Origin of the sequence: Sphingomonas rubra (assembly GCF_900115745.1) — a bacterium.
GTDB classification, from domain to species: Bacteria; Pseudomonadota; Alphaproteobacteria; order Sphingomonadales; family Sphingomonadaceae; genus Sphingomonas; species Sphingomonas rubra.
Genome location: NZ_FOXP01000001.1, coordinates 334,465 through 445,604 on the forward strand (window position 1 = coordinate 334,465; position 111,140 = coordinate 445,604).

113 protein-coding genes, 1 tRNA gene and 1 riboswitch (2 of these 115 only partly in view) are annotated in these 111,140 nt (G+C 67.4%); of the genes, 63 read left to right on the top strand and 51 right to left on the bottom strand.

What is annotated here, in order from left to right:
• From BM145_RS01650 to BM145_RS01660, 3 genes are all read right to left on the bottom strand, one after another.
• On the bottom strand, positions 1–585 hold the 5' portion of the coding sequence (locus tag BM145_RS01650; protein ID WP_093330435.1) for an acyl-CoA dehydrogenase family protein. 93 nt of this gene lie to the left of the window's left edge; only the first 585 of its 678 coding nucleotides appear in the window; it begins with the start codon at positions 583–585; its stop codon lies beyond the left edge, outside the window.
• 91 nt (positions 586–676) lie between these two features.
• On the bottom strand, positions 677–3,322 hold the full coding sequence (gene alaS, locus BM145_RS01655; protein WP_093330437.1) for an alanine--tRNA ligase: 2,646 nt from the start codon (positions 3,320–3,322) through the stop codon (positions 677–679).
• A gap of 185 nt (positions 3,323–3,507) precedes the next feature.
• Positions 3,508–4,761: a M24 family metallopeptidase gene (locus tag BM145_RS01660; RefSeq protein ID WP_093330440.1), complete on the bottom strand. Its 1,254-nt coding sequence runs from the start codon at positions 4,759–4,761 to the stop codon at positions 3,508–3,510.
• A gap of 76 nt (positions 4,762–4,837) precedes the next feature.
• Between BM145_RS01660 and BM145_RS01665 the strand changes: the two genes are divergently transcribed.
• On the top strand, positions 4,838–6,166 hold the full coding sequence (locus tag BM145_RS01665; protein WP_093330442.1) for a dicarboxylate/amino acid:cation symporter: 1,329 nt from the start codon (positions 4,838–4,840) through the stop codon (positions 6,164–6,166).
• 369 nt (positions 6,167–6,535) lie between these two features.
• Here the strand turns inward: BM145_RS01665 and BM145_RS01670 are convergent, their stop codons facing one another.
• From BM145_RS01670 to BM145_RS01695, 6 genes are all read right to left on the bottom strand, one after another.
• Positions 6,536–7,159 carry a glutathione S-transferase family protein gene (locus tag BM145_RS01670; RefSeq protein WP_093330445.1) on the bottom strand — a complete coding sequence of 208 codons (624 nt, stop codon included), beginning with the start codon at positions 7,157–7,159 and terminating at the stop codon, positions 6,536–6,538.
• Positions 7,156–7,968 (bottom strand): class I SAM-dependent methyltransferase, encoded by an 813-nt coding sequence (locus BM145_RS01675; protein ID WP_093330447.1) that lies wholly within the window; start codon positions 7,966–7,968, stop codon positions 7,156–7,158. Before BM145_RS01675 ends, BM145_RS01670 begins: the two co-directional genes overlap by 4 nt.
• A 252-nt stretch (positions 7,969–8,220) precedes the next feature.
• Positions 8,221–9,291 carry a recombinase RecA gene (gene recA / locus BM145_RS01680; RefSeq protein ID WP_093330450.1) on the bottom strand — a complete coding sequence of 357 codons (1,071 nt, stop codon included), beginning with the start codon at positions 9,289–9,291 and terminating at the stop codon, positions 8,221–8,223.
• A 103-nt stretch (positions 9,292–9,394) separates the two neighbouring features.
• Positions 9,395–10,249: a 4-(cytidine 5'-diphospho)-2-C-methyl-D-erythritol kinase gene (locus tag BM145_RS01685; RefSeq protein WP_093330452.1), complete on the bottom strand. Its 855-nt coding sequence runs from the start codon at positions 10,247–10,249 to the stop codon at positions 9,395–9,397.
• Complete coding sequence (locus BM145_RS01690) at positions 10,246–11,859, bottom strand: tetratricopeptide repeat protein (protein ID WP_245738995.1); 1,614 nt, start codon at positions 11,857–11,859, stop codon at positions 10,246–10,248. The genes BM145_RS01685 and BM145_RS01690 overlap by 4 nt, the downstream gene beginning before the upstream one ends.
• Positions 11,860–12,427: 568 nt before the next feature.
• Positions 12,428–14,083 carry an electron transfer flavoprotein-ubiquinone oxidoreductase gene (locus BM145_RS01695; RefSeq protein WP_093330455.1) on the bottom strand — a complete coding sequence of 552 codons (1,656 nt, stop codon included), beginning with the start codon at positions 14,081–14,083 and terminating at the stop codon, positions 12,428–12,430.
• Positions 14,084–14,204: 121 nt separating this feature from the next.
• On the opposite strand from BM145_RS01695, the gene BM145_RS01700 reads away from it, so the two are divergent.
• The 5 genes from BM145_RS01700 to BM145_RS15910 all read left to right on the top strand — a co-directional run bounded on the left by BM145_RS01700 (position 14,205) and on the right by BM145_RS15910 (position 18,799).
• Complete coding sequence (locus BM145_RS01700; protein WP_093330457.1) at positions 14,205–14,918, top strand: uracil-DNA glycosylase family protein; 714 nt, start codon at positions 14,205–14,207, stop codon at positions 14,916–14,918.
• On the top strand, positions 14,915–16,900 hold the full coding sequence (locus tag BM145_RS01705) for a lytic transglycosylase domain-containing protein (RefSeq protein WP_093330459.1): 1,986 nt from the start codon (positions 14,915–14,917) through the stop codon (positions 16,898–16,900). The genes BM145_RS01700 and BM145_RS01705 overlap by 4 nt, the downstream gene beginning before the upstream one ends.
• Positions 16,900–17,427 (top strand): molybdenum cofactor biosynthesis protein B, encoded by a 528-nt coding sequence (gene moaB / locus BM145_RS01710; RefSeq protein ID WP_093330463.1) that lies wholly within the window; start codon positions 16,900–16,902, stop codon positions 17,425–17,427. The genes BM145_RS01705 and moaB overlap by 1 nt, the downstream gene beginning before the upstream one ends.
• 93 nt (positions 17,428–17,520) lie before the next feature.
• Positions 17,521–18,591, top strand: a complete 1,071-nt coding sequence (locus tag BM145_RS01715) for a PA0069 family radical SAM protein (protein WP_093330466.1) — start codon at positions 17,521–17,523, stop codon at positions 18,589–18,591.
• A 67-nt stretch (positions 18,592–18,658) separates the two neighbouring features.
• Complete coding sequence (locus tag BM145_RS15910; RefSeq protein ID WP_177200048.1) at positions 18,659–18,799, top strand: hypothetical protein; 141 nt, start codon at positions 18,659–18,661, stop codon at positions 18,797–18,799.
• 43 nt (positions 18,800–18,842) lie between these two features.
• Here BM145_RS15910 and BM145_RS01720 read toward each other — a convergent pair whose 3' ends face one another.
• The gene (locus tag BM145_RS01720; protein ID WP_093330468.1) at positions 18,843–20,423 is read right to left on the bottom strand and encodes a long-chain fatty acid--CoA ligase; all 1,581 of its coding nucleotides are present in this window, start codon (positions 20,421–20,423) and stop codon (positions 18,843–18,845) included.
• Between the two features lie 112 nt (positions 20,424–20,535).
• Positions 20,536–24,036, bottom strand: a complete 3,501-nt coding sequence (dnaE, locus tag BM145_RS01725) for a DNA polymerase III subunit alpha (RefSeq protein WP_093330471.1) — start codon at positions 24,034–24,036, stop codon at positions 20,536–20,538.
• A 92-nt stretch (positions 24,037–24,128) separates the two neighbouring features.
• Between dnaE and BM145_RS01730 the strand changes: the two genes are divergently transcribed.
• A complete protein-coding gene (locus tag BM145_RS01730) occupies positions 24,129–24,716 on the top strand; it encodes an HdeD family acid-resistance protein (RefSeq protein WP_093330474.1) in 588 nt (195 codons plus the stop codon).
• 166 nt (positions 24,717–24,882) lie between these two features.
• On the opposite strand, the gene BM145_RS01735 is transcribed toward BM145_RS01730, so the two are convergent.
• The 4 genes from BM145_RS01735 to BM145_RS01750 form a co-directional block, all read right to left on the bottom strand.
• Entirely contained in the window at positions 24,883–25,365 is a 483-nt protein-coding gene (locus tag BM145_RS01735; RefSeq protein WP_093330476.1) for a glutathione peroxidase, read from the bottom strand.
• Positions 25,362–25,952 carry a GNAT family N-acetyltransferase gene (locus BM145_RS01740; RefSeq protein ID WP_177200049.1) on the bottom strand — a complete coding sequence of 197 codons (591 nt, stop codon included), beginning with the start codon at positions 25,950–25,952 and terminating at the stop codon, positions 25,362–25,364. Before BM145_RS01740 ends, BM145_RS01735 begins: the two co-directional genes overlap by 4 nt.
• Positions 25,949–26,593, bottom strand: a complete 645-nt coding sequence (locus tag BM145_RS01745) for an ABC transporter ATP-binding protein (protein WP_245739010.1) — start codon at positions 26,591–26,593, stop codon at positions 25,949–25,951. The genes BM145_RS01740 and BM145_RS01745 overlap by 4 nt, the downstream gene beginning before the upstream one ends.
• A gap of 100 nt (positions 26,594–26,693) precedes the next feature.
• The gene (locus tag BM145_RS01750) at positions 26,694–27,944 is read right to left on the bottom strand and encodes a lipoprotein-releasing ABC transporter permease subunit (RefSeq protein ID WP_093330479.1); all 1,251 of its coding nucleotides are present in this window, start codon (positions 27,942–27,944) and stop codon (positions 26,694–26,696) included.
• Positions 27,945–28,606: 662 nt separating this feature from the next.
• Between BM145_RS01750 and BM145_RS01755 the strand changes: the two genes are divergently transcribed.
• Positions 28,607–29,077, top strand: coding sequence for an Hsp20 family protein (locus tag BM145_RS01755; RefSeq protein ID WP_093330481.1), 471 nt, complete (start codon positions 28,607–28,609; stop codon positions 29,075–29,077).
• A gap of 170 nt (positions 29,078–29,247) precedes the next feature.
• Here BM145_RS01755 and BM145_RS01760 read toward each other — a convergent pair whose 3' ends face one another.
• Both BM145_RS01760 and secG read right to left on the bottom strand, forming a co-directional pair.
• Positions 29,248–30,897, bottom strand: coding sequence for a CTP synthase (locus tag BM145_RS01760; protein ID WP_093330484.1), 1,650 nt, complete (start codon positions 30,895–30,897; stop codon positions 29,248–29,250).
• A 98-nt stretch (positions 30,898–30,995) separates the two neighbouring features.
• Positions 30,996–31,400 (bottom strand): preprotein translocase subunit SecG, encoded by a 405-nt coding sequence (gene secG / locus BM145_RS01765; protein ID WP_093330486.1) that lies wholly within the window; start codon positions 31,398–31,400, stop codon positions 30,996–30,998.
• Positions 31,401–31,708: 308 nt separating this feature from the next.
• Here secG and BM145_RS01770 point away from each other — a divergent pair, with 308 nt between their 5' ends.
• The 9 genes from BM145_RS01770 to BM145_RS01810 all read left to right on the top strand — a co-directional run bounded on the left by BM145_RS01770 (position 31,709) and on the right by BM145_RS01810 (position 39,625).
• Complete coding sequence (locus BM145_RS01770) at positions 31,709–32,035, top strand: MarR family transcriptional regulator (protein WP_093330846.1); 327 nt, start codon at positions 31,709–31,711, stop codon at positions 32,033–32,035.
• Positions 32,036–32,087: 52 nt separating this feature from the next.
• Positions 32,088–32,360, top strand: a complete 273-nt coding sequence (locus BM145_RS01775) for a hypothetical protein (protein WP_093330489.1) — start codon at positions 32,088–32,090, stop codon at positions 32,358–32,360.
• Positions 32,357–33,286, top strand: coding sequence for an N-acetyl-gamma-glutamyl-phosphate reductase (gene argC / locus BM145_RS01780; protein ID WP_093330492.1), 930 nt, complete (start codon positions 32,357–32,359; stop codon positions 33,284–33,286). Before BM145_RS01775 ends, argC begins: the two co-directional genes overlap by 4 nt.
• Positions 33,287–33,296: 10 nt before the next feature.
• Positions 33,297–34,760 carry a glucose-6-phosphate dehydrogenase gene (gene zwf, locus BM145_RS01785; RefSeq protein ID WP_093330494.1) on the top strand — a complete coding sequence of 488 codons (1,464 nt, stop codon included), beginning with the start codon at positions 33,297–33,299 and terminating at the stop codon, positions 34,758–34,760.
• 60 nt (positions 34,761–34,820) lie between these two features.
• Entirely contained in the window at positions 34,821–35,525 is a 705-nt protein-coding gene (pgl, locus tag BM145_RS01790; RefSeq protein ID WP_093330497.1) for a 6-phosphogluconolactonase, read from the top strand.
• 162 nt (positions 35,526–35,687) lie between these two features.
• Positions 35,688–37,499, top strand: a complete 1,812-nt coding sequence (edd, locus tag BM145_RS01795) for a phosphogluconate dehydratase (RefSeq protein WP_093330499.1) — start codon at positions 35,688–35,690, stop codon at positions 37,497–37,499.
• 125 nt (positions 37,500–37,624) lie between these two features.
• Positions 37,625–38,593: a glucokinase gene (gene glk / locus BM145_RS01800; protein ID WP_093330502.1), complete on the top strand. Its 969-nt coding sequence runs from the start codon at positions 37,625–37,627 to the stop codon at positions 38,591–38,593.
• Positions 38,590–39,207, top strand: a complete 618-nt coding sequence (eda, locus tag BM145_RS01805) for a bifunctional 4-hydroxy-2-oxoglutarate aldolase/2-dehydro-3-deoxy-phosphogluconate aldolase (RefSeq protein WP_093330505.1) — start codon at positions 38,590–38,592, stop codon at positions 39,205–39,207. The genes glk and eda overlap by 4 nt, the downstream gene beginning before the upstream one ends.
• A 22-nt stretch (positions 39,208–39,229) precedes the next feature.
• A complete protein-coding gene (locus BM145_RS01810; RefSeq protein ID WP_093330507.1) occupies positions 39,230–39,625 on the top strand; it encodes a hypothetical protein in 396 nt (131 codons plus the stop codon).
• Between the two features lie 23 nt (positions 39,626–39,648).
• Here BM145_RS01810 and BM145_RS01815 read toward each other — a convergent pair whose 3' ends face one another.
• From BM145_RS01815 to BM145_RS01830, 4 genes are all read right to left on the bottom strand, one after another.
• Positions 39,649–40,170, bottom strand: coding sequence for a CinA family protein (locus BM145_RS01815; protein ID WP_093330510.1), 522 nt, complete (start codon positions 40,168–40,170; stop codon positions 39,649–39,651).
• Between the two features lie 35 nt (positions 40,171–40,205).
• The gene (gene mltG / locus BM145_RS01820; protein WP_093330512.1) at positions 40,206–41,171 is read right to left on the bottom strand and encodes an endolytic transglycosylase MltG; all 966 of its coding nucleotides are present in this window, start codon (positions 41,169–41,171) and stop codon (positions 40,206–40,208) included.
• Between the two features lie 102 nt (positions 41,172–41,273).
• On the bottom strand, positions 41,274–42,533 hold the full coding sequence (gene fabF, locus BM145_RS01825; protein ID WP_093330515.1) for a beta-ketoacyl-ACP synthase II: 1,260 nt from the start codon (positions 42,531–42,533) through the stop codon (positions 41,274–41,276).
• 101 nt (positions 42,534–42,634) lie between these two features.
• On the bottom strand, positions 42,635–42,871 hold the full coding sequence (locus BM145_RS01830; RefSeq protein WP_055843503.1) for an acyl carrier protein: 237 nt from the start codon (positions 42,869–42,871) through the stop codon (positions 42,635–42,637).
• A 147-nt stretch (positions 42,872–43,018) separates the two neighbouring features.
• Here BM145_RS01830 and BM145_RS01835 point away from each other — a divergent pair, with 147 nt between their 5' ends.
• Positions 43,019–44,206 (top strand): glycosyltransferase family 87 protein, encoded by a 1,188-nt coding sequence (locus BM145_RS01835; protein WP_245738996.1) that lies wholly within the window; start codon positions 43,019–43,021, stop codon positions 44,204–44,206.
• Here BM145_RS01835 and fabG read toward each other — a convergent pair.
• From fabG to fabD, 3 genes are read right to left on the bottom strand one after another with little or no spacing between them, the layout of a single operon-like run.
• On the bottom strand, positions 44,181–44,918 hold the full coding sequence (gene fabG, locus BM145_RS01840) for a 3-oxoacyl-[acyl-carrier-protein] reductase (RefSeq protein ID WP_093330517.1): 738 nt from the start codon (positions 44,916–44,918) through the stop codon (positions 44,181–44,183). The genes BM145_RS01835 and fabG overlap by 26 nt on opposite strands.
• A 1-nt stretch (position 44,919) precedes the next feature.
• Positions 44,920–45,345: a GxxExxY protein gene (locus BM145_RS01845; protein ID WP_093330519.1), complete on the bottom strand. Its 426-nt coding sequence runs from the start codon at positions 45,343–45,345 to the stop codon at positions 44,920–44,922.
• A 32-nt stretch (positions 45,346–45,377) separates the two neighbouring features.
• On the bottom strand, positions 45,378–46,337 hold the full coding sequence (fabD, locus tag BM145_RS01850) for an ACP S-malonyltransferase (protein ID WP_093330522.1): 960 nt from the start codon (positions 46,335–46,337) through the stop codon (positions 45,378–45,380).
• 188 nt (positions 46,338–46,525) lie between these two features.
• On the opposite strand from fabD, the gene BM145_RS01855 reads away from it, so the two are divergent.
• The 4 genes from BM145_RS01855 to rplI all read left to right on the top strand — a co-directional run bounded on the left by BM145_RS01855 (position 46,526) and on the right by rplI (position 48,284).
• Entirely contained in the window at positions 46,526–46,867 is a 342-nt protein-coding gene (locus BM145_RS01855) for an RcnB family protein (RefSeq protein ID WP_093330524.1), read from the top strand.
• Positions 46,868–47,025: 158 nt separating this feature from the next.
• Positions 47,026–47,454 carry a 30S ribosomal protein S6 gene (rpsF, locus tag BM145_RS01860; RefSeq protein WP_093330527.1) on the top strand — a complete coding sequence of 143 codons (429 nt, stop codon included), beginning with the start codon at positions 47,026–47,028 and terminating at the stop codon, positions 47,452–47,454.
• The gene (gene rpsR, locus BM145_RS01865; RefSeq protein ID WP_007403456.1) at positions 47,454–47,678 is read left to right on the top strand and encodes a 30S ribosomal protein S18; all 225 of its coding nucleotides are present in this window, start codon (positions 47,454–47,456) and stop codon (positions 47,676–47,678) included. The genes rpsF and rpsR overlap by 1 nt, the downstream gene beginning before the upstream one ends.
• A 12-nt stretch (positions 47,679–47,690) precedes the next feature.
• Positions 47,691–48,284 carry a 50S ribosomal protein L9 gene (gene rplI / locus BM145_RS01870; RefSeq protein WP_093330531.1) on the top strand — a complete coding sequence of 198 codons (594 nt, stop codon included), beginning with the start codon at positions 47,691–47,693 and terminating at the stop codon, positions 48,282–48,284.
• A gap of 123 nt (positions 48,285–48,407) precedes the next feature.
• Here the strand turns inward: rplI and BM145_RS01875 are convergent, their stop codons facing one another.
• Both BM145_RS01875 and mutL read right to left on the bottom strand, forming a co-directional pair.
• On the bottom strand, positions 48,408–48,743 hold the full coding sequence (locus BM145_RS01875; protein ID WP_093330534.1) for a VOC family protein: 336 nt from the start codon (positions 48,741–48,743) through the stop codon (positions 48,408–48,410).
• Positions 48,744–48,956: 213 nt separating this feature from the next.
• Positions 48,957–50,726 carry a DNA mismatch repair endonuclease MutL gene (gene mutL, locus BM145_RS01880; RefSeq protein ID WP_093330537.1) on the bottom strand — a complete coding sequence of 590 codons (1,770 nt, stop codon included), beginning with the start codon at positions 50,724–50,726 and terminating at the stop codon, positions 48,957–48,959.
• 141 nt (positions 50,727–50,867) lie between these two features.
• Between mutL and BM145_RS01885 the strand changes: the two genes are divergently transcribed.
• From BM145_RS01885 to BM145_RS01910, 6 genes are all read left to right on the top strand, one after another.
• Entirely contained in the window at positions 50,868–51,908 is a 1,041-nt protein-coding gene (locus BM145_RS01885; protein ID WP_093330540.1) for a rod shape-determining protein, read from the top strand.
• Positions 51,909–51,934: 26 nt separating this feature from the next.
• The gene (locus BM145_RS01890) at positions 51,935–52,828 is read left to right on the top strand and encodes a rod shape-determining protein MreC (protein WP_093330542.1); all 894 of its coding nucleotides are present in this window, start codon (positions 51,935–51,937) and stop codon (positions 52,826–52,828) included.
• Positions 52,825–53,337: a rod shape-determining protein MreD gene (gene mreD / locus BM145_RS01895; RefSeq protein WP_093330545.1), complete on the top strand. Its 513-nt coding sequence runs from the start codon at positions 52,825–52,827 to the stop codon at positions 53,335–53,337. The genes BM145_RS01890 and mreD overlap by 4 nt, the downstream gene beginning before the upstream one ends.
• Positions 53,334–55,415 carry a penicillin-binding protein 2 gene (mrdA, locus tag BM145_RS01900; protein ID WP_093330547.1) on the top strand — a complete coding sequence of 694 codons (2,082 nt, stop codon included), beginning with the start codon at positions 53,334–53,336 and terminating at the stop codon, positions 55,413–55,415. Before mreD ends, mrdA begins: the two co-directional genes overlap by 4 nt.
• Positions 55,416–55,474: 59 nt before the next feature.
• The gene (gene rodA / locus BM145_RS01905; protein ID WP_425441074.1) at positions 55,475–56,521 is read left to right on the top strand and encodes a rod shape-determining protein RodA; all 1,047 of its coding nucleotides are present in this window, start codon (positions 55,475–55,477) and stop codon (positions 56,519–56,521) included.
• Between the two features lie 96 nt (positions 56,522–56,617).
• Positions 56,618–56,693 (top strand) — tRNA-Lys (locus BM145_RS01910).
• A 254-nt stretch (positions 56,694–56,947) separates the two neighbouring features.
• Here BM145_RS01910 and BM145_RS01915 read toward each other — a convergent pair.
• A complete protein-coding gene (locus tag BM145_RS01915; protein ID WP_093330552.1) occupies positions 56,948–58,243 on the bottom strand; it encodes a mechanosensitive ion channel family protein in 1,296 nt (431 codons plus the stop codon).
• A complete protein-coding gene (locus BM145_RS01920; protein ID WP_093330555.1) occupies positions 58,240–58,914 on the bottom strand; it encodes an eCIS core domain-containing protein in 675 nt (224 codons plus the stop codon). Before BM145_RS01920 ends, BM145_RS01915 begins: the two co-directional genes overlap by 4 nt.
• A gap of 229 nt (positions 58,915–59,143) precedes the next feature.
• Between BM145_RS01920 and BM145_RS01925 the strand changes: the two genes are divergently transcribed.
• Complete coding sequence (locus BM145_RS01925; RefSeq protein WP_245738997.1) at positions 59,144–60,586, top strand: DUF389 domain-containing protein; 1,443 nt, start codon at positions 59,144–59,146, stop codon at positions 60,584–60,586.
• Positions 60,586–62,322: an SLC13 family permease gene (locus BM145_RS01930; protein WP_093330560.1), complete on the top strand. Its 1,737-nt coding sequence runs from the start codon at positions 60,586–60,588 to the stop codon at positions 62,320–62,322. Before BM145_RS01925 ends, BM145_RS01930 begins: the two co-directional genes overlap by 1 nt.
• Here the strand turns inward: BM145_RS01930 and BM145_RS01935 are convergent.
• Genes BM145_RS01935 through BM145_RS01965 form a run of 7 tightly spaced genes read right to left on the bottom strand, consistent with a single transcriptional unit; the run spans position 62,313 to position 68,631 of the window.
• Complete coding sequence (locus tag BM145_RS01935) at positions 62,313–62,795, bottom strand: MgtC/SapB family protein (protein WP_245738998.1); 483 nt, start codon at positions 62,793–62,795, stop codon at positions 62,313–62,315. The genes BM145_RS01930 and BM145_RS01935 overlap by 10 nt on opposite strands.
• A 4-nt stretch (positions 62,796–62,799) precedes the next feature.
• On the bottom strand, positions 62,800–63,840 hold the full coding sequence (locus BM145_RS01940) for a potassium channel family protein (RefSeq protein ID WP_245738999.1): 1,041 nt from the start codon (positions 63,838–63,840) through the stop codon (positions 62,800–62,802).
• Entirely contained in the window at positions 63,834–65,012 is a 1,179-nt protein-coding gene (nhaA, locus tag BM145_RS01945) for a Na+/H+ antiporter NhaA (RefSeq protein WP_093330563.1), read from the bottom strand. The genes BM145_RS01940 and nhaA overlap by 7 nt, the downstream gene beginning before the upstream one ends.
• A gap of 9 nt (positions 65,013–65,021) precedes the next feature.
• Positions 65,022–65,960, bottom strand: coding sequence for a YihY/virulence factor BrkB family protein (locus tag BM145_RS01950; RefSeq protein ID WP_093330566.1), 939 nt, complete (start codon positions 65,958–65,960; stop codon positions 65,022–65,024).
• Positions 65,887–66,888, bottom strand: a complete 1,002-nt coding sequence (locus BM145_RS01955) for a mechanosensitive ion channel family protein (protein ID WP_093330570.1) — start codon at positions 66,886–66,888, stop codon at positions 65,887–65,889. The genes BM145_RS01950 and BM145_RS01955 overlap by 74 nt, the downstream gene beginning before the upstream one ends.
• Complete coding sequence (locus tag BM145_RS01960) at positions 66,888–68,153, bottom strand: DUF2254 domain-containing protein (RefSeq protein WP_093330573.1); 1,266 nt, start codon at positions 68,151–68,153, stop codon at positions 66,888–66,890. Before BM145_RS01960 ends, BM145_RS01955 begins: the two co-directional genes overlap by 1 nt.
• A 4-nt stretch (positions 68,154–68,157) precedes the next feature.
• Positions 68,158–68,631 carry a DUF421 domain-containing protein gene (locus BM145_RS01965; protein WP_093330576.1) on the bottom strand — a complete coding sequence of 158 codons (474 nt, stop codon included), beginning with the start codon at positions 68,629–68,631 and terminating at the stop codon, positions 68,158–68,160.
• 49 nt (positions 68,632–68,680) lie between these two features.
• Here BM145_RS01965 and BM145_RS01970 point away from each other — a divergent pair, with 49 nt between their 5' ends.
• Positions 68,681–69,940 carry a cation:proton antiporter gene (locus BM145_RS01970; protein ID WP_093330580.1) on the top strand — a complete coding sequence of 420 codons (1,260 nt, stop codon included), beginning with the start codon at positions 68,681–68,683 and terminating at the stop codon, positions 69,938–69,940.
• 381 nt (positions 69,941–70,321) lie between these two features.
• On the opposite strand, the gene BM145_RS01975 is transcribed toward BM145_RS01970, so the two are convergent.
• Positions 70,322–70,741, bottom strand: coding sequence for a MerR family transcriptional regulator (locus tag BM145_RS01975; RefSeq protein ID WP_245739000.1), 420 nt, complete (start codon positions 70,739–70,741; stop codon positions 70,322–70,324).
• Between the two features lie 84 nt (positions 70,742–70,825).
• On the opposite strand from BM145_RS01975, the gene BM145_RS01980 reads away from it, so the two are divergent.
• The 7 genes from BM145_RS01980 to BM145_RS02010 all read left to right on the top strand — a co-directional run bounded on the left by BM145_RS01980 (position 70,826) and on the right by BM145_RS02010 (position 79,742).
• Positions 70,826–71,488: a cation efflux transmembrane domain-containing protein gene (locus tag BM145_RS01980; protein WP_093330858.1), complete on the top strand. Its 663-nt coding sequence runs from the start codon at positions 70,826–70,828 to the stop codon at positions 71,486–71,488.
• Between the two features lie 417 nt (positions 71,489–71,905).
• Entirely contained in the window at positions 71,906–73,171 is a 1,266-nt protein-coding gene (locus tag BM145_RS01985) for a TolC family protein (protein ID WP_093330587.1), read from the top strand.
• The gene (locus tag BM145_RS01990) at positions 73,168–74,340 is read left to right on the top strand and encodes an efflux RND transporter periplasmic adaptor subunit (protein ID WP_093330590.1); all 1,173 of its coding nucleotides are present in this window, start codon (positions 73,168–73,170) and stop codon (positions 74,338–74,340) included. Before BM145_RS01985 ends, BM145_RS01990 begins: the two co-directional genes overlap by 4 nt.
• 3 nt (positions 74,341–74,343) lie before the next feature.
• Positions 74,344–77,565, top strand: a complete 3,222-nt coding sequence (locus BM145_RS01995) for an efflux RND transporter permease subunit (protein WP_093330593.1) — start codon at positions 74,344–74,346, stop codon at positions 77,563–77,565.
• A complete protein-coding gene (locus BM145_RS02000; RefSeq protein WP_093330597.1) occupies positions 77,562–78,170 on the top strand; it encodes a cation diffusion facilitator family transporter in 609 nt (202 codons plus the stop codon). The genes BM145_RS01995 and BM145_RS02000 overlap by 4 nt, the downstream gene beginning before the upstream one ends.
• Positions 78,167–79,084, top strand: a complete 918-nt coding sequence (locus BM145_RS02005) for a cation diffusion facilitator family transporter (protein WP_093330601.1) — start codon at positions 78,167–78,169, stop codon at positions 79,082–79,084. The genes BM145_RS02000 and BM145_RS02005 overlap by 4 nt, the downstream gene beginning before the upstream one ends.
• A gap of 322 nt (positions 79,085–79,406) precedes the next feature.
• Positions 79,407–79,742: a four-helix bundle copper-binding protein gene (locus BM145_RS02010; RefSeq protein ID WP_093330604.1), complete on the top strand. Its 336-nt coding sequence runs from the start codon at positions 79,407–79,409 to the stop codon at positions 79,740–79,742.
• Positions 79,743–79,778: 36 nt separating this feature from the next.
• Here the strand turns inward: BM145_RS02010 and copD are convergent, their stop codons facing one another.
• Both copD and copC read right to left on the bottom strand, forming a co-directional pair.
• Entirely contained in the window at positions 79,779–80,708 is a 930-nt protein-coding gene (gene copD / locus BM145_RS02015) for a copper homeostasis membrane protein CopD (protein ID WP_093330607.1), read from the bottom strand.
• Positions 80,709–80,710: 2 nt separating this feature from the next.
• The gene (gene copC, locus BM145_RS02020; protein WP_093330609.1) at positions 80,711–81,082 is read right to left on the bottom strand and encodes a copper homeostasis periplasmic binding protein CopC; all 372 of its coding nucleotides are present in this window, start codon (positions 81,080–81,082) and stop codon (positions 80,711–80,713) included.
• Between the two features lie 119 nt (positions 81,083–81,201).
• Between copC and BM145_RS02025 the strand changes: the two genes are divergently transcribed.
• The 9 genes from BM145_RS02025 (at position 81,202) to BM145_RS02065 (ending at position 88,025) form a co-directional block, all read left to right on the top strand.
• Positions 81,202–81,474 carry a hypothetical protein gene (locus tag BM145_RS02025; RefSeq protein WP_093330861.1) on the top strand — a complete coding sequence of 91 codons (273 nt, stop codon included), beginning with the start codon at positions 81,202–81,204 and terminating at the stop codon, positions 81,472–81,474.
• Positions 81,471–81,911 carry a periplasmic heavy metal sensor gene (locus BM145_RS02030; protein ID WP_093330612.1) on the top strand — a complete coding sequence of 147 codons (441 nt, stop codon included), beginning with the start codon at positions 81,471–81,473 and terminating at the stop codon, positions 81,909–81,911. Before BM145_RS02025 ends, BM145_RS02030 begins: the two co-directional genes overlap by 4 nt.
• Positions 81,908–82,501 (top strand): RNA polymerase sigma factor, encoded by a 594-nt coding sequence (locus BM145_RS02035; RefSeq protein ID WP_056025241.1) that lies wholly within the window; start codon positions 81,908–81,910, stop codon positions 82,499–82,501. Before BM145_RS02030 ends, BM145_RS02035 begins: the two co-directional genes overlap by 4 nt.
• A 45-nt stretch (positions 82,502–82,546) precedes the next feature.
• Positions 82,547–84,523 (top strand): copper resistance system multicopper oxidase, encoded by a 1,977-nt coding sequence (locus tag BM145_RS02040; RefSeq protein WP_093330615.1) that lies wholly within the window; start codon positions 82,547–82,549, stop codon positions 84,521–84,523.
• Positions 84,524–84,600: 77 nt separating this feature from the next.
• Positions 84,601–85,734, top strand: coding sequence for a copper resistance protein B (locus BM145_RS02045; protein WP_245739001.1), 1,134 nt, complete (start codon positions 84,601–84,603; stop codon positions 85,732–85,734).
• A gap of 35 nt (positions 85,735–85,769) precedes the next feature.
• Positions 85,770–86,480, top strand: a complete 711-nt coding sequence (locus BM145_RS02050) for a hypothetical protein (RefSeq protein ID WP_281244339.1) — start codon at positions 85,770–85,772, stop codon at positions 86,478–86,480.
• Positions 86,480–87,070 (top strand): DUF305 domain-containing protein, encoded by a 591-nt coding sequence (locus BM145_RS02055; RefSeq protein ID WP_218149599.1) that lies wholly within the window; start codon positions 86,480–86,482, stop codon positions 87,068–87,070. The genes BM145_RS02050 and BM145_RS02055 overlap by 1 nt, the downstream gene beginning before the upstream one ends.
• An 81-nt stretch (positions 87,071–87,151) precedes the next feature.
• On the top strand, positions 87,152–87,526 hold the full coding sequence (locus BM145_RS02060) for a DUF305 domain-containing protein (protein ID WP_093330623.1): 375 nt from the start codon (positions 87,152–87,154) through the stop codon (positions 87,524–87,526).
• 58 nt (positions 87,527–87,584) lie between these two features.
• Entirely contained in the window at positions 87,585–88,025 is a 441-nt protein-coding gene (locus BM145_RS02065) for a DUF411 domain-containing protein (protein WP_177200052.1), read from the top strand.
• 35 nt (positions 88,026–88,060) lie between these two features.
• Here the strand turns inward: BM145_RS02065 and BM145_RS16285 are convergent, their stop codons facing one another.
• Both BM145_RS16285 and BM145_RS02075 read right to left on the bottom strand, forming a co-directional pair.
• A complete protein-coding gene (locus tag BM145_RS16285; protein ID WP_245739002.1) occupies positions 88,061–88,507 on the bottom strand; it encodes a hypothetical protein in 447 nt (148 codons plus the stop codon).
• A gap of 179 nt (positions 88,508–88,686) precedes the next feature.
• Positions 88,687–89,454 carry a MauE/DoxX family redox-associated membrane protein gene (locus BM145_RS02075; protein ID WP_093330626.1) on the bottom strand — a complete coding sequence of 256 codons (768 nt, stop codon included), beginning with the start codon at positions 89,452–89,454 and terminating at the stop codon, positions 88,687–88,689.
• Positions 89,455–89,517: 63 nt separating this feature from the next.
• Here BM145_RS02075 and BM145_RS02080 point away from each other — a divergent pair, with 63 nt between their 5' ends.
• Positions 89,518–89,925 (top strand): MerR family transcriptional regulator, encoded by a 408-nt coding sequence (locus BM145_RS02080; protein WP_093330628.1) that lies wholly within the window; start codon positions 89,518–89,520, stop codon positions 89,923–89,925.
• Between the two features lie 307 nt (positions 89,926–90,232).
• On the opposite strand, the gene BM145_RS02085 is transcribed toward BM145_RS02080, so the two are convergent.
• The 4 genes from BM145_RS02085 to BM145_RS02100 form a co-directional block, all read right to left on the bottom strand.
• Positions 90,233–90,715 (bottom strand): c-type cytochrome, encoded by a 483-nt coding sequence (locus BM145_RS02085; protein WP_056025216.1) that lies wholly within the window; start codon positions 90,713–90,715, stop codon positions 90,233–90,235.
• A gap of 12 nt (positions 90,716–90,727) precedes the next feature.
• Entirely contained in the window at positions 90,728–91,963 is a 1,236-nt protein-coding gene (locus BM145_RS02090; protein WP_093330631.1) for a molybdopterin-dependent oxidoreductase, read from the bottom strand.
• A gap of 89 nt (positions 91,964–92,052) precedes the next feature.
• A complete protein-coding gene (locus BM145_RS02095; RefSeq protein ID WP_093330633.1) occupies positions 92,053–93,204 on the bottom strand; it encodes a TDT family transporter in 1,152 nt (383 codons plus the stop codon).
• The gene (locus BM145_RS02100) at positions 93,201–94,073 is read right to left on the bottom strand and encodes a LysR family transcriptional regulator (protein WP_093330636.1); all 873 of its coding nucleotides are present in this window, start codon (positions 94,071–94,073) and stop codon (positions 93,201–93,203) included. The genes BM145_RS02095 and BM145_RS02100 overlap by 4 nt, the downstream gene beginning before the upstream one ends.
• Before the next feature lie 146 nt (positions 94,074–94,219).
• On the opposite strand from BM145_RS02100, the gene BM145_RS02105 reads away from it, so the two are divergent.
• Together BM145_RS02105 and BM145_RS02110 are read left to right on the top strand one after the other, a co-directional pair.
• The gene (locus BM145_RS02105; RefSeq protein ID WP_037529332.1) at positions 94,220–95,287 is read left to right on the top strand and encodes a sulfite oxidase; all 1,068 of its coding nucleotides are present in this window, start codon (positions 94,220–94,222) and stop codon (positions 95,285–95,287) included.
• Positions 95,284–95,796: an MgtC/SapB family protein gene (locus tag BM145_RS02110; RefSeq protein WP_052149081.1), complete on the top strand. Its 513-nt coding sequence runs from the start codon at positions 95,284–95,286 to the stop codon at positions 95,794–95,796. Before BM145_RS02105 ends, BM145_RS02110 begins: the two co-directional genes overlap by 4 nt.
• A 51-nt stretch (positions 95,797–95,847) precedes the next feature.
• Here BM145_RS02110 and BM145_RS02115 read toward each other — a convergent pair whose 3' ends face one another.
• From BM145_RS02115 to BM145_RS02130, 4 genes are read right to left on the bottom strand one after another with little or no spacing between them, the layout of a single operon-like run.
• On the bottom strand, positions 95,848–96,618 hold the full coding sequence (locus tag BM145_RS02115; RefSeq protein ID WP_093330639.1) for an anti-sigma factor family protein: 771 nt from the start codon (positions 96,616–96,618) through the stop codon (positions 95,848–95,850).
• Positions 96,615–97,124, bottom strand: coding sequence for an RNA polymerase sigma factor (locus BM145_RS02120; RefSeq protein WP_093330642.1), 510 nt, complete (start codon positions 97,122–97,124; stop codon positions 96,615–96,617). The genes BM145_RS02115 and BM145_RS02120 overlap by 4 nt, the downstream gene beginning before the upstream one ends.
• Before the next feature lies 1 nt (position 97,125).
• A complete protein-coding gene (locus BM145_RS02125; RefSeq protein WP_055982125.1) occupies positions 97,126–98,565 on the bottom strand; it encodes a YncE family protein in 1,440 nt (479 codons plus the stop codon).
• A gap of 1 nt (position 98,566) precedes the next feature.
• On the bottom strand, positions 98,567–98,932 hold the full coding sequence (locus BM145_RS02130) for a DUF305 domain-containing protein (RefSeq protein ID WP_229668351.1): 366 nt from the start codon (positions 98,930–98,932) through the stop codon (positions 98,567–98,569).
• A 164-nt stretch (positions 98,933–99,096) separates the two neighbouring features.
• Positions 99,097–99,173: riboswitch (Fluoride riboswitch) on the top strand.
• 23 nt (positions 99,174–99,196) lie between these two features.
• On the opposite strand from BM145_RS02130, the gene BM145_RS02135 reads away from it, so the two are divergent.
• Positions 99,197–100,555: a voltage-gated chloride channel family protein gene (locus tag BM145_RS02135; protein ID WP_056455013.1), complete on the top strand. Its 1,359-nt coding sequence runs from the start codon at positions 99,197–99,199 to the stop codon at positions 100,553–100,555.
• Between the two features lie 120 nt (positions 100,556–100,675).
• Positions 100,676–100,810 carry a hypothetical protein gene (locus BM145_RS16495; RefSeq protein ID WP_268795264.1) on the top strand — a complete coding sequence of 45 codons (135 nt, stop codon included), beginning with the start codon at positions 100,676–100,678 and terminating at the stop codon, positions 100,808–100,810.
• Between the two features lie 291 nt (positions 100,811–101,101).
• Here BM145_RS16495 and BM145_RS02145 read toward each other — a convergent pair whose 3' ends face one another.
• Complete coding sequence (locus tag BM145_RS02145; RefSeq protein ID WP_093330645.1) at positions 101,102–101,995, bottom strand: LysR family transcriptional regulator; 894 nt, start codon at positions 101,993–101,995, stop codon at positions 101,102–101,104.
• A 166-nt stretch (positions 101,996–102,161) separates the two neighbouring features.
• Here BM145_RS02145 and BM145_RS02150 point away from each other — a divergent pair, with 166 nt between their 5' ends.
• The 7 genes from BM145_RS02150 (at position 102,162) to arsH (ending at position 107,490) form a co-directional block, all read left to right on the top strand.
• Positions 102,162–103,142: an aldo/keto reductase gene (locus BM145_RS02150; protein ID WP_093330871.1), complete on the top strand. Its 981-nt coding sequence runs from the start codon at positions 102,162–102,164 to the stop codon at positions 103,140–103,142.
• Between the two features lie 63 nt (positions 103,143–103,205).
• Positions 103,206–103,979, top strand: coding sequence for an SDR family oxidoreductase (locus tag BM145_RS02155; protein ID WP_093330647.1), 774 nt, complete (start codon positions 103,206–103,208; stop codon positions 103,977–103,979).
• Positions 103,980–104,008: 29 nt separating this feature from the next.
• The gene (locus tag BM145_RS02160; RefSeq protein WP_093330650.1) at positions 104,009–104,326 is read left to right on the top strand and encodes a putative quinol monooxygenase; all 318 of its coding nucleotides are present in this window, start codon (positions 104,009–104,011) and stop codon (positions 104,324–104,326) included.
• A gap of 365 nt (positions 104,327–104,691) precedes the next feature.
• Positions 104,692–105,024, top strand: a complete 333-nt coding sequence (locus tag BM145_RS02165) for an ArsR/SmtB family transcription factor (RefSeq protein WP_093330653.1) — start codon at positions 104,692–104,694, stop codon at positions 105,022–105,024.
• An 11-nt stretch (positions 105,025–105,035) separates the two neighbouring features.
• A complete protein-coding gene (gene arsC, locus BM145_RS02170) occupies positions 105,036–105,464 on the top strand; it encodes an arsenate reductase (glutaredoxin) (RefSeq protein WP_093330655.1) in 429 nt (142 codons plus the stop codon).
• Positions 105,464–106,747, top strand: a complete 1,284-nt coding sequence (locus tag BM145_RS02175) for an arsenic transporter (RefSeq protein ID WP_093330658.1) — start codon at positions 105,464–105,466, stop codon at positions 106,745–106,747. Before arsC ends, BM145_RS02175 begins: the two co-directional genes overlap by 1 nt.
• The gene (gene arsH / locus BM145_RS02180; protein WP_093330660.1) at positions 106,747–107,490 is read left to right on the top strand and encodes an arsenical resistance protein ArsH; all 744 of its coding nucleotides are present in this window, start codon (positions 106,747–106,749) and stop codon (positions 107,488–107,490) included. Before BM145_RS02175 ends, arsH begins: the two co-directional genes overlap by 1 nt.
• Positions 107,491–107,830: 340 nt before the next feature.
• Here arsH and BM145_RS02185 read toward each other — a convergent pair whose 3' ends face one another.
• The gene (locus tag BM145_RS02185) at positions 107,831–108,409 is read right to left on the bottom strand and encodes a recombinase family protein (protein ID WP_056454970.1); all 579 of its coding nucleotides are present in this window, start codon (positions 108,407–108,409) and stop codon (positions 107,831–107,833) included.
• Between the two features lie 255 nt (positions 108,410–108,664).
• Between BM145_RS02185 and BM145_RS02190 the strand changes: the two genes are divergently transcribed.
• The 3 genes from BM145_RS02190 to BM145_RS02200 are packed head-to-tail and all read left to right on the top strand — an operon-like array spanning position 108,665 to position 110,315.
• Entirely contained in the window at positions 108,665–108,991 is a 327-nt protein-coding gene (locus BM145_RS02190) for a hypothetical protein (RefSeq protein ID WP_245739003.1), read from the top strand.
• 29 nt (positions 108,992–109,020) lie between these two features.
• Positions 109,021–109,974 carry an exonuclease domain-containing protein gene (locus BM145_RS02195; protein WP_245739004.1) on the top strand — a complete coding sequence of 318 codons (954 nt, stop codon included), beginning with the start codon at positions 109,021–109,023 and terminating at the stop codon, positions 109,972–109,974.
• Positions 109,974–110,315: a TfoX/Sxy family protein gene (locus BM145_RS02200; protein WP_093330665.1), complete on the top strand. Its 342-nt coding sequence runs from the start codon at positions 109,974–109,976 to the stop codon at positions 110,313–110,315. Before BM145_RS02195 ends, BM145_RS02200 begins: the two co-directional genes overlap by 1 nt.
• Before the next feature lie 25 nt (positions 110,316–110,340).
• Here the strand turns inward: BM145_RS02200 and BM145_RS02205 are convergent, their stop codons facing one another.
• The gene (locus BM145_RS02205; protein WP_093330668.1) at positions 110,341–110,604 is read right to left on the bottom strand and encodes a DksA/TraR family C4-type zinc finger protein; all 264 of its coding nucleotides are present in this window, start codon (positions 110,602–110,604) and stop codon (positions 110,341–110,343) included.
• Positions 110,605–110,732: 128 nt separating this feature from the next.
• Between BM145_RS02205 and BM145_RS02210 the strand changes: the two genes are divergently transcribed.
• Positions 110,733–111,140 carry the 5' portion of an aldo/keto reductase gene (locus BM145_RS02210; protein WP_093330670.1) on the top strand. Its footprint extends 423 nt past the window's final position, so only the first 408 of its 831 coding nucleotides appear in the window; the start codon lies at positions 110,733–110,735; the stop codon falls past the right edge of the window.

The following is a 111,140-nucleotide window of genomic DNA, read 5'->3' on the forward strand; positions in this document are numbered from 1 at the left end:
GCAGGCGCGCTGCATGTAGCGATCGATCGCGGTCGGCGTCGGCGCGCGGGCGGCCTGTTCGGCCAGCGCGCGTCCGCGCGCGTCATCGGCATCGGCCTGGAGGCGGAGCAGCGCGGAAAGGCCGGCGAACATGGCACGGTTACCGCCGAGCGCAACCGAGCGGTCGAGCGCGGCCAAGCCGACATTCTTCTGCGCGCCGATGACCCGGCCGACCAGGCGGCCGACCTTGGAAATAATGCCCATGTGCCAGGCGCCGAGCGCGACCTGCGCCTCCGCGTTGCGCGGGAAACGCCCGGCGGCGGCCTCGAACGCGTGCCGCGCGGCGACCGCCTGCGAGCGGTTGCCGCTCAGCTTGGCGCGGTAACCGAGCGCGGTGGCGCCGACCACCACGGCCTCCTGGTCGTCCGGGTTGCGCGCGCTGGCTGCCGCCGTGAGGGCGATGACGCGCTCGATCCGGGCAGCGGCCACCGGCTTGCTGCGATCCTCGAACGCCGCCTGGACGAGCAGGTCGCGCGCCGACTGCGCCTGGGCCGCGACGGGGGCGAGCGCGGCGACAACAGCGAGCGACAGGAACGTTGGACGCAACGATTGCTCCTCAGGCAAGGCCGACGCGATCAGTAACCACGGACGGGCGAGGCGTTCCAGCGAAAAGGCGCGATTTCGGGCACTTGGCCGATCAGCCGGCGAGCACGGCGCGGATCGCGTCGAGCGCCGCCGCCGCCTGGTCGCCGTCGGGGCCACCGCCCTGCGCCATGTCGGGCCGACCGCCCCCGCCCTGCCCGCCGAGCGCCACCACGGCGACGCGCAGCAGGTCCACGGCGTTGCGGCTCGCGACCAGATCGGGGGTGACGCCGACCGCGACGGAGGCACGGCCGTCGTTGACCGCGACGATCGCGGCGACACCGGAGCCGAGACGCTGCCTGGCCTCGTCCACCGCGCCGCGCAGGCCCTTGGCCTCGAAGCCGTCGAGCACTTGGCCGATGAAGGCGGTGCCGTTCACGTCCTCGGGGCCCGCAGGAGCACCGCCCTGCCCACCGCCGAGGCTGAGCGCCTTCTTCGCCTCGGCCAGTTCACGCTCCAGCCGGCGGCGGTCGTCGAGCAGCGCGGCGACGCGGGCGGGCACCTCGTCGGGCGTCGAGCGGAGCGCCGAGGCGGCCTCACGCAGCACGTGATCGCGGTGCGAGAACCAGGCGCGCGCGGCCTCGCCGGTCAGCGCCTCGACGCGGCGGACGCCGGAGGAGACGGCGCCCTCGCCGATGACGGTGAACAGACCGATCTCGCCGAGCGCGCGGACGTGGGTGCCGCCGCATAGCTCCAGCGAGTAGGTGCCGTCGGCATCCTCGCCCATCGACACGACGCGAACCTCGTCGCCGTATTTCTCGCCGAACAGCGCCATGGCGCCCTCCTCGATCGCCTGGTCGGGCGTCATCAGGCGGGTGACGACGGGGCCGTTGCCGCGGACCTGCGCGTTCACGTCCGCCTCCACCCGCGCGATGTCGGCGGGGGTGAGGGCGACCGGCTGCGAGAAGTCGAAGCGAAGCCGGTCGGGGGCGACCAGCGACCCCTTCTGCGCGACATGGGTGCCGAGCCGCTGGCGCAGCGCCTCGTGGAGGAGGTGGGTGGCGGAGTGGTTCGACCGGATCGCGCCGCGACGGTCGAGGTCGATCGCCAGCTTCACCGCATCGCCGACCGTGATCTCGCCCGCCTCGACCTCGCCGTGGTGGACCCAGAGGCGGCCGAGCTGCTTGGTGGTGTCGGTCACCCGGATACGCAGGCCCTGGTCGGTGGTGATCGTGCCGGCGTCGCCGACCTGGCCGCCGCTCTCCGCGTAAAAGGGCGTCTGGTTGACGACGATCGACACCTGTTCGCCCTGCTTGGCCGTTTCGACGCGGGCGCCGTCGCGGACGAGCGCCAGCACCTCGCCCTCGCCGACGTCGTTGGCGTAGCCGAGGAACTCGGTCGAGCCGGACGCCTCGGCGATGTCGAACCAGATCTCGTCGGACGCCTTGGCGCCCGAGCCCTTCCAGGCGGCGCGGGCAGCGCGCTTCTGCTCGGCCATCGCCGTGTCGAAGCCGGCGCGGTCGACGGCGAGGCCCTGCGCGCGGAGCGCGTCCTCGGTCAGGTCGTAGGGGAAGCCGTAGGTGTCGTAGAGCTTGAACGCGGTCTCCCCGGCGAGCGTGCTACCCTGCTCCAACCCGGCGGTCGCCTCGTCGAGCAGCTTCAGGCCGCGGTCGAGGGTGCGGCGGAACTGCGTCTCCTCCTGAGCGAGCGTCGCTTCGATCAGCGGCTGCGCGCGGACCAGTTCCGGGTACGCCGCGCCCATCTCGGCGACGAGCGACGGGACCAGGCGGTGCATCAGCGGCTCGGCCGCGCCCAGGAGGTGCGCGTGGCGCATGGCGCGGCGCATGATGCGGCGGAGCACGTACCCCCTGCCCTCGTTCGCCGGCAGCACGCCGTCGGCGACCAGGAAGCCGGCGGAACGGAGATGGTCGGCGATGACGCGGTGCGACGCTTTGCGGTCGCCCTCCGCCGTCGTGTGGGTCAGCGCCTCCGACGCGGCGATCAGCGCGCGGAAGGTGTCCGTGTCGTAATTGTCGTGGACGCCCTGCATGACGGCGGCGATTCGCTCCAGCCCCATGCCGGTATCGATCGACTTGCGCGGCAGCTCGGAGACGATCTCGCCCGCCGCCTGCTCGTACTGCATGAACACGAGGTTCCAGATCTCGACGAAGCGGTCGCCGTCCTCGTCCGGCGATCCCGGCGGGCCGCCCGGAATATGATCGCCATGGTCGAAGAAGATTTCCGAGCAGGGGCCGCACGGGCCGTCGTCGCCCATCGCCCAGAAATTGTCCTTGGTGGCGATGCGGATGATGCGGTGCTCGGGAAGCCCCGCGACCTTCTGCCACAACGCGAACGCCTCGTCGTCGGTATGGTAGACGGTGGCGGTGAGGCGATCGGGGTCGATGCCCCATTCCTTGGTCAGCAGCGTCCAGGCGTGGTGAATCGCCTGTTCCTTGAAATAATCGCCGAAGGAAAAGTTGCCCAGCATCTCGAAGAAGGTGTGGTGGCGGGCGGTGTAGCCGACATTGTCGAGGTCGTTGTGCTTGCCGCCGGCGCGAACCGATTTCTGCGAGGAGGTGGCGGTCGAGTAGGGCCGCTTCTCCAGGCCGGTGAACACGTTCTTGAACGGCACCATGCCGGCGTTGACGAACATCAGCGTCGGGTCGTTCTGCGGCACCAGCGGCGCGGAGGGCACGATCTGGTGCCCGGCGCGGCCGAAATAGTCGAGGAAGCCGCGGCGAATGTCGTTGGTGCTGGTCATGGCCGCGACCTAACCGACCGCGCGGCGGCCCTCAAGACGACTCGTGGCCGGACGCCGCACCGTCCCGGTGCCCGTCCGGTTCCGCGTTCCCCTGTCGGAGGGCGGCGCAGGCTTGTGGGACAATGGTCCAGTTCGTCATGCCGGATCACGTCCGGGGTGACGGGTGCCGGGGTTGGCGCTCCGCCTCAGACCGGCTCGTCGATCGAGCGGGGCGGGCGGCTGAACCATTCGGGGCCGGTCGGCGTCATGTGGAAACAATCCTCCAGGCGGACGCCGAACCTGCCCGGCAGATAAAGGCCGGGTTCATCGGAGAAGCACATGCCGGCGGCGAGCCGCGTCGTCTCGCCGTGGACGAGGTTGACGGGCTCGTGGCCGTCCATGCCGATGCCGTGGCCGGTGCGGTGCGACAGGCCGGGGAGCTTGTAGCCGGGACCGTAGCCGAGCCGGGCATAGGCGGCGCGGACCGCGTCGTCGACGGCACCCGCGGGCGTGCCGATGCGCGCGGTGCGGAAGGCGAGTTGCTGACCCGCGGCGACGTGGTTCCAGACGGTGCGCTGTTCCTTGTCGGCGCGGCCGTGGACCCAGGTGCGCGACACGTCCGACTGGTAATCCTGCACGGTGCAGCCGCAATCCATGAGAACGACCTGGCCGTCGGCGACGCGGATCACCTCGCGGCTGCCATGGGGGAGCGCGGCGGCGGGGCCGATCAGGGCGAGTGCGAATTCGGGATCGCCGCCGAGCTTGCGCGTCGCGGCGTTCATCAGCGCGCCGATCTGTGCGCCGGTCATGCCCTTCTCGACGCGCGGGTGCGTCCAGCGATAGGCGGCGATCGTCACGTCGGTCGCGAGCCGCATCAGCGCGATCTCGGCCGGGGTCTTGACCATCCGGCAGCCGCGCACGACCGGGTTGGCGGTCACCTGACGCGCGTCGGGTAGCGCGGCGGCGAGGCCCGTGGCGATGAACGAGCGCATCGTCTCCTCGATCCCGAGCGGGCGGCGGTCGAGACGGCGCTCGCGCAGCCAGGCGGCGGCGACCTTCGTGGCGTCCCCATCCTCCTGCCAGACGCGGACCTCCGCGGGCACGGCGAGCGTCTGGCGGACCGAGGGTTCCTCGAAGAAGGGCGTGACGATCAGTGGCTGGCCCTCGGCGGGCAGGATCGCGAGCGTCGGCCGCTCGCTGCGGCTCCAGCGGACGCCGGTGAAGTAGACCATCGACGATCCGGGCTCGATCGCGACGGCGCCGATGCCGTTCGCCTTCATCAGCGCCTGCGCGCGGCCGAGGCGGCGGGCACGCTCGGCGGCGTCGATCGGGCGGGCGGCGCCGGTCATGTCGGCGAGCGCGGACAGGTCCGGCTCGGCGGCACGGACGATGCCGGTGGCGGAGAGCAGCGGCAGCGCGGCGGCGGCCTTGAGGAGCGAGCGGCGGGTGGATGCGTGCATGATCGGCGGGTGTGACCGCTTGACGGACGCGCCACAATCCCCTTCCGTCGCGCGCATCAATCGGGAGTGGGCGTGGATGGCCAAGCGGCTGACCTATTGGATTTTGCTGGGGCTGGTGCTGGGCGCCGCGCTGGGCCTGTCGCTGAACGGCTGGATCGACGACGGCAGCCCGGCCGCCGCCGCGCGGCTGGAGGAGATCGCCGGTTATTTCGGCATTGTCACCACGCTGTTCCTTCGGCTCATCAAGATGATCATCGCGCCGCTCGTCTTCTCGACGTTGGTGGTCGGGATCGCGCACATGGGCGACACCGGCGCGCTGGGGCGGATCGGCCTCCGCAGCCTGTTGTGGTTCATCGGCGCGAGCCTCGTCTCGCTGCTGCTCGGGCTGATGCTGGTCAACCTGCTGCAACCCGGCGTCGGGCTGGCGCTGGCGGTGCCGGCGGCGACCACGGCGAGCGGCGTCGCGCACGGGCCGTTCGATTTCGCCAATTTCATCGCGCACATCGTCCCCGCCTCCGGCATTGAGGCGATGGCGGAGAACGAGATCCTGCAGATCGTCGTCTTCTCCGTCTTCGTCGGCGTCGCCATCACCGCGGTGGGCGAGGCTGCGCAGCCACTGGTGCGGGCGACCGAGGCGCTGGTGCAGGTGATGCTCAGGATCACCGGCTACGTCATGAACGTGGCGCCGGTCGCGGTGTTCGCGGCGGTGGCGGCGACCCTGGCGGAGCGGGGCGCGGGCATCCTGGGCGACCTCGCCTTCTTCATGGGCTCTTTCTACCTGGGGCTCGCGCTTCTCTGGCTGGTGCTGTTCGTGGCGGCGCGGGTGATCGTGGGACGGCGGGCGACCGAGCTGTTCCGCTACGTCCGCGATCCGCTGGTGCTGGCCTTCTCGACCGCGTCGTCAGAGGCGGCGTTCCCGCGCACGCTGGAAGCGCTCGACCGGTTCGGCGTACCGCCGCGCATCGCCAGCTTCGTGCTGCCGCTCGGCTATTCGTTCAACCTCGACGGGTCGATGATGTACATGACCTTCGCGTCGCTGTTCATCGCGCAAGCCTATGGCATCGACCTTACGCTGGGGCAGCAGATCACGATGCTGCTGGTGCTGATGGTGACGTCGAAGGGAATCGCAGGCGTGCCGCGTGCCAGCCTGGTGGTGATCGCGGGAACGCTGTCGATGTTCAACATCCCGGAGGCGGGGCTGCTGCTGATCCTGGGCGTGGACCATTTCCTCGACATGGGACGATCCGCCACCAACGTCGTCGGCAACGCGGTGGCGGCGAGCGTGGTCGCCAAGTGGGAAGGCGGGCTCGACCCGATCGAACCGTCGGTGATCGTGGCGCCTGCGGCGCCGTCTGGCGATGGCCCGAAGGTGGCGGAGGACCGGTTCGGGGACATCGGGCGCTAGAACGGATCGACCTTCAGCATCTTTCCCACCCCGGCGAAGGCCGGGGCCCAGGTGGGAAAGGGCTGTTGGAGCAGCGCAACGCCTCTCATACCCGTTCCCCACTTGGACCGCTGCCTCCGTCGGGCTGGCAAGCCCTGAATGACGCGGCCTCTTCGCTGAATATCGATCGGCGCCAGGCCCGAAGAAAGAATGGGTTCACGCGGAGGCGCGGAGGTAGGGCGTCCGGGGCGTATGCCGCGCCTTACCATGGACCGCTCGACGTGGCGGGCGGTTGATGGCGACCGTGGCATCCGCGCCCCGCAAGACATCTCCGCATCTCCGCATCTCCGCGCCTCCGCGTGAACAGGGTCATGGAAGCGCCGCGGGCGCTTACGCGTAGGCGTATGGCCCGCCCTTCGCGAGTGCCGCTTGGTAGGCCGGTCGCGCATGGACCTTGTTCAGCCACGCGATCGTCGCGGGACGGCTGTCGTCCAGGCCGCCGCGGCTGCGCGCGGCTTCCAGCGGGAAGCTCATCATGATGTCGGCGGCGGTCATCTCGTCGCCGGCGAACCAGGGGCGCCGCGCCAGTTCGGATTCGACATAGTCGAGGTGGCGGTCGATCATCGGCTGGATGCGGCCGGCGATCTTCCTGCCGAGCAGCGGAATGCGGGTGAGGATCAGCTTGACGAGGAGCGGCGGCATCAGCGAGCCCTCGGCATAATGGAGCCAGAAACGATAGCGGAGCGCCGCCTCGCGGTGCGCGGGCGGACCCAGGCGGCCGTCCGCCTTCTCGACCAGATACTCGACGATCGCGCCGGTCTCGGCGACCACTTGGCCATCGTCCTCGATCACCGGAGACTTGCCGAGCGGGTGGACCTGGCGGAGTTCGGGCGGCGCGAGCATCGTCTCCTTGTTCCGCTCGTAGCGCTTGACGGTATAGGGCAGGCCGAGCTCCTCCAGCATCCACAGGATGCGCTGCGAGCGCGAGTTCTCGAGATGGTGGACAACGATCATGATGGCCCCTTGGTGGCGCGCCAGATCCATGCCGAGGCGGGCAAGACGACGCGGGTTGCGGTGACGTAGCGCGCGAGCGCGGCAGTGAGGCGGGAGCGCATGGCGGCAGGGTCGGCGGCGACGATGCTCGCGAGCGGGCCGATGCGCGACAGGAAGGAGACCGCATCGGCGACCGGATCGGCGCCCTCGCCGGCCACGTAGGCGAAGTCGGTCGCGACCGAAGCCGCGTCCTGCCACCCAGCGGCGGCGAGGATCGACGCGACGTGCCGCTCTTCGGCGAAGGCGAAGGGACCGGGCGCGGTCGATAGGGGCGGGCGCGTGCCAGTGAGCTCTTCGACGAGTGCACCGGCGAAGGCGTTGCGGGTGCGGCCGCGAAAGCAGGAGAAGACGAGGCGGGCGCCGGGCGCGGCAACGGCGTGGAGTCGCGCGAAGGCGGCGACCGGGTCGGCGAAGAACATGACGCCGTGACGCGAGACCAGCAGGTCGAACGGCCCCTGCCCGGCCACTCCGCCCGCGGCGTCGCCGACGTGGAAGGCGGCGGTGGGCACGCGGTCCCCGGCGATCTCGACGAGCGCGGGCGAGAGGTCGACCCCGGTGATCGACAGGTCGGGACGGGCGGCGGCGAGCGCAGCGCTGGTCGCGCCGGCACCGCAGCCGATGTCGAGCACGGTTGCGCGCGCGGATGGAGCGGCGGCGAGGATCGCGGCGTCGAGATGGCTCGACAGATCGGCGAGCGAGCGATCGGTACGGCGCCACTCCGCGGCCCAGACATCGCCGACGCGGGTCTGCCAGTCGGCGATGCTGGTCATCTACGCGGTTGCGCTCCCAGGTCCGTCACTTCGAGCTTCCTCCCTCCGTCATAGCGGGATGGTCCCGATCCGCACGAGCAGTGGAAAGGAGTATGCGGAAGCATGGACCCCGGAACAAGTCCGGGGTGACTAGGTGGGTTGGGCGGAGCGGACCGATCAACAGCAACGCCGACCCTGCAACGTCACGCCCAAGCGCCTTCTCGCCTTTTTGAACGAGAAAGGCCCGCCGTTTCCGGCGGGCCTCCCCTGGCGTCAGATATCATCGTCCTCGGATGGCCCGGCCATCATCTCCTCGGCGACCTTCTCGGTGCGCTGGCGGATCGCCCGTTCGAGGCGGTCGGCCATGTCGGGATTGTCACGCAGGTAGGTCTTGGCGTTCTCGCGACCCTGGCCGATGCGGACGCTGTCGTAGGAGAACCAGCTGCCCGACTTCTCGACCAGCCCGGCCTTGACGCCGAGATCGAGGATCTCGCCGATCTTGGAGATGCCCTCGCCGTACATGATGTCGAACTCGACCTGCTTGAACGGCGGGGCGACCTTGTTCTTCACCACCTTCACGCGCGTGGCGTTGCCGACGATGTCCTCCTTGTCCTTGATCTGGCCGGTGCGGCGGATGTCGAGGCGGACGGAGGCGTAGAATTTCAAGGCGTTGCCGCCCGTCGTCGTTTCCGGATTGCCGTACATCACGCCGATCTTCATGCGGAGCTGGTTGATGAAGATTACCATGCAGCGCGAGCGGCTGATCGAGCCGGTCAGCTTGCGCAGCGACTGCGACATCAGGCGCGCCTGGAGGCCGACATGGCTGTCGCCCATCTCGCCCTCGATCTCGGCGCGCGGCACCAGCGCGGCGACCGAATCGACCACCAGCACGTCGATCGCGTTGGAGCGGACCAGCGTGTCGACGATCTCCAGCGCCTGCTCGCCCGTGTCGGGCTGCGACACGATCAGCTCGTCGATGTTGACGCCCAGCTTCTTGGCGTAGACCGGATCGAGCGCGTGCTCGGCATCGACGAAGGCGGCAGTGCCGCCCGTCTTCTGCGCCTCGGCGATGACGTGGAGCGCGAGCGTGGTCTTGCCCGACGACTCCGGCCCATAGACCTCGATCACGCGGCCGCGCGGCAGGCCGCCGACGCCGAGCGCGATATCGAGGCCGAGCGAGCCGGTCGACACCGCCTCGACCTGCATCGTCTCCTTCTGGCCGAGCTTCATCGCCGAGCCCTTGCCGAAGGCGCGGTCGATCTGGGCGAGCGCGGCGTCGAGCGCCTTTTGCCGGTCGGTCGTTGCAACTGCCACGGAGTCGATCACTTTCAGATTGGCGGCCATCGGGGGCTCCCATCGCTAGAACATGCGCGCGTCCAGGGCAACGCGTCTCGCCTCCATGTACGCGCTATGTTCCGTGGGAACAAGAGCGGAACAGGAGAAAAGATCAGTTCATCTCGGTCGCGAGTGTCCACCAGCCGCGCGCGCGTGCCTGCCCGGCTGCGGCATCGCGGGCGGCGGGCGTGTCGAACATCGCGAAGCAGGTAGCGCCGGAGCCGGACATGCGGCTGAGGATTCCTCCGGTGGCCGCGTCGAGCAGCGCGCGAACCTGGGCGATGACCGGGGCGAGCGTGGTGGCGGCCGGCTCCAGATCGTTGCGACCGGCGTGGGCGCGGGCAAGGAGGTCGCCGTCCGGGAGCGGACCGCGATCGATCCCGTCCCAAGCGGCGAACACGGCGGCGGTGGAGACGGCGACCAGCGGGTTAACGAGGAGCAGCGGGGTGTCGGCGAGGCCGGTCAGATCGGCGAGCGCGTCGCCCTTCCCCGTTCCCAGCGCGGTGCGGCCGGAAAGGCAGGCCGGCACGTCGGCGCCGAGCGCGGCGGCGACCGCGTGAAAGTCGCGCGGATCGGTGCCGGTCAGCCGGGCCAGCGCGCGGAGGGTGGCGGCGGCATCGGCCGAGCCGCCGCCGATGCCGGAGGCGACGGGAAGGTTCTTGGTCAGCGTGATGGCGACAGGCGGCGTCGGGCTCACCGCGCGAAAGGCATCGCGGGCGCGGGTGACCAGATTATCGCCCCCACTTCCCGCATCCTCCCCTCCTGGTGGAGAGAGGGACGAGGCGAACGGACCGTCGATCCGGAACGAGTCCTCGGCCGCCTCCTTTACGCGGATCACGTCACCGTCGCGCGCGAAGGCGAACAGCGTTTCGAGGTCGTGATAGCCGTCGGCGCGGCGGCGGCGGACATGAAGGGCCAGGTTGATCTTGGCGGGGGCGGGTTCGACGATCGCGGGTCTGTCGGTCATCGCGCGAGCTTGGCGTTGATCGCGACGCGGTCGCGCGGCTCGGCGGTGAGCAGCGCCGCGCGCCAGGCGTAGCGCGCCTCGAAACGGCGGCCGAGCGCCCAGTAAAGGTCGCCGAGATGGTCGTTGACCTCCGCGTCGGCGGGAAGTTCGACGGCGGCTCCCTCGACCAGCGACAGCGCACGGCCGAGATCGCCGCGCCGGAAATAGGCCCAGCCGAGCGAATCGGCGATCGCGGAATCGTCGGGCGCGAGCCGGTGCGCGCGCTCCAGCATGGCGGTGCCGGCGGCCACGTCCTCGCCGCGGTCGACCAGCGTGTAGCCGAGATAGTTGAGGACGGAGGGCTCGTCGGGCGCGAGCGCGAGGGCGCGGCGAAGCGCCTTCTCGGCGTCTCGCCAGCGGCCTGCCTCGTCGAGGGCGCCGCCGTAGCGGAGCCAAGCGGCCCAATTGTCGCGGGCCCCATCGGACTTCAGGACTCGGGCGTACCAGGGGAGCGCGTCCGCCGGGCGGCCGTCGCCGAACAGCAGGTCGGCGTAGCGGGCCCGGTCGAGCGGGCGCGCGTCGGGCGCGTCGGCGAGCGTCCGGGCGAGCGCGAGGGCGGCGGGGACGCGATCCTGCCGGGCGAGAAGCTCGACGCGCCGCGCCGCGACGATCGCGCCGAGCGGGCCTTGGGACGGGACGGCGTCCAGCTCGGCGGAGGCGCGCGCGGGATCGTCGCCGCGGCCGAGCTGATCGGCGAGGAGCAGCCGCGCGCGCTGAAAGCCCGGATCGGCGACGAGCGCGGCGCGCGCGAGCGCCACGGCGGTGGCGCTGGTGTCCTCGCCGTCCAGATCGTCGGCGACGCGGAGCAGGAGGCGCGAGACGCCCCAGGCCAGATCGGGCCGCGCGGTCGCGCCGGCTCGGGCGGCGGCGAGCGAGAAGGCGTCGGAGCCGAGCAATCGCCGCGCTTCCGCCGACTTGTCCGCGCCGATCAGCAGCTCGGCCGCGGCCACGCGGGTGGCGGTGGCGCCGGTGCCGAGCGCGCGGACGGCGGCGAGCCCGTCGTCGAGGCGGCCGTCGGCGAGGAGGAGCAGCACGCGCGTCTCGGTGGCGAGGCGACGGCCGGCGGGATCGGTGCCGGCGACGATCGCGGCGGCGCCGTCCTCCCCTCGCCCACGGGCGAGCCAGCCGCGCAGCGAAGGTACGAGTAGCGCCAGCCGGTCGGTGGCGAGTGCGGCGGTCGCGGTCGTGGCGGCGGCGAGGTCGTCGGCGCGGGCGGCGTCGGCGAGCGGGAACAGCGCGGCGTCCATCGGCGCGACGCCCGCGCGGGTCAGGACGGCCGCGGCACGTCGGGCGAGCGCCAGGTCGCCACCGGCGAGCGCCTCGCGATAGGCGCGGATCGCGACCGCCGGGTTGGCGGGGGCCGCGTCCAGCGCGGCACGGTAGTCGGCGAGCGCGGCCCCGCCCTGCCCCTGCGCGTCGGCGGCACGGGCCGCGAGATAGGCGGAGAGGCCGTCGCGCGGCGGCGTATCGCCGAAAACGGGAGGGGCCAAGAGGAGCGCGGCCATGGTCGCGAGGCCGACCGCCGCCATGGTGTCAGGCCGGTATTGCTGGCCCTTTCGCCGCGCGGCCATCGGCCGGAGAGTATGCGGAGCCATGGACCCCGGCTCAAGGCCGGGGTGACGGGGTGGGTGGACGGAGATCACAGAACGCACTTACGGCGAAACCCGGGCCGGCGTCGATCCATCCGCCTGTCGCAGAGGGGCAAATAACACGCCCACCTCCTCCGTCATGCCGGGCTCGACCCGGCATCCATGCCTCCACGCGACCATCGGCCCAAGAGTGTGCGGAACCATGGACCACGGCTCCAAGCCGGGGCGACGGGGTTGGTGGGGAGAGATCACAGAGCGCACTTACGGCAAAATCCGGGCCGGCGTCGGTCCATCCGCCCGTCGCAAAGAGGGAATAACACGCCCACCTCCTCCGTCATGCCGGGCTTGACCCGGCATCCATGCCTCCACACGGCCATCGGCCCGAGTGTGTGCGGAACCATGGACCCCGGCTCGAGGCCGGGGCGACGAATGTTGTGGCCGATCACTTCGGTCCGCCGCGGCGAAGCCGCGTCGTCGGACGGGTCGGCAGGCCGACCCGCCGGCCGCGCTGGCGCGAGTCGTGCGGCGGGGCGCCGCACGCCGCGCTGCGCTACATATTCGGGTAGTTCGGGCCGCCGCCGCCCTCCGGCACCACCCAGTTGATGTTCTGGAGCGGGTCCTTGATGTCGCACGTCTTGCAGTGGACGCAGTTCTGCGCGTTGATGACGAACTTTGGGTTCGTCGTGTCGACGTCGACGAACTCGTACACGCCGGCCGGGCAGTAACGCTGCGACGGGCCGTCGTACATCGGCAGGTTATAGTCGACGGGAATGTCGGGATCGCGCAGCGTGAGGTGGACGGGCTGGTCCTCCTCGTGGTTGGTGTTCGACAGGAACACCGAGGAGAGGCGGTCGAACGTGAGGACGCCGTCGGGCTTGGGATAGCTCTTGGGGCTCACCAGGTCCTTGCGCCACAGCGACTCGTTGTCGGGATGATGCTTCATCGTGAAGGGCATCTTCAGGCCGAAATGCTCGGCCCACATGGTGATGCCCGACAGGCCGGAGCCGATGAAGTCGCCGAACTTCTTGACCAGCGGCACGACGTTGCGGACGACCGACAGCTCCTTGTGGAGCCACGACGCCTCGAACGCCTGCGGATAGGCGGTCAGTTCGTCATGCTCGCGGTCCGACTGGATCGCCGCGAACGCCGCCTCGGCAGCCATCATCGCCGATTTCTGTGCCCCGTGCGTACCCTTGATCCGCGGCACGTTGAGGAAGCCGGCCGAGCAGCCGATCAGCGCGCCGCCGGGAAAGACGAGCCTGGGGATCGACTGCAACCCGCCATCATTGATCGCGCGCGCGCCGTAGGAGACGCGCTTGCCGCCCGCCAGCAGCTCGGCGATCACAGGGTGCGTCTTCCACTTCTGCATCTCCTGGAACGGGGAAATATAGGGGTTGGTGTAGCCGAGCCAGGTGACGAAGCCGATCGACACCTGGCCGTTCGCCTGGTGGTAGATCCAGCCGCCGCCGTTGGCATCGTCGTCGAGCGGAAACCCTTGCGTGTGGATGACCTTGCCCGGCACGTGCTTGTCCGGTGCGATGTCCCACAATTCCTTGATGCCGAGGCCGTAGACCTGCGGCTGCGCGTCCCTGGCCAGGTCGAAGGTGCGGATCACCTCCTTGGTCAGGTGGCCGCGCACGCCCTCGGCGAAGAAGGTGTATTTGGCGTGGATTTCCAGCCCCGGCGTATAGTCGGGCTTGTGCGTGCCGTCGCGCGCCACGCCCATGTCGCCGGTGGCGACGCCCTTCACCCGGCCCGCCTCGTCGAACAGGATCTCGGCAGCGGCGAAGCCGGGAAAGATCTCGACCCCCAGTTCCTCGGCACGGCCGGCGAGCCAGCGGCAGAGATTGCCCAGCGAGCAGGTGTAGGTCCCCTCGTTGTGGAGGAAGGGCGGCGTCCACCAGTGCGGCAGGTCGAACTTCTTGTTCTTGGTCAGCACCCAATGATGGTTCTGGACCACCGGCGTCTCCGCCATCGGGCAGTCCGTGTCGCGCCAGTCGGGGATCAGCTCGTCCATCGCGCGCGGGTCGATCACCGCGCCCGACAGGATATGGGCACCGACCTCCGAACCCTTTTCCAGCACGCAAACGGCGAGTTCGCTCCCCGCCTCGTTCGCCAGCTGCTTCAGGCGGATCGCGGCCGACAGCCCGGCGGGACCGGCGCCGACGATCACCACGTCGTAGGGCATCGACTCGCGTTCGCTCATCTCTCGTCTCTCCAGCGGACCGCCTGTTCCGATCGTTCGGGCGCGGACCGGCAACACATTGTCGGGAAAGCCGATCCGACAAGTTGACCGCCGCGTCAACCGGGCAGCATAGGTTGTCGCCGTGGGGGCATACCAGACATTCGATCCGGCGATCGCCAGCGCGCTCGACTGGTGGGCGGACGCGGGGGTCGACGTGCTGGTCGACGACGCGGTCAGGGACTGGTTCGCGGCGCCCGCGGCCAGGGCGCCGGCGGTGGCCGCACCGGCGCCGGCCTCCCCGACCGCCCTGCCCGCCTCCATCGAGGCGTTCGCGGCGTGGCGGACCGGGCCGGACGCGCCGGAGGCGGGGTGGAGCGGCGTGTCGCTCGCCGCGTCCGGGCCGATGGACGCGCGCGTCATGGTGCTGATCGACTGCCCCGAGCGGGAGGACGGCGACGCGGGCGCGCTGCTGTCGGGCGCGGCGGGGCGATTGTTCGACCGGATGCTGGCGGCGATCGGCCTGTCGCGCGGCGCGGTGCACCTGGCGGCGGTCTGCGCGCGGCGGCCGGCGGCGGGGCGGATGCCGCGCGAATTCGAGGCGCGGCTGGGCGAGGTCGCGCGCCACCTGGTCGAACTCGCCGCGCCCGAGCGGCTGCTGCTGCTCGGCGAAGCGACCAGCCGTGCGATCCTGGCGGCGGACCGCGCCGCGGTACGCGGACGTTTGCAGCCATTTAACCATAAGGCGGGACAAACGCAGGTGGTCGCCAGCCACCATCCGCGCCTGCTGCTCGAACGGCCGGCGCTGAAGGCGGAGAGCTGGCGCGACCTGCAATTGCTGATGGGACCGGGTGCATGAAGCTGAATTGGGGATGGGCGACGGCACTGGCCACGCTGTCGGTACCCGCCACCGCCGAACCGCCAGCGGCGGCGGCCAGGCTGGATCACATTCCCGACCAGCTGACGGCGGCGCAGGCGACCGCGTACCGCGCGGTGTTCGCCGCCATCCGCGAGAGCCGCTGGCAGGACGCGCAGATCGGGCTGGACGCGATGCAGCCGGGCCCGCTGCACGCCATCGCGCGGGCTGAACTCTACACGGCCAAGGGCTCGCCCAGGGTCGAGCTCGGGCCGCTGGTCGCGCTCATCAACGAGGCGCCCGAACTGCCGGAGGCCGAGGCGCTACGCCGGCTGGCGGCGGCACGCGGCGCGGTCGATCTGCCTCCCCTGCCCGCCCAGCAGCGGCTGATCTGGCAGGACGGCGCGCCGCGCCGCGTGCGGGCCAAGGCGACGCGCAGCGACCTGGTCGCCGCCGATCTGGCCGCCAGGATGCAGCCGCTCATCAAGGTCGACGACGGCGCCGCGGCGGAGGCACTACTCGCCGAAACGAGCGGCCTTTCGCCCGAGGCGCAGACCGAGTGGCAGGCCAAGGTGGCCTGGATGTACTATCTGCAAGGGCAGGACGCCAAGGTCCGCACGCTGGGCGCACAGGCGGCGAACGGCGTCGGCGAGTGGGCGGTGCAGGGCCGCTGGATGACCGCGCTGTCGGCGTGGCGGCAGCGGGACTGCGCCGCCGCGTCGACCGGGTTCGAGGGCGTCGCCGCGCGCGCGAGTGACGTCGACCTGCGTAGCGCCGGGCTCTACTGGGCGGCGCGCGCCGACATGGCGTGCGCGCGGCCCGACCGGGTCGAGGGGCGGCTGAAGGCGGCGGCACAGTTCGGCGAGAGCTTCTACGGACAGCTGGCACGCCAGGCGCTGGGCCTGCGTGCCAGGCTGGTCGGCCCCGGCGGGCTGGTCACCACCGACTGGACCCGGCTCGACAAGCGACCCAACGTCCGCGTCGCCGCCGCCCTCATCGAGGTGGGCGAGACCGAGCTGGCCGACGACGTTGTCCGCCAGCAGGCGAAGATCGGCGATCCGGCGGAGTTCGCGAGCCTCGTCCGCCTCGCGGAGACGCTGGACCTGCCCGCAACGACGATCTGGCTGGCGCACAACTGCCCGCAAGGCGTGACCGCGACCGCGGCGGCGCGCTATCCCACGCCCAACTGGCGCCCGGCGAGCGGCTGGCGTGTCGACAAGTCGCTGGTCTACGCCCACACGCTGGAGGAGAGCCGGTTCCGCGCCACCGTGACCAGCCCGGCGGGCGCGTACGGCCTGATGCAGATCATGCCCGCCGCGGCCACCGATTTCGCGCGCGAGCGGGGTACGTCGGTCGACAAGCGCGCGCTCGGCACCCCGGCGGTCAACATGGACATTGGCCAGCGCCATCTGGAGCGGCTGCGCGACTCGGCCGTGACCGGCGGGCTGCTGCCCAAGGTGATGGCGGCGTACAATGCCGGGCCGAAGCCGGTCGGCGAGTGGAACAGCATCGTCCATGACGGCGGCGATCCGCTGCTGTGGATCGAGAGCATCCCGTACTGGGAGACGCGTGGCTACGTCACCACCGTGATGCGCAATTACTGGATGTACGAGGGCCAGTCGGGCAAGGCCGCCTCCGCCAGCCGCGCCGCACTGGCGCAAGGCGCGTGGCCGCGCTTTCCCGGCATGACCGGGCCGGCGATGGTGCGAATCGACGGCGGCCGGATGACGCCGGTGCCGTTCCGCGCCGCGACGCCGACGGTCGCCTTGGCCGCGGCTTCGCCCGCCTCCACGCCCTCGCCCGCCCCGGCAGCCGCGCCGACCAGCGTGGCGGCGACGCTGCCGAGCGGCAGCCCGCGCGACGAGGCGGCGATGATGCGCGCCGCGGCGGCGATGATGGCGATGCAGCCGGGACAGCCCGGCTCCGGCGGCGGCGGCGCGGTGACCGCCCTGCTGCCCCCCGCGGGCGCGAGCCTGGCGAACTGATGCCGATCGACCAGAGCCGGCCCTTCCACCCGGTCCGCATCGCGGTGCTGACCGTGTCGGACACGCGCGGTCTGGCCGAGGATCGCTCGGGCGACGCGCTAGTCGAGCGGCTGGAGGGCGCCGGCCACCTGCTCGCCGCGCGCGCGATCGAGCGCGACGATGTCGACGCGATCGTGGCACGGCTCGACGCCTGGATCGACGATCCGGCGATCGACGTGGTGGTGACCACCGGCGGCACCGGCGTGACCGGCCGCGACGTGACGCCGGAAGCGGTCGAACGGGTCGCGGAGAAGATGATCCCCGGCTTCGGCGAGCTGTTCCGCTTCCTCAGCTACGCCAAGATCGGCACCTCCACCGTCCAGTCGCGCGCCTGCGCCTGCGTGGCCCGCGGCACCTACGTCTTCGCGCTGCCGGGCTCCACCGGCGCGGTGAAGGACGGCTGGGACGGCATCCTGGCCGAGCAACTCGACAGCCGCCACCGCCCGTGCAACTTCGTCGAGCTGATGCCCCGACTGACCGAGCGATAGCCGATCGCCTACCGAAAATTTCCATGAGGATCGACCGGCTGTCCGGCCCCTGCCGTTCTTGATACGTTCCCCTGCGACGGTTAGGCTGCGCGGGTGTCCACGACTCGACCTATACGCGGCGCGACGCTGAACAATGGCAGCGGACGCTTCAACCTTCCCGCGCGCGAAGCCGACGGCGACTGGCTCGACACGCGTGAGGGAATCGATGGCGCGCCGCCCAGCCTGCGGACCACCGTCACCGTGGAGCGGCCACGGACGATCGTCAGCCGCAACGCCTCGCCCGACGTGCCGTTCGACCGCTCGATCAATCCCTATCGCGGTTGCGAACACGGTTGCATCTACTGCTTCGCGCGGCCGAGCCACGCCTTTCACGACCTGTCGCCGGGGCTGGATTTCGAGAGCCGGCTGTTCGCCAAGCCGGGCGCCGCCGCGTTGCTGCGCGGTGAACTCGCCAGGCCGGGATACGACGTGCGACCGATGGCGCTCGGCACCAACACCGATCCCTACCAGCCGATCGAGCGCGAGTGGCGGATCACGCGGCAAGTGCTCGAGGTGCTCGCCGAGACGAACCATCCGGTGACGATCACTACCAAGTCGGACCGGGTGGTCCGCGACCTCGACCTGCTCGCCGCGATGGCCGCGAAGGGGCTGGCGAGCGTGTGCGTGTCGATCACCTCGCTCGACCCCCGCGTCGCGGCCACGGTGGAGCCGCGCGCGCCGACGCCCGAGCGTCGCTTAAAGGCGGTGCGCGCACTGAGCGATGCCGGCGTGCCGGTCTACGTCTCGATCGCACCGGTCATCCCGGCGATCACCGACCATGAGATCGAGCACCTGCTGGAACGGGCAGCGGCAGCGGGCGCGCGCCATGCCTTCTTCATCCCGGTGCGACTGCCATGGGAAGTGGCCCCGCTGTTCCGGGCCTGGCTGGACGAGCATTTTCCCGATCGCGCCGGCAAGGTGATGGCGACCATCCGGTCGCTGCGCGGCGGGCGCGACAACGATCCCGGCTTCGGCACGAGGATGAAGGGTCAAGGGCCTTGGTACGACCTGCTGCACACGCGTTTCCGGATCGCGTGCCGCAAACTGGGGCTGAACCAGCAGCGGGTGGTCCTCCGATGCGACCTGTTCCGCCCACCCGCCGGACCGCAGGGCGAGTTGTTCTGAGCGAGGCCCTTCCGCGAAAACGAACCGATGACGTCGGCGAGCGTTGAGAGCGTGAAGGAGTAGCATCATGCCCGACGATCAGCAGCACGACCAACAACCCGGCGCCGACGACCAGGAATCGGCCAAGCCGAAGCCCGTCGAGAAGGAGCAGTCCGGCGCCGGTTACGGCAACAATGCCGGTCCGCAGGACGAGGTCGACGAGCAGTAAACGCGTCCGTCACGCCGCCCTCACGGCGGCGTGACGAAGACGATCAGGCGGTCGCGAGCACGTGATCGCGAAACTGCTCGCGCAACGCGGTCTTGAGGAGCTTGCCCGTCGCGGTGTGCGGCAGAGCCTCGACGAAGACGATCTCGTCGGGCAGCCACCATTTGGCGACGTGCCGCGTCAGGTGCGCGTTGATCTCCGCCGCAGAGACCGTGCTGCCCGGCTTGCGGACCACGACGAGCAGCGGCCGCTCGTCCCATTTCGGATGCGACATCGCGATCGCCGCCGCCTCGGCGACGCCGGGGCAGCCCACCGCGGCGTTCTCCAGATCGACCGAGCTGATCCACTCGCCCCCGGACTTGATGACGTCCTTGGCGCGATCGGTGATCTGCATGGTGCCGTCCGGATGGAGGACGGAGACGTCGCCGGTGTCGAACCAGCCGTCGGCGTCGAGACAATCCTCGGCGGCGCGGTAGTAGCGGCGCACCACCCAGGGTCCACGCACCTGCAGGCGGCCGGCGCTGATGCCGTCGCGGGGCAGCAACGCGCCTTCGTCGTCGATCACCCGCAGTTCGATGTTGAAGGGGATTTGCCCCTGTTTGGACAACAGGTCGAGCTGCGCCTCGCGGTCCATCTCGTCCCACTCGGGCGGGCGCTGACCGGCGGTGCCGACGGGCGACGTCTCCGTCATGCCCCACAGGTGCGCGACCTCGATCCCCATCGCCATGATCCGCTCGATCATCGCGCGCGGCGCCGCCGAGCCGCCGATGCTGGCGAGTTGCAGGTGGCGCGGCGGCTCCCCGCCCGCATCGATATGCGCGAACATGCCGAGCCACACGGTCGGCACGCCCGCCGAATGGGTCACCCGCTCGCGCGTCATCAGGTCGCACAGCACGGCCGGGTCGTTGACCGCCGAGTAGACCATCGTCGCCCCGGCGATCGGCACGGCGAGCGGCAGCCCCCAGCCCGCGGCGTGGAACATCGGCACCACCGGTAGCGCGATCGAGCGCGAGGACAGGTTGAAGATCGCGGGCGTGATGACGGCGAGCGCGTGCAGCACCTGGCTACGATGCGTATAGAGCACGCCCTTGGGATCGCCGGTGGTGCCGCTGGTATAGGCCAGCATGCACGGTTCCCGCTCCGATCCGTCGACCCAGGTGTAGGCGCCGTCCTCCGGCTCGAGCAGCGCGGCGAGCGAGCCGGGGCCGTGACCGTCCATCACCACGTAATGCTCGATCGTCGTCCAGCGGTCGCGCAGCCGGTCGACGATCGGCTGGAACGCCCGGTCGTAGAGGAGGACGCGGTCCTCGGCATGGTCGGCGATGTAGAGGAGCTGCTCGTCGAACAGGCGCGGATTGATCGTGTGGATCACCCCGCCCATGCCCATCACGCCGTACCAGGCGACGAGGTGCGCGGCGTGGTTCATCGCCAGCGTGGCGACGCGGTCGCCCGGCCGGATGCCGAGCCGTTCCAGCGCCTGCGCGAGCCGCCTGGCATCGTGCGCGATGCCGGCCCAGTTGGTGCGGCTCTCGCGACCATCGGCCCAGCGGGTGACGATCTCGCGCGTCGGATGCTCGCGCGCCGCGTGATCGATGATGCGGTGCACCCGCAACTCGATGTCCTGCATGGTATTCAGCAACGCCACTCCCCTCCCGCTTGCGGGAGGGGTCGGGGGAGGGCTGGTCCTCCGCTACGACTGCCCTCCCCTCGCCTCCTCCCGCGAGCGGAAGAAGAACAGGTCAGCCGACCAGCTTCAGCCTCGTCTCGGAGGTCTTCAGCTCGACGGCGGCGACACCGTGCAACGCCTCGATATGGCTGGCAAGCTCCGCGTCGAGCAGGAAGTCGCGGCCGAGCAGCACGGTCGCCTCGCCCGCATCGGTGCGCAGCTTGGCCCGGATCTCGCCGCGGGCGCCGCGATGTTGCGAGAGCAGGTCGGCGAGCAGGCCGAAGGCGGCGGGCGCCGTCACCGTGACCTCCACCACGAAGCGGGCGTTGGCGGCGAGCCCCTCGAACGGCTGGATGCGCTTGATCGAGACGCGAGGGCTCTCCTCGCCCGGACGGCGATCGAGTTCGACGGTGAGCAGCCCGCAGCCGCCGGCCCGCGCCGCCTCTTCCAGGTCGCGCGCGACCGCGTCGTCGAAGCAGGTGGCGATGAACTGGCCCGACGCGTCGGACATCTGCGCCATCATGTACCGCTTGCCCCGCGCCGAGGTGCGCCAGCGCGCATCCTCGACCAGCGCCGCCATGGTCGCGCCGGCACGGGTGCCGTCCTCCGGGATGCGGAGCTCGCCGAGCGACGCGAAGCTGCGCGCCCCGTGCATCTTGGCCAGGTGCGCGTGCCGGTCGACGGGATGGGCGGAGAAGTAGAAGCCGAACGCCTCCTTCTCCTGGTCCATGCGCTGCGACAACGTCCACTTGGCCGCCTGCGGCAGGCGGATCGTGTCGCCGGCGTGGCTGGCATCGCCGAACAGCCCGCCCTGCCCGCTGGTCTTCTGGTCGTGCGTGCGCGCGGCGACCGCCAGGATCGTCTCGGCAACCGCGTGGACGCCGGCACGGTTGTCGGCGAGACCGTCGAAGGCGCCGGCGGCGGCGAGCGTCTCCAGCTGCCGCTTGTTGAGCAGGCGCGGATCGACGCGGGTGGCGAGGTCGTCGAGGTTCTTGAACGCGCCCCGGTCGCGCTCGAGCACGAGCTTCTCCATCGCCCCTTCGCCCACCGACTTCAGCGCGCCCAGCGCGTAGCGGATGCCGAGCCCATCGCCCGTCGCCTCCACGTCGAAATCGGGCTGGCTGGCGTTGACGCACGGGGGCAGCAGCGTGACGCCGGCGCGGCGCGCGTCCTCCACGAAGATGCCGAGCTTATCGGTCAGCGCCATGTCGTAGCACATCGACGCGGCGTAGAATTCGTGCGGGTGATGCGCCTTCAGCCACGCCGTCTGATAGGCGAGCAGCGCGTAGGCGGCGGCGTGCGACTTGTTGAAGCCGTAGCCGGCGAACTTGTCGATCAGGTCGAACAGCTCGTTGGCCTTGGCCCGGCCGATGCCGTTGGCGGCCTGGCAGCCGTCGACGAAGGTGGCGCGCTGCGCGTCCATCTCCGCCTTGATCTTCTTGCCCATCGCGCGGCGCAGCAGGTCGGCGCCGCCCAGCGAGTAGCCGGCCAGCACCTGCGCGGCCTGCATCACCTGCTCCTGATAGACGAAGATGCCGTACGTCTCGGCCAGGATGCCTTCGAGCAGCGCGTGCGGATACTCGATCGGCTCGCTGCCCTGCTTGCGGCGGCCGAAGCTGGGGATGTTGTCCATCGGGCCGGGGCGATAGAGCGAGACGAGCGCGATGATGTCGCCGAAATTGGTCGGCCGGACGGCGGACAGCGTCCGGCGCATCCCCTCCGATTCCAGCTGGAACACGCCCACCGTGTCGCCGCGCTGGAGGAGCTTGTAGACTTCCGGGTCGTCCCACTCGAGCGCGTCGAGCTGCACCTCGATGCCGCGCTTGGCGAGCAGTTGCACCGCCTTCTGGAGGACCGACAGCGTCTTGAGGCCGAGGAAGTCGAACTTCACCAGCCCCGCGCCCTCGACATATTTCATGTCGAACTGCGTGACCGGCATGTCGGAGCGCGGGTCGCGATAGAGCGGGACGAGCTGGTTGAGCGGCCGGTCGCCGATGACGACGCCGGCGGCGTGGGTCGACGAGTGGCGGGGCAGCCCCTCCAGCTTCATCGCCAGGTCGACGAGGCGGCGCACCGCATTGTCGTTGGCATATTCGCGCGCGAAGTCGCTGACGCCGTTCAGCGTCCGCTCCAGCGTCCACGGATCGGTCGGGTGGTTGGGGATCAGCTTGGCGAGGCGATCGACCTGGCCGTAGCTCATCTGGAGGACCCGGCCGGTGTCCTTGAGCACGGCGCGCGCCTTCAGTTTCCCGAAAGTGATGATCTGCGCGACTTGGTCGCGGCCGTATTTCTCCTGGACGTAGCGGATCACCTCTCCCCGCCGGGTTTCGCAGAAGTCGATGTCGAAATCGGGCATCGACACGCGTTCCGGGTTGAGGAACCGCTCGAACAGCAGGCCGAGCGCGAGCGGGTCGAGATCGGTGATGGTCAGCGCCCAGGCGACCACCGAACCCGCGCCGGAGCCGCGACCCGGCCCTACGGGGATGTCGTGATCCTTGGCCCATTTGATGAAGTCGGCGACGATCAGGAAATAGCCGGGAAACCCCATCTGCACGATGACGTCGACCTCGAACGTCAGGCGGTCGCGATACTCGGCACGCCAATCGCCTTCGGGCTCGGGCTCTCCCTTCAAGGCGCGCAGTTCGGCGATGCGGTCGAGCCGCGCCTCCAGCCCGGCGGCGGCGTCGCGGCGGAGCATGTCGGCCTCGCCCGCCAGATCGCCGGCGAGCGTCGGCAGGATCGGCTTGCGGCTGGGCGCGGCGACGGCGCAGCGCTGCGCCACGACCAGCGTGTTGTCGATCGCCTCGGGCAGGTCGGCGAACAGCGTGCGCATCGCCTCGGCCGGCTTCAGCCAGGCGTCGGGGCAGGTGCGCGGGCGGTCCTCCGTCTCGACATAGGTGGAATGGGCGATGCACAACATGGCGTCGTGCGCGTCGCCGAACGCGGACTCCGCGAAGCAGCAGGGATTGGTCGCGACGATCGGCCATTCGCGGGCATAGGCGAGGTCGAGCAGCGCCTCCTCCGCCGCCTCCTCCACCGCGTCGCCGCGGCGGCACAGCTCGACGTAGAGCCGGTCGCCGAACATGCGCGACAGCGCGTCGGCATAGGCATGGGCACGGTCGGGCTGCCCCTCGGCGAACAGGCGGGCGAGCGCGCCCTCACCGCCGCCGGTCAGCGCGATCAGCCCATCGGCATGGGCGGCGAGCTTCTCCAGCGAGACGTGCGCCGCGTGCTCGATCGGGCGATCGAGATGCGCGGCCGACACCAGCGCGCAGAGATTATCGTAACCCCGGTCGTTCTGCGCGTAGAGCGCCACCCAGTCGACCACCGGCGCCGCGCCCTCCGGCATGCCCGGCCGGGCGACGCCCAGCATGGTGCCGATCACCGGCTGCACGCCGTCCTTTCTCGCCGCATCGGAGAAGGCCATCGCCGCGTAGAGACCGTTGCGGTCGGTCAGCGCCGCGGCGGGGAAGCTGGCCGCCTTGGCCGCCTTGGCGATCGCCTTGGGCTCGATGGCGCCGTCCAGCATCGTGTAGCAGGAGAAGATGCGGAGCGGCACAAAGGCGGAATGCATGGTCCCGCCCTACCCGCGCGCGCCTGATTCGACCAGTGCGGAACCGGCCATGAAGCGCGTCGTTTCGCTGGCGTAAGCAGCAGGAGGACTCCATGACCGACACCTTTCGCGATCCCGGCGCGGCGGGGAGTGCCCCTCTCGCGCGGGCGGGTGCGGGCTGGGGATGGATCCTCGCCTACGGCATCCTCTCGGTGCTGCTCGGCGTCGCCGCCTTCGTCTGGCCGTTCGCGGCGACCTACGCGGCGACGCTGGTGATCGGCGCCTTCTTCATCGCGGCGGGCGCGCTGTCGATCGGCGCGGGCGTGTTCGGCCGCGGGCACGAAGGGCGCGGGTATCAGATCGGCTTCGGCATCCTCTCGCTCGTCATCGGCCTGATCCTGGCGTTCGAGCCGGCGACCGGCGCCTTGTCGCTGACGCTGCTCGTCGCGGTGTGGCTGGGCGTGCGCGGCGCGATGGAGCTTGGCTTCGGGTTCCGCATGCGGCGCGGCAAGGCGGCGATGGTGGTGCTGGGGCTGATCGACGTGATCCTGGCGATCGTCGTGCTCGCCACGCTGCCCTTCTCCGCGCTGACGCTGCCCGGCTTCATCCTGGGCATCAGCTTCCTGCTTGGCGGCATCGCGGCGATCTCGTCGGCGCTGCACCACAAGAAGGGCGAGCCGGCATTCGCAGTGCCGGCTTAGGGCGGATCGACATTCAACGCTGCGCCTCATCATCCACCCCGGCGAAGGCCGGGGTCCAGCTGGAGAACGCGAACGGTCGGTCGTCGCACCTCTTCCACGACCTTCCCGACTGGACCCTGGCCTTCGCCGGGGTGGAAAAATGCCGAATGTCGATCCGTCCTAACTCTCAGCCGAGCAGCCGCTCGATTTCGGCGGCGAGGTCTTCGGGCTTGGTCGTCGGGGCGTGGCGGGTGACGGTCTCGCCATCGCGGGAGACCAAGAACTTGGTGAAGTTCCACTTGATCGCCTTGGACCCCAGCAGCCCCGGCGCCGCGGCCTTCAGCGCCTCGAACAGCGGGGCGGCGCCGGAGCCGTTCACCTCCACCTTGGCGAGGATCGGGAAGGTCACGTCGTAGCTGGTGGAGCAGAAGGTCGCGATCTCCGCCGCGTCGCCGGGTTCCTGCGCACCGAACTGGTTGCAGGGAAAGCCGAGCACCACCAAGCCGCGATCGGCGAAGCGGCGGTGCAGCGCCTCCAATCCCCGATATTGCGGCGTGAAGCCGCAGCGCGAGGCGGTGTTGACGATCAACAGCACCTTGCCCGCGTGATCGGCAAGCGGCCTCGATCCACCGTCGGCGGTGCGGACGTGGTGATCGGTCACGATACTCATCGATGTTTCGCCAGCAGATGGTGGAGGTTCTGCCGGACGCCCGGCCACTCGCGATCGAGCACCGAGTAGACCACGGTGTCGCGCAACCGGCCCTCGCTGATCTGATGATTGCGCAGCACGCCGTCGCGCTTGGCGCCGATCCGCTCGATCGCGGCCTGGCTGCGACGGTTGAGCGCGTCCGTCCTGATCTGCACGGAGCGGCAGTCGAGCAGGTCGAAGGCGTGGCCGAACAGCAGCAGCTTCGCCTCGGTGTTGACGCCGGTGCGCTGCACGCGCGTCGCGTAGAAGGTGCCGCCGACGTCGAGCCGGCGATGCGCCTCGTTCATCCGCATCAGCCGCGTCGTGCCGACCACCTTGCCGTCCGGCAGCGCCACCGCGAAGAGCAACGCGCGGCCCGCCGCCTCGTCCGCCCGCGCCGCGGCGAGCCACCGATCGGCGTGCTTCAGCTGCGACACGCTGGCGTAGAAAATGTCCCACAGGTCGTCTGCGCGCGCCGCCTCGACCAGCGCGGGCAGGTCGTCGTCGGCGAGCGGACGCAGCGTGACGTGACGCCCGACCAGCGTCGGCGTGTCACGCCAGGCGCTCACGCCAGCACGCCCTCGTGCAGGCGGACGACGCGATCCATCTTGGCCGCCAGTCGCTCGTTATGCGTCGCGACCAGCGCGGCCGAGCCCTCGCCGCGCACCAGGCGCAGGAACTCCGCCAGCACGACGTCGGCGGTATGCTCGTCGAGGTTGCCGGTCGGCTCGTCCGCCAGCACCAGCGCGGGGCGGTTCGCAAGCGCGCGGGCGACGGCCACGCGCTGCTGCTCACCGCCCGACAGCTGGCTGGGCCGATGCGTCAGCCGGTGGCCGAGGCCGAGATGGGTGAGCAGGTCGGTGGCGCGTGCGTCCGCCGCCGCGCGGGTGGCGCCGTGGACGAGCTGCGGCAGAACAACGTTCTCGGTCGCGTTGAAATCGGGCAGCAGGTGGTGGAACTGGTACACGAAGCCCAGGCTGTCGCGACGCACGATCGTGCGGCCGTGCGCATCGAGCTTCGCCGCCTCCGCCCCGGCGATGCGGATCGATCCCTCGAATCCGCCCTCCAGCAGGCCGACCGCCTGGAGAAGGGTCGACTTGCCCGATCCGGAAGGACCGAGCAGCGCGACGATCTCGCCCGGCGCCACGCGCAGGTCGACGCCGCGCAGCACGTGGATGGTCTCGCCGCCCTGCGTGAAGCTGCGCGCCAGGCCAGCGGTCTGGAGTACCGCGTCGCCGTCGGACGCGGCGAAGCCACGCCCTATGGCGCCGCTCCGTTCGTGCCGGCCGTTCTCGGCTTTGCCTTCGAACTCACTCATACCGCAGCACCTGCACAGGATCGGTACTCGCCGCCTTCCACGCCGGGTAGAGCGTGGCGAGGAACGAGAAGACCAGCGCCATCGACGCGATCACCACGATCTCGACCGGATCGGTCTTCGACGGCAGCTCGGTCAGGTAGCGGATCGACGGGTCCCACAGATTCTGGCCGGTGACGAGCTGGACGAAGTTCACCACGCCCTGGCGATAGAAGAGGAACACCGCCCCCAGCGCCAACCCGGCGACCGTGCCCAGCGCGCCGATCGTCGTGCCCACCACCATGAAGATGCGCATCAACCCGCCCCTGGTCGCGCCCATGGTGCGCAGGATGGCGATGTCGCGCGTTTTGGCGCGGACCAGCATGATGAGCGACGACAGGATGTTGAACACCGCCACCAGGATGATGATCGACAACACGGTGAACATCGCCACCCGCTCCACCGCCAGCGCCTCGAACAGCTGCGCGTTCATGCTGCGCCAGTCGCTCACCACCGCGCCGCCGCCGAGCTTGTCGGCGAGCGGCCGCAGGATCTCGCCCACCCGGTCGGCATCGGTGGTCACCACCTCGATCATCCCCACCGTGTCGCCCATCAGCAGCAGCGTCTGGGCGTCCTCGATCGGCATCACCACGTACGCCTTGTCATAATCGTAGATGCCGATCTCGAAGATCGCCGCCACACGGTAGCTGACGATGCGCGGCACCGTGCCGAACGGCGTCGACTGCCCCTGCGGGCTGAACAGCGATATCTCCGAGCCGACCTGCGCGCCCAGCGCCTCGGCCAGGCGGCTGCCGATCGCGACGTTGCCGCTGCCCGGCGTCAGACGATCGAGCGAACCGACGATCACCTTGCCGCCCAGCGTCTGGTTGGAGCGGATGTCGGCCACGCGCATGCCGCGCACCAGCACCGCCTCCGACCGGCCATTATAGGTGGCGGCCAGGGGCTGATCGATCAGCGGCACCGCGCGGGTGACGCCGGGCGTGGCGCGCGCCTGTGCCAGCACCTCCTGCCAGTTCGGCAGCCGCCCGCCGTAACCCTGCACCACCGCGTGGCCGTTCAGCCCGACGATCTTGTCGAACAGCTCGGCGCGAAAGCCGTTCATCACGCTCATCACGATGACCAGCGCGGCGACGCCCAGCATCACCGCCACCAGGCTGATCGAGGCGACGAGGAAGATGAACGCCTCCCCCTTGCCCGGCAGCAGATAGCGGCGGGCGATCATGCGTTCGTACGGAGAGAGGATCATGTCGTTGTCGTCCTAGGCGGCGGGCGCACACGAAGCAACCGACCACCCCTATGTTGCCGCGAATCCACACCAGGCCTGTAATCGTGTCATGGATGCCGCAAGGGCCGTGACAAAGGCGGTGCGGTTACCGTAGCAACAACCTCGCTGAGACACAGGCAACGGCCGTGGTTCGGGGAACAGCTCTTACGCCCGCCGACAAGGCTGGAGCGGGAGCGGAAAAGATGGGGGCTGACGAACGATCGTCACGCAGGCGCCCGGATCGGCAACGGTCCGGGCGTTTGCCGTTCCGGGCACCGCAGGTCATGCCGGCGAGAAGTCGGAGCTTCCACACTGACGACCCCTCGTCGGCGATCGACCAATTAGATTAATGCGGATTAACTCAGGCTGACTGTTCGCGAGCGTCGTCGTGCCTTCGCGGCCGGCGCAGCACCTGGATTTGGTCGACCTTGATGAAGTCGAACGTCGCCGGGGCAGTGCGGATCTGGTCGACGCAGATGCCGACGCCCTGCTCGTTTCCTCTAATTCTCCGCAGGTTAGCCCCTTGAAGTGGCGACGAGCTGCCTCATATCGGCGACGTACGGTGCCGCTGGCGGATCGTACATGGGCATCGCGCACCCGCGGATGCCGTCATCATCAAACTATCGCTCATGCGAGGAATAGTTATGCGACTTGACCTGACCCCCTATCGCCGCTCGACCATCGGCTTCGACCGGCTGTTCGATCTGCTGGAGACGAACGCGCGCGCGTCATCGGCGGAGAACTACCCCCCCTTCAATCTCGAGCGCGTCGCCGACGATCGCTATCGCATCACGCTCGCGGTGGCAGGCTTCTCCCGCGAAGAGATCGAGATCACCGCGCAGCAGAACCTGCTGCTCGTCGCCGGCAAGAAGGACCCGGCATCGCCGAATGCGAGCTTCCTCCATCTCGGCATCGCCAATCGCTCGTTCGAGCGTCGCTTCGAGCTGGCCGACTTCGTCTTCGTCGAGGACGCGCGGCTCAACGACGGCCTGCTCGTGATCGATCTGGTCCGCGAGGTGCCGGAGGCGATGAAGCCGAAGAACATCGCGATCCGCACCGGCGTGCCGCTCGCCGCCGTCGAGGCTCCGGCTGCCGACGAAGCGAAGGCCGCCTAACCAGTTCGGCGCCTGTTGCTCCCTTTTCCAGGCGTCGTCGGAGCGCCCGGGCCGCAAGGTCCGGGCGCTTTCTTTCGTGTCGCAACAGGTGGCCACGAGCGCCTGGGAGGATCACGACCGTGGCGGGAACCCGCCTAGCGCGGGATGAAAGCAATGCCCCCCGCGCCCGACTACACCAACCGGCTCTGCTTCACCGCCGCGCCGATGAAGCTGGCGAACAGCGGGTGCGGGTCGAAGGGTTTGCTCTTCAGCTCGGGATGGAACTGGACGCCGACGAACCAGGGGTGATCGGGCCGCTCCACGATCTCGGGCAGGGTGCCGTCGGGCGACAGGCCGCTGAACACCAGCCCCCCCTTCTCCAGCGCTTCGCGATAATGGGTGTTGACCTCGTAGCGGTGGCGGTGCCGCTCGGAGATGGTGGTGGTGCCGTAGATCGAGGCGACGACGCTGTTGCCCGCGAGACTCGCCTCGTAGGCGCCGAGCCGCATCGTGCCACCCAGGTCGCCCTCCGCCGCGCGCTTTTCCAGCCCTTCGCGCCCCATCCACTCGGTGATGAGGCCGACCACCGGCTCCTCGGTCGGCCCGAACTCGGTCGACGATGCGTGCGCGATGCCGGCGAGGTCGCGCGCGCCCTCGATACACGCCATCTGCATGCCGAAGCAGATGCCGAAATACGGGATCTTGCGCTCGCGCGCGAAGCGGATCGCGGCGATCTTGCCCTCCGCGCCGCGCTCGCCGAAAGCACCGGGCACCAAAATCGCGTCGCACGGCTCCAGCTGGCCTGCGATGTCGCCGTCCTCGCCCTCGAACAGCTCCGCGTCGATCCAGCGCACGTCGACCTTCACCCGGTTGGCGATGCCGCCATGGACCAGCGCCTCGTTCAGCGACTTGTACGCGTCCTGCAGCCCGACATATTTGCCGACCACGCCGATCGTCACCGTGCCTTGCGGGTTGAACAGCCGCTCGACGATCTCCGTCCAGCGCGACAGATCGGGGGAAGCACCGGGCTCGATCCCGAAGGCGCGCAGCACCTCCGCGTCCAGCCCCTCGGCATGATATTGCAGTGGCACCGCGTAGATGCTCTTGGCGTCGAGCGCAGGAATGACGGCACTGGCGGGCACGTTGCAGAATTGCGCGATCTTGGCGCGCTCCGATGGCGGCAGCGGATGCTCGCAGCGGCACACCAGCACGTCGGGCGCGACGCCGAGCGCGGCGATCTCGCGCACCGAGTGCTGCGTTGGCTTGGTCTTCAGCTCGCCCGCCGCCGCGATGTACGGGACCAGCGTCACGTGGACGCTGATCGAGCGGCCGCGGCCGAGCTCGTTCTTCAGCTGGCGGATCGCCTCGATGAAGGGCAGCGACTCGATATCGCCCACCGTGCCGCCGATCTCGCACAGGACGAAATCCAATTCCTGGCCGTCATCGTCGACCGTGTCGGCCTGCGCGAACGCCTTGATCGCGTCGGTGACGTGCGGGACGACCTGCACCGTCGCGCCCAGGTAATCGCCGCGCCGCTCGCGCTGGATGATCTGCTGGTAGATGCGGCCCGAGGTGACGTTGTCCGACTGGTGCGCCGCCACCCCGGTGAACCGCTCGTAATGGCCGAGGTCGAGGTCCGTCTCCGCGCCGTCGTCGGTGACGTAGACCTCGCCGTGCTGGTACGGGCTCATCGTGCCCGGATCGACGTTGAGGTACGGATCGAACTTCCTGATCCGCACCCGGTAGCCGCGCGCCTGCAACAGCGCCGCGAGGGAGGCCGCCATCAGGCCCTTGCCGAGCGACGAGACCACGCCGCCGGTGATGAAGATGTACCGCGCCATGGGAGAAACCGCCTAGCTGGGGATTGGGGCAGATGAAAGACGCGAAGCAGCGCCGCGCGTGCCGGTGGCGCGCGCGTCGATCATGCTCGCGAACAGGATCAGTTGGCGATCGGGACCGCGGAATTGTCGGTGGGGCTGCCCGGGCCGACCGCCGCGGGCTGGCCAGCGCCCGTCGTGACGCGACCATCGGCGGGCGTGTTGGGCACCGCGTCCGCGGTCGGCGCCGGGCCGTTCACCGCCGAGACGGGACGCGCCAGCGAGGTGTCGATGGTATCGACCCGGCGGCTGGCGGCGTAGATCGACAGGCCGATCGCCATCACCACGAACATTGTCGCCAGCACCGCGGTCGCGCGCGTCAGGAAGTCGGCCGCGCCGCGCGCCGACATCAGGCCTGACGGGCTGCCGCCCATGCCCAGGCCGCCGCCCTCCGAACGCTGCATCAGGATCACGGTGACGAGCGCCGCGGCGATGATGGCATGGATGACGAGAAGGAATGCGAACATGGGGGACAACGACCCGCGTAAGGGATGAAGCGGCGCACATAGGCGAGGGCCGCGGATCGATCAACCGAACTGGTGACCCATCCCATTCCGTCATGCCGGGCTTGTCCCGGCAGCCGGAGCCACGGGCGTAATCGCTGCTCGATCCTGGCTGCCGGAACGAGCCGGCCATGACGAGCGAAACCTTAACGAAGCGCGGAAACATGCCGGACGCCAAGGCGTTATGTCCGCGAAACGAATCCCCCCAACGGGGCCCAACAGTCGGAAACGAGCCCGTGGCCACGCACGACCCGCAAACGCTGTCGATCTGGATGACCGCCTTGGTCGATTACGTCCGCTCGGGCGAGCCGGATCTCACCAACCGGCAGATGGCGCTGCTGCTGCTGGTCTATCTGAAACCGGGGCCGCACACGGTGCGCGGCCTGGCGCGCGCGCTCAACGTCTCCAAGCCGGTCGTGACCCGCGCCTTGAACAGGCTGGGCGCGCTCGGCTATCTGCGCCGGCAGCGCGACGACAGCGACAAGCGCAACATCTTCGTCGCGCGCACGTCGGAAGGGGCAGATTTTCTTGAAGAGTTCGGACAGTTCATCGGCGACGGCGAGCCCCAGCGCCCCCCTCTCCGGCACGCCGCCGCGTAAGGCGTTCGCGCTTTCCGGACGCTCGATCTCGCTCGATCCGCTCACCCACGCCGTGCGTCCCGATCTCGCCGACATGCGGCTCGCCGACCGTGTCTTCGCGCCCCACTACGCGCAGGCCGTATCCCGCCGCCTTCGTGAGCCGACGACGCTGCGCGAAGCGCGCGACCCCGCCTCGCCCGCGCTCGTCACGCTGGATGCCGGTGCCTCGTTCGAGCTGCTCGACCTGATCGGCGACGATGCCTGGGGCGTCGCGCCGACCGCCGGTCTGGTCGGGTATCTACCCGCCGCCACGCTGGCGCCGCTGCCGGCGGCGGCCGGGTCGTGAGTCCCCCTGTCACTCCCACCGTCTTCATCGATGGCGCGGCCGGCACGACGGGGCTGGAGATCGCCGAGCGGCTTTCCGCGCGCACCGACCTGACCGTCGCCACCCTGGCCGAGGATCGCCGCAAGGATGCCGCCGCCCGTGCGGAGGCGATCAACGACGCCGATTTCGTCATCCTCTGCCTGCCCGACGACGCCGCGCGGGAGGCGATCGCGCTGATCCGCAACGACCGCACCCGCGTCATCGACGCGTCCTCCGCCCATCGTGTCGCGCCGGACTGGACCTACGGCTTTCCCGAGCTGGTCGGTCGCGACCGCGTCGCGGCTGCCGCGCGCGTGTCGAACCCCGGCTGTTACCCGACCGGCTTCCTGGCGCTCGTCGCGCCGCTGGTGCGCGCCGGCCTGATCCCGGCGGACTGGCCGCTCACCGTCCACGCCGCGTCGGGCTATTCGGGCGGTGGCAAGGCGATGGTGGCGGAGTATCAGAACGCCGGCGCCCCCGCCTTTCGCGCCTACGCGCTCGGCCTCGGCCACAAGCATCTGCCCGAGATGACCGTGCACGCCGGCCTCGCCCATCCGCCGATCTTCGCGCCGGCGGTGGCGGACACCTATCGCGGCATGCTGGTCGAGGTGCCGCTCCACCTGCGCGCGCTTCCCGCCAAGCCGTCGCCCGCGCAGCTCCACGACGCGCTCGCCGCCGCCTATGCCGGCCAGCCGCTCGTCACCGTCGCGGAGCCGTCGCCGGTGGTCACGATCGAGGAGAACGCCGGTACCGACCGGCTGACCCTGCGCGTCTGCGCCGATGCCGATGGCGACCAGGCGCGCCTGGTCGCCACGCTCGACAATCTCGGCAAGGGCGCGGGCGGCGCCGCGGTGCAGAACCTCAATCTCATGGCGGGGCTCGATCCCCTCGCCGGCCTCATCGTCTAGGGAGAACCCGATGACCCGCGATCCCGTCGCCCAGCTGCTGCTGTTCGGTGCCACCGGCGACCTCGCCCGGCGCATGTTGCTGCCCTCGCTGTTCAACCTCCACGCGGACGGGCTGCTGCCCGAGGCGTTCGTCATCACCGGCGCGGCGCGGCAGGACATCGACGACGCGGGCTATGCCACGATGGCGCGCGAGGCGCTGGGCGAGTTCCTGCCCGACGACCGTAAGGACGACGCCAAGATCGACTCGTTCGTCGCGCGCCTCCGCTATCAGGCGTGCGACCTGTCCGATCCGAAGAGCTTCCCGTCGCTGGCGGAGAAGGTCGGCGACGTGTCGGGCGGGCTCGCCATCTACCTGTCCACCGCGCCGTCGCTGTTCGAATCCGCGATCGAGGGGCTGCAATCGGTCAACCTCACCGGCGACACCGTGCGCGTCGGGCTGGAAAAGCCGCTCGGCTACGACCTGCCGTCGAGTCAGGAGATCAACGACACCGTCGCGCGCGCCTTTCCGGAGACGCGCATCTTCCGCATCGACCATTATCTCGGCAAGGAGACGGTGCAGAACATCCTCGCACTCCGCTTCGGCAATTCCTTCTTCGAGCCGGTGTGGAACGCGCGCGGCATCGACAACGTCCAGATCACCATCGCCGAGACGGTCGGGCTGGAGGATCGCGCCGGCTATTACGAGGGCGCCGGCGCGCTGCGCGACATGGTGACCAACCACATCCTGCAACTGCTCGCCCTGATCGCGATGGAGCCGCCCGCGCGGTTCGACAAGGACGACGTACGCGACGAGAAGGCGAAGGTGTTCCGCTCGCTCCGCCCGATCGCGCCGGAGGAGTCGCAGGCGCAGACCGTCACCGGCCAGTATTTCGGCGGCGCGGTCGGCGGCAAGATCGTGCGCGGCTACGACGAGGAGTTGGGCTACGATTCGGACGTCGAGACCTTCGTCGCGATCAAGGCGCACGTCGATAATTGGCGCTGGCAGGGCGTCCCCTTCTATCTCCGCACCGGCAAGCGCATGGCCAAGCGGCAGAGCGAGATCGCGATCCAGTTCAAGCCCGTGCCCCACTCGATGTTCGCCGGCCGCGGTGGCCTGCTCCAGCCCAACACGCTCGTCATCCGCCTCCAGCCCGACGAGACGATCGAGCTTCTGGTGATGGCCAAGGAACCCGGCCTCGACCGCGACGGCGTGCGGTTGCGCGAGGTGCCGCTGAAGCTCAGCCTTGACAGCGAATTCTCCGGCCAGCGCCGCCGCATCGCCTACGAACGCCTGCTGCTCGACCTGATCGAGGGCGACCAGACGCTGTTCGTCCGCCGCGACGAGGTGGAGGCGCAGTGGCGCTGGACCGACGCGATCCGCGCCGGCTGGGCCGCCAACGGCACCAAACCGAAACATTATCCCGCCGGCACCTGGGGGCCCTCGGCCGCCATCGCGCTCACCGAGCGCGACGGGGTGACCTGGCAGGACGATTGAACATGCCCCCGCCGTTCGCTCAGCACGAACGGGGTCGGGCGAGAACAAAGGATTGTTGGAATGACCGAGATCGAATGGTGGGAATATGACGACGCGGCCGAACTGGCCGACGCCGTCGCGGGCGACATCCAGTTCGTCATCGAATCGGCGCTCGATGCGCGCGGCTCGGCGGTGATCGCGCTGGCGGGGGGCAAGACGCCCTTCCCCGCCTACGAGAAGCTGGCCAAGGCCAAGCTCGACTGGAAGAAGGTGACGATCATTCCCGGCGACGAACGCATCGTGCCGCTCGGCGACAAGCTGTCGAACGTCACCGCACTCGCCAAGATATTCCTACCAAAGGGCGCGCGCGTCATGCCGATCGTGCCGGAGGCGACCGCCGACTACAAGGCCGCCGGCCGTTCGGCGGATGCCTTGATGCAGGATCTCCACTGGCCGCTCGACTTCTGCCTGCTCGGCGTTGGCAGCGACGGCCACACCGCCTCCATCTTCCCCGGCGTCGACTACGACGAGGCACTGAACGGGCCCAAGGAACGCCGCGCGCTCGGCGTTATGCCCGAGTCCTTGCCGCCCGAGGCGCCCGTCGCGCGCGTCACCCTGTCGCGCGCTGCCATCGCCTCGTCCAAGGCGCTGATGATCGCCGTCACCGGCGACGCCAAGCGCAAGCTGCTCGAACAGGCGATCGAGCAGGGGCCGTCGTCACCCTACCCGATCGGTCGCGTCCTCGCCGATGTAGAACTACCGATCGACATCCACTGGGCTCCGTAACCCTCGCGTCATGCCGGGCTCGTCCCGGCATCCAGGGTCAAGCAGCGCGGTGTTCGCGGCCCTGGATGCCGGGAGCCGGGACGAGCCCGGCATGACGGTTGCGAATTGAATACGTAAGCCGACGGTCTTCGCGCTTGCGGAAAGTTGCTCTACGGTCGAACGATGCATCCTGAAGTCCTCGCCGTAACCGATCGCATCGTCGAGCGCTCGCGCCGCACCCGCCGTGCCTACCTCGACCTGCTCGACCGCGAGCGCGAGACCCAGATCCGCCGTCCCGCGCTGGGCTGTGCCAACCTCGCTCACGCCTATGCCGGCACTGACGAGGATCGCGACGCCATGCGCGCCGACCGCGGCATGAACATCGGCATCGTCACCGCCTACAACGACATGCTGTCGGCGCACGCCGTCTACTATCGATATCCCGAACTCATGAAGGTCTGGGCGCGCGAGGCCGGCGCCACCGCTCAGGTCGCGGGCGGCGTCCCCGCGATGTGCGACGGCGTGACGCAGGGCTACGCCGGCATGGAGCTGTCGCTGTTCAGCCGTGATACCATCGCCCTCTCCACCGCCGTCGCGCTCAGCCACGGCACGTTCGAGGGTGCGGCGCTGCTCGGCATCTGCGACAAGATCGTGCCGGGCCTGCTGATGGGCGCGCTCCGCTTCGGCCACCTGCCGATGATCCTGATCCCCGGCGGCCCGATGCCGACCGGCATCGCCAACAAGGCCAAGGCCGCGGTCCGCGAGCGCTACGCCGTTGGCGACTGCACGCGCGAGGAGCTGCTGGAGGCGGAAATCGCCGCCTATCACGGCAAGGGGACCTGCACCTTCTACGGCACCGCCAACACCAACCAGATGATGATGGAAGTGATGGGCCTGCACATGCCGGGTGCCGCCTTCGTCAATCCAGGCACCAAGTTGCGCCAGGAACTCACCCGCGCCGCCGTCCACCGCCTCGCCGAGATCGGCCAGCGCGGCGACGATTACCGGCCGATCGGCGCGTGCGTCGACGAGCGGTCGATCGTCAACGCGGCGGTCGGCCTGCTGGCGACGGGCGGCTCGACCAATCACCTGCTCCACCTGCCCGCCATCGCGCGCGCAGCGGGCATCGTCATCGATTGGGAGGATTTCGACCGCCTGTCCGCCGCCGTGCCGCTGATCGCGCGAGTCTATCCCAATGGGTCGGCCGACGTGAACGGCTTCGAGGCGGCGGGCGGCATGCCCTTCGTCATCCGCGAGCTGATCGGCAGCGGCCACCTCCACCCCGACATCATGACCGTCGCCGGTGACGGCCTCGCCGCCTATGGCGAGAAGCCGGTGCTGGACGGCGACGCGCTCGCCTGGACCGATCCAGGCCCGAGCGGCGACGAGACGATCCTGCGCACCCCCGCCGCCCCCTTCTCGCCCGACGGCGGCATGCGCATCCTGCAAGGCAATGTCGGCCGCGCCTGCATCAAGGTGTCCGCCGTCGAGCGCGACCGCTGGGTGGTCGAGGCGCCCGCGCGCGTGTTCCACGATCAGGCCGACGTGCTCGCCGCCTTCCAGGCCGGCGAGCTGGAGCAGGACGTGGTCGTCGTCGTCCGCTTCCAGGGCCCGCGCGCCAACGGCATGCCCGAGCTCCACAAGCTCACGCCAGCGCTCGGCGTTCTCCAGAACCGCGGCTTCCGCGTCGCGCTCGTCACCGACGGCCGCATGTCGGGGGCGAGCGGCAAGGTGCCCGCCGCCATCCACTGCTCGCCCGAGGCGCTGCTCGGCGGCGCGATCGGCCTGATCCGCGACGGCGACATGGTGCGCGTCGACGCGGTCGCCGGCACGCTCGACGTGCTGGTCGACGCCGACGTGCTGGCCGCGCGCGAACCTGCCGCCTCGCCACCGCCGGGCAGCGGCATGGGTCGCGAACTGTTCGGGCTGTTTCGCGGACACGCCAACGAGGCGGAGAAGGGCGCGTCGGCGGTGCTGGCGGGCGCGGGCTTTTAACACCCCGTCACCCCGAGCCCCTCGATAAACTCAGGAGAGCCTTGACCCGCGGTCCAGGGTCAAGCAGCGCTGCGCTCGTGGCTCTGGATGCCGGGACGAGCCCGGCATGACGGAGGGAGAGAAGAATGCAGGTCGTCGCAGTCGACATCGGGGGCACCCACGCGCGCTTTGCCATCGCCGAGGTGGAGGGCGGTCGCGTCATCTCGCTCGGCGACGTATCGACCCAGAAGACCGCCGAGCACGCCTCACTCCAGACCGCTTGGCAGGCGTTCGCGGCGGAGCGGGGCGGCACCCTGCCCCCGGCTGCCGCGCTGTCGATCGCCTCGCCGATCACCGGCGACGTCATCCGCCTGACCAACAATCCCTGGGTGATCCGCCCCTCGCTGATCCCCGAGCGGCTGGGCGCGCCGACCTGGACCATCATCAACGATTTCGGCGCCGTCGGCCACGCCGTCGCGCAGCTGCCGCAGGACCAGTTCGTCCATCTCTGCGGCCCTGACCGCGAGCTTCCCGCGCAGGGCGTCACCACCGTCTGCGGCCCCGGCACCGGTCTCGGCGTCGCACAGGTCTTCAAGACCGACGGCGCCTACCACATCCTCCCCACCGAGGGCGGCCACATCGATTTCGCGCCGCACGACGCGATCGAGGACGCCTTCGTCCGCCGCCTGCGGAAAGTCTTCACCCGCGTCTCGGCCGAGCGGATCGTAGCCGGTCCCGGTATCGTCGCCATCTACGAGACGCTCGCCAACATGGAAGGCCGCGCCGTGCACGAGCGCGAGGACAAGGAGATCTGGGCCGAAGCGCTGGAAGGGACCGACTCGATCGCCCTCGCCGCGCTCGACCGCTTCTGCCTCGCGCTCGGCTCCGTCGCGGGCGACCTGGCGCTGGCACACGGGGCCAAGGGCGTCGTCATCGCCGGCGGTCTCGGCCTGCGCATCAAGGACAAGCTCCTCCGTTCCGGCTTCGACCAGCGCTTCGTCGCCAAGGGACGCTTCCAGTCGATGATGGCCGCGATCCCGGTCAAGCTCATCACCCATCCCCAGCCCGGCCTCTTCGGCGCCGCCGCCGCCTTTGCCCAGGAACACGCCCGATGACCGACACGTCCCGCGACATTCTGGCCATCATGCGCACCAGCGCGGTGATCCCCGTGCTCGTCATCGACGACGCCGTGATCGCCCGTCCGCTCGCCGAGGCGCTGGTCGCCGGTGGCCTCAAGGTGCTGGAAGTGACGATGCGAACCCCTGCCGCGCTCGACGCCATCGCGGAGATGAAGAAGGTCGACGGCGCGATCGTCGGCGCCGGCACCGTGGTCAACACCGACCAATTCGAGCAGGTGATGGCAGCGGGCGCCGAGTTCATCGTCTCCCCCGGCCTCTCCGAGCGGCTGGGCGAGGTGATCGTCCGGTCGGGCGTGCCCTACCTCCCCGGCGTCGCCACCGCGGGCGACATCATGCGCGGCCTCGACCTCGGGCTCACCCATTTTAAATTTTTCCCGGCCGAGACCAGCGGCGGCCTGCCCGCGCTGAAGGCGCTCGCCGCCCCCTTCAACCAGTGCCGCTTCTGCCCCACCGGTGGCATCACCGAGGCGACCGCGCGCGACTGGCTCGCCCTCGGCCCCGTCGAGTGCGTCGGCGGCAGCTGGGTGACCGGCGGCACCATGGCCGAGGTGGAGATGAAAGCGCGCGCCGCGGCAGCGCTGCGTTCCTGAGCAATCCGACAAGGGGGTCAACATGGCCGATCTGAAATTCGAACTCGGCTTCGATGAAGAACACTATATCCAGTTGATCCATGTGCGCGGCCTCTGGGATCAGGACCAGTTCACCCGGTTCGCGACGGCGATCACCACCATGGTCATCACCCTCGCCGGGCGCGGTCGTCCTTGGGACGTGCTGATCGACGCCCGCGAGTTCGCCGTGCAGCAGCCCGCCATTGCCGACGCCTTCCAAGCGCTGCTTACCCGGGGTCGAGAGGTCAACACCGGCTACACCGCCATTCTCGTCGCCTCCATGCTGGCGAAAATGCAAACGGAGCGCGTGTTGCGCCACGAGCGACTGCGCGTACTTTTCGATCGGTCCGAAGCCATGGCTTGGTTGATCGAACGCCGCGCGGCGGTGACGGCGAGCTGACGCGTGTAGCGGCGACGAATCGATCAACCGCCGCCCGCGTCCGCCACCACTGCCGCCATCAGCGCCACCGCCACCTTCAGCGCCGCGATCCGCACCGCGCCCCTGCCGACATCGCCGAAATGCTCCACCCGGTGCACCGTCGCCCGTCCCGTCCGCGCGCAGGCGAAATGGACGAGGCCCGGCTCATCGCCCGGTGCGCCCTCACCCGCGAAGCCGGTGACCGCCAGCACCACCTGCGCGTCCGACGCGGCGAGCGCCCCTTGCGCCATCGCTACCGCCACGTCGCGGCTCACCGCACCGCAGCGCGCGATCTGTTCCGGTGCCAGCCCCAGCAGCTGGCATTTGGCGTGCTCGCTATACACCACGAAGCCGCGATCGAAGACGTGGCCATAGCCGTCGACGTCGGTCAGCAGCGACGCCAGCATCCCGCCCGTGCAACTCTCCGCCGTCGCCAGCATCAACTCGCGCTCGTGCGCCTCGCGCAGCAGCGCCTCGGTTGCGATCTCCAGCTCGGTCGGCAGCGCCTCGGTCAACGTCTCCGTCATGGCGCCATCAACCGGAAGCGGCGGGGCGAGTTCCCTTACATCTCACCGCGTTGGCGGCGGATCGCGTACCAGCGCTTCACGTTGGCGTTGTGCTGCTCCAGCGTGTCGGCGAACACGTGGCCGCCGGTGCCGTCGGCGACGAAGTACAGTGCACGGCTCCGCGCCGGATCGAGCACCGCGTCGATCGAGGCGCGCCCCGGATTGGCGATCGGCCCGACCGGCAGGCCCGGACTGGCATAGGTGTTGTACCCATTCTTCGCCCGCAGCTCCGACTGGCGGATGCGACGCCCGAGCGGCCGCCCCTTGGTGATCGGGTAGATGACGGTGGGATCGGCCTGCAGCGGCATGCCCAGCCGCAGGCGATTGCCGTAGACGGCGGCGACGGTGCGCCGCTCGGACGGCTTGCCCGTCTCCTTCTCGACGATGGAGGCGAGCACGATCGCCTGCTCGGGGCTGCTCACCGCGATGCCGGGCTTGCGCCGCCGCCACGCCGCGGCGAGATAATCGGCCATCGCCTTCTGCATCCGCGCGACCACGGCCGCGCGCGTATCGCCGCGCTGATAGGCGTAGCTGTCGGGCAGCACCGATCCCTCGCGCGGCACCGCGACGGTCCCGGTCAACCCGTCCGCGCGCATCACGGCGTCGTGGACCAGGACGGACGGCAACCCCTCCGGCACCGCCACCAGCCGCTGGCGCACCTTGCCCTCGGTCAGCAGCGCCCAGATCGCGCGCTGGCTGGCTCCGGCGGGAAGCTGATACTCACCCGCCTTGATCGATCCGCCATTGCCGAACGCCCGCGCCAGCAGCCGGAAGCGCGAGGCGGAGCGGATCGCCCCCGCCTTCTCCAGCTCGGTCGCCGCCCGCGCGACGCTCGCGCCCTCGGGAACGACGACCGTCAAGGGCCGTGCGGCCGGGCCGCCACCGGCCCACATGTTGGTCGCCACCAGTGCCGCCACGACCAGCGCGGCGATCAAGAGGACGAGGCAGCCTAGTTTGCGCATTCACACCCTCCGTCATGCCGGGCTCGTCCCGGCATCCAGGATCACGAGCGATAGCGCTGCTTGGCTCTGGATGCCGGGACAAGCCCGGCATGACGACAAAGATCAGACCGACCGCATTACCAGCGACGCATTGGTGCCGCCGAAGCCGAACGAATTGTTCAGCACCGCGCGCACTTGCCGCTTCTTGGCTTTATGCGGCACCAGGTCGACCCCGACGCAGCTGTCGCTCGGATTGTCGAGGTTCAGCGTCGGCGGCACGATCTGGTCGCGCAGGGCCAGGATGCAGAAGATCGACTCTACCGCGCCCGCGCCGCCCAGCAGGTGGCCGATCGCCGACTTTGTCGACGACATCGACACCGTCGCCATCGCCTCGCCGAACAGCCGCCGCACCGCGCCCAGCTCCAACTCGTCACCCATCGGGGTCGAGGTGCCGTGCGCGTTGATGTAATCGATGTCGCCCGGCTCCAGACCGGCTTTCTTGAGCGCCATCTGCATCGACCGGAACGCGCCATCGCCGTCCGGATGCGGCGCGGTGACGTGATACGCGTCGCCGGTCAGGCCGTAGCCGATCACCTCGGCGTAGATCTTGGCCCCCCGCGCCTTGGCATGCTCATATTCCTCCAGCACGACGATGCCCGCGCCCTCGCCCATCACGAAGCCGTCGCGGTCCTTGTCATAGGGGCGGCTCGCCTTCTCGGGCGTGTCGTTGAACCCGGTCGACAGCGCGCGCGCCTGCGCGAAGCCCGCGATGCCGAGCGGGCAGACCGTGCCCTCGGCGCCGCCCGCCAGCATCACGTCGGCATCGTCCATCGCGATCATCCGCGCCGCGTCGCCGATCGCGTGCGCGCCGGTCGAGCAGGCGGTCACCACCGCGTGGTTGGGCCCGCGCAGACCGTACTTGATCGATACCTGGCCGGAAATCAGGTTGATGAGCCGCCCGTGCACGAAGTGCGGCGAAACGCGGCGCGGCCCCTTCTCGTGCAGCACGATCGACTCGCTCTCGATCCCCGGCAGCCCGCCGATGCCCGATCCGATCGAGCAACCCGCGCGCCAGCTCTGCTCCACCGTCATCTCCGTCAGGCCCGCATCCTCCAGCGCCTGACCGGCGGCGTCGATGCCGTACACGATGAACGGATCGACCTGGCGCTGGACCTTGTGGTCCACCCGCTTGCCCGGATCGAAGCCGTATTCATGGTCCTTCGGCTTTACCTCGCAGGCGATCTTGCAGACCTGGTCCGCCGCGTCGAAGCGCGTGATCGGCCCGGCGCCCGACTTTCCCGCCAAGATGTTCGCCCAGGCGGTCTCGACGTCCGCGCCCAGCGGCGTGACAAGGCCCAGACCGGTGACGACGACACGCCGCATGTTCAAAACTCCACCCTGCTCAAACGTCGAACGGCTCCCCGCCTCCTCAACCGGGGACGGGAAGCCGCTCGTGTATCCGTGCCCGTAGGCCGTATGCTATCTTACGACTTGTGCTCGTCGATATAGGTGATCGCGTCCTTCACGGTCGTGATCTTCTCGGCGGCGTCGTCGGGGATCTCCACGCCGAACTCCTCCTCGAACGCCATCACCAGCTCGACGATGTCGAGGCTGTCGGCGCCCAGGTCGTCGATGAAGCTCGCGTCCTCGGTGACCTTGTCGGCCTCGACGCCGAGATGCTCGACGACGATCTTCTTCACGCGGTCGGCGGTCTCGCTCATGGTATTCCCTCTTCGTACTTGGGTGTTTCCTGAACGCACGTAGAACGGGGTCCGTTGCGTGGCAACCCCGCCGACGCGAGCCCGGCGCCGCGTTAACCGTCGCTTACCGCAGCGACGTTATCGCAAGGCAACGGGGATGACGGGGTGATGAGGCTGAGGACGGACGATTGGGTCACGGCACCGCGCGCCCGCGCCGTCGCGCTCGCGGTGCTGCTCGCCACCGTGCTGATGATCGGGGCGCTCGCCTGGGAGGCGCACGGCACGGTGGACGCCTGGGGGCGGCCGCTCGGCACTGACTTCTCCAACGTCTGGACCGCCGGCTGGATGGCGGATCACGGGCAGGCGGCGAGCGCGTGGGACTGGTCCCGCCATCACGCGGTGCAACGCGCGCTGCATGGGCCGCGCGTCCCCTTCTACGGCTGGCACTATCCGCCGCCCTTCCTGCTCGTCGCCGCGCTGTTCGCCCTGCTCCCCTATCTGGCGGCTCTGATCCTGTGGCAGGGGGCGACGCTCACCGCGGCGGTCGCCGTTGCCTGCCGCATCGTGCCGGGTCGTACCACCGTGCTGGTGGCGCTCGGCTTCCCGGCCGTGCTCGTCTGCCTGGGGCACGGGCAGAACGGCTTTCTCACCGCGGCGCTGCTCGGCGGCGGACTGCTGCTGCTCGCGCGCCGGCCGGTCCTTGCGGGGGTGCTGATCGGCTGCCTCTGCTACAAGCCGCAGTTCGCGCCGGTGCTGCCGGTGGCGATGCTGGTCGGCGGTCACTGGCGCGCCATCGCCGCCGCCGGCGCGACGGTGATGGCGCTGGTCGCCGCCACCACCGCGATCTGGGGCGTCGCCGTCTGGCACGCCTTTGCCGGGTCGCTGGCGCTCACCCGTACCGTGATCGTCGAGCAGGCGGATACTGGCGCCTACAAGATCGTCAGCGCCTTCGCCGCCGTCCGCCTCCATGACGGGCCGGTCGCGCTCGCCTACGCCGTCCAGGCGGTGGCGAGCACCGCCGCGATCCTCGGCATCGTCGCATTGCGCGCCGCACCCGCGCGCGTCCGCTACGCGGCGGTGGCGACCGGATCGCTGCTCGCCACCCCGTACGCCTTCGACTACGACACCGTGGTGATCGGCGTCGCCATCGCCTTTCTGGTCGCGGAAGCGGCGGTGACCGGGTGGCGCGATGGCGAGAAAAGCGTGCTCGCCCTCGCCTATCTCGCACCGCTGGTCGGGCGCGCGACGGCGCAGGCAACCGGCGTACCGCTCAACCTGCTCGCCATCGTCCTGCTATGGGTGGTGACGATGCGCCGCGGCCTCGCCCCCATCACACCATCGCCATGCCGCCGTTGACGTGGATCGTCTGCCCGGTGACGTAGCCCGCCTCACGGCTGGCGAGGTAGACCACCGCCGCGGCGATGTCCTCGCCCGTGCCCAGGTCGCCTGCCGGGATGCGGCCGGTCAACGCCGCCTTCTGCGCCTCCGGCAGCCCGTCGGTCATCGCCGAGCGGATGAAGCCGGGCGCCACGCAGTTAACGGTGATGTTGCGGCTGGCCAGTTCCTGCGCCAGCGCCTTGGACATGCCGACCAGGCCCGCCTTGGACGCGGCATAGTTCGCCTGCCCTGGATTGCCCGTCTGCCCGACGACCGAGGTGATCGACACGACCCGCCCGAACCGCGCCTTCATCATCGGCTTGGCGGCGGCGCGGATCAACCGGAACGCCGCCTCCAGGTTGACGCGGATCACCTGATCCCACTCGTCGTCCTTCATCCGCATCGCCAGATTGTCGCGCGTCACGCCGGCGTTGTTGACGAGAATGTCGAGCTTCCCCAGCACCTTGACCGCCTCCGGCACCAGCGCGTCCACCTGACCCGCATCGGACAAGTCGCACGTCAACGCGACATGATCGCCACCCAGGCCGCTCCGGAAGCTCTCCAGCTTGTCGGCGTTCGACCCCGATACCGCCAGCCGCGCCCCCCGCGCCGCCAGCCCCCGCGCGATCGCCGAACCGATCCCGCCGGACGCGCCGGTAACGAGGGCGGTCATGCCTGTGAGATCGAACATGCTATTCTCCGTTGTTGTTCACGCGGAGACGCGGAGACGCGGAGGAGCGATGGCCGTTGACGATCCGTCGCACTCCCTCCTTGAGCGTCGCGCCACCGAAGTTGATAAGCAGCCCTACAGGCTGTCCGGTCAGGCGAAGGTAGGTCAGTAGTTGTTTGCCATGAGCGGCATTTAGCCGCTCCACCGATTTGATTTCCACCAAGAGACGATCGTCGACGAGCAGGTCGATGCGAAACGCAGCCTCGAAGCGCAAACCATCGAATTCAATGTCTACCGGTCGTTGCCGCGCGACGTAATATCCGAGACTGCACAGCTTTCCGGCGAGCACCATCTCATAAACGCTCTCCAGCAGGCCGGGTCCAAGATCGCGGTGCAGCTGCAAGGCTACGTTCAGCACGTCACCGCTGATCTCATCGATACTTTTCACTTCTTCTCCGCGTCTCCGCGCCTCCGCGTGAACTAAAGCTTCTTCACCAATCCCTCCACGTCGTCCATCGTCACGACGCTCACCGCCTCGACATCCGGCGCGATGCGCTTGACCATGGGCGCCAGCACCTTGCCGCCGAACTCGACGAACTCCGTCACCCCGCCTTCGACCATTGCCAGCACCGACTCGCGCCAGCGCACCATGCCCGTCACCTGCGCGACGAGCGCCGTGCGCACCTGACCCGGATCGGCGATCGCCACCGCGTCGACGTTGCAGGTCAGTGGCACCAGCGGCGCGGTGATCGTCGCCTCCGCCAGCGCCGCGTCCATCGCGTCCGCCGCGGGCTGCATGAGCGGACAGTGGAACGGCGCCGACACCGGCAACAGCACCGCGCGCTTGGCGCCGAGTTCCTTCGCCAGCGCCACCGCCCGCTCCACCGCCGCGCGGTGGCCGGAGATCACCACCTGAGACGGATCATTGTCGTTGGCGACGGTGCAGACCAGCTCCTCGCCCCCCTCCGCCAGGATCGCGTTGACCGCCGCGCCGGCGATCGTGCGTGCCTTGTCGAGGTCGGCGCCGAGCAGCGCCGCCATCGCCCCCTCGCCCACCGGCACCGCCGCCTGCATCGCGCGCCCACGCAGCTTCAGCAATCGCGCCGTCGTGGAAAGATCGAAGGCGCCTGCCGCGCATAGGGCAGTATACTCGCCCAGCGAATGGCCTGCGACGCCGTCCGCCTTGTCGGCCAGCCGCACGCCGCCCTCCTGCTCCAGCACCCGCAGCGTCGCGATCGCATTCGCCATGATCGCCGGCTGCGCGTTCTCGGTCAGCGTCAGCTCGTCGGCGGGGCCGTCGGTCATGATGCGGAACAGATGCTGGCCCAGCGCCTCGTCGACCTCCTCGAACACCGCGCGGGCGGCCGGACTCGCGTCGGCGAGGGCGCGGCCCATGCCGACCGCTTGGCTGCCCTGTCCCGGGAAGATGAACGCACGCATCGGGCTCTCCTGTTATCCGTGTCGCGCGCCCTTACGGTTCGTGACCCCGCCCCGCAACCTGAACGCACCTCGCCCGTTTGCGACACTCGGCGACGGTTTGGCAGGATTGCTGTCAGACCTCCGCGACAATCGCCGCCCATATGGAGTGGGACGCCGCGTATCCGGCGCCTGAACAAGGGAGTATCGCCATGAAGAAGTTCCTCCTCACCGCCATCGCCGCCACCGTTGCGGTCGGCCCGATCGCCGTCACGACCGCCGAGGCGCAGACCCGCCAGACCACCGTCGTGCGCGAGCGGCCGAACGGCACCGTGGTCACCCGCACCACCACGCGGACGAACGGGTACCGCAATTGGCGCACCGGCCAGCGCTTCGACCGCCGCTACGCGCGCGACTATCGCCGGGTGAACGACTGGCGCGGCTATCGTCTCGCCGCCCCCGGTCGTGGCCAATATTGGGCGCGCTCGGGCCGCGACGCGGTGCTGGTTCGCCCCAACGGCACGATCGTGAGCGTCCGCACTCGCGTGTTCTGACACGCTTGTAATCCACGCGCTTTCGGTTAAGAAAGCACCAGCTTGAGGGCGGAGGGCTGATGCTCTTCGCCCTTTCGCGTTGAATTACGGGACGACAGTCGGAGGGGCGGTGCGCATGGGGCGTCCGTCAGCGATCGGCCAACAGTGAGAAGAGACGCATGGCTCTATACGAGCACGTGTTCCTTGCGCGCCAGGATCTGGCACAGGCGCAGGTGGACGCGCTGGCGGAAGCCGCCACCAAGATCATCACCGACAACGAGGGCAAGGTCGTGAAGACCGAGACCTGGGGTCTGCGTTCGCTGGCGTATCGCATCGCCAAGAACCGCAAGGCGCACTACGTGATGCTCGAGATCGACGCCCCCGGCAACGTCATTGCTGAGCTGGAGCGCCAGACCCAGATCAACGAGGACGTGATCCGCTACATGACCGTCAAGGTCGACGAACTGGAGCAGGGTCCCTCGGCCATGATGCGCAAGCAGGAGCGCGACCGCGAGCGTCGCGGCGAGCGTGAAGGTGGCCGTGACGGTGCGCCGCGTGGTGATCGCCCCGATCGTGCCCCCCGTCGTGACCAAGAGGAGGCCGCATAATGGCTCGTCCGTTCTTCCGCCGCCGCAAGAGCTGCCCCTTCTCCGCCAAGGATGCTCCCCGGATCGACTACAAGGACGTGCGCCTGCTCCAGGGCTTCGTGTCCGAGCGTGGCAAGATCGTGCCGTCGCGCATCACCTCGGTGAGCGCCAAGAAGCAGCGCGAGCTCGCCCAGGCGATCAAGCGCGCCCGTCACCTGGGCCTGCTGCCCTACGTCGTTAAGTAAGGAGTCCTAGAGATGGACGTCATTCTGCTGGAGCGCGTCGAGAAGCTCGGCGCCATCGGCGACGTGGTGAAGGTGAAGGACGGCTTCGCCCGCAACTTCCTGCTGCCGCGCAAGAAGGCGCTGCGCGCCAACGAGGCGAACCGCAAGGTGTTCGAGGCCAACCGCGCGCGCATCGAGGCCGACAACGCCTCGCGCCGCTCGGATGCCGAGAAGGACGCCGGCTCGTTCAAGGACGCGTCGGTGACGCTGATCCGCCAGGCGTCGAACACCGGCCAGCTCTACGGTTCGGTCGCGGTCCGCGACCTGATCGAGGCGCTGGAGGCCAAGAAGCTCAAGGTCCAGCGCAGCCAGATCGTGCTCGACAAGCCGATCAAAGCGATCGGCCTGTACGAGGTCAAGGTCGCGCTGCACCCAGAAGTGTCGGTGATCGTCAAGGTCAACGTCGCCCGCTCGCCCGAAGAGGCCGAGATGCAGGCGTCGGGCGTCGACGTCATGGCGTCGATGTTCGAGCGCGACGAGGCCGGCTTCGTCGAGGCTTACGATCCGAACGCGGAGCCCGGCGCCACCGCCGAGGCTCAGCCGAGCGAGGAGCAGGCGCAGGGCTGACGCCCTCGCCGCCTCGACTGGAAACGAGAGAGGCCGTCCGGAGTGATCCGGGCGGCCTTCTTGCATCGGGGCGGACGCGGAAACGCGCTGGCCGCGACCGATGGGATGCATGATCGCGGGCGGTCAGTCCGCCTGCATGATCGCCAGTTCCAGTCCGTTCGGATCGAGAAAATGGAAGCGTCGGCCGCCGGGAAATCCGAAGATCGGCTTGCTGATGCGGCCACCGGCACGTTCCACCGCGGCGTATGCCGCCTCGAGATCGTCGACCAGCACCACCGGCAGCGGCGCGGCGCTCGCCTCGCGCCCGTCACCTTGCAAGCCGAGGTCGACATCGCCGGTCGTGGTGGATGAGTAGCTCGGGCCGAAATCGGTCAGCTCCCAACCGAACACGCTGGCGTAGAAGGTTCGGGCCGCACCGAGGTCGCCCGCGGGTAGCTCGATGAAGTTGATCCGGGCCATGGCTGATCTCCTATCCTCGGCGGCGACCGCTTGGCAGCATCGGCCACGCCGTCGCTTTCCTACAAACCCGCTGACCGCTATAAGCGGCGAACCAGAATCGATGCCGCTCTTTTTCAGGGCAGAAATGGAAACGATGTCGCCTGCGAGTTTCGTTCCAGGGGTCAATCGAGTCAAGCAAATCGCGGCGGCGTAGCGTCCAATCGAAACGTCCGTTCAGCGCCGCCCGAACAGCTTCTCGATATCCGCGTGCGCCAGCTTCACCCAGGTCGGCCGGCCGTGGTTGCACTGACCCGAATGCGGCGTCGCCTCCATCTCGCGGAGCAACGCGTTCATCTCCGCCACCGACAGGATGCGGCCCGCCCTGACCGAGCCGTGACACGCCATCGTCCCCGCCACCGCGTCGAGCCGTTCGCGCAAGGAGAGCGCCTCGTCGAACGCGGCCAGTTCGTCCGCCAGGTCGGCGACCAGTCCCGCCGGATTTGCCTGGCCGAGCAGCGCCGGCGTGGCGCGGACCAGCATCGCCCGTGCGCCGAACCGCTCCAGCTCCAGCCCGAAATCGGCCAGTTCCCCGGCCCGCGCTTCCAGCCGGTCGCAGGCGGGCTCGTCCAGCTCGACGACCTCGGGCAGCAGCAACGCCTGCGCCGCCACGCGCCCGTGGCGGAGCGCCGCGCGCATCCGCTCCAGCACCAGCCGCTCGTGCGCGGCGTGCTGGTCGACCAGCACCAGCCCGTCCTCGGCCTCCGCCACGACGTAGGTCTTCGCGACCTGCCCGCGCGCGACGCCGAGCGGGTGCACGGCGGTCTCCGGCGGCGGTGCCCAGGCGGGCTCGGCCCGCGCGGCGGGCGGCGCGGTGAAGAAGGTCGGGCGATCGCCTACCAGGCTCGTCACCCCCGGTGGAGCAATTCCCTCCACCGCCCAGCCGTCGCCGGGGTGACGCTCGCGAGAAGGCTCCGGCGTCCACGCCGCCAGTGCCGCCTCGCTCGGCCGCTGCACCGCGCGATGGCCCGCCTCGTCGAGCGCCCGGCGCAGGCCCGACACGATCAACCCGCGCACCAGCGCCGGATCGCGGAACCGCACCTCGGTCTTCGCCGGATGGACGTTGACGTCCACCTGTTCGGCCGGAACGTCGAGGAACAGCGCCACCACCGCGTGCCGGTCGCGCGGCAGCATCTCGGCATAGGCGCCGCGGATCGCGCCGATCAGCAGCCGATCCTTGACCGGCCGACCGTTGACGAACAGGTACTGGTGATCGGCGATGCCGCGATTGAACGTCGGCAGCCCGGCGACGCCGCCCAGCACCATGCCCTCCCGCACCAAATCGATCGCCACCGCATTGTCGGCCAGCGCCCGGTCGGTCAGCGCCGCGACGCGCGCTGGCCGGTCGTCCGCCGCGCTCGCCGTCAGTGCGCGCCGCCCGTCATGGTCGAGCGTGAAGGCCACGTCCGGCCGCGCCATCGCCAGCCGCCTGACCGCATCCAGGCAGGCGGCGTATTCCGCCCGGCCCGAGCGCAGGAACTTGCGCCGCGCCGGCACGCGCGCGAACAGCTCCTCCACCACCACTCGCGTACCGGGCGGCAGGGCGGCGGGCCCCTCCGCGGCGAGCGCGCCGTTGTCGACCACCCGTCGCCAGCCGTCCGCCGCCGCCGGCCGACTCTCCAGCGTCAGCCGCGCGACCGACGCGATCGACGGCAGCGCCTCGCCGCGAAACCCCAGCGTCGCCACCGCCTCGATATGCTCGTCGGGCAGCTTGGAGGTGCAGTGCCGCTGCAGCGCCAGCGCCATCTCCGCCGGGGCCATGCCGCAGCCGTCGTCGACCACCTCGATCCGGTCGAGACCGCCGCCGGCCAGTGACACCGCGATGCGCCCGGCGCCCGCGTCGAGCGCGTTCTCGACCAGTTCCTTCAACGCGCTGGCGGGCCTTTCCACCACTTCACCGGCGGCGATACGGTTGACCAGATGCTCGGGGAGACGGCGTATTGACACGGGCCGGGCTGTAGACCAAGCGAACCCATCCCGCGACCCCGCAAAGCATATCCCGGATGCCCGATCGACAGGCCTGCGGCGGACCTTCGCGAGACCATCACGTCGCCCCCCAGCGGCGCAACCGATCTGGACCCGCGCTCGATGCAATTGCCCCGCTTCCTGAAATTCATGTCCCACGACATGGCGATCGACCTCGGCACCGCGAACACCGTCGTCTACGTGCGCGGTCGCGGCATCGTCCTCAACGAGCCGTCGGTGGTGGCGGTGGAGACGATTAACGGGGTCAAGCGGGTCAAAGCGGTCGGCGACGACGCCAAGCTGATGATGGGCAAGACGCCCGGATCGATCGAGGCGATCCGCCCGCTTCGCGACGGCGTCATCGCCGACATCGACGTGGCCGAGCAGATGATTAAGTATTTCATCCAGAAGGTGCACGGCCCCCGCCGCTTCGCCCGCTGGCCGGAGATCGTGATCTGCGTCCCCTCGGGCTCCACCAAGGTGGAGCGCCGCGCGATCCGCGACGCCGCGTCGAATGCGGGCGCCAGCCAGGTGTGGCTGATCGAGGAGCCGATGGCCGCCGCGATCGGCGCCGACATGCCGGTGACCGAGCCGATCGGCAGCATGGTGGTCGACATCGGCGGCGGCACCACCGAAGTCGCGGTGCTGTCGCTCCGCGGTCTCGCCTACACCACGTCCGTCCGCGTCGGCGGCGACAAGATGGACGAGGCGATCGTCTCCTATGTCCGCCGCAACCACAACCTCCTGATCGGCGAGGCCACGGCCGAGCGGATCAAGCAGGAGGTCGGTTGCGCCAAGCCGCCCGCCGACGGCATCGGCACCGTCATCCACATCAAGGGCCGCGACCTCGTCAATGGGGTGCCCAAGGAGATCCAGATCAACCAGGGCCAGGTCGCCGAAGCACTGTCGGAGCCGGTCGCGACGATCGTCGAGGGCGTCCGCGTGGCGCTGGAGAACACCGCGCCCGAACTCGCCGCCGACATCGTCGATCAGGGCATCGTCCTGACCGGCGGCGGCGCGCTGCTCCAGGGGCTCGACGAGGTGCTGCGCGACGAGACCGGCCTGCCGGTCACCGTCGCCGAGGACCCGTTGACCTGCGTTGCCCTGGGCACCGGACGCGCGCTGGAGGACCCGCTGTTCCGCGGCGTCCTGCAACTGAGCTGATCCACTTCGACGAAGGATAGCGGCGCATGGCGCCTGCGGGCGATCGTCGCACGGGCTTCTCGCGGCGGCGGCAGTACGGGATCTTCATCGGCTACGTGCTCGCGGTCGCGGGCGCGGTGGTCGGTGCGGTGCTGCTCGTCGTCAGCAGCTTCAACCCGCCGCTGTTCGCCGGCATCCGCATGGGCGTGGCGAGCGTGACCGCGCCGATCTCGGGCGGCCTCGCCACCGTCACCGAGGCTGCGGCGAGCGTGCCGGAGGCGATCAACGGCTGGCTGTTCGCGCATGCCGAGAATGCCGCCATGCGCCGCGAACTCGCCGCCGCCCGCCCGCTTCTCCAGCGCGCCCGCGTCATCGCCTACGACAATCGCCGCCTGCGCGCGCTGCTCGCGGTGCGCGACCGCACGCCCGATCCGGTGGTCACCGCCCGGCTCGTCAGTTCCTCGGCATCGAGCGGCCGCCGCTTCGCGCTGCTCGACGCGGGGCGGTTCAGCGGCGTCCTGCCCGGCATGCCGGTGCGCGGCCCCGAGGGGCTGGTGGGGCGCGTCCTCGAAACCGGCCCTGCCGCCGCGCGCGTGCTGCTGCTGAGCGATCCGGAGAGCATCGTGCCGGTGCGCCGCAGCCGCGACGGCCTTCCGGCCATTGCCATCGGCCGCGGCGACGGCGCCGTCGACATCCGCTCGGTCAACGCCACCGACGTCCGCTTCGCCGCCGGCGACGTGTTCGTCACCTCGGGCATCGGCGGCCTCTACGCGCCCGGCATCCCCGTCGCGCGCGTCGCCGCTGCCGGAACCGACTCGGTGCTCGGCCGTACCTTCGCGCAGCCCGACACGTTCGACTTCGCGCTGGTCGAGCGCGTGTTCATGCCGCTCCCCGCGGCTCCCACACCCGCCGCCGCCGCCCCGACGGACCCGGCCCCGTGACGCTCACCGATCACGATCCCTTCGCGCAGCCGCTGCCGCCCGGCCGCGCCCGCGCCCTTCCCTGGGCGACGGTGATCGGCGGGTCGACGATGACGATCGTGCCGGTGATCGCCGCGGTGCCGATCCTGCCGCCCCTTGGCCTGCTGGTGCTGCTCGCTTGGCGGCTGCTCGCCCGCTTCGCCCTGCGTCCCTGGGCGGCGGCACCGCTCGGCTTCGTCGATGATCTGCTGAGCGGCCAGCCGCTCGGCTCGGCGGTGCTGCTCTGGTCGCTGTGCTTCCTCGGCATCGACTTGGTGGAGCGGCGACTGGTCTATCGCGATTTCTGGCAGGATTGGCTGATCGCCGCCGCCGCGATCATGTTCTGCCTCGCCGGCGGTCGCGTGCTGGCCGTGCCGCTCACCGCTCATGTCGACGGCGCGATGCTGGCGCAGGGGTGTGCGGCGATCCTGCTCTTTCCCCTCGCCGCGCGTCTGGTCGCCTGGATCGATCGCAAGCGGGGCATGGCATGAGGCGCCCTCCCCGCATCGTCAGCGAAGCGATGCAGACCGCCAGCTTCTCGCGCCGGGCCTGGCTGCTCGGCGCCGCGCAGGCGGGCGTCGGCGTGATGCTCGCCGGCCGGATGGCATGGCTCTCGATCGCGGAGAACGAGCGCTACAACCTCCTTGCCGAGTCGAACCGGGTCAACGCCACGCTCATTCCGCCGCGACGCGGCTGGCTGATCGACCGCCACGGCCTGCCGATCGCCAACAATCGTACCGACTTCCGCGTCGACATCCTGCCCGACCGGCTGCGCGACGACGAGCGTGTCATCGCGCTTCTCGCCCAGATCCTGAAGCTGCCGCCCGAGGAGGTTGCGCGCCTGCGCATCGATCTCGAACGAGCGCCCGGCTTCCAGCCCGTCCAGGTCGCCGAGCGACTCGACTGGGAGCGGTTCGCCGCGGTCAGCGTCCGCTTGCCGGAACTGCCCGGTGTGCAGCCGACACGCGGGTTCGCGCGCCACTATCCGCTCGGTGCCGCGGTCGCGCATCTCACCGGCTATGTCGGCGCGCCGACGGCCGAGCAGTTTAAGGAAACCCGCAATCCGCTCTACGTCACCCCCGGGTTCAAGCTGGGCAAGGACGGGTTGGAGAAGATGCTGGAGGATCGGCTGCGCGGCCAGCCCGGTGCCAAGCGGGTCGAGGTCACCGCGCGCGGCAAGCTCGTGGCCGAACTGGCGACGCGCCCCGACATACCCGGCCGCAACGCCCGGCTGACCATCGACGCAGGGCTACAGGAATATGCCGCCCGCCGGCTCGGCACTAATTCGGGCTCGGCGGTGGTGCTCGACTGCCGCACGGGCGAGATGCTGTGCATGGTGTCCATGCCCGCCTACGACCCCAACAGCTTCTCCGACGGGATCAGCCATCTCGAATGGTCGATGCTGTCGGAAAACGATCACGTACCCCTGATGAACAAGGTCACGCAGGGGCTCTATCCGCCGGGATCGACCGTCAAGCCGATGAATACGCTGGCCTTGATGGCGGCGGGAGTGGCGCCGACGGAGCGGGTCTTCTGCTCGGGCGCGATGCGCGTGGGGACCGGCGTGTTCCACTGCCACAAGCGTGGTGGTCACGGTCCGGTGGACATGAAGACGGCGGTGGCCCAATCCTGCGACATCTATTTCTTCGAGATGATCCGCCGCCTCGGCTACGACAAGATCGCGCCGGTCGCGCGTGAACTGGGCCTGGGGCGGAAATTCGACCTGCCCTTCTCCACGCAGCGCTTCGGCACCGTACCCGACTCGGCCTGGAAGCAGCGCAAGTACAAGGATCGCTGGACGATCGCCGACGGCCTGAATGCCTCGATCGGCCAGGGCTATGTCCTCGCCAACCCGCTGCAACTGGCGGTGATGGCGGCGCGGATCGCGTCGGGGCGCGCGCTCCAGCCGAGCATCCTCGCCGATCACGTGCATCACGACGCGCCTGCCCTGCCCTTCCAGTCCGAACAGCTTCAACTGGTCCGCGAAGCGATGTGGGCGGTGGTCAACGGCGGCGGCACCGGCGTCGCGTCGCGCCTTCAGATACCCGGCATGAGCATCGCCGCGAAGACCGGCACCGCGCAGGTCCGCCGCATCACCATGGCGGAGCGGCGCGCGGGCGTGCTCAACAACGGCCAGCTTCCCTTCAAACTGCGCGACCACGCACTGTTCGTCTGTTTCGCACCTTATGAGAATCCGCGCTACGCCGCCGGCATCGTGCTGGAGCACAACGGCCATACCATCCGGAACCTGGACACGCCGCTGATCGGCCGCGACATCATGACCTACCTGCTCGACCGCGAGCGAGCGCTGAAGAGCCTAGCCGAGGTCGAGCCGACCTGGGGCGGCGACATCCAGACGCGCATGGCCGCCGAGGCCGCCGCCTATCGTGCCGAGCACGCGCCCGCACCCGCCGCCGCCGCGACCAAGACCGACGCCGTCGTCCCCACCGACGCACCCGCCGTGGAGGCCGCGACCGACTTGGCCAACCGCACGCAGGAGACGCTCGCCACCGACGGTCCGAGCGGCGAGACCCCGGCAGAGCAGGGCACCACGGAGAACAGCCAGTGAGCAGCCGCTTGCTGCCCGAACCGCTCGCCCGCCTGCCCTGGCGCGTGCTGCTGCTGGTGATGGCGATCGCCCTGTTCGGGCAGGTCGTGCTCTACTCGGCGGCGGGCGGCAGTATCCGGCCATGGGCGTGGTCGCAGGGTATCCGCTTCTTCGTCCTTCTCGCCGCCGCGCTCGCCGTGTCACGCGTGCCGGAACGTTCGTGGAAAGCGATCGCCCTGCCCGCCTACGCCGCCATCGTCCTCGCGCTGGTCGCGGTGGAGGCGCTCGGCGCTGTGCGCGGCGGCAGCCAGCGCTGGCTCGATCTCGGCTTCATCCGCATCCAGCCATCGGAGTTCATGAAGCCGGCGATCGTCCTCGCCTGCGCGAAGTTCTACGACATGCTGCCCGCTGCCGAGACCCGGCGGTTCGGCGCAGTGTGGCCCGCGGCGGTGCTGATCGGCGTTCCCGCAGGCTTGGTCATGCTACAACCCGATCTCGGTACCGCGCTGATGATCTGTGCGGGTGGTGCCACGGTCATGTTCCTCGCCGGCATTCCCCTGCGCCTGTTCGTCGGCGGCGCGCTCGGCGTGATGGTGGCGATACCGCTCGCGTTCACCTTCTTCCTGCACGATTACCAGCGAAACCGCATCCTGATCTTCCTCGACCCGGAGAGCGATCCGCTGGGCACCGGCTATCACATCAGCCAGTCCAAGATCGCGATCGGCTCGGGCGGCATCTGGGGCAAGGGCTTTCTCCAGGGCACGCAGAGTCATCTCGACTATCTGCCGGAGGGGCATACCGATTTCGTCTTCGCCACCATGGCGGAGGAATGGGGGCTGGTCGGCGGCTGCCTGCTGATCCTTGCCTTTCTGCTGGTGATCCGCTGGGGGATCGAGGTCGGGCAGCGCGCGAACACTCGCTTCGCGCGGCTGACCGCGGCAGGGCTGGCGACGACGATCTTCTTCTACGTCGCGATCAACTTGATGATGGTGATGGGCCTCGCCCCCGTCGTCGGCATCCCGCTACCTCTGGTCAGCTTCGGCAGTTCCGCGCAGATGACGGTACTGCTCTGCCTGGGCATCCTGATGTCGATCGACCGGGAAAATCGTCGCGCCGCACGGTGGTAGGCGAAAAAAGGGTTTGCACGGACGCGCACCTTTGCTAACGGCGCGCTTCCCGACGCGGGGGCCGCCCACCAAGGCGCCGCCTACCCACCCGGTCACGGACGCATAGCTCAGTTGGTAGAGCAGCTGACTCTTAATCAGCGGGTCCTTGGTTCGAGCCCAAGTGCGTCCACCACCTTTTCAATGACTTAACAGGCGCCGCCGCCCGCCCTTGAATAGGCCGGGTAACGCTCGGGGTAACGCGGCCGGTGAGCCGCTAGAATCACTCGCGAACCCCAGGAACCGATAAGCCCTACCACGCAAGCTGACTGCTCTATGCGGGCGCGTCGCCAGCGGGCACGCCTTGACGAAGACGGGGGAGCGACGATCCTTCAGTCTTCGATGGATCGCAGGATCAAAGCGACGCCTAGCGCAGCCGACCGACTGAAATCACGAGCCCTGCTCGAGCACTCGGCCGTCAGAGCTCGGTAATGAACGGATGTGCACGTCACTCTGCGGATAGGGGATTTCAATCCCGTGCTCCTGGAACAGAAGCCACAGCCGGTTGAGAATATCAGATTGTACGTTCCCGACCCCGGCCTCGGGATCTTTGATCCAAGCAAGAATGTCGTGATCGACCGAGCTGTCTCCGAAGCCGCGCAGCCAGACCGTCGGCGCCGGGCTCTTCAGCACGCGCTCCGCAGCAGTCGCGGCCTCGATCATCAGCTTCTGCGCAAGCGGCAGGTCGCTCGAGTAGGCGATACCCACAGGAATGTGGATGCGGACATTGCGGCTCGAGTAAGACCAGTTCTCGACGGGCTCAACCATAAGCTGCTCGTTGGGGATCAGGTGCTCCTTGCCGTCGCGCGTGACGACCGAAACCGCACGGACACCGATTTTGGTGACCTGACCGAACGTCTCGCCCACAACGATCACGTCACCCGGTTTTACCGAACGGTCCATCAGAAGGATGAGCCCGGATAACAGGTTGCCAACCGTCTTCTGCAGTCCGAAGCCCACGGCAAGCCCTAACGCGCCCGAGAACACCGCCAGCGCTGTGAGATCGATGCCAAGCAGGTCGATGCCGATCAGCGCGGCTACGACGATGACGGCAATCCCGGCGAGCTTCTGGACCAGCGCGCGCTGCGACACGTCAAGCCGCGTGAGACGCCCGATGGAATGGGTCAGCACTCGGTTCGCCAGTCGCGCGATCGCGAAAAGCACCGCTATCACGACAACGGCGTTGACGACGCCGAGCAAAGATACTCGTCTCGTCCCCACCGTAACGCTAGCCCGGTCTAGTGTGGCGAGCAGCGGCTGAAGGCCGCCAAGCGACCCGGCTGCTGCGACGACAAAGACGACAGCCGCGATTAGCCAGGCATATCCGGAGCCCAGTCCCGCCAGCCTGACCAGCGCATAGGCGAGTCGCGCGACTGCCACGCCCAGCGCCACAGCGACAAGCACTAGGGCGAGCGGACTCGCCGTAAAGAAGGGCAGCGACAGCAACAGCGCAAGGGCGGCCAAAAACATGCCCACGATGGCAACGCCGGACCGGTACGCATCCCCCTCTGCCCGGCCAGCCCATCGGTGCACCAACGCCGTGAGCCTCGGACCGGCGCGCTGGCCGATCCACCACCCCACTGAAAAGGCAAGGACGACCACCGCAATCGCACCTGCAATCGCGGTTACGTCAGGGTCGGTCGGGATCGGCAGGCCTTGTGCGCGTAACCACGGCACTGGGCTCATATGTCATCTCCTGGGTGTCGGGGGCGAGAGGGCACTGTTCGCTTCCAAACCTCGCGTGCGATGATGGCGGCATTGTCACGCGCCTGTTGTTCCAGGACAGGCCAAGAGCCTACATAGAGTCGGGCGAAGCGATCGATGCCGACTTCCTCATACTGGCGAACATGGACGAGCTCGTGCGCCCATAGCTGGACGTCCTTGGCTGTGTTTGGATTGCTGAAGACCACCACCTCGTCCAGCGTGACGGCGCCTTCGCGGTAGTACCAGCCGGCGAGAACAGTACCGAGGCTGATCCGTCTTCCCGCCGTTGTCCATCGAACCCGTCGCAAAGTATGCGAAGGAAAGTAGTCTTTCAGAGCTTCGGCAATAGCCCGCGGTATCGGTTGTGGCGATGCAGTGCGGGCTTGGCGTCGGGAGAAGCGGATCGCTTGCGCCAATGCCACGCCGCCAAATCCAGAAGTCTTATCCTCGATCGCATGCCCGATCCGCTCTACCCCTTTTCGGCTCGATCCTAGTAGGCTCTCGAATTGACGCCCGCTGATCCTTAGGTGCACCGGGATATGATTTTGCGCGCCCGTGAGCCGCACTCCGGGCGCTAAGAACATGGTGAACAACACCGCGGCGAGCAACGCCACGGCGACCAGGATTGTCGCGCGAGGCCGTCCCTTGCCCATTTATGCGACCTTCCCCGGAGCAGTCAGATGTTGCAAGCCCATATGGGGCGACAGGCTCTCCGCACTGCGCGGCGGCAGGATACCTGAAGGGCGGATTAGAGACTGTGATTTGAACGACGCTCCAGAGCATACCGCGGATAGGCCGTTCACCAGCCGGCGCTGGGACAGCGTCCCACTTTACCGGTGGTGGCGACGATCTGTCGTTGGAACCGTGGAACACGAGCGCGTGGTGACGCGGATCGTCGCGGAAAGTGGATTCACGCCCCGCTACGCCTTCATGACGATGATGTCCGCGGGCATCGCTATCCTCGGCTTGCTCTTGTCCTCACCAGCGGTGGTGATCGGCGCCATGCTGATCTCACCGCTGATGGGGCCGATCCTGGGGCTCGGCTTCAGTCTGGCACTCTTCGACTTCGCCGAGCTGCGTCGGTCCGTCGTCGCTTTCGGAGCGGGATCCGTTTTGGCCGTGCTCTTCACCGCCGCGATCGTGACCGTATCACCCCTCCAAGCCCCGACCGCTGAGATCCTAGCTCGGACCCGACCCAACCTGTTCGACCTGCTCGTCGCTCTCTTCGCTGCGCTCGCGGGCACCTTCGCGATCATCCGCGGCCGCGGAGAGACGATTGTCGGCGTCGCTATCGCCACCGCGCTAATGCCGCCGCTCGCCGTCGTGGGCTATGGGCTCGCGACCCGCAACATCCCCGTGCTGACCGGCTCGGCCGCGCTGTTCGGAGCGAACTTTGTCACTATTGCGCTGGCCGCTACCGCGCTGGCGCGGCTCTACGGCTTCGGCCACTTCCTCTCGGCACGGCAGAGCTGGATGCAGACCGTGGTGCTGATCCTTGCTTTCATTGGAATGTCGATTCCGCTCGCCTTCTCGTTGGGGCAGATCGCGAGCGAGGCGCTCACTGCCAATCAGGTTCGCAGCTACCTCTCCGAACGATTCGGTCCAGGCTCTCGCGTCACCCAGCTCGACCTCGATTTCAGCCGGACGCCCTTGTCGGTCCGCTCGGTCGTGATCGCGCCGCGCGATCGGGCTGTGGGTGGCCGAATGCTCGACGCGGAGCTGGAGAAGCGGCTCGGCCGGCCGCTGCTGGTGCAGGTGGATCAGATCCTACTGAATCCCAATGCCGGCGCCGGGGCCGAGCAGGAGGCTCTCGCCCGCGCGAATGCCGCCGCGGCGACCGGCGACGATGTGTCGGCGGAGGTGTCGCACGTTGTCGAGGTCGCCGCCGGGGTCGCGCCTGAGGCGGTGACGCTCGACCGCGAGCACCGGCGCGTCACTGCGGCAGCCGCGGCGTTGCCCGGCGCGCCGCTTGCCGCCTATTGGACGTTGGAGCGACGAGCCTCCGCTGCTGCCGACGGCTGGACGGTCGAGCTCGTCCCGCCACTGCTGCCGATGCCCGCGATAGCCTTCGAAGACAATAACGACAGGCTGGACGAGCCCGGCCGCCGTGCGGTGCTCGTCTCCGTCTGGGCGGCGCGACGTTGGAATGTCCGTGCGCTTGGGGTGCCGGGGCTGCCCGCGGGCGCGCCGCCCGAGCGGCCGACGCTTAACCAGAGACGCGCGCTTGCCGTGGCGGCGCTACTCCGCGAGAACGGGGTGTCGGCCGTTCCAGCGCAGGGCGGCGGCCAATCCTTCGCGCTCTCGCCCGCGCTCGCCGGGTCCTGATGGAGTTGCTCTCTCCCGCGCTCGTCAGCACACTGATCCTGCTCGGCGCGCTGGTCCTGTTCGTCTCCGAGCGCGTTCGGCACGATTTGGTCGCGCTTGCGGCGCTGTTCGCCTGCGTGTTCACCGGCTTGGTCACGCCGACGGGTGCGCTCGCCGGCTTCGCCGATCCCGCCGTGATCGCAGTCGCGGCAATCCTGGTGGTTGGTCGCGCGGTCGAGCTGTCCGGCGTCGCCTCCGCCGTGGCGCGTGTGGCGGTGCCGGCGTCGTGGGGCTTTGCGAGCAGACTCTCGGGGCTTCTCGTGGTCGGCGCGCTGCTGTCGGCGTTCATGAATAACATCGCCGCGCTCGTCATCACCATGCCGATCGCCGCCGAGATCGCGCGCGCCAACCGGCTGCCACCCGCCGCTACACTGATGCCACTCGCCTTCGCGACCATCCTGGGCGGCACCACGACGCTGATCGGGACGCCCGCCAACCTGATCCTGTCGTCGGTGCGAGAAGACGCGCTGGGCGCGCCGTTCGGCTTCTTCACCATGACCCCCGTCGCGGTCGCTGTCACGCTCGGCGGACTTGCCTACCTCTCCTTCATCGGTTGGCGCCTGCTGCCGATCCGGGCTGCAGACGACCGTTCGAAACTCGCGCCATGGCGCGCCTTCGAGCTCGCGCCAGCGAATGATGAGGTGGAACTCGCCGACCTGCTTCCCCGGCTCCGGGCAGCGCAGGCCCGCGCAGTGGCGTTGTTCCGCGACGGACGTGCCGCGCCGATCGGCACCAGCGGCGCGTTGAGCACAGACGACCGGCTTCTGGTGGTCTCGCGCTCCAACCAGTGGACGGTCGGCGAGCGGACGGGCTTGCGGTCGGCGACCGCGATCGGAGCATCGCCCGATGCCGTCACCGCTCGCGTCGTTGTCGCCAACGGTTCGATGCTTATCGGCTTGAGCACCGAATCTGTGCGCATCCGCAGCGAGGAGCGGCTGTCGGTCGTCGCGGTCGCGCCTTCGGCCGCACGTCGCAAGGTGCCGCTGGTGCGGCTCCGCATCGAAGCTGGCGACGAACTGTTCGTCCGTGGCGCACCCGCCGACCTCGCGCAGTTCGTCGCGTCCGCCCGCCTGCTCGAGATCGATCGGATCGACCCCGCGCCCGTCGCAGGAGGCCAAGCTGCGGCGACGCTCGCGATCTTTGGCGGAGCGATCGCCGCAATCGTCGTCGGCGGCCTCTCGCCCGCGCTCGCGTTTCTTGGCGCAGCGGCGGTGATCGCGGCGGCGAGGCTGATCCCGACCCGAGAGGTCTATCGTTCGATCGACTGGAGCATTATCGTTCTGCTCGCGGCAATGATCCCGGTCGGGCAGAGCTTCCAAAGCAGCGGCGCGGCGACGATCGCCGCCGGTCTACTCGGCGACGCGCTCGCCGGCCAAGCGCTGCCGGTGACGCTCGGCGCGATCTGCGCGCTGACGCTGCTACTGTCGATCTTCCTCAATAACGTCGCGACCGCCGTCATCATGGGGCCGCTCGCCATCGACGCCGCGGGGCTGCTCGGCGTCAGTCCCGACGCGGCTCTCCTCGCCGTGCTGATCGGTGCGTCGGCAGACTTCCTCACGCCGATCGGCCACCAGAACAACCTGCTGGTAATGGGGCCCGGCGGCTATCGGTTCACCGATTATGCGCGAATGGGCGCGCCACTGGTCGTCATGGTGGTCGTCACGACCGGGTTCGTCTTGGCGCGGCTCTATTCCTGATCGTCGGGCGTGACGCTCGCATCATAGCGGTCGGTGAACGGTCGGCCGAGGAAGAAGAGAAGGACGATTGCGGCCGCGACCAGGCCGCCAAGCCAGACCGAGCCGAGCCCGCAGATCAGGCCGATCGCGCCTGATGCCCAGATCGCCGCCGCCGAGCCGGCGCCCTGCACGACTTGCTTCTCACGGAACAGCGCGCCGGCACCCAGGAAACCGATCCCGGTCATGACTCCGCTCATCACCTTGGCGGGGTCGATCGAGAAATTGGCATCGGCAGTTCGGTAGCCAAGATCGACGATGCCGATCGTGAGCGCACACGACGCAAGCGAGATGATGACGAACGGCCGAAAGTCGACAGGCTTCCTGCGGAGGTACCGCTCCAGCCCGATCGCAAAGGCGAACATGATCGCCGCCCCAACGCGTAGCAGCGCATCCGCCCAGGAGAGATGAACGGGCGCGAAGGTGCCGATCTCCACCGCCTCAGCTCGCCGAATCGAGAGTGGGGACGATTTCGATCAGCACGTCGCCATCCTGCATGGCCGCGGCTTCGGGCTCCCAGAAGCCGATTGTCCGACCGTCGCGATACAGCCGCAGAGCCTGGCCCGTCTCGACGGTGCGCAGCGGTCGGCCCACCTCCTCGCGCGTGACTGGCCGCTCGTGCAGCTTGACCCGCCCATGGGAGGTCACGAGATCACTGACGTAATCGGCGATGTGCGAACCCATCGTCGCGCCCGCGAGCAGTCTCCCGCCAAAGCTGACCGGGTTGACGATGACCTGCGCGCCGGCATCACGTGCGAGAATCTCGTTCTCGGTCGCCCTGACCCCGACCGCGACGGGCACATCAGGTGCGAGCCGCCGCGCGGTCATCGCGATCAGAACGGCGGCATCATCGCGGTTCGGTGAGACGACCAGGGCGCGCGCGCGCGCGATGCCGGCTGCTTCGAGCACGGCGTTATGGGTGGCATCGCCGAGCACGGTGCCGACACCCAGCTCATCCGCTCCCTCCAAGGCTGTTTCGTCGAGATCGACGACCACGATCCCGTCCGGCGGACAGCCCCGACGCAGCAGCTCGGCAACGGCTTCTGCGCCGGTCGCGCCATAGCCGCAGACGATCGTATGCTTCTGTAGCTGTCGCTGGATGCGCGCCATGCGCCACCGCTCCCATGTGTTCTTGAAGAGGAAGGTGTAGGCCGTCCCGAGAAAAATGAGCCAGACAAAGATGCGGACCGGCGTCACGACAAAGGTATCGAACAGCCGCGCTCGATCAGTCACCGGCACGATGTCACCATAGCCGACCGTGGTGACGGTAATCATCGTGAAATAGACGACATCGATGAATGAGACGGCACCATCGGTATTGTCGCGCAGGCCCTCGCGATCAAACCAGTGCCCCGCGAGCGCGATGCCGACCAGAGCGAGAGCGGCGAGTATCCGTAAGCCAAGCGCGGTTCCTGCCGTGACGCTACTGCGGCGTTGGAAGTGAGCTGGCCGTCGCTGCGCCTCGCGTGACGGTCTCAGCACGCCGGATCGCCTTTGGCGCTGCGCAGAAGGAGGAAGCCGCTGATCGCCGACAGCGCCGACCCGGCGAGCACGCCGATCTTGACCGCGTCGGTGAGAGCCGAGCCCTCGCCGAATGCCAGCACGCCGATGAACAGACTCATGGTGAAGCCGACGCCGCACAGCATCGCCATCCCGTACAGCTGCCGCCAGGTCGCGCAGGCGGGCATGTCGACCACGTCCGCGCGGATCAGCGCCCAGCACGCACCGAACACGCCGAGTTGTTTGCCCACGAACAGACCCGCCACGATGCCCAGCGGCACCGGTGCCAGCGCCGCCTCCGGTCCCAGCCCGGCGAGCGACACGCCCGCATTGGCAAAGGCGAATACCGGCACGATGCCGAACGCCACCCACGGAGCGAGCGCATGTTCCAGCCGATGCAACGGCGAATCCGGCGCTTCGGGGCGTCCGGGCGTCGGGTCGATCGGCACCGTCAGAGCCACGGCCACGCCTGCCAGGGTCGCGTGTACGCCGGACTGCAGCACCGCCCACCACACGCCAGCGCCAACCAGCAGATACGGCCACAATACCCGCACCCCCAGCCGATTGCACGCAACCAGAAGGCCCAGCCCTGCGCCCGCGATCGCCAGCGGCCCGACCGCCAGCCCGTCGGTGTAGAACAGCGCGATCACGACGATCGCGCCCAAGTCGTCGAGCACCGCGATCGCGGTCAGCAGCACCTTGAGCGATACCGGCGCGCGGCTACCCAGTAGCGCCAGCACGCCGAGAGCGAAGGCGATGTCGGTGGCGGTCGGGATCGCCCAACCGCGCGCGCCGACCGGATCATGCCAGTTCAGCGCTAAATAGATGAGCGCGGGTGCGATCATACCCCCTGCTGCCGCCGCGGCAGGCAGGATTCGTCGTCCCCAGGTGCGCAGCTGCCCATCGAGCAGCTCGCGCTTGAGCTCAAGGCCGACCAGCAGGAAGAATACCGCCATCAACCCGTCGTTGATCCAGTGCAGGACAGACAGGCCGGCAGCGTAGTGGTGCAGGTAGCCGAAGTAGGCAGGCGCGAACGGCGAATTCGCAACGCCGAGCGCCAACGCTGTGGCCAGCGCCAGGACCACGCCGCCGCCTGCCTCGCTGGTGAGCAAGGCGCGCAAAGCCGATAATGGACGAAGGGGAGACAGGGCCATCTAACCTGCCTAACCCGCGACAGTCGCTTCGTCGCTTGCCAATTCGACGTTGAAACGCGCGCCCAGCAGGAACGCGGAGGCGGAACCGAGCAGCCAGAGCTGCAGCACGATCACCGCGCCGAGCGATCCGTATACCCGGCCGAAGTCGCCAAATCGGCCAAGATAGATGCTGAATAACGCCGTCGCGCCCAGCCAGAGCACGGTCGCCAGTACCGCACCGGGCGCAACGTCACGCCAGGGCGGCGCGGCACGGGCCGGCCCGTGCCGGTAGATTGCAGTCAGCATCGCTGCCGTGACCGCCGCGGTTGCAATCCAGAACAGCACCTGCGCCAGTTCGGAGGCGAACGGCAGCTCGGGCAGGAAGCGGACAACGAAGGCGAACGCCGACACCGCGACCAGCACGGCTGTCACCAGCGCCGCCGCGGCGAGCACGATCAAAACGGCGATTACCCGCCGAGCCACGAAGCTGGGCCGGCGATCGACGCGGCACGCCACGTTCAGCCCGTAAAGGAGTGAGCGGCCTGCTCGGCTGGCGCTGAACACGGTCAGCGCGATCGACAAAGCGAAGCCTGTTCCGCGACCCTCCCGGCTGAGCAGCGCTTCGCTCGATGATGAAGTGATCAAACCTCGCGCCTCGACAGGGATGACGCGGGTCAGCGCACGCAGGTCGGCGATTACCTCCTGCGGCTCGGTAAACGTACCGTAAGCGAGCGCGACGAGCGCCAGCAGCGGCAGCAGCGATAAAAAGGACGAGAAGGCAATCGAACTCGCCACCATGCCGAAGTCGTCCTGCGCCGCGCTGCGGCCGGCACGCCAGCCCGCCTTTGCGAAGCGTACAACCTGGCGAGAAGCGTGTTCGCGTCCGCGTGTTACTTCAGGCGCGATCGTCGGTCGCCTTGGCTCTGACCAACTCCAAGCGGTTGAGGGGTCGGGGCTTGGGCGGCGCATCGCCGGCGGGCCAGCCCTCTCGCTGACGGGTGCGATCGCCGTCCGTCTCTTCCGTCTGATCGTGGAACAACACCACCTGCGTCGGGAATGGCAGATCCATGCCTTCGGCGGCGATCGCTTCCGCCGCTGCCTTGAGAACCGCGTCGCGCACGCGAAGGACCTCCGCACGGTGCGGGCGTGTCCACCAGCGCAAGCGGATATTCTTGGACGACTCGCCGAGTTCCCAAACAAGCACGTCGGGCGCTGGATCGGCAAGAACGCCTTGGACGCCCTTGATTGCCTCGAGAGCAACTTCCTTTGCACGGCCCAGGTCGTCACCGTAGCCGATGCCGACGTCGTACTCGGTCCGGAGCATATCGTAGGCGGAGATCACGGTGACGGGCTTGGTGTAGACGTCGCCGTTCGGGATGATGATCCGTCGCCCATCATAGGTGCGTATGAAGGTCGCCCGCGTCTCGATCGCCTCGACCGTGCCAGTGAACTCACCGGTGGTGATTTCGTCCCCGACCCGGAACGGGTGGCGAAGCAGCAGCAGGATGCCGGCGAGCAGGTTCTGAAAAATGTCCTTGAACGCAAAACCGATCGCGATGCCCCCGATGCCCAAGGTCGAGATCAGCCGGCCAGGCGTCATGCTCGGGAATGCCACCGTTACCGCAATCAGCACGGCCATTCCCAGCATCAGGATGTAGAGGATGCGTCCGATCGCAGTCGCGGCGCTCCGGTTGGACGTGCGAGCGAGCGCCCGTTCGACGAGGTAGCGGAGGCCCTTGGCCAGAAACAGCAGCACCACGAACACGGCGAGCGCCGCGACGAGCAGCGGGATCATGGCAAAGAAGCCGTCGAGCAGCCGATCGGCCGTGCGCCAGATCAGGCCCACGTTCGCGTCTACCACGCCGGGGTCCGCCTCGGCGGGCGCTGGGTTCGCCATCAGTTCTCCTTCTGCTCCATTGCGCGCTCAACGTGGACACGCTCTGCATCCAGCAACGCCTTGTGCCGCGGATCGGTGAGCGCATCGCCCACCTTGCCCAGCGTATGCAGCAGATGAGGGCCTGTGTTCGGGTCCTCCACGGCATAGGGGCGGAGCTGTCCGACCGCGGACTGGAGAAAGTCGGCAAAGCCGAGGCGCGGGACCACGACACGGACATGCCCGCTCCCATCCCGCAGGATTGTCGGCTTCACGGGCATTTTGGACAGGTCCATCAGCGCAGCGCCGAGCCAATCGATGCAGGCGATGGCGGTGAACGGGTCATTGATGCCTGGCGACAGCGCGCGGGCAGCGAGCTCGACCAGCTCGTCTATCGGAAAGCGCAGATCCTGGAGCGCCGAACGCTTGCGGCTGACGGAGAATAGCTCGCCGCAACCATCGAATTCGGAGTCGCCCGCGGGCTCGATCAGTAGGACGGGCCGGCCACGATGCACGAAGTCGCCGGGGACGGCGAGCACCGTAATGACCGCGTCACGCTCGGCGGCGATGGTCAGCAGCGCGCCTTCGTCCAGCGCCTCGACATAGCCGGTCCTGGTCGCGGCGACAGGAGAGCCTTGCTGAAGCGGAGGCGCCTCGACGCCATCGTTGCCGGTCGCCGCTTCCTCGCCGCTACGACCCGCGATGTCGGCAAGCAGGCTGTGGCCAATCCGGGCGATCACATTGTTGATGTGGATGGCGTCGGTGACATGATGGACGAAATAGATCAGGACGCCGATCGACGCGACCGCGAGCGCCAGTGCCCCGAACATGGCAATATGCGGCACGAACGCCTCACGCACCGCACCGCCGGTGTCCGCGCTCGTCTCCTCCGCGCTTCGGATCGTGCGCAGCACGACCAGGCAATAGAGGAAGGTGCCGATGAACACCCCGAGCGTAGCCTGGTTGCCCCGATCCCGCACGAAGTTGCTGAGGAGACGCGGCCCGTACTGGCCCGAGGCATAAGTGACGGCAGCCAGGGTAATGGAGAACACCACGCCCGCCACCGTAATCGTAGAGCCCGCGACGGTCGAAAGCAGTGAGCGGGCCCCATCGGGACGGCTGCCGTAGAACCATTCAAACCGGCCGAGCCAAGCGTCTCCGAACACCGCATCCAGGTAGACCAGCCCCAACCCCGCAGCAAAGCCGAGCATCGCGAGCAGCGATGGGACGAACCAGTAACTGCCCCGGATGTCCTCGATGAGCTCCAGAGCTCGCGCCTTCAGCCACATGCGCTCAGCTCTTCCTCTGCGGTACGACGCTCATGCTGCCGTCTGTTTCCAGCATGACGAGCGCGATGTCACCCGCGTCGGCATGGCCAGCGCCGCGGATCGCGGCATCGACCTCGTCCGGCGTCAGGCGCTCAGCTCTCAGCGCGTCAGGAATAAGCTGCCCGTCCCGCAGCAGCGCGCGTGGTTCCGCCTTGATCCACCGCCGGAACCGCGGCGATCGCATCGACGTCCAGGTCACGGTATATTGCGCGCCCGCAAGCAGCAGGAAAGCCGTCACGCCCTCGGCCAGAGCCACGTCCTTCGACAGCAGGATCGTCGCCAGTGTCGAGCCGAGGGACACTGTGACGACGAGGTCGAAGGCATTCATCTTGGACAGGGTGCGCTTGCCGGTGATTCGGAGCACGCCCACCAGTGTTACGTAGGCGCACAATCCCACGACCCCCGTGCGCCAGATGGCATCGAAGCCTGAGAAGAACATCGCGCTCCTTTTCATGGCGCAGTGTGAAGGCCGCGCCTAAGCCTCAGTGATGACCGACCATTCCTTGAGCGCGTTCGACGCCGCGGCTATCCTTATCGCGCTAGCGGCTGTGCTTGGCTACCTGAACCATCGGTTCCTTCGACTGCCGTCTTCGGTCGGGTTGACCGTCATGGGCGCAGTGGCCTCGCTTGCCGTCGTCACGCTCGATCAGCTTTTGCCGGCCAGCACGCTGGCCGAGCAGGTGTCTGGCTTCATCTCCGACATCGATTTCCATACGACGTTGATGGACGGGATGCTCTCGTTTCTGCTGTTCGCGGGCGCGCTCCACGTCGACTGGACCGAGATGCGCCGCGGACGCCTGCCGATCCTGGTGCTGAGCACGGTCGGCGTACTCATATCCACCTTGATTGTGGGTGGCGGCTTTCTCCTGCTGACCTCCGCTCTGGGGCTGGGTATCCCGCCGCTCTGGTGCTTCGTGTTCGGCGCGCTGATCAGCCCCACAGATCCGGTCGCCGTTATGGGCGTGCTGAAGCGTGCTGCGGTGCCCCCGACACTCCAGGCAACGGTCGCGGGCGAAAGCCTCTTCAACGACGGCGTCGGCGTTGTCGTATTCTCGATCCTGCTCGCCGCAGCGCTCGGCACCGAGCCGTTCACGATTGATCATGCAGCCGAAGCGTTTTTCGTAGAGGCGGGAGGCGGAGCCATGCTCGGGCTTGCGATCGGTTGGCTGGGGTTCAAGGCGATGGCGTCGATCGACGAGTATAATGTCGAGCTGATGATCAGCCTCGCCGTCGTCATGGGCGGCTACAGCTTGGCGCAGTTCCTCCACGTCAGCGGCCCCGTAGCGATGGCGGTCGCCGGCCTGCTGATCGGTAACGCCGGCGTCCAGCTCGCGATGAGCGACACGACGCGCGATTATGTGCTCAAGTTCTGGGAGCTGATCGACGAGCTGCTCAACGCCGTGCTGTTTCTACTCATCGGACTCGAAGTGATCGCGATCGTGCCGGACCCACGCATTTTGTTGGCCGGCGCGCTCGCAATCCCGCTGGTGCTCGCCGCTCGCACGGTTGCAGTGGGCGCACCGCTCGCTGTGCTTCGGTTCCGGCTGAATATGGGTCGATTAGCGCTGCCCACGCTGATCTGGGGTGGCCTACGTGGCGGTATCTCGGTTGCCCTGGCGCTGTCGCTGCCCGACGGATCAGCACGCGACGCGATCCTAGCTATCACATACGTCGTGGTGCTGTTCTCGGTTGTCGTCCAGGGCGGCAGCGTCGGGCGCCTGATCAGCCGTCTGTCCGCAGACCGCTAATTAGGCGATGATCAAGGGTAGCCTGCTGCCATTTTCCTAAATCACTTTGATCTATTAATTCGCGCGCGTGTAGCGGCTGATCAGACCATCTGCGTGGAGGCTTTGGAGGCCCGATCGTTAAAGAACAATCAGAAAAGTTACACCCAAGAAGCCTAGTGAAGAAGCCAGGAGACCGTTGGAACCGCGCGTCTGCGCGTGGCGCGATCATCGCAACTAGTCGCGTCCTCTAAAAACCCATGACTTTCCACGGCGGAAATTTGAAGCGGCGCTGACGTCGCGTTCGGTAAGCCAAATACCTCGGTACGATCGGCGCGCATTTCCTAGCTAATTCTCGAAACGCTCAGCGTCGTACCCCTCAGTAGCGACCCGAAGCGCTGTTCTTCATGGTGTTGGCGCGCTCATTGATTGGGTTTCCGCGCCAGGGGCCAATGCCTCAATGATCCTGCAATCGGCCACGGTGTTGCGGCTACAAGAATCGATCAGCGCGTCCAGCTCGCCCGCAAGCGCCGTCAGGTCGGCGATCTTCCGCGTGATCGCATCCCGGTGCTGGTTGGCGATCACGTCCACGGCCATGCAGGATTGTTCGCGGCGATCGGCGAGCCCCATCAGCTCCCGCACCTGGTCGATCGAGAAGCCGAGGTCTCGCGCCCGACGGATAAACGACAAGCGCCGCAGATGCTCTCCCTCGTAGGTCCGGTAATTGCCCGCCGACCGCGCTGGTGCTGGCAGCAAGCCGATCTGTTCGTAATAGCGGATTGTCTCGACCTTGGTGCCCGTCGCCGAGGCCAACTTCCCGATCATCAGTTTCTCAGACAAAGCGCTTGACCCTCTAGCGACTAGAGGGTGCATATAGGCTGCCAGATCGATTCTATCGAGGTGGCGAAGATGGCCTGTACGAGCTGCGCGTCCGACAAGGCGGGCACCCTCAACGACCCGAGATGGCGGCGCGCGCTGTGGATCGCGCTCGTCATCAATGGCGGCATGTTCGCGATCGAGATCGTCGCAGGAATCACGGGCGGGTCGAAGGCGCTCCAGGCCGACGCGCTCGACTTCTTCGGTGACGCTGCCAATTATGCGATCAGCTTAGGCGTCGCCGGGATGGCGATAGCCTGGCGCGCGCGCGCAGCGATGCTGAAGGGAGCGACGCTTGCGCTGCTCGGGCTCTATGTCCTGCTCGCGGCGGGTTGGGGCGCGTTCCACGGCGCTGTGCCTCATGCCGAGATCATGGGTGTCGTAGGGGTCGCGGCGCTGATCGCGAACGTCGTGGTTGCGGTGATGCTGTATCGCTTCCGCAGTGGTGACGCGAACATGCGCTCGGTCTGGATCTGCTCGCGCAATGACGCGATCGGCAATATCGCCGTGGTGCTGGCCGCAGGCGGCGTCTTCGGTCTGAACAGCGCGTGGCCCGACCTTGTAGTGGCCGCTTTGATGGCGGTGCTTGGTCTCTCGGGTGGCTTTCAGATCATGCGCCAGGCGCGAGCCGAGCTGCGGGCCGAGACCGCCCCCACTCCCACCCATCACAGGCAGCCGTTACATGGCAACGGGTAAGCTGCTAGGGCGAAGGCCGATGCATCGGCTATCCGCCCTGTTCCTTTGTCTTATGCTCATGTTGTCGCTTGGGCTCGGCTCGGTCGCGCACGCGACGGAAGGCGTGAGATGCGTCGATTCTACCTCCGCCAGCTCGCTCGAACATAGCGATGGTGACGGGGACCAGGTGCCGGCCGACGCCGACAAGTCCTACCCGCACCATCATGGCGGATGCCACGGCCACCATATCGGCGTGCCGTTCGAGCCCAATCTTGCTGCTTCTCTGAGTGCCCTCACTATGGCGCCGGTCGCATGGAACCACGATCCGATGGGACCAGTGCCTTCGGACCCAGCCCTGCGACCTCCCCAAGCCTGACGAGCGCCTAATCCGCCGGGAGCTTCCCGAGCGGCTTCTCAGTACGTCAGGAGTTCGTCACCATGTCCCGTATTATCGCGGCCTTATTGGCCGTGGCGTCGTGCGCATCGATCGCGCACGCGCAATCCTTCGAGCCAGCATCGACCAGTCCTCCGCTCACGCTGGAGCGCGCGCTGGCGCTCGCCGGCGCAACTGCGCCTAGCCTTGAAGCAGCCACGGCAGGGGTGCGGGCCGCAGAAGCGGGGCGTGTCGTCGCAGGCTACCGCCCCAACCCATCGATCGTCGCCGAGACCGAGAACATCGCCGGCAGCGGTCAATATCGCGGCTTCCGCAGTGCTGAGACGACAGCCGGTCTGGCGCTTCCGATCGAGCTCGGGGGCAAGCGCTCGGCACGGATCGCGGTCGCTGACGCGATCGGCAACCGGGCGCGGATCGGTACGGTGCTGGCAGAGGCCGATCTGCGGCTTGCCGTCACGCAGATCTACATCCAGGCAGCGTCGGCCGAGCGTCGTCTCGTCACAGCGCGCGAACAGGCCGGCATCGCCCGTGAGGCGCTGCGAGCAGCCGGGGTCCGTGTGCAGGCGGGACGTGCGTCACCGCTCGAACAGCAGCGTGCCGACGTGCTGCGCATCAACGCAGAGACGGCCGTGGAGCGTGCCCAGCGGCTTGCCGAGGTCGCGCGAGACAATCTCGCCCGCCGGATCGGCCAGCCCGTGACCGGCCCGCTGGACCTCGCATGGTATGATCGTGTGGAGAGCTTCGGACCGGCAAGGCCGATTGAACCCGCCGGCACGTTGGCGCTGGCCGCCGCCCGCGCTGACGCGACGACAGCCGAGGCGCAGGTGCGGCTCGCCCGATCGCAGCGCGTTCCCGACGTAACGCTGAGCGCCAGCGCACGACGGCTCGAGGCGACCAACGACGTTGCCGCAGTATTCGGGGTTTCCATCCCCTTCCCCGTCTTCAACAACGGCAAGGCAGCCGTGGCCCAGGCCCGCGCGCAGAGCGACCAGGCGCAGGCCCTGCGGCGTTCCGCCGAGCTGGACCTGGCGCAGGACATCGCGAACGCTCAGGCGGAGGTGGCCAATGCCGCCACGTCCGCACGCAATGCGAGCGGCCCGGTGCTGGCTTCGGCTGCCGAGGCGGCTCGCATTGCCCGGATCGGCTACCGCGAGGGCAAGTTCGGCCAGCTCGACTTGCTCGATGCCGAGCGGACCCTGTCCGAGACGCGCACCGCCGCGATCGACGCGCTCGCCACCTATCATGACGCAAAGGCACGCCTGGAACGGCTCGTTGCCGCCGCGCCCTCCCCCGAGGAAACCATTCAATGACGAAGATCATCATGCGGACGCTAGCGCCCGTGACCCTGGCCCTCATCCTTGCCGGATGCGGTGGAGCCGGCAGCAGTGGTGAAGCCGGCGAAAAGGCCGGAGCCGAAAAGACGGAAGGCGCCGAGGCCAGCGAGGCCAAGGAAGGCGTCAAGGATGTCGTCACTCTATCCGCGCAGCAAATCGCGGATGCCGGGATTGAGGTCACGCGGCCGACGGTCGGCGGTGTGGCCGGTGCGATCGAGCTTTCAGCGACGATCGAAGGCGATCCGCAAGGCGTGCAGGTGGTATCGGCATCGTTGGGCGGGCGGCTCGTCTCGCTCACCCGCAATCTTGGCCAATCCGTCGGTCGAGGCGACCCGCTCGCCATCATCGAGAGCCGCGAAGCGGCGTCACTCAAGGCGGAGGTCGAGGCCGCTCGCGCGCGAGCGGCCCTTGCGCAATCGAACCTTCGTCGCGAGCAGCGCCTGTTCGCCGAACGCGTCTCGCCCGAACAGGATCTCGTCGCGGCGCGGACCGCGGCGACGGAAGCCAATATTGCGCTGCGCCTGGCACAGCAGCAATTATCCGCGACCGGCAGCGGGGGCGGTGCGCTCAACCGTATCGCGGTACGCTCGCCGATCGCCGGTCAGGTCATCGCGCGCTCCGCTACGCTCGGGCAGACGGTCGCAGCCGACGCCGAGCTGTTCCGGGTCGCCAACCTTTCCAAGGTCACGGTTGCGACTTCGTTGGTGCCGAGCGATGCGGGCCGGGTGAAGCCCGGCGCGCGCGTTGAGGTCACAGCAGCGGGTCGCCGCCAGGAAGGGCGCGTTACGTTCGTCTCCCCAGTTCTGGACGAGACGACGCGCTTGGTGCCGGTGATTGTCACGCTCGACAATGCCGGCAGCACATGGCGCGTCGGCGAGACGGTCAATGTGTCTATCCTGGTGCCCGCAAGCGGGGACCGCACCGTCGCCGTGCCCTCGGCCGCGGTTCAGATGATCGAGGACAAGTCGTTCGTTTTCGTGCGGACCCCGACGGGGTTCCGGGCGACGCCGGTGACATTGGGCCGCACCAACGGCGGTCAGGTCGTTGTCACGTCCGGGCTGACCGGCTCGGAGCGGATCGCCTCCACCAACAGCTTCACGCTCAAGGCCGAACTCGGCAAGGGCGAAGGCGGGGACGAGGACTGAGCCATGATCGGTCGTATCGTCACCCTCTCCGTTGAGAAGCGCTGGCTTGTCCTACTTCTCACGGTCGCTGCGGCTCTGCTCGGGATCGGTGCACTGCGCCAGCTCCCGATCGACGCCGTTCCCGACATCACCAACAACCAAGTGCAGATCAACGTCGTCGCCCCTGCCCTCTCACCCGACCAGATCGAGAAGCAGGTCGCGTTTACGGTCGAGACCGCGCTCGCCGGCATCCCCGGCCTCGAATATACCCGTTCGCTCAGCCGCAACGGCTTCGCCCAAGTCACCGCCGTCTTCACTGAGAAGACCGATATCTACTTTGCCCGACAGCAGGTGGCCGAGCGGCTGCGGACTGCGGAGGAAGACCTTCCCGAGGGCGTGAACCCCGAAATGGGGCCGATCGCGACCGGGCTCGGCGACATCTTCATGTGGACCGTCGAGTACCGCGAGCTGGATCAGGTTCGCCATCGCAACGGTGAGCCCGGCTTGCAACGGGACGGCAGCTACATCACGCCTGAAGGCGATCACCTCGTCAGCGAGGCCGACAAGGCAACCTACCTGCGCACGGTCCAGGACTGGATCGTCACTCCCCAACTCAAGAGCACGGCGGGACTGGCGGGGGTCGACTCCCTTGGCGGCTACACCAAGGAATATCTCGTCGTTCCCGATGTGCAGCGCATGGCCGCAATGCGGCTGACGCTGCAAGATCTCACCACGGCGCTGGAGCGCAACAACACCAGCGCAGGCGCCGGGGTCGTCAATCGCAACGGCGAAGGGCTTGCCGTCCGATCCGATGGGCGGGTGCGCAATGCCGACGAGCTTGCCCGAACCGTTGTCGCCACCCGCGAGGGTGTGCCGATCCTGCTCAACCAGATCGCGACCATCCGAACTGGGCAGGCACTGCGCATGGGCTCGGCGTCCGAGAACGGCCACGAAGTGGTAGTCGGGACGGCCGTTATGCGGATCGGCGAGAATAGCCGCACCGTTTCGACGGGGGTGGGCGAACGGCTGACGCAGATCGGGCGCTCGTTGCCGGTCGATGTGGTCGTGAAGCCCGTGATGAACCGGACCGAGCTGGTGAACTCGACCATATCGACGGTTGCCCGCAATCTCGCCGAAGGCGCGCTGCTGGTCATCGTCGTCCTGTTCGCCCTGCTCGGCAACTTCCGCGCGGCGCTGATCGCGGCTCTCGTCATCCCGATCACGATGCTGCTCACCAGCATCGGCATGTTGGAGGCGGGCGTCTCGGCCAATTTGATGAGCCTCGGCGCGCTCGATTTCGGCCTGATCGTGGACGGTGCCGTCATCATCGTCGAGAACGCATTGCGGCGCCTCGCCGAAGCCCAGCATGGCCGCGAGGGCGAGCTGACGATGGAACAGCGGCTTGGGTTGGTCGCGGCCTCCGCCCGCGAGATGATCCGGCCCTCCGTCTACGGGCAGGCGATCATCATCCTCGTTTACGCGCCGTTGCTCACCTTTACCGGCGTCGAGGGCAAGATGTTCGAGCCGATGGCGCTCACCGTCATCATCGCGCTCGTGTTCGCGTTCATCCTGTCGCTGACCTTCGTGCCCGCGGCGATCGCCATCTGGCTCAGCAAGCGGGTGGAGGAGAAGGAAAGCCGGGTCGTGACGTTCCTCCGGAAGCGCTACGAGCCGGGTCTCGATGCGGCCATGCGTCGCCCGACACTCACCATCGGCGTCGCGATCGGCGCGTTGGCACTTGCCGGCGTCGCCTTCACCACCTTGGGACAGGAGTTCCTGCCTCAGCTCGACGAGGGCAATATCCTCGTGCAGGCCGTGCGTATCCCGGGCACCTCGGTCGACCAGAGCCAGGCGATGCAGTTCCAGGTGGAAAAGGCTCTCGCCAAGGCACCGGAGGTCCGCTTTGCCTTTTCGCGGACGGGCACATCCGAGATCGCATCAGACCCGATGCCGCCGAACGCCACGGACACCTTCGTCATCCTGAAGCCGAAGGCGGAATGGCCCGACCCGGGCCTCTCTAAGGAGGAGCTGGTGGAGCGCCTTGAGAAGCGTCTCTCCGCCCTCCCCGGCAACGCCTACGAGGTCACCCAGCCCATCCAGATGCGCTTCAACGAACTGATCGCAGGTGTCCGCGGCGACATCGCCATTAAGGTGTTCGGCGATGACTTCGGCGAGATGAATGCGACCGCGGATCGGATCGCCGGCATCCTGCGCCGGACCCGGGGTGCCGCAGACGTGCGGGTCGAGCAGACCGAAGGTCTGCCGATGCTCGACATAAGGCCGAACCGCACTGCCATGTCGCGCGTCGGCGTAACCGCCGGCGACGTGCAGGACACGGTTGCGGCCGCGATCGGCGGCCGACAGGCCGGCGTGATCTTCGAGGGGGATCGCCGCTTCCCCGTCGTCATACGAATGGCTGAAAGCTCTCGGTCGGACCTGACGGCTGTTGCCCAGGTGCCGGTGCCGACTTCGGGTGGCGGCTTCGTGCCGCTCTCGACCGTGGCCGATATTGCCGTTGTCGACGGACCGAACCAGATCAGCCGGGAGAACGGAAAGCGGCGCGTGGTGGTGCAGGCGAACGTGCGCGACCGTGACGTCGCGGGCGTGGTCTCGGACGCCCGCGCGGCGATCGATGCTCAAGTGAAGCTGCCGGCAGGAACGTACCTTGAATGGGGCGGTCAGTTCGAGAACCTGGCGTCTGCCCGTGATCGCCTCGCACTCGTGGTGCCGATCTGCTTCGTGGTCATCATGCTGCTGCTCTATGGGGCGCTAGGATCGGTTCGGGACGCTCTGATCGTGTTCACCGGCGTTCCCCTGGCGCTGGTGGGAGGGGTTCTCGCGCTCGTGCTGCGTGGGATGCCCTTCTCCATTTCCGCGGCTGTCGGCTTTATCGCGCTTTCCGGCATCGCCGTCCTTAATGGGTTGGTCATGGTGACGTCCATCCATGACCTGATGCGGGATGGCATGGATCGCGCGCTTGCGGCCCATCGAGGTGCGCTGGTCCGGCTCAGGCCGGTCGCGATGACGGCGCTCGTGGCTTCGCTCGGTTTCGTGCCGATGGCGCTGGGGCATGGCGCGGGAGCGGAGGTGCAAAAGCCGCTGGCGACCGTCGTTATCGGGGGCCTGATATCCGCGACACTGCTTACCTTGTTCGTGCTGCCGACGCTCTACGCCCGCTTCGGCAGTCGTGAGCTGCCACCAGCGGGCAATCGGCAGACAGCGGCCCTCGCGGAGGTGCCGGCATGAGTGAAGAAAGCATCGATCTCGACACGGCCGAAAAGCGCCGGACACTCTGGATAGTCCTGCTGCTCAATCTTGGGCTGGCGGCAGGCTTCGGCGTGTCCGGCGTGGTGGCGGATTCGAGCGCTCTGATCGCAAACGGCCTCGACAACGCCTCCGATGGGATTGTCTATATCATCAGCTTGCTCGCCCTCTCGCGTTCACAGGCCTGGAAACGAGGGGCAGCACTGACATCGGGCGTTTTGCTGCTGCTCTTTGCGGCGGGTGTGCTGCTCGACGCCGGACGGCGCTACGTTTCCGGAAGCGAACCGCTCGGCCCCACAATGATCGGGATGGCGATCGTCGCGGCGTTCGTGAACGGTCTCTGCTTGTGGCTGCTGAAGCGGTTGCGCGAGCCCGATGTGAACATGCGGGCGGCAACGACCTTCAGCCTCAACGACTTCGTATCCAATGGCGGAATTATCCTGGCCGGCCTGATCGTGTTGTGGACTGGTCAGAACTGGCCCGACCTCGTCGTCGGCGTTGCTGTCGCCGCGATCGCGGTGAAAGGCGGCCTCGAAATCCTGCGTGATGCCCGCTCCGATGCGGACACAGAAGGAACAGATCAATGAGCGCAGGCCATGACCACGGCGGACACGCCCACGACCACACTGCTGGGGCGAACGCCAAGATGCTGAGCTGGGCGCTGGCGCTCACGACCGCATACCTCGTCGCCGAGGTAATCGGCGCCTTTGTCTTCAACAGCCTCGCGCTTCTCTCCGACGCGGCGCACATGCTCACCGACGTTGCAGCGCTGGTGATCGCGCTGCTCGCGATCCGGTTCGGGCAGAAGCCGGCCGACGACAAGCGGACGTTCGGCTACAAGCGGTTCGAGATCCTGGCCGCAGCCTTCAACGCCCTGCTGCTGTTCGGCGTGGCGATCTACGTGCTGGTCGAGGCGGTGCAGCGCTTCCGCCAGCCCGAGGCGGTTCAGTCGACGGGCATGATGATCGTCGCGGCGATCGGCCTCGTGGTGAACCTCATATCGATGAAGTTGCTCACGTCCGGCAAGGACACCAGCATGAACGTTAAGGGCGCGTACCTTGAGGTCTGGGCCGACATGATCGGCTCCGTGGGCGTGATCGCGGGAGCGCTCGCGATCCGGTTCACCGGGTGGACGTGGGTCGATCCGATCGTGGCGGTCGGGATCGGGTTATGGGTGCTGCCCCGGACATGGGTGCTGCTCCGGGACACGACCAACGTGTTGTTGGAGGGCGTTCCCGGAGGGATCAAGTTGCCCGAGTTGCGTGCCGGCATCGCCGACTTGCCCGGAGTTGCCGGGGTCCACGACCTCCATGTCTGGTCGATGGCATCCGACGACATCAACTGCACCGCACACGTCACGCTTGCTGATGGCGCCGATGCCGATGCGGTCAGGAAGAGGGTGGCGGACCTGCTCGATAGCCGGTTCGGAATCGAGCATTGTACGATCCAGACCGAGGCAGCAGCCGAGCCTTGCGAGGACACCGGGCACCTGCACCCTTGAGCCCGATGTGACGACAAGAAAGCGATGGCGATGGACGGAGGAAGCCGACGCAGAGCTTCGCCATCGGATTGCCGCGAAACAGCCCTTGGCGACGATCGCCAGGGAGATGGGCAGAACCATGGACGGCGTTCGCGGCAGGGCGGCATCGCTACGGGTCGCTCTTCCGTCTCCTGCGCGGCCTTGGCGTGAAACAGTGAAGCGCGGTCCTAAACCGAAGCCGGTAAAAACCCTGCCGACCGGCGAAGAATGAGGCCACGAAGCTGAGGGCCAAACCGGCATGCCGCGTATAATTCTACGGGCGGGGGCTTAGCGGAGATGACCGATGCACGACCAGATGAGCGCCGAAATGCAGGCTTGCATGGATGCCTGCCACCACTGCCACATCACCTGCCTGTCGATGACGACCCAGCATTGCCTTCAGGTAGGCGGTGCGCACGCTGCGCCTGACCACATCAAGATCATGCTCGATTGCGCACAGGTTTGCGCCACCTCGCTCGACTTCATGGCCCGGGGCTCCGACCAGCATAAGCTCGTCTGCGGCATCTGCGCGCAGATTTGCCGGGCTTGCGCGGCGAGCTGCAAAGAGCTGGACGGCATGGAGGATTGCGTCGCTGCGTGCGAGCGGTGCGCGGAGGAATGCGAGAAGATGGCCGCCTGAACGGCAAGGCGGGCGGCGTTCAGCCGCCCGCCCCCTTCATATCGCCGAAGCGGGCGGTTCGAGCGTCCCCAGCCATGCGACCAGCGCCAGGATCGCCACTGCGCAGCTCGCCTCGACCGCAAGGCTGCGCCGCAAGGCGCGAAGCGCGCCGTGATGATCGGCCGCGGCGATCGATCGCTCGAACGCCGGCGTGAGGCGAAAGCGGTTGAGCGATGCGAGGGCGAGCATCGCGCCGAAGAGCGCGAGCTTGGCGATCAAGAGCTGGCCGTAGCGCGTAGTCGGGAGGTCCGGCAGCTTGGCGGGGCCGACCAGCAGCCACGCGTTGACGACACCCGTGATGACGATCGTACCGACCAGGATCGTGCCGATCAGGCCGAATCCATGCAGTGCGCGGTGCGTCAGGGTCAGATGGGCGGCGTCGACGCGGCCAACCGGCCGGGCGACGAGAAGCACGAGCCCGAGCAGGGCTCCGGCCCAGGCCCCGCCCGCAAGCAGATGGAGAATGTCGGCCCCCAGATGCACCCAGCCAACAGCGCCCTCGTCCATCGCGCCGTGCCCTGTCCAAGCAAGCGTGGCGAGCGCCACGGCCGCAGCGAACGCCACCACGCCGAGCAGAGCCGCGCGACCGGATGCCATGAGAGCCGCGATCAACACCACCACGAGCGCAGCCATGCGCGCTTCCCACGCGGCGCCCGTCGCGGACCCGGAAAGGAGCATCCCGATCGCCTCCTGATCGACCGGCCAGGGCGGTGCTCCGGCCATCGCCGCCGCGAGCAGCGCGAGGGCGATCCCGGAGAACAGGAGGCTGAGCAGGCCGCTTCCGACGAGCCAGGGGCGCAAGGCGAGCGCGTCGGCGCGCTCGCCGGCTTTGAGGCCGTAGAGACTAAAGGCCGACAGGCCGAACAATCCGCTCAGCGTCGCATAAAGCGCGAAGCGAATCGCGATCAGCGGCCAGTCGGTTTCCACCCTTACTTGACCGCGAAGGCGAAGTTTCCGGCTACCCGGTGAGTGTCGACCGAGACCACGTGCCACGCGACGCTGTAGCGCCCCGCGGCGAGCGGCGCCTTGGGCGTGACGATGAGCGTGCGGCCATCATCGGCGACCCCGGCCGCAGCCGCGACCTTCATGGGCGGGTGCGCGCCGCCGCCATGCGCTGTCATCATCAGGTCCGCGCCCGAAAACTTCGGCATCAGCTTTTCGCTGAACCGAAGCGCGAGACGCGCTGGCTTGGCGACAGTCGCGTTCGGCGCCGGTGAGGCGGACAGCAACTTAGGGTGAGCCTGAGCGGCGCTGGCGAGTCCGAGGATGGCAAGGGCGGCAGGGACTAGGGCGCGACGCATGAGGTTACTCCGTGATGTTCTGTCCATTCTACGCGGCACAGTCGCGCACCCCTCACGCGACCGATGAGGGATGATGGGCAGCGCTGCGTAACCAGTGTTAGAGGGGCGGAGTGGAAAACATGGATGATCTGGACAGAGCGTTGGCGAGATTGGCGGGAGCACCTGTTCCGGCCGCGCTGGACGACGTCGAAGCACGTGTTCTCGCCCGCATCGGCACCCGGCCGGTCGTGCGACAGGCCGGGCTCGGCATCGGTGTGGTGACGGTCGCGGCATTGGCGATCGGCATGATCGGCGCCGAGTTGCCGGCGACCGCGAGCCCTGCGGTGTCGCTCGCACCGCTCGGTGGGGCTTCGCCGCTCGCACCCTCGACTTTGCTGATAGGCGAGCCGTGACCTCGACCAAGCGCGTCCTTCTGTGTGTCGTCCTCGCCTTTGTTGCGGCGATCGGAGGCGTGTTCGTCGGACGTGCGCTGTTGCCCCATCCCAAGCAGCCGGGCACCGCGCTGCACGAGGTATTGCACCACAAGCTCGCGCTCGATGCCGATCAGCAGGCAAAGCTGAAGGTTCTGGAGGACCGGTTCGCGGTGCAACGGCGCGCTCTCGAGCTGGAGTTGCGCGCGACCAATGCCCGGCTCGCCGAGGCGATCGAGGCCGAGCACGGCAACGGCCCGCGGGTCACGGCCGCGGTCGATCAGAGCCATGCCGCGATGGGCGAGCTGCAGAAGGCCACGTTGGCGCATATCTTCGCCATGCGGCAGCTCCTGCGGACCGATCAGACCTCCCAGTTCGACGACGCGGTGGTGAAGGCGCTCACCGACGGCCAGGGGTGAGCCTCGATTGGACCACGCTGTCCGATGGCGAGCTGGCGACGCTCAGCATCGCGGGTCGGCAGGCTGCTTTTGCCGAAATCGTGCGACGCTACCAACAGCCGGTGTTCCGGCTCGCGCGGGCATGCGTCGGCGAACCCGACGAAGCGCTCGATTTGGTGCAGGAGACGTTCGTCGCCGCACACCAGGCCCTCCCGCGCTACGACGGGCAGCGCGCCATGAGAGCGTGGCTTTCGACGATCGCGATCAACAAATGTCGTGACTGGGCGCGAAAGCGCACGGTGCGCCGGTTCTTCTCCTTCGCGGCCCCCATCGATCATCGGGCTGAAGCTGTGGTGGACGATCAGGTGGCGATCGACGACGGCGCAGCCGACCGCCAGGAGTTGGACCGGGTAACAGATGCAATTTCCGCTCTGCCCATGAATTTAAAAGAGGCTCTGGTGCTGCGCACCATCGAGGGTTTGAGCCAAGCCGAAACCGCCGACGTGCTGGGGATCAGCCAGAAGGCTGTCGAAACCCGCCTCTACCGTGCCCGCTCGCGCCTCCTCGAAAAGTTGAACACTGAACAAGGGATCGGCGTGCGGGACGCGTAGAAGGTGTGAAACGGGCCGGTCGCGGCCCACCTTCGAGGAGCTTTCATGTCGCGCGTTCTCGACCGCCGCCAAGTGCTGCGCGGTGCCACCCTAGCCGGAAGCGGCCTTGCTCTGTCGGCCTATATGCCGGCGTGGGCGCAGCCGGTGTCCGCGGGCATCGCCAAGCCGTTGCCGACAGTTTCGGGCGACGACATTACGTTAAAGATCGCTCACCAGATGATGATGATCGACGGACGGCAGAGCCACGCGATCGGCATCAACGGCACCGTGCCCGCTCCGCTCATCCGCTTGCGCGAGGGGCAGAACGTCCGCCTTCATGTCATGAACGAGCTGGACGAGGAGACGTCAATCCACTGGCATGGGCTGTTGGTGCCCTTCCAGATGGACGGTGTGCCCGGCATCAACTTCCCGGGCATCCCCGCGCGCTCGACCTTCACCTACGAGTTCCCGATCATCCAGAGCGGCACCTACTGGTATCACAGCCACTCGGGGCTCCAGGAGCAGGAGGGGCACTACGGGCCGATCCTGATCGACCCCAAGGACCCCGACCCGGTGCAGTTCGATCGCGAGCACGTCATCGTACTGTCCGATCACAGCTTCCAGCACCCGCACTACCTTTTCGACCGCCTGAAGAAGGAGTCGGGCTACTTCAACCGCCAGCGCCAGACTCTAAGCGGGCTGCTGGCGGGCAAGGATCAGCCGCTGAAAGAGCGGCTGATGTGGGGCAAGATGCGGATGGACCCCGCCGACGTCGCCGACGTGACCGCCTCGACCTACACCTACTTGGTCAACGGCTACGGTCCGAAGGATAACTGGACCGCGTTGTTCCGGCCGGGCGAGCGGGTGCGGCTTCGCTTCATCAACGCGTCGTCCATGACGACCTTCAACGTCCGCATTCCCGGCCTGCCGATGACGATCGTCGCGGCCGATGGGTTGAACGTGCGCCCCGTTCAGATCGACGAGTTCCAGTTCGGTCCGGCCGAAACCTATGATGCGATCGTCACGCCGCCCGACATGCGTGCCTACACGCTGGTGGGCGAAAGCGTCGACCGGTCCGGCATGGCGCGCGCGACTCTCGCACCCCGCGAGGGCATGGCGGCAGAAGTCCCGCCGCTCCGCAAGCGGCCGCTCGCGACCATGAAGGACATGGGCATGGGCGGCCATGACATAAGCACCATGGATCACGGTTCCATGAAGGGCATGGGGAGCGGTACGACCAGTGCAGAGGCCGGATCGATGGCGGGCATGGACCACAGCACGATGGACCATGGAGCGGGTGCCGGTTCGATGCAGGGCATGGACCATTCCCAGATGAACCATGGCGCGGCCGGCGCTGCTGCTGGCGCCATGGCCGGGATGACAGCGCCGCAAGGTCAGAGCGGCGCAAAGGCCGGGATGGCTCACGGGTCCGGCGCGATGCCGGGCATGGCGGATGGGCAGTCGATGGCCGGGATGGACATGGGCGACATGAACATGCGCGACTTCTCGAAGGCCCCCGGCGTGAAGAAGGGTCCGGGCGTCCAGACCATCTCGGCTATGCCCGTCGATCGCACCGGCGAGCCAGGTCAGGGACTGGAGAACGTCGGGCACCGCGTGCTGACCTATCGCGATCTTGTTGCCCTAGACCGCAATCCCGACACCCGGGCTCCCGAGCGCGAGATCAAGCTCCACCTTACCGGCAACATGGAACGGTACATGTGGGGCTTCGATGGCGAGAAGCTGTCGGAGAGTCCCGATCCGATCACCCTGCTGCACGGGGAGCGGGTGCGTGTCACCCTCATCAATGACACGATGATGGGGCACCCCATCCATATCCACGGTCACTTCTTCGACCTGGTGACGGGGAAAGGCGCGTACGCGCCCCGAAAACATACCGTGCTCGTCCAGCCAGGTGGCACGGTGAGCTGGGACGTGACAGGCGAGGAAGGCGATTGGGCGTTCCACTGCCACATGCTCTACCACATGCACGCAGGCATGATGCGCGTCGTCCAGGTCCGCAAGGCCGGGGAGGCGGCAGCGTGAACCGGTCGCTCCTTCTCGCCGGCCTTGCCTCGGCAGTCGTCGCCAGCCCCGTGTTCGGGCAGGGCATGGATCATTCCATGCACAACATGCCGGGGATGACCATGCCGGCAAAGCCCGCGGCCAAGGCGACCTCCAAGCCCGCGCGGAAAGCAGCCGCGAAACCTGCGGCCAAACGGAAGGCCCCTGTTCGGCGTAAGGCTCCCCGTCGCGCCCCGGCCGCACAGGCTCCGACCGCCGATCCGCAAGCCGGTCACGACATGAGCGGAATGCAGGGGATGAACATGGGCGGGCAGCAGCCCGCGCCCGCCCAGGATCCGCACGCCGGCCACGACATGTCCGCTATGCCCGCTATGGGCTCCCCGGCAGCAGCGGGGCAGGACCCGCATGCCGGGCATGACATGAGCGCGATGCCCGGTATGGCGATGGAGGGTAATCAGGCAGGCGCCAAGGTCGGGACCGATCTTCCTCCCGGCAACAAGCCTGCTCCCGCGCCGTCCGGCGATCATCTCGCCGATCGCTTCTGGGGAACGGATACCATGGCCAACTCCCGCGAGAACGACTTGCGGCGCGAGCATGGCGGGATGACCTACTACCAGGTGCTCTTCAATCTCGCGGAGTATCAGGCTCGCAAGGGAAGTGACGGCTACCGTTGGGATGGCGAGGCTTGGATCGGGGGCGACATCAATCGGCTCTGGCTGAAGTCGGAGGGCGAAGGCGGCTTCGGCAAGTCGCTGGAGAGTGCCGAGGTGCAGGCGCTCTACAGCCACGCCCTTGATCCCTATTGGAACCTCCAGGCCGGCGTCCGCTACGACTTCAAGCCCAATCCGTCGCGCACCTATGCGACGATCGGGATAGAGGGCCTGGCCCCCTACCAGTTCGAAGTGGAGGGCGCGCTGTTCCTCTCCGACAAGGGTGACGTGCTCGCCCGCGCCGAGGGCTATTACGACCAGCGCATCACCAACTACTTCGTTCTCCAGCCCAGGGTGGAGGCCAACTTCGCGGCCCAGGACGTGCGGGAGACCGGGATCGGCTCTGGGCTTACGGACCTGGAGGCCGGTTTGCGGCTCCGCTACGAGGGCCGCCGTGAGTTCGCGCCCTATATCGGCGTGTCATGGGAACGGCAGTTCGGCGACACGGCGCGCTTCTCGCGGGCGCGGGGTGACGACACGGGCGGCTTCAGCTTCGTCGCCGGCGTGAGGACCTGGTTCTGAGCCCGCGGCTCCGCCTCCACCTTGGAGCGAGCAAGATCCACCGCTGGCTTGCTCTTCTGATCGGCGCGCAGGCGATCGTCTGGTTCACCAGCGGCCTTGTGATGAGCCTGCTCCCCATCGACACCGTGCATGGCGATCACCGGATCGAACGGAACGCCGAGCCGGCGCTGTCGAGCACCCAAGGGTTCGCGCCGATGCCTACCTTGCTTGCGTCGGCAGGAGCGCCGGTCCGCCAGCTTCAGCACCGCATGCTGCTCGGGCGGCCGATCGTCGAGGCACAGCTTGTGGATGGTCAAATTCGTCTGCTGGACGCCCGCACGGCTGCGCCGCTTCCGCCACTGGATGCCCGGGTGGCAGGGACGATCGCTCAAAAGGCGTACCGAGGGGATGGTGTGCCCGCGCCCACCATCGAGCGGATCGAACGAGCCAGTATCGAGTATCGCGGGGCGTTGCCGGCTTGGCGTGCCACGTTCGCCGACGATGACGCCACCCGCATCTATGTAGCGGCCGACACGGGACGGCTCACGTCGGTCCGAACAGGAACGTGGCGGCTGTACGACTTCTTCTGGGGCCTTCACATCATGGATTGGACCGAGCACGAGCGGTTCAACACGCCGTGGCTCAACGCTTTCGCCGCAGGCGGTCTCGTCTTCGCGGTGTCGGGCGCGATCCTTCTTTTCATGCGCTGGCCGAGACGGCCGCGCCGCAAAGCCGGGGGGCGTAATTCCAGACAGGGAGTCGCATGATGGACGAGCACAAAGGCAAAATGAACATGGGAATGGGCTACGGTCGCTTCGCGGCGATGGTGGCGACCTCGACCGTCGTCATGTTCGGGCTGATGTACGTGAACGTCTATGCTCTCGGGCATATCGAGTTCAGCCAGACGCGGTTTTGGATGGCCTTCGTGATGGGCGCGACGATGGCGATCATCATGCTCCTTTTCATGTGGTCGATGTACAAGAACAAGCGGACGAATGCCGCGATCATCGGCGGTAGCATCGTGGTGCTCGCGCTCGCGCTGTGGCTCGTCCGCAGCCAGGAGACGGTGGACGACGTAAGCTGGATGAAAGCCATGATCCCGCACCACTCGATCGCGATCCTGACGAGCGAGCGCGCGCACATCAAAGACCCCGAGGTGCGCAAGCTGGCGGACGGAATCATCGATGCTCAGGTTCGTGAGATCACGCAGATGAAGCGGGTCATTGCCAGGCTTGAGGCAAATCCTACGCCTGCGAATGCGCCTGACCTGCCCTCCTATCGTGACAGGCAGGTTCCCCCTCCCCCGCCTGAAACTGATGAGAGCGTCGGAGTTAATACCCTTCAGCCGATCCGCTGAATTCGATCACGGGCGTGAGGGATACGGTCCGCGCGCCCGTATCTCTCCTGTGGGCGGGGGCGTTTACCCAGGAGAGACACGATGAAGAAGATGACTGTTTTGGCCTTCGCGGCCGCGCTCGGCGCCGCTCCGGCCATCGCCCAGATGCAGGGCATGGATCATTCGGGCATGAACCACGGTCAGATGATGAAGCCGACGCCGGCGAACCCCTATCCGCCCTCTGAAATGCAGATGCATCAGAAGATGATGTCGGCCATGGGCGCTGATGCGACCGAGACCTGGGTCCGCAAAATGGTCGAGCATCATCGCGGTGGCATCGCCATGTCGCAGATAGTGCTGCGCGAAACCAAGGACGCAAAGGTCCGCCAGATGGCGACCAAGACGATTGCCGAGCAGAACAAGGAAGTCGGCGAGCTGAACGCCTGGCTGCGGGCGCACGGCAAGGCTGCACAGTGATTGGCCCCCGCCCCACCGCAGGGTTTGCCTGTAGTGGGGCGACCATCTAGGGATAGAAATGACCCGCATCCGCCTTCTCGCCGCTGTTGCAGCGTTCGCCATGCCGGTCGCAGCCGTGGCTGCCGGGCCGGTGCTGATGCACCGTGATCCGGGCTGCCCATGTTGCGAGAAGTGGGCGCAGCAGGTGAAGGCTCAGTTCGGTCGCGCGGTCCGCGTCGTCGACGACGCGAACCGGCCCGCATTCATGAAGGCCCGGGGCGTACCCGCGGACTTGGCCTCGTGCCACACGGCCATCATCGACGGCATGACTTTCGAGGGTCATGTGCCGATCGCCGACATGAAGCGGGCTCTGGCAACGCATCCGAAGGGTGTGACGGGGCTCGCGGTTGCCGGGATGCCGATGGGCTCGCCGGGCATGGAGATGCCGGGCATGAAGGCCCAGCCCTACGACGTCGTTGCGTTCGGACCCGGTGGACGCAAGGTGTTCGCCCAACACTGACAAAGGAGGGAGGCGCGAACGCCTCCCTCCCCGGCTTACTTCTTGGGCATTCCGGACATGTCGTGACCGGCATGATCGCCGCTCTTCTTCATGTCCTTGCAGCAATCGCCCTTGCCGTCCTTGCAGCAATCCGAGCCTTCCTTGCAGCACGCCATGTCGGCGCAGCAGGAGCCGGCAGCGAACGCCGCGGTGGGGAGGGCGAGCGCCAAAGCGGCGCCGATCAGCTTGAACTTGGTCATTAAAATCTCCGTCGATTGAATGTGTGAAACCTGTTGGAGGGTCACACGGCTCGTGGAGGTGGAGTGGCGGGCGGTATCAGCCACCCGTTCATGACAGGGGCCGGCGACGGCCAGGCGGCGATCGGGAATGAGAATAACGGCTCTGCCCTCGCCGGGGCTTCCCCCGGGACGGCGATGCAGGGCGTCGCGCAGGCTGGTTGCGGTGCCTTCTTGTCCGGCGCCGAAGGGTTCTTTTCCTCGCACCCCGCCATTGCCGAGGCGATCGGAGCGGCTTGGGCACTGGCCTCGCAGATCGGCCCCAACCTGACGAGCAGCATCATCGCAAGCACGGCCAGAACGGCCGTGCGAAAGACGCTGACAAAAGGACGAGATCCGAATTTCACGCTGGTTACCGGCAGCCTTTTAGTCCTGAAGTCAACGGCTCAGTGCGGCATCGAGAGCGCAGCCGGGGCGATTACCATCCAAAGCGCCATGGCGACCATCATCACGTTCTCGGTCAGCGAGAGGAAGCCGAGGGGTACGTTGCTATCTCCGCCCACGCAGGCGCACTTGAGTTCGCGCTTGTCGACATAGACCGCCTTGATGACGGACACCGCACCGATCGTCCCGATGACGAGGGCGATCGGCACCGACAGCCAGGTGAGCACGCCAGCGGCCATCAGCACGCCCGCAGCACCTTCCGCGTAGGGATAGACGTAGGAATACGGCACCCAGCGCTTGGCGAGCAGATCGTAGTTGAGGAACATGCTCGAGAAGCTCTCAACGTTCTGGAGCTTCAGCATGGCGAGCACGCACATCGAGAAGGCGATGAACCATTCCCCGGCGCGAACCGTGAACGGCGCGCCGAAGGCGGCGTAGCTCGCCGCCAGCGCCATCAGCGCGGTCATGGCGAACACCGCGACTACGGGCCGGTAAGTGACCGCCTTGGGATCGCGCACCGCCTTGCCGAAGAAGCGGCGCAGATCGTCATAACCCCCTACCCGCTCGCCCCCGATGAAGGTCTGCGGTGTGGTCTTCACGCCGTGCTCCGCCTTGAACGCGTCGGTCTCCTCGCGCGTGCGCAGCCAATGATCCTCGACCTCGTAACCTTGCCGGCGCAGCAGATCCTTGGCCTTCACGCCATAGGGGCAGGTGTGCGTCGGCATCACCATGCGATAGATCGTTGCTTTCTTGGGCGCCGCGGTCGCCATCTCACTTCTCCATCCTGTTCGCGGAACCTATATAGGGTCCGTACTATAGTACGGAGTCAAGGCATGGCGGCACTGACGATTGCGGGCCTCGCGCGTGAAGGGGACGTCGGTGTCGAGACCGTGCGCTACTATCAGCGCCGAGGTTTGCTCGATACGCCGGACCAACCCGGAGGCTCCGGCGCGAGCGGTGGTATTCGGCGCTACGGTGTCGATGACGTGCGCCGCCTCCGGTTTATCCGCTCGGCGCAGGCAGCCGGATTCACGTTGGAGCAGATCGGCGAACTGCTAGCGCTCGACGCAACCGACGATCGCGCCCGCGCACGCGAGCTTGCCAATGAGCGGATTGCGGCGCTGGACACCAAGATTCAGGAGCTTGAGCGGGTGCGCGCCTCCCTTCGCCATCTCGCGAGAGAGTGCGGAAGCGGCTCGGCCGGGCCGTGTCCGATCCTTCAAGCGTTCGATCACGCTTGAGCGTCAGGCGCGCGCCATGTGGAGCAATGAAAACCCTGTGGACCGCGCTCATTGAACCGGCCGTTCTCTGGACGGCAGCTAGCCACCCACGAGCAGTCGGTCGGCCACCAGCGACGACCTGCCGGTCGGCTCCCGACCTAAAGTCGGTCGTAGCCGAGGCACGTTGCCGATCTCCGGAGCGGGCATTCTGAACCACGGTTCTGACACACGCAAACCCTTGAGAGGCCGTGGTAGGTTCCACAGCGTCACAACCGACCGGTTATGACAACTTTCCCGATTGAAATGGTATTTTGGGATTATGGCTCGGTTAGCCGGTGCCACCTGAAACATCGGGAGCCACCTTGGGGTCGGGGTCTTGCGCCTTGCCGGTTGCGGGTGCCGCCTTCTGATGCGGCATGGCGGTGAGATAGGCGACAATTTCGTCGACATCCTTCTCGGCCACCGGCGCCTTATACACCTCGCGCATCTTGGTGACGGTCGCCTTCCACTGATCCGCCGATAGCGCAGGCTGGGTCAGCGCCATGCTGGCCGAGTGGCACGAAGTGCAGTTGGCGTTGACGACGTCGGCGTGCAGACCATCGGGATAGGTCGCGTCGTCGACCGGCAGGTCGACGCTGGTCGAGGCGAGCGAAAAGCCGCGGGCTGAGACGCTGGTGGGCGGTGCCGGCTCGGATGTCTCGGAGATCGGGGCAGGCGCCTTGCGGCTGCTCGGCGCCCCGATCGAGACGAGGATAATGCCGGTCAGGCCGATCAGGCCAGCGGCCATGATGCCGGGAGACGGGGTCTTCATGCTACTCGCTCCTCAGGCCGCAATGATGGTGGTGGTTTCGATGTTGCCGCGCATGAACCCGCCGGGGTTCCAGATCGGCTTCATCGGCTGAGCGACACCGTTGGCGTTCCAGCAGCGCACCATGATGGGGTTGGGACCGCGCCTAAGCGGCACGCGACCATCCCAGCGCCGGAAGCTATACTTGCCCTCATCCGGTCCGAGCGTCGTCCTGTACCAAGTGCGGCCACCATCGGATGAGACATCGACCTTGGCGACGCCGCAGTCGCCGCCCATCGCGATCCCGCCAACCGGGATGGACGCTTCATAGGCGATCACCTGGCCATCCGGCAGGCTGGTCATCCAGCTACGCGGGATCATGCGGTTAATCGGGACGGTCGGGAAGTCTTTCTGTCCCGGCATCACGTTGGCGCCCGGCGTCGCCGGGATCTTGTAAGCCTTGGCCATCCAATATTGGTCGTCAGGGCCGGGCAGCACCTCGATCGCGTTCAGCATCTTGACCCAATAGGTCGAGTACCAGCCCGGCACGATCAACCGGCAAGGGAAGCCGTTGAGGAGCGGCAGCTGCTCGCCGTTCATGCCGAAGGCGATCATCACCTCGCCGTCGCGGGCATGGTCGAGCCCAAGCGCCTTCTCGAAGTCGGGGGCGCCAGCGACGACCGGCTGATCGAGAGCGCCGAAGCGTACCTGTACCGCGCCTGCTTTGACCCCGGCGAGATCAAGCACGTCGCGCAGGCGCACACCGAGCCATTTGGCATTGCCCATCGCGCCGTTGCCCCATTGCGCGCCGGCGACACGCGGCTGGAACAACCCACGGCTGTTGCCCGAGCACTGATTGACCGCTGCCATCTCGACGCGCGGCAGGCGCAGCAGTTGGGCAAGGCTGATCGACAGCGGTCTGTTGACGTGGCCGAAGACCTTGAGGCGAAAGCTCTCGACGTCGATCGAGGTCGGGATGTCGGCCCAGTGCCAGCGGACGAAGAACTGGTCGTTGGGCGTGAACACCGACTTGTCGAACACGTCCATCGGCGTCTCCAACAGCGGAGGATGGATGCGTTGGAGGATCATGCTGCCCTTGCCAGGAAAGGCGCTGGTCATCGGCCGCTCGGCATTGCCGCCAGGCAGCTTCAGGTCGACGAGCTGCTGCGCCAGCGCAGGTGCTGCGGCAAGGCCGGCGGTGCCGAGCGCCGTACGCCTGAGAAAGCGGCGACGGCTGGTTTCACGCGCCAGCGCGGCGTCAAAATTGTCCATGACAAGGCTCTCCTGTGGCCAGCCACGCTGGCGGATCGAAGGGGCGTTCTGCAAGTGATCGGACCGACTGATCCGATCATCAGGGTGGATCAGTTCGGGGTAGCGATGCAGGGCGAGACGAACAGGTTGCCGCGCCATGCTCCGGCGAGCGTCTTGGCACCGACCAGCAGCCACATCGCCGCGAGCGCGATCGTCAGCACCGTGCCGACGATACCGAAGAAGCCGAGGTTCAGCGTCGTACCGAGGCGGAAGGTGGCGACGGTGTAGACGCCGAGCGGGAAGGTATAGCCCCACCAGCCAAGGTTGAATGGGACGCCGGCGCGCCAGTAGCGGATGGTGATGAGCGTCGCGAGCGCCAGCCACCACAGGCCGAAACCCCACAGGCAGAGCCCGGCGACGACGCCGATCCCTTGCGCGACGGTACCGACACCGACCAGCCCGTGCGCCGCGAGGATCGCCGGCGCATCCGCCCCAAGCACCAGCATACCCAGCGCCCCGGTGCCGATCGGCCCCAGCGCGAGCCAGGAGGATGCCGCCATGCTCTCGTGCGGGAGCTTGTGGAGCGCCATGCGCAGGATCAGAATAGCGAGGATGCCAAACGCGACCGGCACCGAATAGGCCCACAGCACATACGAGGTCGCGAGCGTCACGATCTGCGCATGGGGATCGGTCAGATGCGGCGCGAGCAGCCCGCCGCTGGCACCCGCCACTTCCGCTGCGACGACCGGCAGCAGCCATACCGCGGTCATGCCGTCCAGGCTGTGCTCGTGGCGGGTAAACATCAGGTAGGGGATCAACACGCCGCAGGCGAGCGACATGGCGACGTCGATCCACCACAGGACGTGTGCGACCGGCACGATGCCGTTACCGAATCGCGCGATCCCGAAGGCGAGACATCCGTTGATGATCGTCGCCAGGCCCATCGGGATGGTCCCGATGAACATCGACACGGTGTTGTGGCCGAAGATGCGCCGTGCCTCATGCCCGAACATCGCCCAGCGCGCGCCATAGAGACCGGCGAACAGGATGAAGAGCGCGATGTTGAAGAACCACAACACCTCGCCAATCGGTTTGAGCGCGGGGCCGATGCCGGGCACCTGCGGCAGCGCGAGAGCGAGGATGCCGGTGCCCATGGTCGCGGCAAACCAGTTGGGTGTGAACTGGCGGATCATCTCGCGCGGGTGATCGAGCCTGCTTAGCGGCTTGAGGCCGGTCAGGGCCGAAGGTGCGTCGGCAATCATGCGACCTGCTCCTTGATGAGGTCCGTCAGCGCGTCGGCCGCGCGGGTGCGATAGCGTTCCTTGTGGCGCAGCGCGTGGAAGGCGCGATCGGGTAACTCAAGCGCCAGCTCGACCAGATCGCCGGCCTTGAGCGCGCGTGCGACGACCAATCGCGACAACACAGCGACGCCGGCACCGGCCTCGACCGCGGTACGCACCGCCTCGTTGGACGGCAGCGTCATCGCTACCGTCAGCTGGGCCGGATCAAACCCGCGCGTTCGCAGCACCTCCTCGAAGGTCGAGCGCGTGCCCGAACCCTGCTCGCGGACGATCCAGCGTGCAGCGCGAAGCCAGTCCTCGTCGACACGCTCGGCGTCCCTGCGTCCGACCAGCACCATCGGATCGCGTCCGACTTCCCAATGCGCCAGCGCTGGTTCGTCCACTTCGCCTTCAACGAAACCGAGTTCCGCCGCTCCGCTAAGGACCTGCGCTGCCGCGCCTTCGGTGTTGTCGATCGCCAGCTCGACCGCGATCTGCGGGTGGCGCTCGTGGAAGGCGGCAAGCCTTGCGGGCAACCAGTAGCTTGCGATCGTCTGGCTGGCGACGATCCGCAACGAACCACGGGCAAGCCCGGCATAGTCCGCCAGCATCGTCTCGGCATGCGCTGCCCGCCCCAGCACCGCGCGCGCTTCCTCCAGAAAGCCGCGGCCCGCTTCGGTCAGCTCGATGCCACGCCCGACGCGGTGAAACAGAGGAACCCCGTAGCGCGCTTCGAGGGCCGCGACCGCGCCGGAGGCAGCGGACTGCGTGACGTTCAGCACCTCTGCTGCCTTGGTGACGTGTTCGCGCTCGGCGACACCGACGAATATTCTGAGTTGCTCCAGGGTCATGCAGCTTATATCGCGCAATCTTATCGATACGACCAACCGTTTGATCCGTTTATTTCAATCTGGATATCGGAACGATCGGTAATCCTTCGTCTGCGATAGTCTTGAAGGCTTGAAGCGATCCGCGCGCTTGCGGCGTTGGTTCGTCCATGACTGATATGATTGAGCGCAAATCCGATCCCTACAACGCCGAGCCGACGCCCGGCGCGCTGATCGAGCGGTTCCTGACGCCGCAGGCGCTGTTCTACGTGCGCAGCCATGGTGCAGTGCCCGATCTGCCTGCCGATCACCGGATCGAAGTGAGCGGGACGGGCATGGCGAGCCGCTCCTTCTCGGTGGAGGAACTGAAAAGCGCGTTGGCCACGCGAACGGTGACGGCAGTTCTCCAGTGCGCCGGCAACCGGCGCACGGATCTCCAGCAGGTCGCTAAAACGTCCGGCGACCCCTGGGACGTGGGCGCGATCGGCAATGCGGAATGGACCGGCGTACGACTGTCCGACGTACTGGATGCCGTCGGTGCGCCGAATGCGTCCGACCTGTTCGTGGCGTTCACCGGCGCGGACGAGGTGGACGTCGAAGGCGAGGAAGCATTGTTCGGGGTCTCGATCGCCATGGACAAGGCGCGGCAACCCGACGTCCTTATTGCCTGGGCGATGAACGGCGAGCCGCTGACGCCCGAACACGGCGCACCGCTCCGCATGGTGGTGCCGGGCTATGCCGGGGTGCGGAGCGCCAAATGGCTGACACGGATCGAGGTGCGCGAGACGCCATCCGACGCACCGATCCAGGCGCACGACTACAAGCTCTTTCCTGCCGATGTGACGAGCGACACCGTCGACTGGAGCCAGGGTCTGACCATCAATGCCATGCCGCTCAACGCCGCGATCTGCGTGCCCGGCTCTGGCGAAAGCCTGCCGGCCGGGGAGGTGCGGATCGAGGGCTATGCCATCGCCTATGATCGCCGCGTCTCTCGGGTCGAAGTGTCGGTAAACGGTGGTCGCGACTGGCAACAGGCGACGTTCACCGATGATCCGGAGGCGCACTGGGGTTGGCGGCGCTGGACCCTCGACGCCACGCTCGCCAAGGGGCGCCAGCACCTTGTCGTGCGCGCCTTCGACGAGACTGGACAGGGTCAGCCCGAGCGGCCGGATACGGTGTGGAACTTCGCCGGCTATCTGTGCACCGCCTGGCATCATGTGCACGTGCTGGTCGAATGATCGAAGCATCAGCGGCATCGGACCTCGGCTTCTGGATCGATGCGATCGGGCGGCTGGTGGTGGCGACCGCGGCTGGGATGGTGCTCGGCTGGGAACGCTCGCGCGAGAACCGGCAGATCATGGGATTGCGAACGCTGGGTCTGGTCGGTCTGGCGAGCTGCATCGCCGTGCAGGCGATCGTGCACAGTGGCTTGCCGAACGTAAACGCCGATGCCGCAGGACGGGCGATGCAGGGCATTCTGTCCGGCGTCGGCTTCATCGGTGCCGGCGCGGTGCTGCGGGTCGGCCAGGGTCAGGAAGTGCATGGATTGGCGACCGCCGCGTGCATCTGGGTCACGGCCACGATCGGCGCGGCAGCAGGGTTGGCGGTGTGGCCGCTCATCATCGGCGGGTTGAGCCTTGCGATGCTCGTACTGTTCGCGGGCGCTCCGCTCGAACGTCGCATTCGCGAGCGGGCCAGGCTGACTCCGGCAGAGGCCGACCGGAAGGATGCCGAGCGCAAGCCGTGATCCCGCTGGTCCGCCCAGTGCCTGTCGGCGCTAAGAAGCGGCCAGGCGCTATCAGGAGACAAGCCCCGCATCGGCCTGGCGCCGGACCTCATCGGCGATCGGATGCAGCTCGGCAGCGGGTCGCTCGCCCACTACACTATAGCCGATCCCGTCGACAGCCCATGTGACCCGGCCCATGGTCCCGCTGGACGTGCTGGTCATGCTTGCGCTCTTGTCGATCTGCATGGGCCTCGTCAGCACCGCGAGCTTCGACGCCTGCGGTCCATCGTAGAGGAGCAGTGCCGCAGGACCGTGGGGCGTCGCGACCAGCCGCCCCCCACCATAGCGATATCCCGCCGTGCTGAGGTCCGGGATCGTGACGCGCTCACCCAATCGAGCGGAGGTCCATCGGATCAGCATGGCGCGCTGGTCGGGGCCGATCTCCGCCGGTCGTATCCGGTCGGCGGCATAGACACGGAAATTGTCACTCGCCTCGTTGGCCAGCGCCGCGATACCCGCGCGGGGTTCGCCACTCCAACGCGCGCTCGACCAGCCCCCGCCAAACCCGACCGTCAACAGAAGCGACGCGGCGATGGCGAGTTGCCAACGCGGTTGGCGTTGCCGTCCCCTGATGGCTGCAACCCGCATCGTCGCCGGGATAGGTTCATCCGCGATCGGGGCGAACAGGGATGCAAGGGCTCGCGCCTGCTCCGCCTGCTCCCGCAAACGGGCATGCATGTCCGGCTGGCTTTCAAGGTAGGCGTCGACCAGGCGCTGCCGCTCGGGCGACAGCCTTCCATCGATCCACGCGGCCAGATCGTCTTCTCCGATCGGGCTGGTCATCGCACACTCCTCAATCGCGGCCGTTCACCCTCTCGGATGAGTGTCGCCAGACGGTCGCGCCCCCGCGATATGCGCGACATCACCGTTCCCAGCGGCACGCCGACGACGGCAGCGACTTCCCCATATGACAGACCTTCGACGGAAAGGAGGAGCAGCACCGTCCGCTGCTCCTCGGGCAACGCATCAAGTGCGCGCAACAGGTCTCGGTGGTACAGGCCTGCGTCCTGATCGGCCGGGCGGCCGAGCGCAGCGTCGTCCACGAGGTGGAGCGGAACCGCCGTACCTCGCCGGCTATGCTGCCGCTGATGGTCGACCAACAGATTGTGCAGGATCGCATAGACCCAGGGGCGAACCTCCGTCCCGCGTCGTTGCCGCCAGCGCCCGACCGCGCGCTCAAGGCAATCCTGCACCAGGTCATCCGCCATCGCCTGATCGCGCAACCACGACCGGGCATAACGGCGCAGACCGGGGACCAGGGGCTCGATCGCGGCGGCAAGCGGGTCCATCTCAGTCGCGCTGCACCTGCACGATGCGGCCCGGTGCGCCATTCACTACCTCGGCGACCGCCAGAAAGCGCCGGGGGGCCGCTGCACTGCCCTGAACGATCTGCCGGATCGGACCCGATGCGTTGACGATCGCCGCACCTGCCGGATTGCTCATGAAGTTCGCAAGCGGCTCTACCGCACCGCTGCCGTCCGCGTTGGCGGTGAGCACGAGCATGTAAGGCTTCTTGGGCTGCAAACCGGTAACGGCACTCTGCACGACCTGAATGATGCCCTGGTCGAAGAGGGTAATGCTGCTTGCCGCACCATTGCCGCCAACCGGCCCCATGTTCAGATGCACCGCCTTGCCTGCCGTACCGAGCGGTTGGAGATTGTCGGTGCCGGGGCCTGTCGGAACAGCGTTCGGCACATAGGCGATCGCCTGCGGTGCCTGTCCGACCGGCACGGTGGCAACGACCTTGTTGCCGGCGGTGTCGATCGCGGCAAGTTCATCGGCATTCTCCAGCCCGACATAGATGCGCCGGCCGTCGCCCGATGGCCAGACGCCGTGCGGCATCTTGCCGACCGGGATGGTGGCGACAAGCGCGAAGTCGGACGTGCGGAACACCTTCACCGCGTTTTCCCCGCCCACCGTGACATAGGCGAACTGTCCCTTGACCGTGCGGGCGAAGTTGACGTGATTGGTGATCGGTCCGGTATCCAGCACCTTGAGGATCGCGAAAGGCGGCTTGGCATCGAATGCGACCGTCTTGCCGATGTCCTTCAGCGTGAACCAAACCTGCTTGCCGTCCGGCGTCGCGGCGATGTTGGGACAGAACGGACTCGGCTGCGCCACCTGTCCGACCTGCGCGTGGGTCGAGACATCGAACACGGCCAGCACCGGATTGAATGAGGAACAGACATAGCCGTATCGGCCATCGGGAGAGAAGATCGTCATCCCCGGACCACCGGGCGTCTTGATGCGACCGGTCTCCTTGTACGTCGTGGGGTCGAGCACGGCGATGTAATCCTCGCCGCGTACCGTGACCCACACCTCCTTGCCGTCCGGCGTGAAGAACGCCTCATGCGGACTGCGCCCGACATAGGTCGTGTGCTTGACGGTGTTGGTGGCGGTGTCGATCCACGACACGGCGTTGGATCCGATCGACACGACCGCCAGTGTTTTCCCGTCCGGCGAGAAGCCGAGGCCGTGAACCAGCACCTGCCCCTTGTAGAGCGGGGAAAAATTCATCGGCTGCGGATCGCCGAGCTTGATGACGCCGAGCAACCTGTTGTCGGCCGGGTCCGTTACCGACACCGTGTTGGAGAATTGTTCGGATGCATAGACGCGGTCGCGGTGGCTGACAGGCACGTCCTTGGCGTTCCACGGCGCCTGCTGAGCCATGGCAATGCCCGGTGCGGCGCTCATCAGCAAGGCGGCCGAGAGCAGGAAGGTCCGGATCATGTCAGTGCTCCATATGGCTGTGGTGGTCGCCGCCCTGCGTCGGGGCTGGCGTCGAAGGGGGTAGCGGCTGACCGATCGCCAACTTCATGGCGGCGATCTCCTGCTGCTGATCGATGATGATCTCCTGCGCGATGCGCTTGAGCTGCTCGTTATGGCCGTAGCGCAGCTCTGCCACCGCCATATCAATGGCGCCCTGGTGATGCGGAAGCATCATCGCGACGAAATCGCGGTCGACGTCGCCGGACGGCTTGACCATCATGCCCGCCATCATCCGGTCCATCGCGGCAGATACCATGCTGGCGTAGCCATCGGCGGGGGCGGCCGCGACTGCGCCGGTGAGCATGGCCGAAGCAGTCAGACCCAGCATCCAATTTCGTCTACGCATAAGCCTCCTGCGGATCAGTCTCGAAAGGGTAGACGACGCCCGTCGGGGTTTATTCCATGGGTGAGCCAATTATTGATCCTCAGCAAAACAATCGTCTCATCGTGACCCTGCCGTTGGTTGACCAGGTCGCCGTCGGACAGCATATGCTCGGGCACGGCGATGGATTTCCGCCGGGCCATTCGGCCGAACCGCCCTCGCAAGGGCCGATGATTCCTACCAGGCGCCGTAAGGCAGCAAGGAGGAATCGTGCGCGCGACATTTCGCAATCTCTACGACCAGTTCAACATGGCAGCGTTCATTCGCGATCGCCGCACCCATGCCATGTCGGTGCTGCGGTGGGCTTTGATCCTGGTCCCGATGGCCGCAACGGTGGGAACGCTCTGCGCAGCCTTCCTGTGGAGCCTCGATGCCGTAACCCGGATTCGCTTCGCCTTTCCCTGGCTGCTCTACCTGCTGCCGATCGGCGGGTTCGTGGTCGGACTGCTCTACCATCTGACAGGGCGCTCGGTCGAAGGTGGCAACAATCTTATCGTCGAGCAGATCCACGAACCGGGGGGCGGCGTGCCGCTGCGCATGGCCCCGCTCATTTTCTTCGGCACGGTCGTGACACATCTGTTTGGTGGATCGGCGGGGCGCGAAGGCACCGCCGTGCAATTGGGCGGCAGTCTTTCCGGCGGGTTCGGGCGCGCCCTCAAGCTGGATACGCAAGCAACGCGCATCCTGCTGATGACCGGGATCGCGGCAGGGTTCGGCGCAGTGTTCGGGACGCCGATTGCGGGAGCGGTCTTCGCGCTGGAGGTGCTGGCGATTGGCCGGGTCGAGTATCGCGCGCTGGTGCCGTGCCTGGTCGCGGCACTGGTCGGCGACTGGACCTGTCTTGCCTGGGGCATTCACCACGGTATCTACCAGGTCGATGCGACAGTGCCGGTCGACGCTCTAATCGTCATCAAGGCTGGCGTCGCGGGCGTCGTATTCGGGTTGGTCGGACTAGCTTTTGCGGAGGCCAATCATGCGTTTGGCGGATGGCTGACGCTCATGGTGCCTTATGGCCCACTACGACCCGTCATCGGTGGCGTGGCCGTGATCGCACTGGTCTGGCTGTTCGGAACGCGCGACTATCTCGGCCTTGGCACGCTCGCCGCGACATCGGACGGCCTGACCATCGCCAGCTTCTTTGGTCCCGACACCCATCCACGGAGCTGGGCGCTGAAGCTGCTCTTTACCGTCGTGACCCTGAGCGCTGGCTTCAAGGGCGGAGAGGTGACGCCGCTGTTCTTCATTGGCGCGGCGCTCGGCAATGCGCTCGCGCCCATGTTCGGAGTGCCGACGGGGGTCTTCGCGGCGATCGGCTTCGTTGCGCTGTTCGCGGGTGCTGCCAACACGCCGCTTGCCTGCACGTTCATGGGGATCGAATTGTTCGGGGCGGCCTATGCTGTGCCGATCGCGGTCGCATGCTTCGTCGCCTACCTTTGCTCGGGTCATAACGGCATTTATCTGTCGCAGCGCGTCGCAGTCCCCAAGGTGCCTGCTGCGCACCTCACACCCGGTGCGACCCTGCGTGATGCCCGCACGCACCGTGCTTCCCGCCGACGCTCGCGCGTCTGATCCTGCTTCCTATCGAAAGGCCCGTTATGCCTGATCGTTTCACCGTCCAGCACCGCGAGGTTGGAATGCTGCGCATCTATTTGAAGCCGTCTGACAAGGTCGGCCCACGTCGCTTCTGGGGTGCGACCTTTCTATCGCGAGCTGATCCGCACCGCGAAGGCGGACGGCATCATCAACGCCGTCGCGCAGAACATGCATTACGGCTTCAGCAATCGCGGCCCGGCGGCATTCAACCGTTCCGATCCTGAAAGCTGACTGGCAGGAAAGTCCCCATGAGAAGTCCGTCAGCCGGGGCCATGACCAGCCGGTCGGCTTCCGACCCAAAGGCAGACGTAGCGGTGGCAAGTTGCCGGTCTTGGAAGCTGACGTTCTGAACCGGGGTTCTGGCACACGCAAATCCCTGGAAACCGTGGTTGCGTCTGCAGCTTCAAAACCGACCGGTTCTGACACCGTTGGCGGTTAATGTTGCACGCCATCGCCCTCAACCAAGCCGTCCTGATACGCACTGTGAAAACTCTCGATCTTTGAGCGAAATTCAGTCGCAGACTAACTCCTGAGGCGCAGCGCATCGACCAGCAAACGGAACGCCAAGGAGTTTTGTCGTCGGCTCGGATAATACAGGTGATAGCCCGAGAACGGCGGACACCAGTCAGCCAGCACGCGCACCAGCCTGCCGGAGGCAAGATCATCCTGAACCTGGTCAACGGGAATGGACGCCAGACCGTGACCGGCAAGGGCGGCCTTGCGGATCAGGCCTGAGGTATTGAACGTGAACTGGCCATCAACACGCACGTTGATCTGTCGTCCATCCTTCTCGAACTCCCACGCGTAGAGGGCTCCTGCGGAAACCAGGCGCAGGTTGATGCAGTTGTGACCAACAAGGTCCTGAGGGCTTTCGGGCAAGCCGCGTGCTTCGAGATAGGCGGGCGTTCCGACGACGGCCATCTCAAGATCAGGGCCGATGCGAACTGCGATCATATCCTTCTCGATCGCTTCGCCGATCCGCACGCCGGCATCGTACCGCTCGGTCACGATATTCGACAGGCCGACGTCGATCACGATCTCCAGTGTGATGTCGGGATATGAGTTGGCGATCTTCTCCATCGCGGGCCACAAAAGGGTTTCCGCTGCATGCTCGGTGGACGTTATGCGGAAATGGCCGGCCGGCTTATCGCGCAGCTCGCCCAGCTCCGCCAATCCCGCCTCGATCCCATCCAGATGGTTTCCCACCGTGGCAAGCAGCCGATCACCGGCTTCTGTCGGCACCACGCTCCTTGTGGTGCGCGTCAGCAGGCGAACGCCGATACGCTCTTCAAGCGCCCGGAGGGTATGGCTTAGTGCGGATTGTGAAACGCCGAGTTGAGCAGCCGCCCGCGTGAAACTGCGCTCCCGTGCGACCGCAACGAACGCGACCAGATCGTTCAGGTTTTCACGCGCCATAAACGGGCCGCGTATCGGGAGGCCTGATGTGTGATAGCACGAGTTTCATGAGCAATGCTCATATCCTCTTGCGTGCTTTCATGTCTAATCCTGATAGGTCCGAAAGGCTACTTCATATCCATCGAACAGCATGGATGAGCCCGTCACGGGCCGGAAAGCGATCATGATGAAAACCCGCATTCTTGGAAGCAACGGACCCGAAGTCTCGGCGATCGGTCTGGGTTGTATGGGCCTGACCTTCGGCTACGGCCCGGCGACCGATACGTCGGACGCGGTAGCGTTGATCCGCGCCGCCTATGACCGCGGCATCACCTTTTTCGACAGCGCGGAGGCCTATGGTACCGCCAACGAGGAGATGGTCGGCGAAGCGGTGCAGCCGTTCCGCGACAAGGTGGTGATTGCAACGAAGTTCGGCTTCAAGGACGGAAGTTCGGCTGCCGGCCTCGATAGCAGTCCGGCCCGCATTCGCCTTGTCGCCGAGCAGTCGCTCAAGCGCCTCAAGACGGACGTGATCGACCTGTTCTATCAGCACCGCGTCGATCCGAACGTGCCGATGGAGGATGTCGCCGGTACGGTGAAGGACCTCATCGCCGAGGGTAAGGTCCGGCACTTCGGCTTGTCCGAAGCCGGCATCGCCAACATCCGCCGCGCCCATGCAGTGCAGCCGGTCGCGGCGCTGCAAAGCGAGTATTCGATGTTCAGCCGTGAGCTGGAGGATGAGTTCTTCCCGGTTCTCGACGAGCTGGGCATCGGCCTCGTGCCTTTCAGCCCGCTCGGCAAGGGCTTCCTGACCGGCAAGATCGACACCGCGACCAAGTTCGCGGAGGGCGACATCCGCAACAACCTGCCCCGCTTCCAGGACGAAGCTCGGGAGGCCAACGCCAACCTGGTCAAGCGCATCGGCGAGATTGCCGATGCGAAAGCCGCGACGCCAGCGCAGGTCGCGCTCGGCTGGCTCCTTGCGCAGAAGCCCTGGATCGTGCCGATCCCCGGCACCACGAAGAAGCACCGCATGGAAGAGAATGCGGGCGGTGCGGACGTCGATCTGACCGCGGACGATCTGAAGTCCCTGGGCGATCTGCTGGCGCAGGTCCCGGTGACGGGCGACCGCTACACGCCCGCCATGCAGGCGACGATCGACCGCTAAGCGCATCCGGGCGGCGCGCCTCGCGCCGCCCGCTTCCCAAACGTCTCACAAGGACATTGCATCATGAACACCCCCGTATTGGAGGGCCGGATCGCGCTCGTCACCGGCGGATCGAAGGGCATCGGCTTCGGCTCGGCCCAGCGCCTGATCGAGGAAGGCGCGTTCGTCTACATCACTGGCCGCGGCAAGGACGCGCTAGACGCAGCCGTAGCCCGGCTCGGCAGCTCGGCCGTTGGGATCGAGGCGGACGCCTCTAGCAAGGCCGACATGACCGCAGTCGCCGAACGGATCAAGCAGCAGCACGGCAAGCTCGACATCCTGTTCGCTAACGCCGGCCTCGGCCATGCCACGCCGTTTCCCGACCTGACCGAGGCGCAGATCGACAAGGAATTCGGCGTAAATTTCAAGGGCGTAATCCTGACCGTCCAGTCGATGCTCGGCGTGCTGAGCCACGGCGCGTCGGTGATCCTCAATGCCTCGATCACCGCCGACATGGGTCTGCCCGGCTTCGGGGTTTACGCCGCCACCAAGGCCGCGGTCCGCTCGCTGGCGCGGAGCTGGACAACGGACCTCAAGGACCGCGACATCAGGGTCAACACGATCAGCCCCGGCGTCGTGCCCACCGAAGGATATAGCGACGAGCAGGGCATGACCCAGGCGGACGTCGATGCGTATGTCGAGCGCGTGTCGAAGGAGATCCCGGCCGGCCGGGTTGGCACCTCTCGCGAAATGGGTGACGCCCTGGTCTTCCTGGCATCCGACGCCAGCAAGTATGTGCGCGGCATCGATCTCGTGGTCGATGGCGGCATGACCCGCGTCTACGCGGGCAAGGCCTGATGTCTGAATCAGCAGCGAAAGGTCGATCAATGACGACGAGTAAACAGGACGAGATTCACATCGTCTGCACGGTACACGCCCAGCCCCAGCATCGTGATCGCGTCGGCGAACTGCTCCTGGAGCTTGTCGAACCGGCGCGAGAGGAAGCCGGCTGCCTCTACTATGATCTCTATCAGGAGCGGGACCGCCCCGACACGTTCGTGCTTCTCGACGGTTGGGCTTCGGACGCCTCGCTGGCCTCGCATGCCGTCCATCCTAACGTCACGCGCGTTGTCGATCAGCTCCTGCCGCTGCTCTTATCGCCGTTGGAGCATCTACATAGCCGCAGGATGTCTGACCCGGCCTAGCCGTTCACGCCCGCCTCCACATCCGCTTGATCCTCGCCAATTCGCCCAATTTGCGAAGCGAGGCGCTAACGGTGGTAAGAAAGAAGTGTCGAAACCAACCGGTTTTGGAACCATGTCCTAATCGTCAGTTGGCGGGGTGGGGCGTACTGGTCTTGAAAGGCCACGAAGGCGACGCTGGCGATTTTGGCGCGACGCTTCCTTGACGGCTTGGGGGTCATCCAAATCAATCATGCTGCTGGTCCTCGGGAAAGGCCGGCGCGCGAGTTGCGCCTAATATCCTGTTCCGAGCCGGAAGGCGTTGCGGGTCTAGTTTCGCTGAAATGGTCGGGTTGGCTGCCGCTTCATATATCTGCTAAGCTGGATATATGGAAAACGGTTCGGCTATCTCCACATTGGGCGCGCTTGCGCAAAGCACGCGGCTCGATGTGTTCCGCCTGCTGGTGCGCCATGAACCGGACGGCCTCGCTGCCGGCGATGTCGCCCGCCAGCTCGACGTGCCGCAGAACACCATGTCAGCGCACTTGGGCATTCTCGCCCGCGCCGGCCTAGTCCGTTCCGAACGGCATAGCCGTTCGATTATCTACCGCGCCGATCTGGACGGGCTGCGCGGGCTGATGCTGTTCCTCGTTAAGGATTGCTGCGCCGGTTCGCCTGAACTGTGCGCGCCGCTCCTGGCCGAACTCACCCCCTGCTGCTGAAAGGACGCCCCGTGGCCGTCGATATCGTAATCTATCACAACCCCGAGTGTGGCACGTCCCGCAACACGCTGGCGATGATCCGCAATGCTGGCATCGAGCCGCACGTTGTCGAATATCTGAAGACGCCGCCCTCGCGCGCGTTGCTGGTCGAGCTGATCGATCGCGCCGGGATCACGCCCCGCGATCTGCTGCGCGAGAAGGGGACGCCCTACGAGGAGCTGGGCCTTGGTGACGATGCGCTGTCAGACGACGCGCTGGTGGACGCGATGATGGCGCATCCGGTCCTCATCAACCGGCCTCTGGTCGTCTCGCCGCTCGGCGTGAAGCTGTGCCGTCCGTCCGAAGCAGTCCTCGATCTGTTGCCAGAGCCGCAGCAAGGTGCGTTCGCCAAGGAAGACGGTGAAAAGGTCGTGGACGCGTCGGGTCAGCGCCTCGCCTGATGCTGCTCGCGCTCGCTATCTTCGTTGCCACGATCGCGCTCGTCATATGGCAACCCAAGGGCTTGGGCATTGGCTGGAGCGCGCTGGGCGGGGCGGCTGTAGCGCTACTCGTCGGGGTCGTTTCGCTCTCCGACGTGCCGGTAGTGTGGGGCATCGTCTGGAACGCGACCGCGACGTTCGTCGCGATCATCATCGTTAGCCTGTTGCTCGATGAAGCCGGGTTCTTCGAATGGGCAGCGCTCCACGTCGCACGCTGGGGTCGGGGGCATGGTCGCCAGCTGTTCGTGCTGATCGTCCTGCTCGGCGCGGCGGTGTCGGCGCTGTTCGCCAATGATGGCGCGGCCCTGATCCTGACGCCGATCGTCATCGCGATGCTGCGGGCGCTGGGATACAAGGACAAGGCCACATTGGCGTTCGTCATGGCGGCGGGGTTCATTGCCGATACCGCCAGCCTGCCGCTGGTCGTCTCCAACCTCGTCAACATCGTGTCGGCCGACTTCTTCCGGATCGGCTTTGCCGATTATGCCTCGGTGATGGTGCCGGTCGATCTGGCGTCGATCGCCGCGACGCTGGTCGTGCTGCTGCTGTTCTTCCGGCGCGACATACCGGCGAGCTATGACGTGGCGCAGCTCCGCGCACCCGCTGATGCGATCCGCGATCCTGCCACGTTTAAGGCGGGCTGGGTCGTCCTCGCCTTGCTGCTCGCCGGCTTCTTCCTGCTCGAACCTATCGGCGTGCCGGTCAGCGCCGTCGCTGCTGCCGGTGCCGTTCTCCTGCTCGTCATCGCCGCGCGCGGCCATGTCATCCAGACGCGCAAGGTGCTGGTCGGCGCGCCGTGGCAAGTCGTGATCTTCTCGCTCGGCATGTACCTGGTCGTCTACGGCCTGCGGAATGCTGGCCTGACCGATCATCTTGCCGGTCTGCTCGATCGCACCGCGCAAGGCGGCGTATGGGGGGCGGCATTCGGCACCGGGATTATCGCCGCGCTGCTGTCGTCGGTGATGAACAATATGCCAACCGTCCTGGTGGGGGCGCTGTCGATCGACGCGACGCACGCCACGGGCGCGATCAAGGAAGCGATGATCTACGCCAACGTCATCGGTTGCGACCTTGGGCCGAAGATCACGCCGATCGGCTCGCTCGCGACGCTGCTGTGGCTGCACGTCCTCGGGCAGAAAGGCATCCGGATCGGCTGGGGCTATTACTTCAAGGTCGGCGCAACGCTCACCATCCCGGTGCTGCTGGTGACGCTCGCCGCACTCGCGATAAGGCTTAGTCTGTAATGCCGTTGCGCACGCTCTCGGATCCCGATCATCTGCCTGCCCTTGATCGGCGCTATGCACTCGATCGTCCCGCCCTTGGGTTGGGGGCCGGTAATCCTCCCCCGCGCATCCTGCTGCTCTATGGCTCCTTGCGGGAACGGTCCTATTCGCGCCTGTGCGTTGAGGAAGCGGCCCGCCTGCTGCAATTTTTCGGCTGCGAAACGCGTATTTTTGACCCCGCCACGCTGCCGTTGCCCGATCAGGTGACGGGGGACGATCACCCGGCCGTCCGCGAATTGCGGGAACTGTCGATGTGGTCGGAGGGGCATGTGTGGTGCAGCCCAGAGCGGCACGGCCAGATTACCGGCATCATGAAGCTACAAGTCGATCACCTGCCGCTCTCGATAGGTGGAATGCGACCGACACAGGGCCGCACGCTTGCGGTCATGCAGGTGTCGGCCGGTTCGCAGTCGTTCAACAGCGTCAACACGCTGCGCGTCCTCGGCCGCTGGATGCGAATGGTGACGATCCCGAACCAGTCGAGCGTCGCCAAGGCCTTTCAGGAGTTCGATGAAGCGGGGCGCATGAAGCCATCCAGCTATTACGATCGGATCGTTGATGTGATGGAGGAGCTGGTGCGGTTCACGGTGCTGCTTCGGCCGCACGCGGCCCAGCTCGTTGATCGCTACTCGGAACGAAAGGAAGCCGGGGTGCCGATCGACCCCACAACCGACCTGTCGAGCATCGCCACGGCTCGGGTATAGTGGTCACAACCGAACGAGACTGTTGAAAAACTCGGCGAGCAGGCAGTGCGGCCACCTCACGTGTAATATGATTGCTTGCCGTTGGTCTCTTTTACACAAGATGTTGTGACAGTCGGGGCTATACGAAAATAATATTCCTCGAACCAGCGCCCCTTCCAAGCCAAAGCGACTTTTTCAACAGCCTCGAACGGTTGTGACACCACGTACCGACGGCTTTCGACCGTTTTAATCCTGAAAGCTGACTGACAGGAAAGTCCCAATTTAAGACGTTGCGGGTCACGTGAACGAAGGGTGAGTTCTAGAGCCACGACGGAGGCCGCTACCCTCTCTCGGAATCCCGTTACTGCCCTTCCGCGCTGATGCTTTCTTGCTCCGGCGCTGGAAGGTGGCGGTAGAGTGTTGGAACTGAGACCCCGATCGCGGGGGCGATCTCACGCATCGGCATCCCGGACGCCAAGAGTTTGCGAGCAGCCGCGAGCCGGTTGGGCGTCATCACCGTCTTCCGGCCGCCCACCCTCCCCTCCCGCCGCGCCACCGCGAGGGCGGCTGTCGTGCGTTCGCGGTTAAGGTCGCGCTCCATTTCAGCCATGGCAGCCATAATGTGGAAGACGAGCTTGCCGGCAGTGCCGGCCGTGTCGATGCCGTCGGTCAGCGATCGGAACCCGATGCCGCGCTTCGCCAGATCAGCGGCCAGGTCGACCAACCCCTTCATCGTTCGGCCCAAGCGGTCGAGCTTCCACACGACCAACACGTCGCCGGGTCGGGCATGGGAGAGCGCGTCTGCCAAGCCGACGCGGTTCGCCTTCGCACCGCTCGCCTTGTCGCTGAAGGTCCGTTCGCAACCTGCCTCGCGCAACGCATGGAGCTGCGGTGTCAGATCTTGTTCCGCTGTCGAGACCCGGGCGTAGCCGATCAGCATGAAGCGTTCTCAAAACTCATTTCTTGTGCCTAGCACGGGTCCCCGCAATCGAGAATGTGTTTTGATACGTCCGTGACCGCTGCTAGACGTTCTCATATGATGGCGCGTCAAAATCGATCATTTGTGAGAGAACGCCGTGCCGTCGTTGCCAGCCCTCACGCAGGTCCGCGATAGCCCGAACGCAAGCGCTGCTCCGTGGGAATAGAAGGGTAGAGCGAGACGCGCGACAGCTACTGGCCGCCGCACGCGGCGGCGATGGATCCCGATGACGTTGTGCGCGTCAAGACACGGGACTTCCGTTCAGCCATGGCTGAGCTGCCGCGTCATCAGCGCGTGATCATCTCGCTTTCCGTCCACATCCTGCGCGCCGCGATGGCGCGGTCGGGCGAGGCACGGGTGGACGTCGTCGAGGTGCGGCTCGCGCTGCGTTGTCTCCTGCCCCATTGCGCGGAGCGGTGGCCACTGGAGCTGTTCTGGGGTTCGACCGCTCAAGAGAATGAGATTGGACGGGCGCCGGGGACCACTGCGGCGTTCAACGGGATTATCCGGCAGCTGCGGCTCGCCGGGCGCTACGTCGACTAGGCGCCGCTCGCGGCCCGTTTCCGTGATGGATGCAGCTGTCGAAACGCGCCGGGCATGGTATGTTCCGCGTGATGAACGTCGTGGCACCCTTGAAAGCAGACGTCACCGTGGTCCCGAGCGGTGCCGCGTCCTCGGTCGATTTCGTCGTCGTCGATGTCGAGACCGCGTGTTCGCGCGTCAGCAGCATCTGCCAGATCGGCATCGTAGGCTTCCGCAATGGCTGCGAGGTCTTCACCTACGAGACACTCGTCGACCCTTGCGACGAGTTCTCGCCCTTCAACACGCGTATCCACGGCATCAGCTGCGATCATGTCCTTGGGCAGCCCACCTTCGGGCACATCCACGCGACCGTCGATGGACACCTCTCCGGCCGCACGACCGTGGCACACTCGTTCTTCGACAAAGGCGCGATTGCAGCGGCATGTCGTGTTCATCGGCGCGAGATGATCGAGACAACGTGGCTCGACAGCGTGCGCGTCGCGAAACGCGCCTGGCCCGAACTTGCCAGCCACCGGCTGAACGTGCTCACCCGTTTCCTGGGTGTTCGACACAAGCATCACGACGCCCTGAGCGACGCACGCGCTGCAGGAATGGTCCTGGTGAAGGCGATCGATCACACCGGCATCGACCTGGCGGGGTGGTTGAAGCCCACGAACCCACGCGGCGGCGCGGCACCGAAAGCGGCTGCGGCTGGACCGCTGAAGGGGCACCGCGTCGCAATCCTCGGCGCGCCGCGCGACGCGTCCCTCGGGCATTGGCTTGCCGAGCTGGGCGCGCGGGTCGTCGCATCAGTCGGTACAACGTCCACGATGCTGGTCATCAGCAGGGATCAGCCGTTCGGAAGGTTTGCTCATGCGAGCGCCCCGTACCGCCGTGCGCAGGAATTGCGGCAAAGTGGCTCGGCGATCGAGATCGTGACCGAAGACGATCTTCGAACGCGATTCTCCCTTGATGCGCCGGTTGCGGCGTACATGGTGGCCTGATGACCTCCGATAGAAGCACCGTCGCGTTCATCGTCGACCAGCTGTCGGCGGCAGGCGATGTCTCGGCCAAGCCGATGTTCGGGGAGTACGACCTCTATTGCGACGGCAAGATGTTCGGGATGATCTGCGACGGCCAGCTCTTCATCAAGCCGACTGCCGGCGGACGGACGCTGGCGGCGGATCTCGAGGAAGCGCCCCCCTACCCCGGCGCGAAGCCCTGCCTGCTCGTCGATCCGGATCGTTGGGATGACAGCGACTGGCTCGCAGGGCTCGTCCGAAGCACAATCGCCGAGCTGCCGCTTCCAAAGCCAAAGGCGCGAAAACCGAAGTCGGCGTCATAGGGCACGGCGGTTCTGCGCGACGACCTCACCGCAGCTGGCTGTCCTTGCTGCCGCGCCGGTTAAATGCGGACCGAGCAGGCCGGCTGTCGCGCTGGGACTGGCACTGAACACAGGTCCGGACGCCCGCCAGCGCTTGACGGCGGGCGTCGGGGATCTCCTCGCCGCACTCCTGGCAGTGCGTTTCACTCTCGCCTCCGGGAAGGCGTGATCGCGCGAACAGGACGGCGTCGGTCACCGTGTCGTCGATCTGATCCTGGATAGCGCCGTCTCGCGTCCACCCGCCCGCCATTTTACTCACCCATCCTACTCTCGAGACATCCTAGATGGGACATGGCGGACGACATTCTAGGCGCCGTCGATGCGCCCGAGTGACCGTAGCGACGTTGATTGCTCAACGTTCCTATGTGCGAGGCTGTGATGAAGACCGTGACGCTACCCAGCGGCGAGAAGGTGCCGGCGCTTGGCCAGGGCAGCTGGATGATGGGCGAGCGCCGCGAGCGCCGTTCAGACGAGATCGCAGCGCTCCGTGCGGGGGTCGAATGCGGCATGACGCTGATCGACACCGCCGAGATGTATGGCGACGGTGCAGCCGAAACCCTGATCGGCGAAGCGCTCGGCGACGTGCGCGACCACCTGTTCCTTGTCAGCAAGGCCTACCCGCAGAATGCGTCACGCAAACATCTGGCCGGCGCGTGCGAGGCGAGCTTGAAACGGCTCGGCACCGACCATCTCGATTTGTATCTGCTCCACTGGCGCGGGTCGGTGCCGCTCGCCGAGACCGCAGAGGCGATGGAGGCCCTGAAATCCGCGGGCAAGATCCGCTAC

Excerpts from the sequence above, each read along its gene's own strand:
- alaS (WP_093330437.1), bottom strand. The coding sequence starts at position 3,322 with ATGACCAGCACCAACGACATTCGCCGCGGCTTCCTCGACTATTTCGGC.
- BM145_RS01660 (WP_093330440.1), bottom strand. The coding sequence starts at position 4,761 with ATGCACGCATCCACCCGCCGCTCGCTCCTCAAGGCCGCCGCCGCGCTG.
- BM145_RS01665 (WP_093330442.1), top strand. The coding sequence starts at position 4,838 with ATGGCCAAGCGGCTGACCTATTGGATTTTGCTGGGGCTGGTGCTGGGC.
- BM145_RS01670 (WP_093330445.1), bottom strand. The coding sequence starts at position 7,159 with ATGATCGTTGTCCACCATCTCGAGAACTCGCGCTCGCAGCGCATCCTG.
- BM145_RS01675 (WP_093330447.1), bottom strand. The coding sequence starts at position 7,968 with ATGACCAGCATCGCCGACTGGCAGACCCGCGTCGGCGATGTCTGGGCC.
- recA (WP_093330450.1), bottom strand. The coding sequence starts at position 9,291 with ATGGCCGCCAATCTGAAAGTGATCGACTCCGTGGCAGTTGCAACGACC.
- BM145_RS01685 (WP_093330452.1), bottom strand. The coding sequence starts at position 10,249 with ATGACCGACAGACCCGCGATCGTCGAACCCGCCCCCGCCAAGATCAAC.
- BM145_RS01690 (WP_245738995.1), bottom strand. The coding sequence starts at position 11,859 with ATGGCCGCGCGGCGAAAGGGCCAGCAATACCGGCCTGACACCATGGCG.
- BM145_RS01695 (WP_093330455.1), bottom strand. The coding sequence starts at position 14,083 with ATGAGCGAACGCGAGTCGATGCCCTACGACGTGGTGATCGTCGGCGCC.
- BM145_RS01705 (WP_093330459.1), top strand. The coding sequence starts at position 14,915 with ATGAAGCTGAATTGGGGATGGGCGACGGCACTGGCCACGCTGTCGGTA.
- moaB (WP_093330463.1), top strand. The coding sequence starts at position 16,900 with ATGCCGATCGACCAGAGCCGGCCCTTCCACCCGGTCCGCATCGCGGTG.
- BM145_RS15910 (WP_177200048.1), top strand. The coding sequence starts at position 18,659 with ATGCCCGACGATCAGCAGCACGACCAACAACCCGGCGCCGACGACCAG.
- BM145_RS01720 (WP_093330468.1), bottom strand. The coding sequence starts at position 20,423 with ATGCAGGACATCGAGTTGCGGGTGCACCGCATCATCGATCACGCGGCG.
- dnaE (WP_093330471.1), bottom strand. The coding sequence starts at position 24,036 with ATGCATTCCGCCTTTGTGCCGCTCCGCATCTTCTCCTGCTACACGATG.
- BM145_RS01730 (WP_093330474.1), top strand. The coding sequence starts at position 24,129 with ATGACCGACACCTTTCGCGATCCCGGCGCGGCGGGGAGTGCCCCTCTC.
- BM145_RS01735 (WP_093330476.1), bottom strand. The coding sequence starts at position 25,365 with ATGAGTATCGTGACCGATCACCACGTCCGCACCGCCGACGGTGGATCG.
- BM145_RS01750 (WP_093330479.1), bottom strand. The coding sequence starts at position 27,944 with ATGATCCTCTCTCCGTACGAACGCATGATCGCCCGCCGCTATCTGCTG.
- BM145_RS01755 (WP_093330481.1), top strand. The coding sequence starts at position 28,607 with ATGCGACTTGACCTGACCCCCTATCGCCGCTCGACCATCGGCTTCGAC.
- BM145_RS01760 (WP_093330484.1), bottom strand. The coding sequence starts at position 30,897 with ATGGCGCGGTACATCTTCATCACCGGCGGCGTGGTCTCGTCGCTCGGC.
- secG (WP_093330486.1), bottom strand. The coding sequence starts at position 31,400 with ATGTTCGCATTCCTTCTCGTCATCCATGCCATCATCGCCGCGGCGCTC.
- BM145_RS01770 (WP_093330846.1), top strand. The coding sequence starts at position 31,709 with ATGACCGCCTTGGTCGATTACGTCCGCTCGGGCGAGCCGGATCTCACC.
- zwf (WP_093330494.1), top strand. The coding sequence starts at position 33,297 with ATGACCCGCGATCCCGTCGCCCAGCTGCTGCTGTTCGGTGCCACCGGC.
- pgl (WP_093330497.1), top strand. The coding sequence starts at position 34,821 with ATGACCGAGATCGAATGGTGGGAATATGACGACGCGGCCGAACTGGCC.
- edd (WP_093330499.1), top strand. The coding sequence starts at position 35,688 with ATGCATCCTGAAGTCCTCGCCGTAACCGATCGCATCGTCGAGCGCTCG.
- glk (WP_093330502.1), top strand. The coding sequence starts at position 37,625 with ATGCAGGTCGTCGCAGTCGACATCGGGGGCACCCACGCGCGCTTTGCC.
- eda (WP_093330505.1), top strand. The coding sequence starts at position 38,590 with ATGACCGACACGTCCCGCGACATTCTGGCCATCATGCGCACCAGCGCG.
- BM145_RS01810 (WP_093330507.1), top strand. The coding sequence starts at position 39,230 with ATGGCCGATCTGAAATTCGAACTCGGCTTCGATGAAGAACACTATATC.
- BM145_RS01815 (WP_093330510.1), bottom strand. The coding sequence starts at position 40,170 with ATGACGGAGACGTTGACCGAGGCGCTGCCGACCGAGCTGGAGATCGCA.
- mltG (WP_093330512.1), bottom strand. The coding sequence starts at position 41,171 with ATGCGCAAACTAGGCTGCCTCGTCCTCTTGATCGCCGCGCTGGTCGTG.
- fabF (WP_093330515.1), bottom strand. The coding sequence starts at position 42,533 with ATGCGGCGTGTCGTCGTCACCGGTCTGGGCCTTGTCACGCCGCTGGGC.
- BM145_RS01830 (WP_055843503.1), bottom strand. The coding sequence starts at position 42,871 with ATGAGCGAGACCGCCGACCGCGTGAAGAAGATCGTCGTCGAGCATCTC.
- BM145_RS01835 (WP_245738996.1), top strand. The coding sequence starts at position 43,019 with ATGAGGCTGAGGACGGACGATTGGGTCACGGCACCGCGCGCCCGCGCC.
- fabG (WP_093330517.1), bottom strand. The coding sequence starts at position 44,918 with ATGTTCGATCTCACAGGCATGACCGCCCTCGTTACCGGCGCGTCCGGC.
- fabD (WP_093330522.1), bottom strand. The coding sequence starts at position 46,337 with ATGCGTGCGTTCATCTTCCCGGGACAGGGCAGCCAAGCGGTCGGCATG.
- BM145_RS01855 (WP_093330524.1), top strand. The coding sequence starts at position 46,526 with ATGAAGAAGTTCCTCCTCACCGCCATCGCCGCCACCGTTGCGGTCGGC.
- rpsF (WP_093330527.1), top strand. The coding sequence starts at position 47,026 with ATGGCTCTATACGAGCACGTGTTCCTTGCGCGCCAGGATCTGGCACAG.
- rpsR (WP_007403456.1), top strand. The coding sequence starts at position 47,454 with ATGGCTCGTCCGTTCTTCCGCCGCCGCAAGAGCTGCCCCTTCTCCGCC.
- rplI (WP_093330531.1), top strand. The coding sequence starts at position 47,691 with ATGGACGTCATTCTGCTGGAGCGCGTCGAGAAGCTCGGCGCCATCGGC.
- BM145_RS01875 (WP_093330534.1), bottom strand. The coding sequence starts at position 48,743 with ATGGCCCGGATCAACTTCATCGAGCTACCCGCGGGCGACCTCGGTGCG.
- BM145_RS01885 (WP_093330540.1), top strand. The coding sequence starts at position 50,868 with ATGCAATTGCCCCGCTTCCTGAAATTCATGTCCCACGACATGGCGATC.
- BM145_RS01890 (WP_093330542.1), top strand. The coding sequence starts at position 51,935 with ATGGCGCCTGCGGGCGATCGTCGCACGGGCTTCTCGCGGCGGCGGCAG.
- mrdA (WP_093330547.1), top strand. The coding sequence starts at position 53,334 with ATGAGGCGCCCTCCCCGCATCGTCAGCGAAGCGATGCAGACCGCCAGC.
- rodA (WP_425441074.1), top strand. The coding sequence starts at position 55,475 with ATGGCGATCGCCCTGTTCGGGCAGGTCGTGCTCTACTCGGCGGCGGGC.
- BM145_RS01915 (WP_093330552.1), bottom strand. The coding sequence starts at position 58,243 with ATGAGCCCAGTGCCGTGGTTACGCGCACAAGGCCTGCCGATCCCGACC.
- BM145_RS01920 (WP_093330555.1), bottom strand. The coding sequence starts at position 58,914 with ATGGGCAAGGGACGGCCTCGCGCGACAATCCTGGTCGCCGTGGCGTTG.
- BM145_RS01930 (WP_093330560.1), top strand. The coding sequence starts at position 60,586 with ATGGAGTTGCTCTCTCCCGCGCTCGTCAGCACACTGATCCTGCTCGGC.
- nhaA (WP_093330563.1), bottom strand. The coding sequence starts at position 65,012 with ATGGCCCTGTCTCCCCTTCGTCCATTATCGGCTTTGCGCGCCTTGCTC.
- BM145_RS01950 (WP_093330566.1), bottom strand. The coding sequence starts at position 65,960 with ATGCGCCGCCCAAGCCCCGACCCCTCAACCGCTTGGAGTTGGTCAGAG.
- BM145_RS01955 (WP_093330570.1), bottom strand. The coding sequence starts at position 66,888 with ATGGCGAACCCAGCGCCCGCCGAGGCGGACCCCGGCGTGGTAGACGCG.
- BM145_RS01960 (WP_093330573.1), bottom strand. The coding sequence starts at position 68,153 with ATGTGGCTGAAGGCGCGAGCTCTGGAGCTCATCGAGGACATCCGGGGC.
- BM145_RS01965 (WP_093330576.1), bottom strand. The coding sequence starts at position 68,631 with ATGTTCTTCTCAGGCTTCGATGCCATCTGGCGCACGGGGGTCGTGGGA.
- BM145_RS01970 (WP_093330580.1), top strand. The coding sequence starts at position 68,681 with ATGACCGACCATTCCTTGAGCGCGTTCGACGCCGCGGCTATCCTTATC.
- BM145_RS01975 (WP_245739000.1), bottom strand. The coding sequence starts at position 70,741 with ATGATCGGGAAGTTGGCCTCGGCGACGGGCACCAAGGTCGAGACAATC.
- BM145_RS01980 (WP_093330858.1), top strand. The coding sequence starts at position 70,826 with ATGGCCTGTACGAGCTGCGCGTCCGACAAGGCGGGCACCCTCAACGAC.
- BM145_RS01985 (WP_093330587.1), top strand. The coding sequence starts at position 71,906 with ATGTCCCGTATTATCGCGGCCTTATTGGCCGTGGCGTCGTGCGCATCG.
- BM145_RS01990 (WP_093330590.1), top strand. The coding sequence starts at position 73,168 with ATGACGAAGATCATCATGCGGACGCTAGCGCCCGTGACCCTGGCCCTC.
- BM145_RS01995 (WP_093330593.1), top strand. The coding sequence starts at position 74,344 with ATGATCGGTCGTATCGTCACCCTCTCCGTTGAGAAGCGCTGGCTTGTC.
- BM145_RS02000 (WP_093330597.1), top strand. The coding sequence starts at position 77,562 with ATGAGTGAAGAAAGCATCGATCTCGACACGGCCGAAAAGCGCCGGACA.
- BM145_RS02005 (WP_093330601.1), top strand. The coding sequence starts at position 78,167 with ATGAGCGCAGGCCATGACCACGGCGGACACGCCCACGACCACACTGCT.
- BM145_RS02010 (WP_093330604.1), top strand. The coding sequence starts at position 79,407 with ATGCACGACCAGATGAGCGCCGAAATGCAGGCTTGCATGGATGCCTGC.
- copC (WP_093330609.1), bottom strand. The coding sequence starts at position 81,082 with ATGCGTCGCGCCCTAGTCCCTGCCGCCCTTGCCATCCTCGGACTCGCC.
- BM145_RS02025 (WP_093330861.1), top strand. The coding sequence starts at position 81,202 with ATGGATGATCTGGACAGAGCGTTGGCGAGATTGGCGGGAGCACCTGTT.
- BM145_RS02040 (WP_093330615.1), top strand. The coding sequence starts at position 82,547 with ATGTCGCGCGTTCTCGACCGCCGCCAAGTGCTGCGCGGTGCCACCCTA.
- BM145_RS02045 (WP_245739001.1), top strand. The coding sequence starts at position 84,601 with ATGCACAACATGCCGGGGATGACCATGCCGGCAAAGCCCGCGGCCAAG.
- BM145_RS02055 (WP_218149599.1), top strand. The coding sequence starts at position 86,480 with ATGGACGAGCACAAAGGCAAAATGAACATGGGAATGGGCTACGGTCGC.
- BM145_RS02060 (WP_093330623.1), top strand. The coding sequence starts at position 87,152 with ATGAAGAAGATGACTGTTTTGGCCTTCGCGGCCGCGCTCGGCGCCGCT.
- BM145_RS02065 (WP_177200052.1), top strand. The coding sequence starts at position 87,585 with ATGACCCGCATCCGCCTTCTCGCCGCTGTTGCAGCGTTCGCCATGCCG.
- BM145_RS02075 (WP_093330626.1), bottom strand. The coding sequence starts at position 89,454 with ATGGCGACCGCGGCGCCCAAGAAAGCAACGATCTATCGCATGGTGATG.
- BM145_RS02080 (WP_093330628.1), top strand. The coding sequence starts at position 89,518 with ATGGCGGCACTGACGATTGCGGGCCTCGCGCGTGAAGGGGACGTCGGT.
- BM145_RS02085 (WP_056025216.1), bottom strand. The coding sequence starts at position 90,715 with ATGAAGACCCCGTCTCCCGGCATCATGGCCGCTGGCCTGATCGGCCTG.
- BM145_RS02090 (WP_093330631.1), bottom strand. The coding sequence starts at position 91,963 with ATGGACAATTTTGACGCCGCGCTGGCGCGTGAAACCAGCCGTCGCCGC.
- BM145_RS02095 (WP_093330633.1), bottom strand. The coding sequence starts at position 93,204 with ATGATTGCCGACGCACCTTCGGCCCTGACCGGCCTCAAGCCGCTAAGC.
- BM145_RS02100 (WP_093330636.1), bottom strand. The coding sequence starts at position 94,073 with ATGACCCTGGAGCAACTCAGAATATTCGTCGGTGTCGCCGAGCGCGAA.
- BM145_RS02105 (WP_037529332.1), top strand. The coding sequence starts at position 94,220 with ATGACTGATATGATTGAGCGCAAATCCGATCCCTACAACGCCGAGCCG.
- BM145_RS02110 (WP_052149081.1), top strand. The coding sequence starts at position 95,284 with ATGATCGAAGCATCAGCGGCATCGGACCTCGGCTTCTGGATCGATGCG.
- BM145_RS02115 (WP_093330639.1), bottom strand. The coding sequence starts at position 96,618 with ATGACCAGCCCGATCGGAGAAGACGATCTGGCCGCGTGGATCGATGGA.
- BM145_RS02120 (WP_093330642.1), bottom strand. The coding sequence starts at position 97,124 with ATGGACCCGCTTGCCGCCGCGATCGAGCCCCTGGTCCCCGGTCTGCGC.
- BM145_RS02125 (WP_055982125.1), bottom strand. The coding sequence starts at position 98,565 with ATGATCCGGACCTTCCTGCTCTCGGCCGCCTTGCTGATGAGCGCCGCA.
- BM145_RS02130 (WP_229668351.1), bottom strand. The coding sequence starts at position 98,932 with ATGCTGGGTCTGACTGCTTCGGCCATGCTCACCGGCGCAGTCGCGGCC.
- BM145_RS02145 (WP_093330645.1), bottom strand. The coding sequence starts at position 101,995 with ATGGCGCGTGAAAACCTGAACGATCTGGTCGCGTTCGTTGCGGTCGCA.
- BM145_RS02150 (WP_093330871.1), top strand. The coding sequence starts at position 102,162 with ATGAAAACCCGCATTCTTGGAAGCAACGGACCCGAAGTCTCGGCGATC.
- BM145_RS02155 (WP_093330647.1), top strand. The coding sequence starts at position 103,206 with ATGAACACCCCCGTATTGGAGGGCCGGATCGCGCTCGTCACCGGCGGA.
- BM145_RS02160 (WP_093330650.1), top strand. The coding sequence starts at position 104,009 with ATGACGACGAGTAAACAGGACGAGATTCACATCGTCTGCACGGTACAC.
- BM145_RS02165 (WP_093330653.1), top strand. The coding sequence starts at position 104,692 with ATGGAAAACGGTTCGGCTATCTCCACATTGGGCGCGCTTGCGCAAAGC.
- BM145_RS02175 (WP_093330658.1), top strand. The coding sequence starts at position 105,464 with ATGCTGCTCGCGCTCGCTATCTTCGTTGCCACGATCGCGCTCGTCATA.
- arsH (WP_093330660.1), top strand. The coding sequence starts at position 106,747 with ATGCCGTTGCGCACGCTCTCGGATCCCGATCATCTGCCTGCCCTTGAT.
- BM145_RS02185 (WP_056454970.1), bottom strand. The coding sequence starts at position 108,409 with ATGCTGATCGGCTACGCCCGGGTCTCGACAGCGGAACAAGATCTGACA.
- BM145_RS02190 (WP_245739003.1), top strand. The coding sequence starts at position 108,665 with ATGGATCCCGATGACGTTGTGCGCGTCAAGACACGGGACTTCCGTTCA.
- BM145_RS02195 (WP_245739004.1), top strand. The coding sequence starts at position 109,021 with ATGCAGCTGTCGAAACGCGCCGGGCATGGTATGTTCCGCGTGATGAAC.
- BM145_RS02200 (WP_093330665.1), top strand. The coding sequence starts at position 109,974 with ATGACCTCCGATAGAAGCACCGTCGCGTTCATCGTCGACCAGCTGTCG.
- BM145_RS02205 (WP_093330668.1), bottom strand. The coding sequence starts at position 110,604 with ATGGCGGGCGGGTGGACGCGAGACGGCGCTATCCAGGATCAGATCGAC.